Origin of the sequence: Streptomyces sp. NPDC016459, from assembly GCF_040632845.1 — a bacterium.
Taxonomy (GTDB): domain Bacteria; phylum Actinomycetota; class Actinomycetes; order Streptomycetales; family Streptomycetaceae; genus Streptomyces.
The window spans coordinates 1-111,577 of record NZ_JBEYCR010000009.1 but is presented as its reverse complement, the minus strand read 5'-3'; the positions used below and the strand labels follow the sequence as shown (position 1 = coordinate 111,577).

General features: G+C 72.1%; 103 protein-coding genes and 5 tRNA genes (1 of these 108 cut by a window edge). 32 read left to right on the top strand and 76 right to left on the bottom strand.

Going from position 1 to position 111,577, the window contains the following annotated elements; translation table 11 throughout:
• Positions 1–495: the 5' portion of a chorismate-binding protein gene (locus ABZ567_RS22185; RefSeq protein ID WP_360792540.1), read on the bottom strand. Its footprint begins 573 nt before the window's first position; only the first 495 of its 1,068 coding nucleotides appear in the window; it begins with the start codon at positions 493–495; its stop codon lies beyond the left edge, outside the window.
• A 232-nt stretch (positions 496–727) separates the two neighbouring features.
• On the opposite strand from ABZ567_RS22185, the gene ABZ567_RS22180 reads away from it, so the two are divergent.
• The 5 genes from ABZ567_RS22180 (at position 728) to ABZ567_RS22160 (ending at position 1,207) form a co-directional block, all read left to right on the top strand.
• Positions 728–800 (top strand) — tRNA-Gly (locus tag ABZ567_RS22180).
• A gap of 38 nt (positions 801–838) precedes the next feature.
• Positions 839–912, top strand: a tRNA-Cys gene (locus ABZ567_RS22175).
• 1 nt (position 913) lies between these two features.
• Positions 914–985 (top strand) — tRNA-Val (locus ABZ567_RS22170).
• Positions 986–1,019: 34 nt separating this feature from the next.
• Positions 1,020–1,091, top strand: a tRNA-Val gene (locus ABZ567_RS22165).
• 41 nt (positions 1,092–1,132) lie between these two features.
• Positions 1,133–1,207: transfer RNA gene (locus ABZ567_RS22160), tRNA-Val, on the top strand.
• 82 nt (positions 1,208–1,289) lie between these two features.
• Here ABZ567_RS22160 and ABZ567_RS22155 read toward each other — a convergent pair.
• The 3 genes from ABZ567_RS22155 to ABZ567_RS22145 all read right to left on the bottom strand — a co-directional run bounded on the left by ABZ567_RS22155 (position 1,290) and on the right by ABZ567_RS22145 (position 3,208).
• Entirely contained in the window at positions 1,290–1,583 is a 294-nt protein-coding gene (locus tag ABZ567_RS22155; protein WP_360792538.1) for a zf-TFIIB domain-containing protein, read from the bottom strand.
• A gap of 46 nt (positions 1,584–1,629) precedes the next feature.
• The gene (locus tag ABZ567_RS22150) at positions 1,630–2,628 is read right to left on the bottom strand and encodes an aminoglycoside phosphotransferase family protein (RefSeq protein WP_360792536.1); all 999 of its coding nucleotides are present in this window, start codon (positions 2,626–2,628) and stop codon (positions 1,630–1,632) included.
• A 412-nt stretch (positions 2,629–3,040) separates the two neighbouring features.
• Positions 3,041–3,208 carry a hypothetical protein gene (locus ABZ567_RS22145; RefSeq protein ID WP_360792534.1) on the bottom strand — a complete coding sequence of 56 codons (168 nt, stop codon included), beginning with the start codon at positions 3,206–3,208 and terminating at the stop codon, positions 3,041–3,043.
• Between the two features lie 499 nt (positions 3,209–3,707).
• On the opposite strand from ABZ567_RS22145, the gene ABZ567_RS22140 reads away from it, so the two are divergent.
• A complete protein-coding gene (locus tag ABZ567_RS22140; RefSeq protein ID WP_360792532.1) occupies positions 3,708–4,889 on the top strand; it encodes a serine/threonine-protein kinase in 1,182 nt (393 codons plus the stop codon).
• 31 nt (positions 4,890–4,920) lie between these two features.
• Here ABZ567_RS22140 and ABZ567_RS22135 read toward each other — a convergent pair whose 3' ends face one another.
• From ABZ567_RS22135 to ABZ567_RS22100, 8 genes are all read right to left on the bottom strand, one after another.
• Positions 4,921–5,739: an RNA methyltransferase gene (locus ABZ567_RS22135; protein WP_360792530.1), complete on the bottom strand. Its 819-nt coding sequence runs from the start codon at positions 5,737–5,739 to the stop codon at positions 4,921–4,923.
• 102 nt (positions 5,740–5,841) lie between these two features.
• Positions 5,842–7,074, bottom strand: coding sequence for a uroporphyrinogen-III C-methyltransferase (cobA, locus tag ABZ567_RS22130; protein WP_360792528.1), 1,233 nt, complete (start codon positions 7,072–7,074; stop codon positions 5,842–5,844).
• A 308-nt stretch (positions 7,075–7,382) separates the two neighbouring features.
• A complete protein-coding gene (cobT, locus tag ABZ567_RS22125) occupies positions 7,383–11,024 on the bottom strand; it encodes a nicotinate-nucleotide--dimethylbenzimidazole phosphoribosyltransferase (RefSeq protein ID WP_360792526.1) in 3,642 nt (1,213 codons plus the stop codon).
• A 279-nt stretch (positions 11,025–11,303) separates the two neighbouring features.
• Positions 11,304–12,584: a precorrin-6y C5,15-methyltransferase (decarboxylating) subunit CbiE gene (gene cbiE / locus ABZ567_RS22120; protein WP_360792524.1), complete on the bottom strand. Its 1,281-nt coding sequence runs from the start codon at positions 12,582–12,584 to the stop codon at positions 11,304–11,306.
• 70 nt (positions 12,585–12,654) lie between these two features.
• The gene (locus ABZ567_RS22115) at positions 12,655–13,290 is read right to left on the bottom strand and encodes a GNAT family N-acetyltransferase (protein ID WP_360792522.1); all 636 of its coding nucleotides are present in this window, start codon (positions 13,288–13,290) and stop codon (positions 12,655–12,657) included.
• 195 nt (positions 13,291–13,485) lie between these two features.
• A complete protein-coding gene (locus ABZ567_RS22110; RefSeq protein ID WP_360792520.1) occupies positions 13,486–14,340 on the bottom strand; it encodes a MetQ/NlpA family ABC transporter substrate-binding protein in 855 nt (284 codons plus the stop codon).
• A gap of 92 nt (positions 14,341–14,432) precedes the next feature.
• Positions 14,433–15,101, bottom strand: a complete 669-nt coding sequence (locus ABZ567_RS22105) for a methionine ABC transporter permease (RefSeq protein ID WP_360792518.1) — start codon at positions 15,099–15,101, stop codon at positions 14,433–14,435.
• A complete protein-coding gene (locus tag ABZ567_RS22100) occupies positions 15,098–16,153 on the bottom strand; it encodes an ATP-binding cassette domain-containing protein (RefSeq protein ID WP_360792516.1) in 1,056 nt (351 codons plus the stop codon). The genes ABZ567_RS22105 and ABZ567_RS22100 overlap by 4 nt, the downstream gene beginning before the upstream one ends.
• A 482-nt stretch (positions 16,154–16,635) precedes the next feature.
• Here ABZ567_RS22100 and ABZ567_RS22095 point away from each other — a divergent pair, with 482 nt between their 5' ends.
• Both ABZ567_RS22095 and ABZ567_RS22090 read left to right on the top strand, forming a co-directional pair.
• A complete protein-coding gene (locus tag ABZ567_RS22095; protein WP_360792514.1) occupies positions 16,636–16,998 on the top strand; it encodes a hypothetical protein in 363 nt (120 codons plus the stop codon).
• A gap of 2 nt (positions 16,999–17,000) precedes the next feature.
• On the top strand, positions 17,001–17,435 hold the full coding sequence (locus ABZ567_RS22090) for a hypothetical protein (protein ID WP_360792512.1): 435 nt from the start codon (positions 17,001–17,003) through the stop codon (positions 17,433–17,435).
• A 1-nt stretch (position 17,436) separates the two neighbouring features.
• Here the strand turns inward: ABZ567_RS22090 and ABZ567_RS22085 are convergent, their stop codons facing one another.
• The 3 genes from ABZ567_RS22085 to ABZ567_RS22075 all read right to left on the bottom strand — a co-directional run bounded on the left by ABZ567_RS22085 (position 17,437) and on the right by ABZ567_RS22075 (position 19,961).
• Entirely contained in the window at positions 17,437–17,937 is a 501-nt protein-coding gene (locus ABZ567_RS22085) for a GNAT family N-acetyltransferase (RefSeq protein ID WP_360792805.1), read from the bottom strand.
• A gap of 36 nt (positions 17,938–17,973) precedes the next feature.
• The gene (locus ABZ567_RS22080; protein ID WP_360792803.1) at positions 17,974–18,474 is read right to left on the bottom strand and encodes a sigma-70 family RNA polymerase sigma factor; all 501 of its coding nucleotides are present in this window, start codon (positions 18,472–18,474) and stop codon (positions 17,974–17,976) included.
• A 299-nt stretch (positions 18,475–18,773) separates the two neighbouring features.
• Complete coding sequence (locus tag ABZ567_RS22075) at positions 18,774–19,961, bottom strand: glycerophosphodiester phosphodiesterase (protein ID WP_360792510.1); 1,188 nt, start codon at positions 19,959–19,961, stop codon at positions 18,774–18,776.
• 220 nt (positions 19,962–20,181) lie between these two features.
• Here ABZ567_RS22075 and ABZ567_RS22070 point away from each other — a divergent pair, with 220 nt between their 5' ends.
• Positions 20,182–20,853: a lysophospholipid acyltransferase family protein gene (locus tag ABZ567_RS22070; RefSeq protein WP_360792508.1), complete on the top strand. Its 672-nt coding sequence runs from the start codon at positions 20,182–20,184 to the stop codon at positions 20,851–20,853.
• Positions 20,854–21,021: 168 nt separating this feature from the next.
• Here the strand turns inward: ABZ567_RS22070 and ABZ567_RS22065 are convergent, their stop codons facing one another.
• From ABZ567_RS22065 to argH, 3 genes are all read right to left on the bottom strand, one after another.
• Positions 21,022–22,566: an MFS transporter gene (locus tag ABZ567_RS22065; RefSeq protein WP_360792506.1), complete on the bottom strand. Its 1,545-nt coding sequence runs from the start codon at positions 22,564–22,566 to the stop codon at positions 21,022–21,024.
• Positions 22,563–23,114 carry a helix-turn-helix domain-containing protein gene (locus ABZ567_RS22060; RefSeq protein ID WP_360792504.1) on the bottom strand — a complete coding sequence of 184 codons (552 nt, stop codon included), beginning with the start codon at positions 23,112–23,114 and terminating at the stop codon, positions 22,563–22,565. Before ABZ567_RS22060 ends, ABZ567_RS22065 begins: the two co-directional genes overlap by 4 nt.
• 109 nt (positions 23,115–23,223) lie before the next feature.
• Positions 23,224–24,651, bottom strand: a complete 1,428-nt coding sequence (argH, locus tag ABZ567_RS22055) for an argininosuccinate lyase (RefSeq protein WP_360792502.1) — start codon at positions 24,649–24,651, stop codon at positions 23,224–23,226.
• A 154-nt stretch (positions 24,652–24,805) separates the two neighbouring features.
• Between argH and ABZ567_RS22050 the strand changes: the two genes are divergently transcribed.
• Both ABZ567_RS22050 and ABZ567_RS22045 read left to right on the top strand, forming a co-directional pair.
• Complete coding sequence (locus ABZ567_RS22050; RefSeq protein ID WP_360792500.1) at positions 24,806–26,080, top strand: hypothetical protein; 1,275 nt, start codon at positions 24,806–24,808, stop codon at positions 26,078–26,080.
• Between the two features lie 44 nt (positions 26,081–26,124).
• The gene (locus ABZ567_RS22045) at positions 26,125–26,766 is read left to right on the top strand and encodes a pyridoxamine 5'-phosphate oxidase family protein (RefSeq protein ID WP_360792498.1); all 642 of its coding nucleotides are present in this window, start codon (positions 26,125–26,127) and stop codon (positions 26,764–26,766) included.
• Between the two features lie 48 nt (positions 26,767–26,814).
• Here ABZ567_RS22045 and ABZ567_RS22040 read toward each other — a convergent pair whose 3' ends face one another.
• The 6 genes from ABZ567_RS22040 to ABZ567_RS22015 form a co-directional block, all read right to left on the bottom strand.
• Entirely contained in the window at positions 26,815–27,372 is a 558-nt protein-coding gene (locus ABZ567_RS22040) for an arginine repressor (RefSeq protein WP_360792496.1), read from the bottom strand.
• A gap of 7 nt (positions 27,373–27,379) precedes the next feature.
• Positions 27,380–28,585 carry an acetylornithine transaminase gene (locus ABZ567_RS22035; protein ID WP_360792494.1) on the bottom strand — a complete coding sequence of 402 codons (1,206 nt, stop codon included), beginning with the start codon at positions 28,583–28,585 and terminating at the stop codon, positions 27,380–27,382.
• Positions 28,585–29,550, bottom strand: coding sequence for an acetylglutamate kinase (argB, locus tag ABZ567_RS22030; RefSeq protein ID WP_360792492.1), 966 nt, complete (start codon positions 29,548–29,550; stop codon positions 28,585–28,587). The genes ABZ567_RS22035 and argB overlap by 1 nt, the downstream gene beginning before the upstream one ends.
• Complete coding sequence (gene argJ / locus ABZ567_RS22025; RefSeq protein WP_360792490.1) at positions 29,547–30,725, bottom strand: bifunctional glutamate N-acetyltransferase/amino-acid acetyltransferase ArgJ; 1,179 nt, start codon at positions 30,723–30,725, stop codon at positions 29,547–29,549. The genes argB and argJ overlap by 4 nt, the downstream gene beginning before the upstream one ends.
• Complete coding sequence (argC, locus tag ABZ567_RS22020) at positions 30,722–31,750, bottom strand: N-acetyl-gamma-glutamyl-phosphate reductase (RefSeq protein ID WP_360792488.1); 1,029 nt, start codon at positions 31,748–31,750, stop codon at positions 30,722–30,724. The genes argJ and argC overlap by 4 nt, the downstream gene beginning before the upstream one ends.
• 93 nt (positions 31,751–31,843) lie before the next feature.
• Positions 31,844–32,779 (bottom strand): LysR family transcriptional regulator, encoded by a 936-nt coding sequence (locus ABZ567_RS22015; protein WP_360792486.1) that lies wholly within the window; start codon positions 32,777–32,779, stop codon positions 31,844–31,846.
• A gap of 147 nt (positions 32,780–32,926) precedes the next feature.
• Between ABZ567_RS22015 and ABZ567_RS22010 the strand changes: the two genes are divergently transcribed.
• From ABZ567_RS22010 to ABZ567_RS22000, 3 genes are all read left to right on the top strand, one after another.
• On the top strand, positions 32,927–34,213 hold the full coding sequence (locus ABZ567_RS22010) for an MFS transporter (RefSeq protein WP_360792484.1): 1,287 nt from the start codon (positions 32,927–32,929) through the stop codon (positions 34,211–34,213).
• A gap of 14 nt (positions 34,214–34,227) precedes the next feature.
• Positions 34,228–35,673, top strand: a complete 1,446-nt coding sequence (gene argG / locus ABZ567_RS22005; RefSeq protein ID WP_360792482.1) for an argininosuccinate synthase — start codon at positions 34,228–34,230, stop codon at positions 35,671–35,673.
• 186 nt (positions 35,674–35,859) lie between these two features.
• Positions 35,860–36,264, top strand: a complete 405-nt coding sequence (locus ABZ567_RS22000; protein WP_360792480.1) for a VOC family protein — start codon at positions 35,860–35,862, stop codon at positions 36,262–36,264.
• Positions 36,265–36,314: 50 nt separating this feature from the next.
• Here ABZ567_RS22000 and ABZ567_RS21995 read toward each other — a convergent pair whose 3' ends face one another.
• From ABZ567_RS21995 to ABZ567_RS21980, 4 genes are all read right to left on the bottom strand, one after another.
• Positions 36,315–37,478 (bottom strand): methyltransferase, encoded by a 1,164-nt coding sequence (locus ABZ567_RS21995; protein WP_360792478.1) that lies wholly within the window; start codon positions 37,476–37,478, stop codon positions 36,315–36,317.
• Positions 37,479–37,570: 92 nt separating this feature from the next.
• Positions 37,571–38,146, bottom strand: a complete 576-nt coding sequence (locus ABZ567_RS21990; RefSeq protein WP_360792476.1) for a histidine phosphatase family protein — start codon at positions 38,144–38,146, stop codon at positions 37,571–37,573.
• Positions 38,147–38,215: 69 nt separating this feature from the next.
• Positions 38,216–38,668, bottom strand: a complete 453-nt coding sequence (locus ABZ567_RS21985) for a GNAT family N-acetyltransferase (RefSeq protein ID WP_360792474.1) — start codon at positions 38,666–38,668, stop codon at positions 38,216–38,218.
• Positions 38,669–38,779: 111 nt separating this feature from the next.
• On the bottom strand, positions 38,780–40,216 hold the full coding sequence (locus ABZ567_RS21980; RefSeq protein ID WP_360792472.1) for a PLP-dependent aminotransferase family protein: 1,437 nt from the start codon (positions 40,214–40,216) through the stop codon (positions 38,780–38,782).
• Here ABZ567_RS21980 and ABZ567_RS21975 point away from each other — a divergent pair.
• Both ABZ567_RS21975 and ABZ567_RS21970 read left to right on the top strand, forming a co-directional pair.
• Entirely contained in the window at positions 40,215–41,249 is a 1,035-nt protein-coding gene (locus tag ABZ567_RS21975) for a DMT family transporter (protein ID WP_360792470.1), read from the top strand. The genes ABZ567_RS21980 and ABZ567_RS21975 overlap by 2 nt on opposite strands.
• A gap of 84 nt (positions 41,250–41,333) precedes the next feature.
• Positions 41,334–41,534, top strand: coding sequence for a DUF1918 domain-containing protein (locus ABZ567_RS21970; RefSeq protein ID WP_360792468.1), 201 nt, complete (start codon positions 41,334–41,336; stop codon positions 41,532–41,534).
• On the opposite strand, the gene ABZ567_RS21965 is transcribed toward ABZ567_RS21970, so the two are convergent.
• On the bottom strand, positions 41,510–42,778 hold the full coding sequence (locus ABZ567_RS21965) for a family 10 glycosylhydrolase (RefSeq protein WP_360792466.1): 1,269 nt from the start codon (positions 42,776–42,778) through the stop codon (positions 41,510–41,512). The two genes, ABZ567_RS21970 and ABZ567_RS21965, sit on opposite strands and share 25 nt — an antisense overlap.
• Before the next feature lie 196 nt (positions 42,779–42,974).
• Between ABZ567_RS21965 and ABZ567_RS21960 the strand changes: the two genes are divergently transcribed.
• A complete protein-coding gene (locus ABZ567_RS21960; protein ID WP_360792464.1) occupies positions 42,975–43,835 on the top strand; it encodes a 3-hydroxybutyryl-CoA dehydrogenase in 861 nt (286 codons plus the stop codon).
• Positions 43,836–43,912: 77 nt separating this feature from the next.
• Here ABZ567_RS21960 and ABZ567_RS21955 read toward each other — a convergent pair whose 3' ends face one another.
• From ABZ567_RS21955 to infC, 10 genes are all read right to left on the bottom strand, one after another.
• Complete coding sequence (locus tag ABZ567_RS21955; RefSeq protein WP_360792462.1) at positions 43,913–44,443, bottom strand: NUDIX hydrolase; 531 nt, start codon at positions 44,441–44,443, stop codon at positions 43,913–43,915.
• 62 nt (positions 44,444–44,505) lie between these two features.
• Positions 44,506–45,846, bottom strand: a complete 1,341-nt coding sequence (locus tag ABZ567_RS21950) for a transcriptional regulator (protein WP_360792460.1) — start codon at positions 45,844–45,846, stop codon at positions 44,506–44,508.
• Positions 45,847–46,170: 324 nt separating this feature from the next.
• The gene (locus ABZ567_RS21945) at positions 46,171–47,238 is read right to left on the bottom strand and encodes a PP2C family protein-serine/threonine phosphatase (protein WP_360792458.1); all 1,068 of its coding nucleotides are present in this window, start codon (positions 47,236–47,238) and stop codon (positions 46,171–46,173) included.
• A gap of 275 nt (positions 47,239–47,513) precedes the next feature.
• Positions 47,514–50,042 carry a phenylalanine--tRNA ligase subunit beta gene (gene pheT, locus ABZ567_RS21940; protein WP_360792455.1) on the bottom strand — a complete coding sequence of 843 codons (2,529 nt, stop codon included), beginning with the start codon at positions 50,040–50,042 and terminating at the stop codon, positions 47,514–47,516.
• Positions 50,042–51,181, bottom strand: coding sequence for a phenylalanine--tRNA ligase subunit alpha (pheS, locus tag ABZ567_RS21935; RefSeq protein WP_360792453.1), 1,140 nt, complete (start codon positions 51,179–51,181; stop codon positions 50,042–50,044). Before pheS ends, pheT begins: the two co-directional genes overlap by 1 nt.
• 144 nt (positions 51,182–51,325) lie before the next feature.
• Positions 51,326–52,501 carry an ATP-binding protein gene (locus tag ABZ567_RS21930; protein WP_360792451.1) on the bottom strand — a complete coding sequence of 392 codons (1,176 nt, stop codon included), beginning with the start codon at positions 52,499–52,501 and terminating at the stop codon, positions 51,326–51,328.
• A gap of 80 nt (positions 52,502–52,581) precedes the next feature.
• On the bottom strand, positions 52,582–53,421 hold the full coding sequence (locus ABZ567_RS21925; RefSeq protein ID WP_360792449.1) for an RNA methyltransferase: 840 nt from the start codon (positions 53,419–53,421) through the stop codon (positions 52,582–52,584).
• 142 nt (positions 53,422–53,563) lie between these two features.
• Positions 53,564–53,950 (bottom strand): 50S ribosomal protein L20, encoded by a 387-nt coding sequence (gene rplT / locus ABZ567_RS21920; protein ID WP_351164937.1) that lies wholly within the window; start codon positions 53,948–53,950, stop codon positions 53,564–53,566.
• A 107-nt stretch (positions 53,951–54,057) separates the two neighbouring features.
• The gene (gene rpmI / locus ABZ567_RS21915; RefSeq protein WP_030316087.1) at positions 54,058–54,252 is read right to left on the bottom strand and encodes a 50S ribosomal protein L35; all 195 of its coding nucleotides are present in this window, start codon (positions 54,250–54,252) and stop codon (positions 54,058–54,060) included.
• 121 nt (positions 54,253–54,373) lie between these two features.
• Positions 54,374–55,051, bottom strand: a complete 678-nt coding sequence (gene infC, locus ABZ567_RS21910) for a translation initiation factor IF-3 (RefSeq protein WP_360792801.1) — start codon at positions 55,049–55,051, stop codon at positions 54,374–54,376.
• Between the two features lie 353 nt (positions 55,052–55,404).
• On the opposite strand from infC, the gene ABZ567_RS21905 reads away from it, so the two are divergent.
• On the top strand, positions 55,405–55,782 hold the full coding sequence (locus ABZ567_RS21905; protein ID WP_360792446.1) for a DUF1844 domain-containing protein: 378 nt from the start codon (positions 55,405–55,407) through the stop codon (positions 55,780–55,782).
• A 74-nt stretch (positions 55,783–55,856) separates the two neighbouring features.
• Here ABZ567_RS21905 and ABZ567_RS21900 read toward each other — a convergent pair whose 3' ends face one another.
• From ABZ567_RS21900 to ABZ567_RS21890, 3 genes are all read right to left on the bottom strand, one after another.
• Complete coding sequence (locus ABZ567_RS21900; protein ID WP_360792444.1) at positions 55,857–56,588, bottom strand: SseB family protein; 732 nt, start codon at positions 56,586–56,588, stop codon at positions 55,857–55,859.
• Positions 56,589–56,687: 99 nt separating this feature from the next.
• Complete coding sequence (gene mycP / locus ABZ567_RS21895) at positions 56,688–57,866, bottom strand: type VII secretion-associated serine protease mycosin (protein WP_360792442.1); 1,179 nt, start codon at positions 57,864–57,866, stop codon at positions 56,688–56,690.
• Positions 57,863–59,245, bottom strand: a complete 1,383-nt coding sequence (locus ABZ567_RS21890; RefSeq protein ID WP_360792440.1) for a hypothetical protein — start codon at positions 59,243–59,245, stop codon at positions 57,863–57,865. The genes mycP and ABZ567_RS21890 overlap by 4 nt, the downstream gene beginning before the upstream one ends.
• 109 nt (positions 59,246–59,354) lie before the next feature.
• On the opposite strand from ABZ567_RS21890, the gene ABZ567_RS21885 reads away from it, so the two are divergent.
• On the top strand, positions 59,355–60,557 hold the full coding sequence (locus ABZ567_RS21885; protein WP_360792438.1) for an amino acid deaminase/aldolase: 1,203 nt from the start codon (positions 59,355–59,357) through the stop codon (positions 60,555–60,557).
• A gap of 87 nt (positions 60,558–60,644) precedes the next feature.
• On the opposite strand, the gene ABZ567_RS21880 is transcribed toward ABZ567_RS21885, so the two are convergent.
• The 3 genes from ABZ567_RS21880 to ABZ567_RS21870 are packed head-to-tail and all read right to left on the bottom strand — an operon-like array spanning position 60,645 to position 64,185.
• Complete coding sequence (locus ABZ567_RS21880) at positions 60,645–61,427, bottom strand: 3-oxoacyl-ACP reductase (RefSeq protein ID WP_360792436.1); 783 nt, start codon at positions 61,425–61,427, stop codon at positions 60,645–60,647.
• Positions 61,424–62,788, bottom strand: coding sequence for an aldehyde dehydrogenase family protein (locus ABZ567_RS21875; RefSeq protein WP_360792434.1), 1,365 nt, complete (start codon positions 62,786–62,788; stop codon positions 61,424–61,426). Before ABZ567_RS21875 ends, ABZ567_RS21880 begins: the two co-directional genes overlap by 4 nt.
• Positions 62,789–62,820: 32 nt before the next feature.
• Positions 62,821–64,185: a glutamine synthetase family protein gene (locus ABZ567_RS21870; RefSeq protein WP_360792432.1), complete on the bottom strand. Its 1,365-nt coding sequence runs from the start codon at positions 64,183–64,185 to the stop codon at positions 62,821–62,823.
• Positions 64,186–64,275: 90 nt separating this feature from the next.
• On the opposite strand from ABZ567_RS21870, the gene ABZ567_RS21865 reads away from it, so the two are divergent.
• The 3 genes from ABZ567_RS21865 (at position 64,276) to ABZ567_RS21855 (ending at position 67,483) form a co-directional block, all read left to right on the top strand.
• On the top strand, positions 64,276–65,004 hold the full coding sequence (locus ABZ567_RS21865) for an FCD domain-containing protein (protein ID WP_360792430.1): 729 nt from the start codon (positions 64,276–64,278) through the stop codon (positions 65,002–65,004).
• A gap of 253 nt (positions 65,005–65,257) precedes the next feature.
• Positions 65,258–66,742: an ethanolamine permease gene (gene eat, locus ABZ567_RS21860; protein WP_360792428.1), complete on the top strand. Its 1,485-nt coding sequence runs from the start codon at positions 65,258–65,260 to the stop codon at positions 66,740–66,742.
• A 54-nt stretch (positions 66,743–66,796) separates the two neighbouring features.
• Positions 66,797–67,483 (top strand): gamma-glutamyl-gamma-aminobutyrate hydrolase family protein, encoded by a 687-nt coding sequence (locus ABZ567_RS21855; protein WP_360792426.1) that lies wholly within the window; start codon positions 66,797–66,799, stop codon positions 67,481–67,483.
• A 40-nt stretch (positions 67,484–67,523) separates the two neighbouring features.
• Here the strand turns inward: ABZ567_RS21855 and ABZ567_RS21850 are convergent, their stop codons facing one another.
• Positions 67,524–68,606, bottom strand: a complete 1,083-nt coding sequence (locus ABZ567_RS21850) for a LysR family transcriptional regulator (RefSeq protein WP_360792424.1) — start codon at positions 68,604–68,606, stop codon at positions 67,524–67,526.
• Positions 68,607–68,676: 70 nt separating this feature from the next.
• On the opposite strand from ABZ567_RS21850, the gene ABZ567_RS21845 reads away from it, so the two are divergent.
• The gene (locus ABZ567_RS21845; protein WP_360792422.1) at positions 68,677–69,828 is read left to right on the top strand and encodes a TDT family transporter; all 1,152 of its coding nucleotides are present in this window, start codon (positions 68,677–68,679) and stop codon (positions 69,826–69,828) included.
• Here the strand turns inward: ABZ567_RS21845 and ABZ567_RS21840 are convergent.
• The 4 genes from ABZ567_RS21840 to ABZ567_RS21825 form a co-directional block, all read right to left on the bottom strand.
• A complete protein-coding gene (locus tag ABZ567_RS21840) occupies positions 69,776–70,504 on the bottom strand; it encodes a helical backbone metal receptor (protein WP_360792420.1) in 729 nt (242 codons plus the stop codon). The genes ABZ567_RS21845 and ABZ567_RS21840 overlap by 53 nt on opposite strands.
• A 92-nt stretch (positions 70,505–70,596) precedes the next feature.
• A complete protein-coding gene (locus tag ABZ567_RS21835) occupies positions 70,597–71,148 on the bottom strand; it encodes an XRE family transcriptional regulator (protein WP_360792418.1) in 552 nt (183 codons plus the stop codon).
• A 162-nt stretch (positions 71,149–71,310) separates the two neighbouring features.
• Complete coding sequence (locus ABZ567_RS21830) at positions 71,311–73,122, bottom strand: ABC transporter permease/substrate binding protein (protein WP_360792416.1); 1,812 nt, start codon at positions 73,120–73,122, stop codon at positions 71,311–71,313.
• Positions 73,115–74,167, bottom strand: coding sequence for a glycine betaine/L-proline ABC transporter ATP-binding protein (locus ABZ567_RS21825; protein WP_360792414.1), 1,053 nt, complete (start codon positions 74,165–74,167; stop codon positions 73,115–73,117). The genes ABZ567_RS21830 and ABZ567_RS21825 overlap by 8 nt, the downstream gene beginning before the upstream one ends.
• A gap of 316 nt (positions 74,168–74,483) precedes the next feature.
• Here ABZ567_RS21825 and ABZ567_RS21820 point away from each other — a divergent pair, with 316 nt between their 5' ends.
• Both ABZ567_RS21820 and ABZ567_RS21815 read left to right on the top strand, forming a co-directional pair.
• The gene (locus tag ABZ567_RS21820) at positions 74,484–75,389 is read left to right on the top strand and encodes a 5'-3' exonuclease (RefSeq protein WP_360792799.1); all 906 of its coding nucleotides are present in this window, start codon (positions 74,484–74,486) and stop codon (positions 75,387–75,389) included.
• 204 nt (positions 75,390–75,593) lie between these two features.
• The gene (locus ABZ567_RS21815) at positions 75,594–76,430 is read left to right on the top strand and encodes a siderophore-interacting protein (RefSeq protein WP_360792412.1); all 837 of its coding nucleotides are present in this window, start codon (positions 75,594–75,596) and stop codon (positions 76,428–76,430) included.
• A 252-nt stretch (positions 76,431–76,682) separates the two neighbouring features.
• On the opposite strand, the gene ABZ567_RS21810 is transcribed toward ABZ567_RS21815, so the two are convergent.
• Complete coding sequence (locus ABZ567_RS21810; protein WP_360792410.1) at positions 76,683–77,315, bottom strand: MerR family transcriptional regulator; 633 nt, start codon at positions 77,313–77,315, stop codon at positions 76,683–76,685.
• A gap of 119 nt (positions 77,316–77,434) precedes the next feature.
• On the opposite strand from ABZ567_RS21810, the gene ABZ567_RS21805 reads away from it, so the two are divergent.
• Genes ABZ567_RS21805 through ABZ567_RS21795 form a run of 3 tightly spaced genes read left to right on the top strand, consistent with a single transcriptional unit; the run spans position 77,435 to position 79,864 of the window.
• Positions 77,435–78,472, top strand: coding sequence for a hypothetical protein (locus ABZ567_RS21805; RefSeq protein WP_360792408.1), 1,038 nt, complete (start codon positions 77,435–77,437; stop codon positions 78,470–78,472).
• The gene (locus ABZ567_RS21800; RefSeq protein ID WP_360792406.1) at positions 78,469–78,921 is read left to right on the top strand and encodes an ABA4-like family protein; all 453 of its coding nucleotides are present in this window, start codon (positions 78,469–78,471) and stop codon (positions 78,919–78,921) included. The genes ABZ567_RS21805 and ABZ567_RS21800 overlap by 4 nt, the downstream gene beginning before the upstream one ends.
• Positions 78,922–78,925: 4 nt before the next feature.
• Positions 78,926–79,864, top strand: a complete 939-nt coding sequence (locus ABZ567_RS21795; RefSeq protein ID WP_360792404.1) for an ADP-ribosylglycohydrolase family protein — start codon at positions 78,926–78,928, stop codon at positions 79,862–79,864.
• 25 nt (positions 79,865–79,889) lie between these two features.
• On the opposite strand, the gene ABZ567_RS21790 is transcribed toward ABZ567_RS21795, so the two are convergent.
• From ABZ567_RS21790 to ABZ567_RS21730, 13 genes are all read right to left on the bottom strand, one after another.
• Positions 79,890–81,287: a cytochrome P450 gene (locus ABZ567_RS21790; protein WP_360792402.1), complete on the bottom strand. Its 1,398-nt coding sequence runs from the start codon at positions 81,285–81,287 to the stop codon at positions 79,890–79,892.
• Between the two features lie 191 nt (positions 81,288–81,478).
• A complete protein-coding gene (locus ABZ567_RS21785) occupies positions 81,479–84,307 on the bottom strand; it encodes a DEAD/DEAH box helicase (protein WP_360792400.1) in 2,829 nt (942 codons plus the stop codon).
• Positions 84,308–84,351: 44 nt separating this feature from the next.
• Entirely contained in the window at positions 84,352–85,347 is a 996-nt protein-coding gene (locus ABZ567_RS21780) for a diacylglycerol kinase (protein ID WP_360792398.1), read from the bottom strand.
• Positions 85,348–85,388: 41 nt separating this feature from the next.
• Positions 85,389–86,291, bottom strand: coding sequence for a twin-arginine translocase subunit TatC (tatC, locus tag ABZ567_RS21775; RefSeq protein WP_360792797.1), 903 nt, complete (start codon positions 86,289–86,291; stop codon positions 85,389–85,391).
• A gap of 106 nt (positions 86,292–86,397) precedes the next feature.
• On the bottom strand, positions 86,398–86,694 hold the full coding sequence (gene tatA, locus ABZ567_RS21770; protein ID WP_360792396.1) for a Sec-independent protein translocase subunit TatA: 297 nt from the start codon (positions 86,692–86,694) through the stop codon (positions 86,398–86,400).
• Positions 86,695–86,879: 185 nt separating this feature from the next.
• The gene (locus ABZ567_RS21765; protein WP_360792394.1) at positions 86,880–87,077 is read right to left on the bottom strand and encodes a hypothetical protein; all 198 of its coding nucleotides are present in this window, start codon (positions 87,075–87,077) and stop codon (positions 86,880–86,882) included.
• 81 nt (positions 87,078–87,158) lie between these two features.
• Complete coding sequence (locus ABZ567_RS21760; RefSeq protein WP_360792392.1) at positions 87,159–87,422, bottom strand: hypothetical protein; 264 nt, start codon at positions 87,420–87,422, stop codon at positions 87,159–87,161.
• Between the two features lie 57 nt (positions 87,423–87,479).
• Complete coding sequence (locus ABZ567_RS21755; RefSeq protein WP_360792390.1) at positions 87,480–88,445, bottom strand: WYL domain-containing protein; 966 nt, start codon at positions 88,443–88,445, stop codon at positions 87,480–87,482.
• A gap of 16 nt (positions 88,446–88,461) precedes the next feature.
• A complete protein-coding gene (locus ABZ567_RS21750) occupies positions 88,462–89,418 on the bottom strand; it encodes a WYL domain-containing protein (protein ID WP_360792388.1) in 957 nt (318 codons plus the stop codon).
• A 154-nt stretch (positions 89,419–89,572) separates the two neighbouring features.
• A complete protein-coding gene (locus ABZ567_RS21745; RefSeq protein ID WP_360792386.1) occupies positions 89,573–89,953 on the bottom strand; it encodes an FKBP-type peptidyl-prolyl cis-trans isomerase in 381 nt (126 codons plus the stop codon).
• 43 nt (positions 89,954–89,996) lie between these two features.
• On the bottom strand, positions 89,997–90,938 hold the full coding sequence (locus ABZ567_RS21740) for an FKBP-type peptidyl-prolyl cis-trans isomerase (RefSeq protein WP_360792384.1): 942 nt from the start codon (positions 90,936–90,938) through the stop codon (positions 89,997–89,999).
• A 114-nt stretch (positions 90,939–91,052) separates the two neighbouring features.
• On the bottom strand, positions 91,053–92,414 hold the full coding sequence (pafA, locus tag ABZ567_RS21735) for a Pup--protein ligase (RefSeq protein WP_359214521.1): 1,362 nt from the start codon (positions 92,412–92,414) through the stop codon (positions 91,053–91,055).
• A gap of 69 nt (positions 92,415–92,483) precedes the next feature.
• Positions 92,484–93,764, bottom strand: coding sequence for an MFS transporter (locus ABZ567_RS21730; RefSeq protein ID WP_360792382.1), 1,281 nt, complete (start codon positions 93,762–93,764; stop codon positions 92,484–92,486).
• A 122-nt stretch (positions 93,765–93,886) separates the two neighbouring features.
• On the opposite strand from ABZ567_RS21730, the gene ABZ567_RS21725 reads away from it, so the two are divergent.
• A complete protein-coding gene (locus ABZ567_RS21725; protein WP_360792380.1) occupies positions 93,887–94,975 on the top strand; it encodes a LacI family DNA-binding transcriptional regulator in 1,089 nt (362 codons plus the stop codon).
• 140 nt (positions 94,976–95,115) lie between these two features.
• Here ABZ567_RS21725 and prcA read toward each other — a convergent pair whose 3' ends face one another.
• The 5 genes from prcA to arc all read right to left on the bottom strand — a co-directional run bounded on the left by prcA (position 95,116) and on the right by arc (position 100,746).
• Positions 95,116–95,868 carry a proteasome subunit alpha gene (gene prcA, locus ABZ567_RS21720; protein WP_360792378.1) on the bottom strand — a complete coding sequence of 251 codons (753 nt, stop codon included), beginning with the start codon at positions 95,866–95,868 and terminating at the stop codon, positions 95,116–95,118.
• Positions 95,869–95,914: 46 nt separating this feature from the next.
• Positions 95,915–96,754, bottom strand: coding sequence for a proteasome subunit beta (gene prcB, locus ABZ567_RS21715; protein WP_360792376.1), 840 nt, complete (start codon positions 96,752–96,754; stop codon positions 95,915–95,917).
• A 160-nt stretch (positions 96,755–96,914) separates the two neighbouring features.
• On the bottom strand, positions 96,915–97,127 hold the full coding sequence (locus tag ABZ567_RS21710) for a ubiquitin-like protein Pup (protein WP_073818441.1): 213 nt from the start codon (positions 97,125–97,127) through the stop codon (positions 96,915–96,917).
• Positions 97,128–97,286: 159 nt separating this feature from the next.
• Positions 97,287–98,798, bottom strand: coding sequence for a depupylase/deamidase Dop (gene dop / locus ABZ567_RS21705; RefSeq protein WP_360792374.1), 1,512 nt, complete (start codon positions 98,796–98,798; stop codon positions 97,287–97,289).
• Positions 98,799–98,979: 181 nt separating this feature from the next.
• Positions 98,980–100,746, bottom strand: a complete 1,767-nt coding sequence (gene arc, locus ABZ567_RS21700) for a proteasome ATPase (protein WP_360792371.1) — start codon at positions 100,744–100,746, stop codon at positions 98,980–98,982.
• Positions 100,747–100,999: 253 nt separating this feature from the next.
• On the opposite strand from arc, the gene ABZ567_RS21695 reads away from it, so the two are divergent.
• Entirely contained in the window at positions 101,000–101,311 is a 312-nt protein-coding gene (locus ABZ567_RS21695) for a ferredoxin (protein WP_360792369.1), read from the top strand.
• A 4-nt stretch (positions 101,312–101,315) separates the two neighbouring features.
• Here the strand turns inward: ABZ567_RS21695 and ABZ567_RS21690 are convergent, their stop codons facing one another.
• From ABZ567_RS21690 to ABZ567_RS21680, 3 genes are all read right to left on the bottom strand, one after another.
• Positions 101,316–101,894, bottom strand: coding sequence for a hypothetical protein (locus tag ABZ567_RS21690; protein ID WP_360792367.1), 579 nt, complete (start codon positions 101,892–101,894; stop codon positions 101,316–101,318).
• 188 nt (positions 101,895–102,082) lie between these two features.
• Positions 102,083–102,970 (bottom strand): tRNA (adenine-N1)-methyltransferase, encoded by an 888-nt coding sequence (locus ABZ567_RS21685; RefSeq protein ID WP_015032448.1) that lies wholly within the window; start codon positions 102,968–102,970, stop codon positions 102,083–102,085.
• Positions 102,971–102,988: 18 nt separating this feature from the next.
• Positions 102,989–104,122 (bottom strand): site-2 protease family protein, encoded by a 1,134-nt coding sequence (locus ABZ567_RS21680; protein ID WP_360792795.1) that lies wholly within the window; start codon positions 104,120–104,122, stop codon positions 102,989–102,991.
• Positions 104,123–104,302: 180 nt separating this feature from the next.
• On the opposite strand from ABZ567_RS21680, the gene ABZ567_RS21675 reads away from it, so the two are divergent.
• Both ABZ567_RS21675 and ABZ567_RS21670 read left to right on the top strand, forming a co-directional pair.
• Positions 104,303–105,205: a PD-(D/E)XK nuclease family protein gene (locus ABZ567_RS21675; RefSeq protein ID WP_360792365.1), complete on the top strand. Its 903-nt coding sequence runs from the start codon at positions 104,303–104,305 to the stop codon at positions 105,203–105,205.
• 43 nt (positions 105,206–105,248) lie between these two features.
• Complete coding sequence (locus ABZ567_RS21670) at positions 105,249–105,926, top strand: response regulator transcription factor (protein WP_360792363.1); 678 nt, start codon at positions 105,249–105,251, stop codon at positions 105,924–105,926.
• A 70-nt stretch (positions 105,927–105,996) separates the two neighbouring features.
• Here the strand turns inward: ABZ567_RS21670 and ABZ567_RS21665 are convergent, their stop codons facing one another.
• The 4 genes from ABZ567_RS21665 to ABZ567_RS21650 form a co-directional block, all read right to left on the bottom strand.
• Positions 105,997–107,577, bottom strand: a complete 1,581-nt coding sequence (locus tag ABZ567_RS21665; protein ID WP_360792361.1) for an ABC transporter substrate-binding protein — start codon at positions 107,575–107,577, stop codon at positions 105,997–105,999.
• Between the two features lie 77 nt (positions 107,578–107,654).
• Entirely contained in the window at positions 107,655–109,244 is a 1,590-nt protein-coding gene (locus ABZ567_RS21660; RefSeq protein ID WP_360792359.1) for an ABC transporter substrate-binding protein, read from the bottom strand.
• Positions 109,245–109,718: 474 nt separating this feature from the next.
• Positions 109,719–110,417: an HAD family phosphatase gene (locus ABZ567_RS21655; RefSeq protein WP_360792357.1), complete on the bottom strand. Its 699-nt coding sequence runs from the start codon at positions 110,415–110,417 to the stop codon at positions 109,719–109,721.
• Positions 110,418–110,545: 128 nt separating this feature from the next.
• The coding region (locus ABZ567_RS21650) for a vitamin B12 dependent-methionine synthase activation domain-containing protein (protein WP_360792355.1) at positions 110,546–111,577 on the bottom strand (1,032 nt) is incomplete at its 5' end.

Sequence of the window (111,577 nt, the reverse complement as noted above, 5' to 3'; positions counted from 1 at the left end):
GGAGGTGATCAGGGCCCCTTCCCTGCGGAGGTACAGCTCGGGGGACGCGGTGGCGACCTCCACCCCGTGGGCGGGCAGCCGGATCGTCCCCGCGTAGGGCGCGGGGTTCCCCGTGGCGAGCAGCGCGGTGAGGGCGTCGACGTCGGCGGCGGCCGGGTCCGGCAGCGGCGCGGTCAGCACCCGGCAGAGGTTCGCCTGGTAGACCTCACCGCGCGCGATGTGCTCGCGGACCCGTCGGACGCCCGCGATGTACGCGGCGCGGTCGAGGGACGACGTCCAGTCACCGGCCGCGGGTCCGCGCCAGGCGCCCGGGACGGGCACGGGAACGCGGTCGGGCCGCACGTCCCCGAAGCGGGCGCAGGTCAGACGCCCTTCGAAGTCCGCGCAGACGGCCCAGAAGCCGGTGGAGTCCAGGGCTTCGGGGTCGTGGGTGACGTCGCGGAGGTCCGTCGCCAGGAGGCCGCCGAAGCGGGCCAGAGGAGCAAGGTCGTACACGCATCGAGTCTAGGTCCGTCGACGGAGGGGCATCGGACCGCGTGCGGTGGCGGCTGCGTGCCACTCCGGGAACACGGCGAGTGAACGCGGCGCGAACCCTCCGGGGTGCCCGGCCCGCCACCCGGGTCGGCCCGCAGGTCAGCACGCTGCGGAAACGCGTTTTTGTGCTGGCCCAGGAATCCGCTAGAGTTCAACACGTCGCCGGGACGCGCAAGCGAATCGGAACCGACAAGCGGACGTGGCTCAGTTGGTAGAGCATCACCTTGCCAAGGTGAGGGTCGCGAGTTCGAATCTCGTCGTCCGCTCGATGTGGGGGATCTTCCCGACCCCTGTATTCACTCCTGGTGGAGTGGCCGAGAGGCGAGGCAACGGCCTGCAAAGCCGTCTACACGGGTTCAAATCCCGTCTCCACCTCCAAGGACGATTAGCTCAGCGGGAGAGCGCTTCCCTGACACGGAAGAGGTCACTGGTTCAATCCCAGTATCGTCCACTGGACCTTCGGGTCCTGGATCTTCGGATCGCCCGCGCGATTAGCTCAGCGGGAGAGCGCTTCCCTGACACGGAAGAGGTCACTGGTTCAATCCCAGTATCGCGCACGCAGTACGCAGCACCTTCGGGTACGACGTGTGCACACCCCGCGCGATTAGCTCAGCGGGAGAGCGCTTCCCTGACACGGAAGAGGTCACTGGTTCAATCCCAGTATCGCGCACCACCAAGAAGCCCCCGGCCGCATCTCGCGGCCGGGGGCTTTCCCGTATCCCGGGAAGGCCCGGTGAGGCCAGGTCGGGCACGGTTCAGGAGGAGAAGAGCATCCTGCCGAAACCGCGCTGCCGGTAGTGGCCACCGCCGTGGTGGCCACCGTGGTGCGGGGCACCCCACGCGGGGGCGGCGGGGGCGGGCTGCGCCGGGTACGCCTGCGGGGCCGGAGGGGTGGGCGGGGCCTGCTGGACCCACTGGGACTCCAGGCGGGTCAGGGCCTCCAGCTCGCCGTAGTCCAGGAAGATCCCACGACAGCCGCTGCACTGCTCGATCTGGACACCGTTGCGGTTGTACGTGTGCATGGCCGCGTGGCACTTGGGGCACTGCATGGTCGGCTCAACTCCCTGACATCGACGTTCGTATGACGGCTTCACTTTACGGGGACGCCGCAGGGGCCGAATCGGTTCGATGCCCGGCGATGCGGGCGCAGGTGTCGATCATCACGTCCTCCACCTCGTCGAGCGGCCTGCGTTCGGCCGCCGACTTCGCCAGGGCGAGGGCGGCGGTCTGGACCGTCAGAGCACGGGCGGGCACGTCGAGTTGGGCCCACGGATCGGCGCCCACGGCGGGACCGCCCGCCTCCTGGTACGCCCCCAGGAAACGGGACCAGATCCCCGGCGGCAGGATGCCGGCGGCGAACCAAGCGGCGGGACGGGCCAGATCCCAGGCGGGGTCGCCCAGACCGAGATCGTCGATGTCGATCAGCCGCCAGGGACCTGCTTCCCCGGCCCTGGGGGCACTGGCGGGCTCCGTCCCGGGTGCGCGGACCAGTTGGCCAAGGTGGAAGTCGCCGTGGCAGAGCCGCCGGGGGCCCGGCGCCGGGCGGTCGGGGATCGAGCGCCAGGCGGCGAGCACGGTCGCGGCGGCCGGGTGATCGGGGGCCGCCCGGCGCATGCGGTCCACGGCGAGGGCCGCCTTGACGGGCGCCCGCATCGCCGGGAGCGGGCGCCCGCGCGGAGGCGGGGTGCGGTGGAGCAACGCGAGCAGCCGCGCCGCCTCCTCCCAGGGGGCGGCGTCGGGGTCCACCGGGTCGACGGGCGGGCCGTACGGCCAGACGGTGACGGGGCGGCCGTCGAGTTCGTCCGGCGCGGCCACGGGCGTCCGGAGCGGCGGGAGGAGGACGCCGGCGACGTCCGGATGCGCGGCCAGCGCCAGCCGTGCGCGGTGGGCCTCGGGGTCGGTGCCGGGGGCATGCGCCTTGGCGACGAGCCGCCCGTGACGCACGACGGTCCCGTCGTCCCGGTCGGCGAGCACCCCGACGAGCCCGCTCGCACACCGGCAGGGCGCACCGGGACGGTGGGCGGCGGCGCGCGCGAGAGCCGCGAGCCGGTCGAGCGGGGGACGGCCGAGGGGAAGCCGGTCGGTGGGGTCCACGAGGGGAGCGTACGGGGGACGGGGTGCGGGCGGGGGACGGGGTGCGGGCGGGGCCGGGGGTCGGCCGCCCGGACAGCGGGACGCCGGGGAGGGGGCCTTCACCTCCCCCGGCCGATCTGAGGCTGGGCGGTGGGGGGGTGGGCGGGGAGCGGGGGGCGGGGGGGGCGGAGCCCGGGCATCTCCGCGGGCGGCGGGCGGAGCCCGGGCATCTCCGCGGGCGATGGGCGAGGCTCTCCCGGCCTGGGACGCGCGGCGGCGGACGATGGGGTTCGGGCGGCGGGTGGGAATGCGCGAGGGCCGGTCAGCTCCCCAGCTGACCGGCCCCACGCTGCCGTCCGCCGCACCCCCGTCCCCACGGGGTTGAAGGCCGGATGTCCCGACCCGGGCCGCTCTCCCGGGTCCGGGGCGCTGCTCAGCGCCCCAGCATCACGCCCACGGACGACGCCTGTGTGACCACTGCCTCCCAGCCGCCGAAGACGACGACGAGCAGGGCCGCGAAAGGGAGGACCATGGCGGTGGCCACCAAGGGGTGGCGACGGCTCGAAGGCCGGGTGCTCGTCCGCGGTGCCGTGTAGGCCATGGTTCCTCTCCTGACGTTTGGCGCGGTGGGTGCGTGACCTCGGGGGACGAGTGCTGCACCCACCGCTTGACCTCAACATTAGGGAGCGGGGAGCGCCGGGACGTCATGCCCTCGTACCGACTTGCGGGCCTCCCGGAGGATGACGGCCGCCCGCGCGGCGTACTCCCCTGGGTGGAGACGGAGGATCCGATCCCCGGGTCTTCCCGGAGGGGTTCCCCGAGGGCAAGCAGGGGCGTGACATGGCTCACTTCGCGGGGCGTCCCGCGAACGCCCTGGTCCGGGGCCCTCCCCGGGTACCTCCGGGGCCCTGACGAAGATTCCCGACTCCACGTCAAGTCTGGCGCTCGACACGGGCGTTGGGGCGGGCGCGGGACCTCGTACTCCCGGCTCCGCTCCCCCTCAGCACTGACAATCGATCCCGGTGCGAGGGCGCGGCCTATGAGCACGTGCGGGCGCCACTACGTAAGCTGTGCCACGTCGAACGGACGAGGGGACGGACATGGCGATGATGCGGCTCCGGCGCGAGGATCCGCGGATCGTCGGGTCGTTCCGGCTCCACCGCAGGCTGGGGGCCGGCGGGATGGGCGTCGTGTACCTGGGGTCCGACCGGCGCGGTCAGCGGGTGGCCCTGAAGGTGATCCGGCCGGACCTCGCCGAGGACCAGGAGTTCCGGTCGCGGTTCGCCCGCGAGGTGTCGGCGGCCCGGCGCATCCGCGGCGGCTGCACGGCCCGGCTCGTCGCCGCCGATCTGGAGGCCGAGCGCCCCTGGTTCGCCACCCAGTACGTGCCCGGTCCGTCGCTGCACGACCGGGTCGCCGAGGAGGGCGCACTGCGCGCCGCCGATGTCGCCACCATCGGGGCGGCCCTCTCTGAGGGCCTCGTCGCCGTCCATGAGGCCGGGGTCGTGCACCGGGACCTCAAGCCGTCGAACATCCTGCTCTCCCCCAAGGGCCCCCGCATCATCGACTTCGGCATCGCCTGGGCCACCGGCGCCAGCACCCTGACCCACGTGGGCACGGCCGTCGGCTCGCCCGGCTTCCTCGCACCCGAGCAGGTACGCGGAGCGGCCGTCACCCCCGCCACCGACGTGTTCTCGCTCGGGGCGACCCTGGCGTACGCCGCGATGGCCGACTCCCCCTTCGGGCACGGCAGTTCCGAGGTCATGCTCTACCGGGTGGTGCACGAGGAGCCGCAGCTGCACGGGGTGCCGGACGCGCTCGCACCCCTGCTCCGGGCCTGTCTCGCGAAGGACCCCGAGGACCGTCCCAGCACCCTTCAGCTGTCGATGCGGCTCAAGGAGATCGCGGCGCGCGAGGCTCAGGGACTGCCGGCCTCCCGTCCGCCGGTCCAGCGGGAGCGTGCCGAGGAGCGGAACGCCGTACGGCCGACCGAGCGGTACACCGACCGGGACGTGCCCGGTCGTGGACCGGAACGGGGAACCGAGCGCGGCCAGGAGCGGGGCGCCGAGCGTGGCCAGGCGCGCGGGCCCGGACCGTCGTCCCGGCCGTCCGGCGGACCCCGGACCGGGGGGCGTCCCACGACACGGCCGGGTGCCCGTACGACCTCGACGGGGCGCCGCCCCGCCAACCCCCGGCTGCTGCGCCAGCGGCTCTTCGTCTTCGTGGTCGTGACCCTGGTGGTGGCCCTGGGCATCGCCGCCGCCCAGGCCCTGCAGGGCTAGGGACGCAGGACAGGGCCCGGAGCCTCGCCGGTCAGGACTCCGGACGGCCCGTCGCCACCGCGTAGAACGCGACCGCCGCCGCCGCTCCCACGTTCAGCGAGTCCACGCCGTGGGCCATCGGGATGCGCACCCACTCGTCGGCGGCGCGCAGGGCCTGCGCCGACAGGCCGTCGCCCTCCGCCCCCAGCATCAGGGCCACCCGCTCCAGGCGGTGCGGGGCGGCCTCGTCGATCGAGGTCGCCTTCTCGACCGGGGTGAGCGCCAGCAGCTTGAAGCCCGCCTCCCGTACGGCCTCGAGACCGCGCGGCCAGGTGTCGAGGCGGGCGTACGGGACGGAGAACACCGCGCCCATGGACACCTTCACCGACCGCCGGTACAGCGGGTCCGCGCAGTCCGGCGACAGCAGTACCGCGTCCATGCCGAGGGCAGCGGCGCTACGGAAGATCGCACCGATGTTGGTGTGGTCGTTGACCGACTCCATGACGACCACCCGGCGGGCACCCACCAGCAGTTCGGCCGCGTCCGGGAGCGGCTTGCGCTGCATGGAGGCGAGGGCGCCCCGGTGCACGTGGTAGCCGGTGACGCGCTCCGCGAGGTCCGGCTGGATCGCGTACACCGGCGCCGGGACCTCGTCGATGACGTCCCGCATGGCATCGACCCACTTCGCGGAGAGCAGCATCGACCGCATCTCGTACCCGGCCTGCCGGGCCCGGCGGATGACCTTCTCGCCCTCGGCGATGAACAGGCCCTCGGCCGGTTCGCGTCTGCGGCGCAGCTCGACGTCGGTCAGGCCGGTGTAGTCGCTCAGGCGCGGGTCGTCGGGGTCGTCGATCGTGATGAGTTCGGCCACGTGGTGATACTGCCTTGTCCGGGGTGTGGTGCCAATGTGTGCGAAGGGGTTCGGTCACCCCTGGTCACCGGGCCTGCCGGCCCGGTCGGTTGCCGTGCCCGGTCACCTCACCTGGCGGTCGGGGCCTTCGGCCACCACGTCGCCGATGACGATGACGGCCGGCGGGCGGACCTCCCGCGCCTTCACGGTCTCCGCGACCGTCGCGAGGGTGGCGTCCACCCGGCGCTGGGACGCCGTGGTGCCTTCCTGGACCAGGGCGAGCGGCGTCTGGGGATTCTTGCCGTGGGCGATGAGCGCCTCGGCGATCTTCCCGATCTTGTCGACGCCCATGAGGACGACGAGGGTCCCGGTGAGCTTCGCGAGCGACGCCCAGTCGACGAGGGAGCGCGGGTCGTCGGGGGCGACGTGCCCGCTGACGACCGTGAACTCGTGGGCCACCCCGCGGTGCGTGACCGGGATGCCGGCCGCGCCGGGCACCGAGATCGAGCTGGAGATGCCCGGGACCACCGTGCAGGCGATTCCCTCCGCGGCGAGCGCCTGCGCCTCCTCCATGCCGCGGCCGAAGACGAACGGGTCGCCGCCCTTGAGCCGCACGACCGACCTGCCCGCCTTCGCGTGCTCGATCAGCGCGTTGTTGATGGCCTCCTGGGCCATGAACCGGCCGTACGGGATCTTCGCCGCGTCGATCACCTCGACGTGCGGGGGCAGCTCGTCCAGGAGGTCGCGGGGGCCGAGCCGGTCCGCGATGACCACGTCCGCCTCGGCGAGCAGCCGGCGGCCGCGCACCGTGATCAGGTCCGGGTCGCCGGGGCCGCCGCCCACCAGCGCGACGAAGGGGGTACGGGAGCGGTGCGCGGGAGCGGCGATCGAACCGTCGCGGAGGCCCTCGACGATCGCGTCGCGGACGGCGGCGGAGCGGCGGGGGTCATGGCCGGTGAGCACGGCGACCGTGACGCCCGCGTCGCGGCCGGTCGCCGGGGTCCAGGCGGTGGCCGCCTCGGCGTCGTCGGCGCGCACGCACCAGGTCCTGGTGCGCTCGGCCTCGGCGGACGCGGCGGCGTTCGCCGTGGGGTCCGTGGTGGCGACCAGGGCGTACCACGCGTCGGCGAGGTCACCGTCCTCGTACCGCCGCTTCGTCCAGGTGATCTCGCCGGCCTCGGCCATGGCCTCCACGGAGGGGGTCGCGGACGGGGAGATCAGCGTGATGTCGGCGCCCGCGGCGATCAGGGCGGGCAGCCGGCGCTGGGCGACCTGGCCGCCGCCGAGGACGACGACACGGCGGCCTGCCAGGCGCAGGCCGACGGGGTAGGCGGGGTGGTCGGCGTTGTCGGCCATGAGTGAGCGGCTCCTCGGAGTGCGGGGGCTGGCCGCTGCTGCGGTGAAGCGGCTGGTGGGGCGTGTGGCTGGCGCCTGGGACCACGATATCGGTGGCGAGGGCCCATCAGGCTGTGACGGATCTCCCCCGTGGTCGGTTCGTGACGTGGGGGCCGCTCCGGGACCGTGTTCGGGACTGCGTGCTGTACGGCCCGCGGGGACCTTGGACGGTGGCCCCTCAGGAGGCGTCACACATCACGCCTCACGTCCCGAACAGGGTCCCTGCGCGTCCCCCACTCCCGTGCGTGGTGGGGGACGCGCCCCTGGTTCTACTTCTCGGTGACGCCCGCCGAGTCGAATGTGGCCACCTCGTGCATCGCGCGGGCCGCGCTCTGCACCAGCGGGAGGGCGAGCAGCGCGCCCGTGCCCTCGCCGAGGCGGAGGTCCAGGTCGACCAGGGGGCGCAGGCCCAGCTTGTTGAGCGCGGCCACGTGGCCCGGCTCGGCGCTGCGGTGGCCCGCGATGCAGGCCGCCAGGGCCTCGGGCGCGATGGCCCGGGCCACGAGCGCCGCCGCACCGGTGGACACGCCGTCGAGGATGACCGGGGTACGCAGGGATGCCGCGCCCAGGATCAGGCCGACCAGGGCCGCGTGCTCCAGGCCGCCGACCGCCGAGAGGACGCCGATCGGGTCCGCCGGGTCCGGGTTGTGGAGGGCGAGGGCCCGGCGGACCACGTCCACCTTGCGGGCGTGGGTCTCGTCGTTGATGCCCGTGCCCCGGCCGGTGACCTCGGTCGGGTCCACTCCGGTGTAGACGGAGATCAGGGCGGCGGACGCGGTGGTGTTCGCGATGCCCATCTCGCCGGTGAGGAGTGCCTTGTTGCCGGCGGCGACCAGGTCCCTGGCCGTCTCGATGCCGACCTCGATCGCGGCAAGGACCTCGTCACGGGTCATTGCGAGACCCGTGGTGAAGTCGCCGGTGCCGGGGCGGACCTTGCGCGGAAGGAGGCCCGGGGTGGCCGGGAGTTCGGAAGCGACGCCCACGTCGATGACGCAGACCTCGGCGCCGACCTGGTTCGCGAAGGCGTTGCAGACCGCTCCCCCGCCGAGGAAGTTGGCCACCATCTGACCGGTGACCTCCTGCGGCCAGGGGGTGACGCCCTGGGCGTGGACACCGTGGTCACCCGCGAAGATCGCGACGGCCGCGGGCTCCGGGATCGGCGGCGGGCAGATCCGGGAGAGACCGGAGAGCTGCGCGGAGATGATCTCCAGCATGCCCAGCGCCCCGGCGGGCTTGGTCATGCGCTTCTGGCGCTCCCAGGCCTCGCCGAGCGCCTTGGCGTCCAGTGGGCGGATGTTGGCGACGGTCTCCTGGAGCAGGTCGTGCGGCTCCTCGCCGGGCAGGGCACGGCGGCCGTACGTCTCCTCGTGGACCACCCAGGCCAGCGGGCGGCGCTTGGACCAGCCCGCCTGCATCAGCTCCGGCTCCTCGGGGAACTCGTCGACGTACCCCACGCAGAGGTACGCGACGACTTCGAGGTGCTCGGGCAGGCCCAGGGTGCGGACCATCTCCCGCTCGTCGAAGAAGCTGACCCAGCCGACGCCGAGGCCCTCGGCGCGGGCGGCGAGCCAGAGGTTCTCGACGGCGAGCGCCGAGGAGTACGGGGCCATCTGCGGCTGCGTGTAGCGGCCCAGGGTGTGGCGGCCGCCCCGGGTGGGGTCGGCGGTCACCACGATGTTGACCGGGGTGTCGAGGATCGCCTCGATCTTCAGTTCCTTGAACTGCTTCGCGCGGGCCTTCGGAAGGGACCTGGCGTACGCCTCCCGCTGCCGCTGGGCCAGCTCGTGCATCGTCTGCCGGGTCTCGGCGGAGCGGATGACGACGAAGTCCCAGGGCTGCGAGTGGCCGACGCTCGGGGCCGTGTGGGCGGCCTCCAGCACGCGGAGCAGCACCTCGTGCGGGATCGGGTCGGAGCGGAAGCCGTTGCGGATGTCGCGGCGCTCGCGCATCACGCGCAGGACGGCCTCGCGCTCGGCGTCGTCGTAGCCGGGGGCCGGGGCCGACTCCACGGTGGGGCTGAGGACTTCCGTGTCGTCCGCGGGCGCGGCGGTCTCCTCGGCCGGAGCGTCTTCGGTGGCGGCGGTCTCCTGCGGGAGCGGCTCGGGAGCGGCGGTGTCGGCGAGCGCCTCGGGAGCCGTGGTTTCTTGCGCGAGTGCTTCCGGTTCCTCCTGCGGGAGTGCCTCGGGAGCGGCGGCCTCAGGGAGTACGTCGGAGGCCGGGGCCTGCTGCGGGGGTGCCGCCGGCTCCTCCCGCGGGAGTGCCTCGGGCGCGTCCGTGAGGGCCTCCGTGGCCCCGGGGAGCGTCTCCGCGGGGGTGGGGGCGGGGGTTTCGTCGGTGGTCGACGGCTCGGTGGCCGGCGACTCTGTGGTCGCGGCTTCGGAGGCCGGCTCGGGCGCGACCTCGGGGGCGGCGTCCTGCGGGACGAACGGGATCTCGTCGGCGACCGCCTCCACGGCGGTCTCCTCCGGAGCCTGCTCCTCCGCGAGGGCGGCGACGGGCTGCGCCTCGGTCTCCGGGGCCTGCTCGGCCTCGGGCTCCTCCGCCACCGGGGCGGCGGGTTCCTCGGCGACCGCCGGCTCGGGCTCGGGCTCGCGGGGGGCGGGGACCGTCACCTGGGGGTCGGCCTGCTCGACCGGGGCCTCGGGGGCGGCCGCGACGGGCTCGGAGGGCTCCTCCGGCTGGGGCACGGGGGCCGACTCGGGCGCCGGGGCCGGCGCGGGGATCGGTGCCAGGTGCGGGGTCGTCGGGACGTTGCCCTCGACCTGGACGAACTGGCCGGTCCCCGGGACGACCGTTTCTGCGGGGGCGTCGGTCCCCGGAGCCACGGGCTCCTGCGGCTGCGCGGCCCACGGCTCGGCGCCCTGCGGCGCGAGCTGCTGGTCCTGCGCGATGTCGAAGTACTCGGGCCCCGTGATCGGCGGGCCCGGGTTCCTCACCGGCATCGGCGCGGGGCCGGTGGCCACCAGGGTCTCGGGGGCCGGGGCCGGCGCGGGCTGCGGGGCCGGGGCGGGCGCGGCGGCGGGGCCGCGGTCGGCCAGCGAGAGCACGACGCCGCCGGCCTCGGGCACGGGCGGGCCCAGGTGCAGCGGGCGACGCGCGGGCTGCGGGGCCGGGGCGGTGGCGGGCGGGGGCACTCGGACGCCGCCGAGGTCCACGGAGCCGGAGTCGCGGCCGGCGGCCTCGTGGGCACCGGTGTCGAGGATGCCGGGCTGGTAGCCGTGGTCGGTGGCGGCCTGCTCCTGCGGGGCCGCGGGCACGCCGTGCGCCGGAGTGCCGGTCACCTGGTCCACCGGGACGCCGTGCACCGGGGTGCCCGTCACCTGGTCCACCGGGACGCCGTGCGCCGGAGTGCCCGTCACCTGGTCCACCGGGACGCCGTGCGCCGGAGTGCCCGTCACCTGGTCCACCGGGACGCCGTGCGCGGGCGTACCGGCTAGCGGGACGCCGTGCGCCGGAGTGCCGGTCGGCTGGTCCAGCGGGACGCCGTGCGCCGGGGTGGCCGTGGCCGGGGCGGCCGGGACGCCCTGCGGCGGGGTCTGGTTCTGCGGGGCCGTCAGCATGTCGCCGAGCGCGACGGCGTCCAGCGGGGCCGTGAGCGGGTCCGGCAGGGGGTCGGTCAGCGGGTCGCCCACCGGCGTCTGCGCGTCGGGGGCCGTCGGGTGCGGCGCCGACTGGTTCGGGACGAGGGGTGCCGGCGGCGGCACGGCGACCGGCGGCGCGGGCGGGACGCCCGGCGGGTGCTCGCTCCATGCGCCCTGGGCGCCGGGCATGAGCAGCAGGTCGTCGTCCTCGGTGGTGTGCTCGGAGGGGTCCAGGAAGGTGTACGCGCCCGGTGCGGGGATGCCCGGCTGCTCGACCATGCCTGCGTTCTCCGGCAGCCCCTCGCCCGGGACCTGGCCGGTGTCCGTCATGCGTACCCCTCGCCCATCGCTTGTGCTTCCTTCAGACCTGCGCCCGTCGACAAGAACGAGCGCACGCGCCGCGCGGCACGAAGGACGCGCGGGCACTCACCATTGTCGCCGCCCCCGGCCGTCGTGGCAGGGAGATTCGCCACGGTGCGCTGTGGACTGCGCCACGTCGCGCGGTCCCCCCTTGTCGCGTACCGCGTCAGCGGCGCAAAGCGGCCACGTGTTCGGGACATTGGCGAACGAATCGCCGAACATCCGGATGCGGTACAACAATCGGCCAGCCTACCTGGCCTGCGGGGCGGCACCGTCACGGGCAGGGGTGTCGGCCCTGCGGCCGGACAGCAGGAAGACGACCGAACGCTCTCGTTCCGACCAGTCGTCCGGGTCGAGTCCGACGGTCTGGAGGAGGAGGCTCTCCACGGTGTAACCGCCGTCGGCGAGGGCCGCGCCGATCGCCTCGGCCTCGTCGCGGGTGGAGGCGTGGGCGACGATCCGTTCCGGCCGCCGGTCGGTGCAGGCGGTGACGACGGGCACCCCACCGGCCGCGATCCGTACGACATCGGGTTCGGGCAGGCTCTCCAGGACGTGCGGGGCGCGTCCCGGGACGGTCTGGAGGTGTACGCCGTGGCGACGGGCGGTCTGCTCGGTGCGGGCGGAGGCCGCCGGGTCCATGTCCACGGCGATGACGGCGGCGCCGAAGCGGGCGGCCTCGACGGCGAAGGCGCCGCCGGCGCAGCCGATGTCCCAGACGAGGTCCCCGATGCGGGGGCCGAGCCGGGCGAGCTGGGCGGCCCGCAGGGACGGGTCCTCGCCCGCGCCGGCGCGTGCCGGGGCGGGGGTGGCGGAGCCGTACGCCTGGGAGTCGTACTCCTGCGTGGGCAGGCCCCAGCCGCGCACGGGAGGCGCGGTCGGTTCCTGGCCCATCAGCCAGGGGGCGGTGGGAGGGGCACCCGTGCTGCCGGCGCCGCCGATGACGAGGACGACGTTCGGGTCGCGCCAGGTGTGGTCGGCGGCCTTGTCGGAGGTCAGGACGGAGACCTGTTCCCGGGCGGTGCCGAGTTCCTCGCAGACCACGAAGGTGCGGTGGACGCAGTCGAGGAGGAGGGCGAGCTCGGCCGGTCCCGCGCCGGGCGAGGTGAGGACGGCGACCTTGGGGTGGGCGCGGCAGACGTTGACGGCGCGGCGCAGGGTGCGCTGCTGGGCGACGACGATCCGGGCGTCCTCCCAGGGCATTCCGGCCCGCGCGAAGGCGGCGGCGACGGAGGAGACGGCGGGGACGACCTCGACCTCAAGGCCGTGCTCGGGCGCCCGCAGGGCGCGGACGACCCCGAAGAAGCCGGGGTCGCCGTCGGCGAGGACGACCGCGGTGCCGCGGTGGCCGGCGATCCGGCGGGCGGCGAGGTCGACGCTGCCGAGACGGACGCGTTCGGCTCCGGGCGGTACCTCGGGCAGTGCCAGGTGGTGGGCGGCTCCGGCCACCAGGGTGGCGGCGGAGAGCGCGGACCTGGCCGCCGCGGTGAGTGGTGAACCGTCCCAGCCGATCACCGTGACGCGGTCGGCCATCGTCGTGTGTCTCCTGGTGTCGTCGCAGGTCGGGGGCGTGCCGAGCGTACCCCGGGTGGGCTCTGTGGGCTCAGCTCCAGTCGGTGTACGAGGAGTATCCGGCCTCGGCCATCTGGTCGGCGACACCGTCGAGGTCCTCCGGGAGGAGCCCCCAGACGATGAAGTCGGTGCGCAGTTCGGTCCAGTCGCCGTCCTCGGTGCGGGTGCGGGCTATGCAGGCGTTGCGCAGGACGCCTTCGCTGATGCAGCCGATCTTCTGGGCGACCTGCTGGGAGGCGGTGTTGTCGGCCGCGGTGCGCAGCTCCAGGCGCTCGAACCCCTGGTCGCCGAAGAGCCATTGCGCGGTCGCGAGCGAGGCTTCGGAGGCGTAACCCTCGCCTCGGGCCCAGGGGGCGACGATGTACGAGAGTTCGGTGGAGCGGACGCGCCAGTCGGTGTTTCCCAGCTGGATGACGCCGACCAGGCGCTGGGTGAGGAACTCGGTGACGGCGAGGTCGATGCCCCGGCCCGCGGCTCGTTCGGCGGGCGCGTACTCGGTGATCCAGGTCCGGGCGGCGGCCTCGGTGAACGGCTGGGGCACCGCCGTCCAGGCGCCCACCAGTTCGTCGTTCATCATGGCGGTGAGAGCGGGGACGTCACCCTCGTCGAGCGCGCGCAGCACCAACCGGTCCGTGTTGATGGAGATGTCCGGAAAGGTGGTAGTCATGCGCAGCTCCATGCCGTGGACCGTCCGAATCGACCGTGAACGCACAGCATGCAGCATGCGCCCGCCGGTGCGCATGGCCGGGTGGGTGCTCGGTCGGGGGTGTGGCGAAGGCCCCGCGCACCGGACGGGGTGCGGGGGCCTTCTGTCCAAGGACTGTACGGGGGAACCGGTCTGACGGTCCCTCGGACGCCGGACCTACTTGACGGCGCCGAAGGCCGGGACGATCGAGCCCTTGTAGGTGTCCTCGATGTACTTCTTCACCTCGGGCGAGTTGAGGAGCTGCGCGAGCTTCTGCACGCGGGCGTCCTTCTCGTTGCCCTCCTTGACGGCGAGGAAGTTGGCGTACGGGTTGCCTTCCGCCTTCTCCAGCACGAGAGCGTCCTTCGCCGGGGACAGCTTGGCCTCGATGGCGTAGTTGCCGTTGATGACGGCGGCGTCCACGTCGTTCAGGGCGCGGGGCACGGTGGCGGCCTCCAGCTCCTTGAAATCCAGGCCCTTCTTGTCGGTGATGTCGGAGAGCTTGGCGTTGGTGCCGACACCCGGCTTGATGGTGATCAGACCGTTCTCGGCGAGCAGCTGGAGGGCGCGGCCGCCGTTGGTGGTGTCGTTGGGGACGGCGATGGTCTGGCCCGCCTTGATGTCCTTCACCGACGTGAGGGTCTTGGAGTAGAGACCGAGGGGCTCCAGGTGGACGTTGACCACGGGGACGAGGGTGGTCTTGTTCTTCTGGTTGAAGTCGTCGAGGTACGGCTTGTGCTGGAAGAAGTTGGCGTCGACCTGGCCGGACTGGGTGGCGGTGTTCGGCAGGATGTAGTCCGTGAACTCCTTCACCTCCAGCTTCAGGCCGGCCTTCTCCGCCAGGTTGTCCCTGACGTAGTTCAGGATGTCGGCGTGCGGCGTCGGGGACGCGGCGACGACGAGGGGCTTGTCGGCGGCGCCGGCCGTGTCCTTGGAGGAGGACGGGTCCGAGGAGGTGCCGCAGGCGCTCAGCCCGAGGGCGAGGGCGGCGGTGGCGGCGATACCGGCGGTGAGCTTGATGTTCCTACGCACGAAGAGTGCCTCTTTCCGGTGGTGCGGTGGTCGCCTGGACAACAAGTCCGGGCTGTTCTTCGAAGGACGAAGTCTGAGGTGGCCGGGGTCCGTTACGCGGTACGGCCCCGGCGGGCGAGGAGTCGGACGACTCCGTCGCCGATGAGCTGGACGACGGTCACGATCAGGACCAGGACGACGACGGTGACCAGCATGAAGGTGGTGTCGAAGCGCTGGTATCCGTAGGTGACGGCCTTGGAGCCGAGGCCTTCGCCGCCGACCGCGCCGGCCATCGCGGAGTAGCCGATGAGGACGATGACCGTGGTGGTGACGCCCGAGACCAGGGAAGGCAGGGCCTGCGGCAGTAGCACCTTGCGGACGATGGTGGGTATGCCGCCGCCCATGGCCTGGACGGCTTCGACGAGTCCGTGGTCGACCTCGCGGATCGACGTCTCGACGAGACGCGCGAAGAAGGGGATGGCGCCGATGGCGAGCGGCACGATCATCGCGGTCGGGCCGATGAAGGTGCCGACGACGAAGGTGGTGAAGGGGATCAGGGCGATGAGCAGGATGATGAAGGGCAGCGAACGCCCCACGTTCACGATCGCACCGACGATCTTGTTCACCGGCAGGTTCTGCAGCAGTCCGCCCTTGTCCGTCAGGACGAGGAGGATGCCGAGCGGCAGGCCGCCGAGCACGGTGACGACGGTGGCCCAGAGAACCATGTAGAGCGTGTCGACAGTGCCCTGCTCCAGCAGGGGCTGCATCTCGGACCAGGTCACTTGGCACCTTCCTCGACCAGTACGGGCGCGGTGACGGCCGCCGCCGCGTCCTCTTCCACGACCTCGATCTGCAGGCCCTGCTCGCGCAGGAAGCCGATCGGGACGACGTTCTCCTCGTACCGTCCGGGCAGCTCGATCCGCATCCGTCCGATCTGCCGGCCGCCGACGGTGTCCATCGCGGCACCGAGGATCGAGATGTCGATGTTGTACGTGCGGGAGAGCTGCGAGATGACGGGCCGGGTCGCGGACTCGCCGTGGAAGGTGACGTCGACGACCGTGCGGTCGGGGCCCGTGGGCGCGCCGCTGACCGGGAAGAGCTCAGCCGCCAGCTGGGAGCCGGGAGTGGCGAGCAGTTCGGCGACGGTGCCGGACTCGACGACGCGGCCGTGCTGCATCAGCGCGGCGGAGTCGCAGATCGTCTTCACGACGTCCATCTCGTGGGTGATGAGCAGGACGGTCAGGCCGAGCTGCTGGTTGAGGTCGCGGAGCAGCTGGAGGATGGAGCGGGTGGTCTCCGGGTCGAGGGCGCTGGTGGCCTCGTCGGAGAGGAGGACCTTGGGCTTGCCGGCGAGGGCGCGGGCGATGCCGACGCGCTGCTTCTGGCCGCCGGAGAGCTGGCCGGGGAAGGCCTTGGCCTTGTCGGCGAGACCGACCAGGTCGAGGAGTTCGAGGGCGCGGCGGGAGCGCTCGGCGCCGGAGAGACCGAGGATCTCCAGGGGGAGTTCGATGTTGTCCTTGACCGTGCGGGAGGACAGCAGGTTGAAGTGCTGGAAGACCATGCCGATGCTGCTGCGCGCCCGGCGCAGGTCCTTCCCCGCGCGGCGGCTCCTCCCGGCCAGGGCGGTGAGGTCGACGCCGTCGACGGTCACCGTGCCGGAGGTGGGGCGCTCCAGGAGGTTGACGCAGCGGATGAGCGAGGACTTGCCGGCCCCGCTCTGGCCGATCACGCCGAACACCTCGCCCTCGCGGACGTGGAGGTCGACGCCGTCCAGAGCGGTGACCTTCCGGCCGCGCGACTCGTAGACCTTGGTCAGGCCCGAAGTGGTGATCACAGGGGTTTCCGTCACTGTCGAGTGCGCGACGCGGGGTCCGTCACGCACGGGGCATTCGTCTTCGGACAGTCAGGCGCACGGGGCCGTCCGGCGGGTGGCCGGTCGTCGGCGGTGCGCGGGGGCGGGCACGCTCCGCCGCCTGTCGGCGGGGGAAACGGCACGGCCGTCGGGGTCTCGCTTCGGGGCGCGGGACTCAGGCGGGGGCCCTCAGAAGGCGCACATTCGACACATACAACGAGCACCGGGCGTCGTGATCGCCTCGGTCGCAAGGGTGCGGCTGCTCGTCGTGGTCATGTCTGCAAGTAAAGCATGCGCAGTAGCGAACGAAAGGGGGCTGTCCGAATAGCGGACGCGACCGGCACATCATGCGGACAGTTCGGGGGCCGTACGGGCGAGGGTGCGGCCGAGGCCGCGGTCCGGTCGCCCGGTGCCGACCGGGGGTGAGCGCATCCGGCCCTGTCGGCCGTAATACCCTCGGGCGCATGCTTGACGTCCTGACGGTCGCGGTCTCCGTGGCCGCGCTCGCCCTCGCCGCCTGGTGCGGCTTCGCCGCCTTCCGCGACCAGCCGACCAAGGACTGGCACTTCATCGGCATGGCCGTGGTGACCTTCCTCGTCCTGGTCCAGCTGGTCGTCGGGATCGTGCAGCTGGCGCGCGGCGAGAAGGCCGAGGAGGGCGCGACAATCTTCGTCGCCTATCTGGTCGGGGCGCTGTGCGCGGTGCCCATCGCCGGTTTCATGTCGCTCGCCGAGCGCAGCCGGTGGGGGTCGGCCACGGTCGCCGCCGGCGCGGTCGTCCTGGCCGTCCTCGAAGTGCGACTCCACGACATCTGGACGGTGGGCTGACCATGACCGCGACCCAGGAGAAGGCGGCACCGGGCACGAGGACCCGCCTCGTCACGGGGCCGGGCATCCTGCTCGTCTGGCTGTACGGCGTGATGTCGGTCGGGGCGGTCTCCCGCTCGATCTACCAGATCGCCACGGAGTTCGACCGTGCGCCGCTCGCGTACGCGCTGTCGGGGGTCGCGGCCGTCGTCTACGCCTTCATCACCTACACGCTGGTACGCGGTGGGGAGACGGCCCGCAGGGCGGCGCTGGTGTGCTGCGCCGCCGAGCTCGCGGGCGTACTGATCGTCGGGACCTGGACGCTGGTCGAGCCGTCCGCCTTCCCGGACGCGACGGTCTGGTCGGACTACGGCTACGGGTACCTCTTCATTCCGGTGCTGCTCCCGCTGACCGGCATCTGGTGGCTGCGCCGGTCGCGCGCGCTCACGGCCGCCTGAGTCAGGCCGCCTTCTCCAGGGTCACCAGGGTCAGCCTGGGGCCGACCTCCCGGGTGGCGACCTGTGCGTACCCCTTGCGGCGGTAGAGCCGCAGATTGCCTTCGCTGCGGTGGCCCGTGAAGAGCTGGAAGCGCTTGGCGGACGGTTCCGGCTGTGCGGCGGCGTCGGCGCCGCCCGCGAAACGGCGCTCGATGCCGTCGAGGAGCCGCCCGCCGAGTCCGTGCCGCCGCATGCGCGGGTGGACGATCAGCTTGGCGATCCGTACCGTGCCGTCCTCGTCGAGGCGGGCCCGCACGGAGGCGACGACCTCGTCACCGAGCCGGGCCACCAGGCCGTACCCCTCGTCCAGTTCGGCGCGCAGCTCGTCGAGCGACTGGGTGAGCGGCTCGATGGACCAGTCCCCGTACAGCTCCGCCTCGCTCTGGTAGCAGAGGTACTGCAGCTTCAGGATGTGCTCCGCGTCCCGCGCGTCCGCTGCTGAGATGGTCACGCTCAGGCCCATGTGTGCACGCCTCCCGCTCATCTGTCGATCATCGGTTTACCGCACCCTTCCCCTTCGGCCGGGGGCGGGAACCTCTGCCGCCAGCATTCTGCGCAGGCATCCCAGGCAACGGGAACGCATCGGCCCCAGACTGCCCTGTGAGATACCCAACTCTCCTGCGATTTCCCGGTAGGTGAGGTCCTCGGGGGCGAGCATCGCCGTCAGCACCCGGGGGCACCGGCCGGGCGTCCGGGTGACGGCGGCGCGCAGCGTACGGCGCCCCTCCGCATCGAGGAGGGAGTGCTCCGGGGATCCCTGGGGACCGGAGCCGCCGGGATCGTGGGCGGGCTCGTCGCGGTAGGGGCGCTCGCGGTCGCTGGTCCTGCGGGCGCGGCGGGCCTCGGCGCGGACGGCCCGGCGCAGCCATTCGGCGGGGCGCTCGGGGGCGGTCCCGGTCGCCTGGAGCCGCTCCAGGAGACGGAGCCAGACGGCCTGTTCGAGGTCGCCCGGTTCGACACCGGCGGCCGACGCCTCGGCGTCCGACTCGGCGGCGAGCAGCGGGGCGAGCGCGGCGAGGAGCCCGGGGCCGGGGTCCGTATCCGCGACGGGAGCGGTGTCGGGGTGCGGCTGGGGGTGGGTCGCGCGGTGGGGGGCGGGGTGGGCCTCAGGGTGTCGTTCGGGTCGGGTCTCGGGGTGGGCCTTGGGTCGGGTCTCGGGGTGGGTCTCGCGGTGGGTCTCGGGGGTGGTCATGTCCGGCACGATGCCGGGCTACGCGGGCGTGGTTGCGGTGCGGGGCGTAAACCACCCGGGAGGAGGTCGTGCGGGCCCGGTCGCCGGGCCCGCACGCGTACACGAGGTCAGTCGCGGGCGGTGTGGTCCGCCGCGCCGAGCAGCGCGGTGTCCGGGTTGTCGGAGAAGATCCCGTCGATCCCCGTCGCCAGGTACCGCTTGAGGGCCCCGAAGGAGTCGCCGTACGCCGCCGGGTCCGTGCCCCGGCGGAAGTCCGCGGGCAGGAAGGCGTTCTCGTTGCGGTGGGTGTACGGGTGGAGGATCAGACCCTCCGCGTGCGCGTCGCGGACCAGGGTGGTCGGGTCGCCGAGGCGGCCGTTCGCGTCCTTGGGGATCACCAGGTCGAGCGTCGGACCGATGCCCTTCGCGTACGAGGCGATCCAGCGCAGGCCCTTGGGGGTGACCAGGTCGGCCACCGTGCGCGGGTCCCCGGCCTGGACGAAGTCCCAGGGGCGGCTGGTCGCGCCGGAGAGCAGGACCACGCCGGGCGAGTCCACCAGCTTCGCCAGTCGCTGGATGCTGCTCGGCTCGAAGGACTGGAGGAAGACCGGGGAGTTCGCGCGGTGCCGCCCGTATCGGCGAAGGAGCTTGGCGAGGCGCTCCTCCAGGCCGAGGCCGAGTGAGCGGAAGTAGGTGGGGTGCTTGGTCTCGACGTGGAGCCAGATCTCGCGGCCCCGGCGGCGGCCCTCGTCCTCGGCCCAGCGCAGCACCTCCTCGAAGGTGGGCACGGTCCAGCGGCCGTCGTACAGGGTGTTCTCCTGGCGGGTGCCGGGGATGCGCTCCTTGGCCCGCAGGGTTTTGAGCTCGGCCAGCGTGAAGTCCTCGGTGAACCAGCCGGTGTACGAGGTGCCGTCGACGCTCTTGGTGGTCTTCCGGGACGCGAACTCGGGGTGGTCGGCGACGTCGGTGGTGCCGGTGATGTCGTTCTCGTGGCGGCAGACGAGGTGCCCGTCCTTGGTGGGGACGAGGTCCTGCTCGATGACGTGGGCACCGAGGTCGAGAGCCAGCCGGTAGGAGCCGAGGGTGTGCTCGGGGCGGTAGCCGCTGGCGCCGCGGTGCGCGATGACGGTGGGGACGGGGAGGGAGCGGTAGCCGCGGCCGTGGCCGGGGGTGCGGCCCGCCCCGGCGCTCTGCGCACCGGCGGCCTGCGCCGCGCCCGTGCCGGCCGCGAGGGCGGCGGAGGTGCCGAGGACGGTGGCGCCCGCCGCTCCGAGAACCGTGCGCCGGGCCGGGATCCGGCGTTCGCCCTGGGTCATGAGGTGTCCTCCTGTGTCATGTCCCGTACCTGTCGACGGGTGCCCACGACGCTAGGCACCAACCCCCTCCATCCGGCAGACCTCGGTCGAACATGGCGGAAACACACGTCAACACTGCGTATCCACTCGGTGAACCCGATGTGCGCGCGGAGGTGACCCGCGAGTATCGTCGCCAGCTGCACCGTCAGCTCGACTGACCCGCATCCCACCGGAGGAACCGTTGTCCCGTCTCGCGATCATCAAGGCAGTGCTCGGGCCGGTCATGCGCCTGATGTTCCGCCCCCGCGTGGAGGGCGTCGAGAACATTCCGGGCACCGGACCCGTCATCCTCGCGGGAAACCACCTGACCTTCATCGACTCGATGATCATGCCGATCTGTCTGGACCGTCCGGTCTACTTCATCGGCAAGGACGAGTACGTGACGGGCAAGGGCGTCAAGGGCAGGGCGATGGCCTGGTTCTTCACCAGCGTCGGCATGATCCCGGTGGACCGGGACGGCGGCCGTGGCGGTGTCGCGGCGCTCATGACCGGGCGTCGGGTCCTTGAGGAGGGCAACGTCTTCTCGATCTACCCGGAGGGCACCCGCTCCCCCGACGGCCGGCTCTACCGCGGCCGTACGGGCATCGCACGGCTCACCCTGATGACCGGGGCGCCGGTGGTGCCGTTCGCGATGATCGGCACCGACAAGATCCAGCCGGGCGGGGCGGGCTTCCCGCGTCCGGGCCGGGTGACGGTCCGCTTCGGCGAGGCGATGGAGTTCTCGCGGTACGAGGGGATGGACCGCGACCGGTATGTGCTGCGGGCGGTGACGGACTCGGTGATGGCCGAGGTGATGCGGCTGTCGGGGCAGGAGTACGTGGACATGTACGCCACCAAGGCGAAGGCCGCGTAGTCCGTTCGGAACAGGCGTGACCGTGCCCCGTACGGCTGAGCCGTACGGGGCACGGTCGATTTCGCGGCGGGCGTGCGCAGCCGTGTCGCGGACGGCGCCGCCCTGTCGGGGCGTCAGTGCCGTGGACCTCGGAGCGTCAGTGGTCGGCGCTGCCGGCCTGTCGGGGCGTCAGTGCTCGACGCCGTCCTCCAGCTTCTGGCCCCTGAGCAGGAACCAGGCCGCGACCGCCGTCGCGAGGAGGACCGCCGCGCCGACGCCGGCCGCGATCCGCAGGCCCTCGACGAAGGCCTCCTGCGCGGCCGACACCAGGGCCGTCGCCGTGTCGGGGTCGAGGCCGCCGGAGGCCTCGACCGCGCCGCCGAGCGACTCGTGGGACGCGGACGCGATGTCGGAGGGGACACCGGCCGGGGTGGCGAAGCCGCGGTAGACGCCGGTCACGATCGAGCCGAGGACGGCGATGCCGAGCGCGGCGCCCAGTTCGTACGCCGTCTCGGAGACGGCGGAGGCGGATCCGGCCTGCTCCTTCGGGACGCTGGAGAGGATCACGTCGGCGGTGACGGTGAACGCGAAGCCGGCGCCCACACCGACGACGAGCAGGGCGGCGCCGAGCAGCGGATAGCCGGTGTGCTGGTCGAGCGTCGTCAGTACGGCGAGGGAGAGGCCGACCGCCGCGAGACCGCCGGCCACCACGGACCGTACGGAGAAGCGACGGGTCACGGTGCCCGCGATCAGACCGGCCGTGACAGCGCCGACGGCGGCGGGCAGTTCGGCGAGTCCGGCCTCCAACGGCTGCCGGCCCTGGACCAGCTGGAAGAACTGGGACAGGAAGAACACCAGGCCGGAGAGGCCGAGGATGGTCAGCAGGTCGGCGAGGACGGCGCCGGAGAAGCCGCGGTGGCGGAAGAGGCGCATGTCCAGGAGCGGCGCGGGCAGGGTCAGCTGCCTGCGGACGAACCAGGTCAGGGCGCCGGCGCCGACGAGGGCTGCGAGGCCCGCGTCGAGGGAGGGCCCGTGGGAGGCCAGTTCCTTGATCGCGTAGACGAGGCCGATCATGCCGACGAGGGAGAGCAGGACGCTGGGCAGGTCCCAGGGGCCGTGGTGGGGGTTCTTCGACTCGGGGATCAGCTTGATCCCGACGAGGACGAGGACGGCCATGACGGGCAGGTTGATGAGGAAGACCGAGCCCCACCAGAAGTGCTCCAGGAGGAACCCGCCGACGACCGGTCCGACGGCGGCGCCGGCCGAGGCCATGGCACCCCAGATGCCGATGGCGAGGCTGCGCTCGCGCGGGTCGTGGAAGAGGTTGCGGATGAGCGCCAGGGTGGACGGCATCAGGGTCGCGCCGGCGACGCCGAGCAGTGCGCGGGCCACGATCATCATCTCGGGGCTGGTCGCGTAGGCGTTCAGGACGGAGACCGCGCCGAAGGCGATGGCGCCGACCAGGAGGAGCTTCTTGCGGCCGATGCGGTCGCCGAGGCTGCCCATGGAGACGAGGAGTCCGGCGATGACGAAGGAGTAGACGTCCCCGATCCAGAGCAGCTGGGAGCCCGAGGGCTTCAGGTCCTCGGAGAGGAAGGGGGTGGCGAGTCCGAGCACCGTGGCGTCGACCGCCACGAGGAGGACGGCGAGGACGAGCACGGACAGGGCGAGCCACCGGCCGGGGCGGCGGACGCCCTCGGTATGGTCCGTGGTGCTGAGGGTGCTGGTGGTCACTTCTCCACGCTCCTGCGCGCTCCGCCGAGCATCAGCTCGACGATCATGTACTGGAAGTCCTTGGCGGCGACCCGGCCGTCCTGCACGGCCCAGGCGCCGGAACCGACGAGCCCGTAGAAGGCCTCGGTGAGCCAGGCGGGGGTCAGATCGATCCGGAAGACGCCGTTCTCCTGCCCGCGCCGGAACAGCGCGGAGACCCGGGCGTCGAGGCGGGCCCAGCCCTCGTTGACCTGGTCGCCCTCGAAGAGCTGGTTCTCGGTGACGAGGAACGACAGCAGGGGTGCGACGGGCTCCACCTCGCCGACGAGACGTCGTACGGCCTCGTCCTCGGGCCCCTGGTCGAGGTCCGCCCGGTCGAGCGCGGCCTCCAGCTCCTGAAGCCCGAGCTCCTCGAGCGCCCGCACCAGCGCGTCCCGCCCGGCGAACTGCCGATGCAGGGTGGCCCGCCCGATCCCGGCGGCCCGTGCGACCTCGTCCATGGTGGCGGTCGCCTTGCGGGTGAGCAGGGCGGCGGCGGCGCGGAGCACCTGGGTGCGATCGACTGACATGAGACAACCATACACCAAATGAGACATCAATGTCTCATTCTGGAGGCGGCATGGAAAGCGCCGCCACCCTCGCGCAGGGAGGGCGGCGGCGCCGTGAGTGTCGTACGGCCTACTTCTTGGCCTCGGCCCAGGCGTGCTGGATGACCAGGTCCGCCTTGACCTCGACGAGCTGGGTGGCGACCGCCGAGGGGGCGGTGCCGCCCCGGCCGTCGCGGGAGGCGAGGGCGCCCGGGACGTCGAGGACCGTGCGGACCTCCGGGGTGAGGTGCTCGGAGATCTTGGCGAACTGCTCGTCCGTGAGCTCGTCCAGCTCCTTGTCCTCCGACTCGGCGACCTTCACGCACTCGCCGGCCACCTCGTGCGCCACCCGGAACGGCACGCCCTGCTTGACCAGCCACTCCGCGATGTCCGTCGCGAGCGAGAAGCCGGCCGGTGCCAGCTCCTCCATGCGCTCCCGGTTCACGGTGAGCGTGGCCATCATGCCGGTGAAGGCGGGCAGCAGGACCTCCAGCTGGTCGCAGGAGTCGAAGACCGGCTCCTTGTCCTCCTGGAGGTCACGGTTGTAGGCGAGGGGAAGCGCCTTCAGGGTGGCCAGGAGGCCGGAGAGGTTGCCGATGAGGCGGCCGGACTTGCCGCGGGCCAGCTCGGCGATGTCCGGGTTCTTCTTCTGCGGCATGATCGACGAGCCGGTGGAGAAGGCGTCGTGGAGGGTCACGAAGGAGAACTCCTTCGTGTTCCAGATGATGATCTCCTCCGCGATCCGGGAGAGGTTGATCCCGATCATCGCGGTGATGAAGGCGAACTCGGCGACGAAGTCACGCGAGGCCGTGCCGTCGATGGAGTTGCCGACCGAGCCGCGCTCGAAGCCCAGTTCCTTGGCGACCGCCTCCGGGTCGAGCCCCAGCGAGGAACCCGCGAGGGCGCCGGAACCGTACGGGGAGACCGCCGTCCGGGTGTCCCACTGCCGCAGCCGCTCGGCGTCCCGGGACAGGGCCTGGGCGTGGGCCAGGACATGGTGGGCGAAGAGCACGGGCTGGGCGTGCTGCAGGTGCGTACGGCCGGGCATGGCGACGTCCGCGTGTGCCTCGGCGAGGCCGACCAGGGCGTCCTGGAGGTCCGCGACGAGGCCGCCGATGATCCGGGCGTGGTCGCGCAGGTACATCCGGAAGAGGGTGGCGACCTGGTCGTTACGGGACCGGCCGGCGCGCAGCTTGCCGCCGAGGTCCGGGCCGAGGCGTTCCAGGAGGCCCCGCTCCAGGGCGGTGTGGACGTCCTCGTCGGCGATGGTGCCGACGAAGGAGCCGTCGGCGACGTCGGACTCCAGAAGGTCGAGGCCGGCGAGCATACGGGTCAGCTCGTCCTCGGTGAGCAGTCCGGCCTTGTGCAGCACGCGCGCGTGGGCTCGGGAACCGGCGATGTCGTAGGGCGCGAGACGCCAGTCGAAGTGAACCGACGCGGACAGCTTCGCCAGGGCCTCGGCGGGACCGTCGGCGAACCGTCCGCCCCAGAGCCGGACGTCACCGTTGTTGCTGCTCACAGCTGCTGCTCCTCAGGAGGGTGGGTATACCGCCGTCTTCGCGGGGAGGGCGAAGATGTCGATGACAGCATAACTATGCAATCCTCCGTATGTTTTGTCAACGCGGTCGGGGCGCGCCCGATCCGCTCCGGACGAGAGGCCCTAGGCTCCGGCCATGACGAGCAGCGCCTTCGACGGAGTCCTGCACCGGCTCGCCCGCGCCATCGACGGCGGCGACGGCGACGCGGGGGCGTGGATCACGCTCGACGAGGACATCCGGACCCTCCTGCGCCGCGGCGGCGACGTCCCGGCGACCCCCGCGTGGTCGTCCGGCGACGCCACACAGCCTCCGACCACCCCGGAACTGGCCCTCGCCCTGTGCGGTCCCGACGGGCGGATCAGGGAGGCCTCCCTCCGGTACGTCTCCCGCTCCCCCGCGCTCCTTCCTCTGGTCGTGATCCGCTGCTCGGACTGGGCCGCGCCCGTACGGGAGCGGGCACGCGCCGTGCTGCGCGAGGAGCTGTCGGGGGTCACGCCCGAGGCTCTCGGCGTCCTCGTCGCGGTCGCCCTCCGAACCGGGGAGCGGCTGCGCGGGGACAGCGCGCGGGAGGCGTTGACCCGGGCCCTGCGGGAGGGGCCCGCGTCCGGGGTGACCGCGCTGCTGGGGAGCGGGGACCGGGCCGTGCGTCGGCTCGCCCACCGGATCGCCTTCGACCGCGGGCTCCTCTCCCCCACCCGGCTGGCGGAGATCGCCGCCCGCGACCCCGACGTGATCGTCCAGGACCTCTGCGCCACCGCCGCGCTCGCCGCCGCCGGGGACCCGCCGGACCCGGCCGTCCTCGCCCCCTTGCTGTCCGCCCGGCAGGGCCGGGTGCGGGCGGCGGGGGTCACGGGGCTGCGCCGGGCGGGCCGGGCCGGTGAGGCCGAGCCGTTCCTGTACGACCGGTCCGCACTGGTGCGGGCCTGCGCCCGCTACGTACTGCGGCAGGCGGGGACCGAGCCACTGCCGCTCTACCGTGCGGCCTGTGCGGCACAGCCCGGGGCTGCGGACGCGGTGCCCCCGTACGCTCCGCTGGGCCTCGCCGAGTGCGGGGAGCGGGCCGTCGACGTGCCGGCGCTCTGGGAGCTCATCGGGCACGAGCGGCCCGAGGTGCGGGCCGGGGCGGTGGCGGGACTGCGCCTCCTCGACGCCGTACACCTCCAGCGGCTGGTACCGCTGCTCGACGACAGTTCGCCGCGGGTCGTGCGCGAGACGGCGAAGGCGCTGCGCCCCTGGGCCGATCACACGCCGGTCGACGCCGTCCCGGCGCGGCCGGTCGCCGTCCCCGCCCCGCCGATCACTCCGCCCCTGCCCGCCGACGAGAGCCGGGCCCTCTCCGCGCGCGCGTGGCTGCTTCGGATCGTCGGCCTCGCGCGGCGCCCCGACCGCGCGAGGCGGGGCGGGAGTTGAGACGCGCACGCCCCGCGAAACACGGAGCGGGCAGAATGCGAGACATGGGAAAGACATATGAACATATCGACGGACGACTCCGCGCCTTCATCGAGGAGCAGCCGGTGTTCTTCACGGCCACCGCTCCCCTCGCCGGCGACGGGCACGTCAACCTGTCTCCCAAGGGGCGGCGCGGCACCCTCGTGGTTCTTGACGAACTGACTCTCGCCTACGTCGACTTCGGCGGCAGCACCGCCGAGACGATCGCGCATCTGCGGGAGCCGGGCAACGGTCGGATCACCCTCATGTGGACCGCCTTCTCCGGGCCGCCGACCGTCGTACGGGTGCACGGAACAGGGGAGGCCGTGCTCCGCGACGACCCGCGGTGGGGTGAGCTGTTCGCGCGGTTCCCCGCGGAGGCCGTGGAGGGTCAGGGCAGCGCGCGGGCGATCGTCCTGGTGCACGCGCGACGGGTCAGCGACTCCTGCGGGTTCGCCGTCCCGCTGATGGAGTACCAGGAGGACCGGTCGCTGCACGCCGAGTACTTCAACCGGAAGACGGACGACGAGTTCAGGGCGTACTGCGTCCGCAAGGAGCACATCGCGACCAGCCTCGACGGGCTGTCCGCGCTGCCCCTGCCCCTGCCGCCGCTGCCGACGCCTGACCCGGAGGCGGTGCCGACGCCGACGCCGGTGGCCGCCGAATAACCCCGCGTCGCCGCTTCGGGCCCGCGGGTCGACCCCGCGGGCCGCGGCCTACTTCTGCGCCAGCATCAGCAGGTGGTCGGCGAGGGCCTGGCCGCCCGCCGGGTCGCGGCTGATGAGCATCAGGGTGTCGTCGCCCGCGATCGTGCCGAGGATGGCGTGGAGTTCGGCCTGGTCGATGGCCGACGCGAGGAACTGGGCGGCGCCCGGCGGGGTCCGCAGGACCACCAGGTTCGCCGACGCCTCGGCGGAGATCAGCAGTTCGGAGGAGAGGCGCCGCATACGCTCCTCCTTCGCGGACTCGCCGAGCGGGGCCTGCGGGGTGCGGAAACCGCCCTCGCTCGGCACCGCGTAGATCAGCTCGCCGCCGGTGTTGCGGATCTTCACCGCGCCCAGCTCGTCGAGGTCGCGGGAGAGCGTCGCCTGGGTGACGCTCAGCCCGTCGTCCGCGAGGAGCTTGGCGAGCTGGCTCTGCGAGCGCACCGGCTGCCGGTTGAGGATGTCGACGATCCTGCGGTGGCGTGCGGTGCGGGTCTGCGGAACGGACGGCCCTCCCCCAGGCTCCGCCTGGGGGGACCCCCAGCGCTCGTTTTCCTGCGCGTCGGTCATCGTCGTCTCATTCCCCGGTTCGTCCTTGCCCGTTCGCCACGTCGAGGACCCCGGGCAGGGCCTGGAGGAAGGCGTCCGCCTCGGCGTCGGTGAAGACCAGCGGAGGCATGATCCGTACGACATCGGGGGCGGGCGCGTTCACCAGGAGGCCGGCGTCCTGAGCCGCCTGCTGCACCTGGGGTGCGAGGGACTCCGTGAGCACGATACCCAGCAGGAGACCCGCACCACGGACGTGGGAGACCAGCGGGTGCTCCAGGCCCTCGATTCCCTGCCGCAGCCGCTCCCCGACCGCCTTCACGTGATCGAGGGCGGCGTCCGCGCCGAGGGTGTCCAGGACGGCGATTCCGGCGGCGCAGGCCACGGGGTTGCCGCCGAAGGTCGTCCCGTGGTGGCCGGGCGTGAAGAGGTCGGCGGCGGGACCGAAGGCGACGGTCGCGCCGAGCGGGAGGCCGCCGCCGAGGCCCTTGGCGAGGGTGACGACGTCCGGCTCCACGCCCTCGTGGGCCTGGTACTCGAACCAGTGGCCGCAGCGGCCGATGCCGGTCTGCACCTCGTCGAGGACGAGGAGGGTGCCGGTCGCGCGGGTGATCTCCCGGGCGGCCTTGAGGTAGCCGGGGGGCGGGACGACGACGCCGTTCTCGCCCTGGATCGGCTCGATGATCACGAACGCGGTGTCCTCGGTGACCGCGGCGCGCAGCGCCTCCACGTCCCCGTACGGGACATGGGTGACGTCCCCGGGCAGCGGCAGGAACGGGGTCTGCTTGCCGGGCTGGCCGGTGAGCGCGAGGGCGCCCATGGTCCGGCCGTGGAAGCCCCCCTCGGTGGCGACCATGTGGGACCGGCCGGTGAGCCGGCCGAGCTTGAACGCGGCCTCGTTGGCCTCGGCGCCCGAGTTGCAGAAGAAGACCTTGCCGGGCCGGCCGAAGAGCGAGAGGAGCTTCTCCGCGAGGGCGACGGGCGGTTCGGCGACGAACAGGTTGGAGACGTGGCCGAGGCTCCGGATCTGGCGGGTGACGGCCTCGACGACCGCCGGGTGGGCGTGGCCGAGGGCGTTGACGGCGATGCCTCCGACGAGGTCCAGGTACTCGTTTCCTTCGGCGTCCCAGACCTTGGCGCCCTCACCCCGGACGAGCGGCAGCCGGGGGGTGCCGTAGTTGTCCATGAGCGAGCCCTGCCACCGCTCGGTCAGCTGCTCGTTGCCGGTGCTGCTCATCAGTCCCCCTGTCCGTCCGGCACGACCATCGTGCCGACGCCCTCGTCGGTGAAGATCTCCAGCAGGATGGAGTGCTGGACCCGGCCGTCGATCACCCGGGCCGTGGTGACCCCGTTCCGTACGGCGTGCAGGCAGCCTTCCATCTTGGGGACCATGCCGCTGGAGAGCTCGGGCAGCAGCTTCTCCAGCTGGCTCGCGGTGAGCCGGCTGATGACCTCGTCGCTGTTCGGCCAGTCCTCGTAGAGGCCTTCGACGTCGGTCAGGACCATCAGGGTCTCGGCGCCAAGCGCCGCAGCGAGTGCCGCAGCCGCCGTATCAGCATTGACGTTGTAGACATGTCCGTCGTCCTGGGAGCGGGCGATGGAGGAGATGACCGGGATGCGGCCGTCCTCCAGGAGCGCCTGGATGGCGCCGGTGTCGATGGCGGTGATCTCACCGACCCGGCCGATGTCGATCTGCTCGCCGCCGATCACCGGGCGGTGCCTGGTGGCGGTGATGGTGTGGGCGTCCTCGCCGGTGAGACCGACGGCGAGCGGGCCGTGCTGGTTGAGCAGCCCGACGAGCTCGCGCTGGACCTGGCCGGCGAGGACCATCCGTACGACGTCCATGGCGTCCTCGGTGGTGACCCGCAGGCCCGCCTTGAACTCGCTGACGATGCCGTGCCGGTCGAGGGCGGCGCTGATCTGGGGGCCGCCGCCGTGCACGACGACCGGCTTGAGACCTGCCTGGCGCAGGAAGACGACGTCCTGGGCGAAGGCGGCCTTGAGGTCCTCGTCGATCATGGCGTTGCCGCCGAACTTGATGACGACGGTCTTGCCGTTGTGGCGGGTCAGCCAGGGCAGGGCCTCGATGAGGATCTGCGCCTTGGGGAGGGCCGTGTGCCTGCGCGTGGGGTTCTGGGAGTCGCCCGTGATCTCGGAGTCTCCCGTGTTGTGCGATTCGCCGGTGTTCTGGGAGTCGCTCATGAGGAGTACGCGCTGTTCTCGTGGACGTAGTCGGCGGTGAGGTCGTTCGCCCAGATGACGGCGGACTCGGTGCCGGCCGCGAGGTCGGCCGTGACGGTGACCTCGCGGTAGCGCATGTCGACCAGGTCGCGGTCCTCGCCGACGGAGCCGTTCTTGCACACCCAGACGCCGTTGATGGCGACGTTGAGCTCGTCGGGCTCGAAGGCCGCACCCGTCGTGCCGATGGCGGAGAGCACCCGGCCCCAGTTGGGGTCCTCGCCGTGGATGGCGCACTTGAGGAGGTTGTTGCGGGCGATGGAGCGGCCCACCTCGACGGCGTCGTCCTCGGTGGCCGCGTTGACCACCTCGATACGGATGTCCTTGCTGGCGCCCTCGGCGTCGCCGATCAGCTGGCGGGCGAGGTCGTCGCAGACCTCCCGTACGGCCTCGGTGAACGCGTCCTGCGCGGGGGTGACGCCGGAGGCGCCGGAGGCGAGGAGGAGGACGGTGTCGTTGGTGGACATGCAGCCGTCGGAGTCGACGCGGTCGAAGGTGACGCGGGTGGCGCCCCGCAGGGCGCTGTCGAGGCCCTCGGCGTCGACGTCAGCGTCGGTGGTGAGGACCACGAGCATGGTGGCGAGGCCAGGGGCGAGCATGCCGGCGCCCTTCGCCATGCCGCCGACCGTCCAGCCGCCGTTCGCCCCGTCCTTCGTCACCACGGAGGTCTTGTGGACGGTGTCGGTGGTCTTGATGGCGATGGCGGCCTTCTCGCCGCCGTGCTCGGAGAGTTCGGCCGCGGCCTTCTCGACGCCGGGGAGGAGCTTGTCCATGGGGAGCAGGATGCCGATGAGGCCGGTGGAGGCGACGGCGACCTCGCCGGCGCCGACGTCCGCGCCCTGCGCGCTGAGGACCTCGGCGACCTTCTCGGCGGTGGCGTGGGTGTCCTGGAAGCCCTTCGGCCCGGTGCAGGCGTTGGCGCCGCCGGAGTTGAGGACGACGGCGGTCAACTCGCCGTCGGCGAGGACCTGCTGGGACCAGATGACGGGGGCGGCCTTGACTCGGTTGGAGGTGAAGACTCCCGCGGCGGCACGGCGGGGCCCGGTGTTGACCACGAGGGCCAGGTCCGGGTTGCCGTTCTGCTTGATCCCGGCGGCGATGCCCGCCGCCGTGAATCCCTTCGCTGCGGTGACGCTCATGGAGCGACTCCAATCGTGGAGAGTCCGGTGGCCTCGGGGAGTCCGAGGGCGATGTTCATGCTCTGCACCGCGCCGCCGGCGGTGCCCTTGGTGAGGTTGTCGATGGCACTGATGGCGATGATCCGGTTCGCCGCCGCGTCGAACGCGACCTGTACCTGAACGGCGTTGGAACCGTAGACGGACGCCGTCGCCGGCCACTGTCCCTCGGGAAGCAGATGGACGAAGGGCTCGTCCGCGAAGGCCTTCTCGTAGGCGGCCCGTACGGACTCGGCGGTCACGCCCGGCTTCGCGGCGGCCGTGCAGGTGGCGAGGATGCCGCGCGGCATCGGCGCCAGGGTCGGCGTGAAGGAGACGGTGACCCGCTCCCCCGCCGGTCCGCTGAGGTTCTGGATCATCTCGGGGGTGTGCCGGTGGCCGCCGCCGACGCCGTACGGCGACATGCTGCCCATGACCTCGCTGCCGAGGAGGTGCGGCTTGGCCGCCTTGCCGGCACCGGAGGTACCGGAGGCGGCGACGATCACGGCCTCGGGCTCCGCGAGACCGTTCTCGTACGCGGGGAAGAGCGCGAGCGACACGGCGGTGGGATAGCAGCCGGGCACCGCGACACGCTTGGCCCCCGTCAGAGCGACGCGGGCGCCGGGCAGTTCGGGGAGGCCGTAGGGCCAGGTGCCGGCGTGCGGGGAGCCGTAGTACGCCTCCCAGTCGGCGGGCTCCCGGAGCCGGAAGTCGGCGCCCATGTCGACGACGAGGACGTCCGGTCCGAGCTGCTCGGCGACGGCGGCCGACTGTCCGTGGGGCAGGGCGAGGAAGACGACGTCGTGCCCCGCGAGCTCGTCGGCGGTGGTGGGCACGAGGACGCGGTCGGCGAGCGGCAGCAGATGGGGCTGGAGCGCCCCGAGGCGCTGACCGGCGTTGGAGTGGCCGGTCAGGGCACCGATCTCCACGTGGGGGTGGGCGAGGAGAAGACGCAGGAGCTCTCCGCCCGCGTATCCGCTCGCACCCGCCACTGCTACTCGTACCGTCATCGAAACCCTCCTCATGGATGGCATGATTATACGTCGCGACGCAGTTTTATGCAAAGAACTCCTGGAGACACCACCCGGGGCCGTGGGCGGCGGTCACGGCGGGATCACCCAGCCCGGCGTCCAGGTCCCGGCCGCGTCGTAGCCGCCCGCCGAGGCGGCGAGGTGGGCGCGGAGGGTGGCGAGGGCCGGGTGGGGGTTGTCGCGGTGCCAGAGGAGCGAGTGCGGGTAGACAGGTGTCGGGTCGGTCACCGGGATGCGGCGCAGGCCGTGGCCGGTGGGCCAGACGAGCCGGGTCCGCTCCCCCATGAACGTGGCCAGGGCCGGGGTGTCGGCGACGGTGTCGAGGAGCGCGTCGGAGCCGAAGTTGGGGCCGGTCGCCTCGATGGTGAGCCCGAACTCGGCGCCGAGGTCGTCGTAGTAGGCGGCCCACTCGGTGCCCGGGACGACACCGGGCATCCAGATCCGGTGCCCGGCGAGCCGGGCGAGGGGCACCGACCGGGCGCCCGCCAGCGCGTGCGCGGGGCCGGTGAGGAGCTGGAGGCGCTCGTCGAGCACCCGGACGGACCGGATGTCCTCGGGAAGACGCCGGCCGGGCGGGGCGACGGCGCGGAAGGACGCGTCGATCTCACCGGACCGCAGGGCCCCGACGGCCCTCTCGACGTCGAACAGCATCATCACGTCGAGGTCGATCTCGGGGTGGGCGCGGTGGAAGCCGCGCATCAGGCCCGACGGGGCGACGCGTGAGGCGATCACGTCGACGCGCAGCGGGCGGCGGCCCGGCCGCACGGACGCGACCGCGCGCTCGGCGACGCGCAGCAACTCGCGCGCGTGGGGCAGGAACGCCTGTCCGTCGATGGTGAGCTGGGCGCCGCGCGGGGTCCGCGTGAACAACCGCACCCCGAGGTCACGCTCCAGCGCGGCCATGCGCTTGGACACCGCCTGCTGGGTGACCGCGAGCTCGGCGGCGGCCTCCCGGAACTGTCCCGCGTCGGCGACGGCGACGAAGGTGCGGACGGTGTCGAGGTCCATGACGACAGCGTAGGGGCACAACTGGCGGTTGTGGCGGGGCGGACCGAGGGTTGTTTGATCCCCGTGGCGGTGCCCGCTTTCATTCTTCGGGTCCCGGACCGGTGGTGCGGGTGAGGTTGTACGGGGTGGGGGCGAGAGGAGTCGGACATGGCGAGCGGGGACCGGCCTACGGCCCGGTTCGGGCGGCTGCTGGGCGGGCGGCTGGGGCCCGATTTCGGGTGGCTCTGGGGCGCGTACGGGACGAGCGCGCTCGGCACGTGGCTCGCCTTCGGTGCTTTCCCTCTGATCGCCATCCAGGTGCTGGACGCCGGACCGGCCGAGGTGGCCGCGCTCGCGTCCGTGGGAGCGGCGGTGGGCGCGGCCGTGGCGGTGCCGCTCGGCCCGTGGGTGGAGTTCCGCCGCAAGCGGCCGGTGCTGATGACGATGGACGTGGTGCGGTGCGCCGCGCTGCTGACGATCCCCGCGGCGTTCGCGCTCGGCGCGCTCACGTTCCTCCAGCTCCTATTGGTCTCGGTCGTCGTCGCGGCGGCCGACATCACCTTCCGCTCGGCCTCCGGCGCGTACCTGAAGACACTGCTGCCGGGGGAGGACCTGCTCGCCGCCCACGCCCGGTTCGAGTCCACGGCCTGGACGGCCACGATCGTCGGACCGCCGCTGGGCGGCGCGGCGATCGGCCTCCTGGGTCCCGTGGCGACGGTGGTCGCGGACGCGGTGAGCCACCTGCTCTCGGCCCTGGGCATCCGCGCGACGGGCGGGCACGAACCGCGTCCGGAGCCCCGGGGGCCCGCGCGCATGCGGGCCGGGGACCTCCTCGACGGCTGGCGGTACGTCCTCACCGACGCGATGCTGCGTCCCCTCTTCTTCAACACCGCCCTGTTCAACGGCCTGGTGATGGCCGTCCAACCCCTCCTGGCCGTCCTGATGCTCGGCAGCCTCGGCTTCACCCCGTGGCAGTACGGCCTCGCCTTCGCCGTGCCCTCGATCGGCGGGCTGCTCGGAGCACGGCTGGCCCGGCCCCTCGTGACCCGGTTCGGGCAGCACCGGGTCCTGGTCACGGCCGGGACGCTGCGCGGGTGCTGGCCCGTCGGCCTGGCTTTCACGGGGCCGGGCACCGGAGGGCTGCTGCTCGTGATGGGCGTCGAGTTCGGGCTCATCCTCTGCTGCGGGGTCTTCAATCCCGTCCACGCCACCTACCGCCTGGAACGCACCGCGACCGACCGGGTCGCCCGCACACTGTCCGCCTGGGCGGTGACGACCAAGGCCTCGGCCGCGCTCCTGACGGCCGCCTGGGGCGTACTGGGGGGATTGCTCGGGCCGCGTACGGCCATCGGCCTGGCCGGCGTACTACTGCTGGCGACGCCGCTGCTGCTCCCCCGCCGGGCGGCGGCCGCGCACCCGCTCTCCGGCACCCCTTTGCATGACCATGCGAGATGATGCATACTCTTCCTATGTCCAAGGTCCTCACCTCCCTGCCCGCCGGCGAGCGCGTCGGCATCGCCTTCTCCGGCGGCCTCGACACCTCCGTCGCGGTCGCATGGATGCGCGACAAGGGCGCCATCCCGTGCACCTACACCGCCGACATCGGCCAGTACGACGAGCCCGACATCGCCTCGGTGCCCGGCCGCGCCAAGACCTACGGTGCCGAGATCGCGCGCCTGGTCGACTGCCGCGCGGCGCTGGTCGAGGAGGGTCTTGCCGCACTCACCTGCGGGGCGTTCCACATCCGCTCCGGCGGCCGCGCCTACTTCAACACCACGCCGCTCGGCCGTGCCGTCACCGGCACCCTCCTCGTCCGGGCGATGCTCGAGGACGACGTCCAGATCTGGGGCGACGGCTCGACCTTCAAGGGCAACGACATCGAGCGGTTCTACCGCTACGGCCTGCTCGCCAACCCGCACCTGCGGATCTACAAGCCCTGGCTGGACACGGACTTCGTGACCGAGCTCGGCGGCCGCAAGGAGATGTCGGAGTGGCTGCTCGCCCACGAGCTGCCCTACCGCGACAGCACCGAGAAGGCGTACTCCACCGACGCCAACATCTGGGGCGCCACTCACGAGGCGAAGACCCTGGAGCACCTGGACACCGGCGTGGAGACCGTCCAGCCGATCATGGGCGTCCGCTTCTGGGACCCCTCGGTCGAGATCGCCGCCGAGGACGTCACCATCGGCTTCGACCAGGGCCGCCCGGTGACCATCGACGGCAAGGAGTTCTCCTCCCCCGTCGACCTCGTCATGGAGGCCAACGCCATCGGCGGCCGTCACGGCATGGGCATGTCGGACCAGATCGAGAACCGGATCATCGAGGCCAAGAGCCGGGGCATCTACGAGGCGCCCGGCATGGCCCTGCTGCACGCGGCGTACGAGCGCCTCGTCAACGCGATCCACAACGAGGACACCCTCGCCCAGTACCACAACGAGGGACGGCGCCTCGGCCGGCTGATGTACGAGGGCCGGTGGCTGGACCCGCAGGCGCTCATGGTCCGCGAGTCCCTCCAGCGCTGGGTCGGCGCGGCCGTCACCGGCGAGGTGACGCTGCGGCTGCGGCGCGGTGAGGACTATTCGATCCTCGACACCACGGGCCCGGCGTTCAGCTACCACCCGGACAAGCTGTCCATGGAGCGCACCGAGGACTCGGCCTTCGGGCCGTCGGACCGGATCGGCCAGCTCACCATGCGCAACCTCGACATCGCCGACTCGCGCGCCAAGCTGGAGCAGTACGCGAGCCTCGGCCTGATCGGCACCTCCAACCCGGCCATCGGTGCCGCCCAGGCGGCCGCGACCGGACTGATCGGCTCCATGCCGGAAGGCGGCGCCGAGGCCATCGCGTCGCGTGGCGAGGTCGCCGACGACGACGAGATGCTGGACCGCGCCGCGATGGAGTTCGGCACCGACTGACGCCCCTCGCCGGGCGACAGGCCCGACACCCCCGCAGACCGGCCCGACGCCTCGTGCGTCGGGCCGGTCTTCGCGTGGGGGCGGGTTCCCGGGCCCCCGGGCACGGCACCATCCGAACGAGAGGGCCCAGGGCCTGCCCGGAGGGCAGACGGCGGGACTTTCCGGACCAGGCCCTAGCCTTCAGACATGATCATCAATGCGCGGACCCGGGTACGGGTCGCACGTCCTTCGCGGGATCTGGCCGCCGCCGAGCGGTTCTACGTCGACGGTCTCGGCCTCGACGTGCTCTGGCGGAGCACCGAGCGGGTACCCGGTCACCACGACCTGCTCATGGTCGGCCCCCCGGACGGAAACTGGCACTTCGAGCTGACGCGTGATCCCGAGCGTCCGCTGGAACCCGTCCCGACCGTCGACGACCTGTTCGTCGTCTATCTCGGGGTGCCCGTGGAGGAGGAGCAGGTGGAGCGGCTCGTCGCCGCCGGGGGCACGCGGGTGGCCGCGCACAACCCGTACTGGGACGAGCACGGCGTCACCGTGGCCGATCCCGACGGCTACCGGCTCGTCCTGTGCTCCCGCACCTGGGGAGGATGACCCGGTGGTCCGGGCACGGCCGGAGAGGGCCGGGCCCGGACCGGGCGACCCTAGGCCGTCCGGACCGCCCGCAGGACCACGAACTTGGCGTCGCTGGCGACGAGTTCGCTGTTGCCGAAGATGCGGCGGAGGGTGACGTGGTAACCGAGGTGCCGGTTGCCGATGACCCACAGCTCGCCGCCCGGCCGCAGCGCGCGCCGCGCGTCGGCGAACATGCGGCGGGCCGTGCGGTCGGTGGTGGCCTGGTGGCTGTGGAACGGCGGGTTGTTGAGGACGAGGTCCACCGATCCCGCGGGCAGGTCGGTGAGCCCGTCGCCGACGACGAACTCGGCCTTGCGTCCTTCGCCCACGTGGGCGCGGAAGTTCTCCTCGGCCGAGGCGACCGCCGGGTACGACTCGTCGGTGAAGATCAGCTCCGCGTCGGGTTCGGAGAGGGCGATGGCGATGCCGACCACGCCGTTGCCGCAGCCGAGGTCGGCGACGCGGGCGCTGCCGAGGCCACCGGGCAGGTTCGCGAGGAAGAAGCGGGTGCCGACGTCTAGGCGGTCGGCGCAGAAGACCCCGGCGTGGTTGGTGACGGTCAGCCCGGGGAGACCGGGCGCGGGGGTGTCGGCCGGGAGGTCGTACCGGTGGGGCCAGGGGTTGGGGCGCGGAGAGGTCGCGGGGTCGAACGTGGTGTGGATCAGTCGGGCCTTCTTCACCGCGAGCGAGGTGCGGGTGGGTCCGAGGATCCGCTCGAAGAGACGGAGCGTGGAGGTGTGGATCTCCTTGACCATGCCGGTGCCGACGATCACGGTGCCCTCGTGCACGGCGGGTGCGAGCCGGTGCAGCTGGTCCTCCAGGAGCGCGAGGCTCTTGGGAACGCGGACGAGGAGGACGTCGATCCGCTCGGGCGGCGGGTCCTGGGTGGTGAGCAGCCGGACGGCGTCCGGGGCGGCCCCGGCGCGCGCGAGGTTGGCCCGCGTCGCCTGCCCGCCGAGGTACGAGTCGGTGATCTGGACGAGCTCGCCGGTGCCGGCGGCTTGAAGCGCGGTGACGAGGGCTCCCCAGCGGTCGCCGAGGACGGCGACGGTGCCGGAGAGGTCGGTACCGCTCTCGGCCAGATGGCCCAGGAGGTACTCGTCGGCCGCGTCCCAGGCGCGCAGCTGGTCGCGCGGGTCCTCGGGAAAGCGGGTCAGCGTGAAGGCGCCCCATGACGTGGTCAGACGGTTCATCGTGCTCTCAGGCTAGCCGGTCGCGGCCGTCGGCTCCCACGCCACGTGCCGGAAGCGCGTGCGCGGGGTGCCGTTCGGCGCAGGGTCGTCCGTCAGCGTACGGCCGCGTCGAGCTGGAGGTGCCAGAGGCCGGGGCGGCCGGTGAGGGTGACGGTGGAGAGGGGGCGGACGTCGACGCTCCAGTAGGTGGCGGGGTGCGCCCTCAGTGCGTACACGAGGGCGGCCCGCAGGACGGCTGGTTCCACGACGGCGACGATGGCGCCGTCGTCGGCGGGCCGGGTGTCGAGCCAGTTCCCTATCCGGGTGATGAAGGCGAGGAGCGGTTCGCCGCCGTGCGGGGCGGTGCGGGCGTCGGTGAGCCAGGCGTCGACGGCGGCGGGTTCGAGGGCGGCGACCTCGGCGAGGGTGAGGCCCCGCCAGCGGCCCATGTCGCAGTCGCGCAGCGCGGGCTGGGCGAGCGGGGCGTAGCCGAGGGCGGTGCCGGTGGCGCGGCTGCGCGGGGTGGGGGAGCAGTAGCGCAGTTCGGCCGCGCCGAGCGGGATGAGCGCCGGCGCGGCGAGCTGCACCTCGTACCAGCCGGCCTCGTCGAGCGGCCGGTCGTCGTCGAAGCGTTCGGCGAGCAGGGAGGAGCTGCGTGCCGCCGTGACGAGCGTCACCCGAAGACTCATGGCCGCGATGGTGGGGCCGGAGGCTCCGCAGGTCAAGGGGTCATTCCCGGGGGTCGGAGGGGCTCCGGTTCACTCCTGCCCGAGAGTCATCCAGATGTCCGGATTCTGTAGTGGCGTGAAACCCACCTTCTCGTACACACCGTGCGCGTCGGCGGTCGCGAGCATGATGCGGCGCAGCCCGCACGGTGCGAGGTGGTCGCGGACGGCGGTGACGAGCGCGGTGCCGAGGCCGGTGCCGCGGGCCGGGCGGTCGACGTAGACGTCGCAGAGCCAGGCGAAGGTGGCGTAGTCGGTGACGACGCGCGCGTAGGCGGCCATCTCGCCCGTCTCGCGGTGGTAGGCGCCGAGGTTGAGGGAGCCCGCGATGGCGGCGTCCTGCTTCTCCCGAGGCCGGCCGAGGGCCCAGTAGGCGTCCGTGGACAGCCAGTGGTGGACGCGGGCGGCGTCGATCCGCGCGGGGTCGGCTGAGATCTCGTACGTCCCGTGCATGACGGGCGTGTCGGTGGTCATCCTGTCGCTCATCCCCGCAGGCTTCCAGTGACAGGGGGGCTTGTCAGGTGAATTTGCCGGAGGTCGGCAGCGGGGGGCCGGGCGCGGGGACCCGGCTCCACCCGTCCTGCCCGCACCTCGCGGTCAGGCCGTCAGTTCGTCGACCGCCGTCCGCAGGCGGCGTACGCCCTCCGCGATCTCGGTGGGGCCCGCGACACCCGCGAAACTCAGCCGGATGTGCCCGGCGGGGGGTTCGGCGCAGAAGTAGGGGCGGCCGGGAGCCGCGGCGACACCGTTCCGCAGGGCGGTGGCGAGGAGGGCGGCCTCGGGAAGGGCGTCGGGGAGGCGGAGCCAGAGGTGGTAGCCCCCGTAGGGGATGTACGGCAGGGCGAGGCCCGGCAGATGGTGGGTGACGGCGCCGGCCAGCAGGTCCCGGCGGCTCTTGAGTTCCTGGGCGACGGCCCGCAGATGGCGGTGCCAGGCGGGCGAGCCGACGAGTTCGAGCGCGGCCTCCTGGAGCGGCCGGGGGACGAAGAAGCTGTCGACGACCTGGATGGCGCGCAGGCGTTCCAGGACGGGACCGCGGGCGGCGAGGGCGCCGACCCGCAGGCTGGGCGAGGTGGCCTTGGTGAGCGAGCAGACGTGGACGACGACGCCGTCGGGATCCTCGGCGGCGAGCGGCGCCGGGAGCGGCGGCGCGTCCTCGTGGACGAGACGGCGGGCGAAGTCGTCCTCGACGACGAAGGCTCCGGCGGCGCGGGCGATACGGATGACCTCACGGCGCCGCTCGGGCGCCAGCACGGCGCCGGTCGGGTTCTGGAAGAGCGGCTGGCAGACGAAGACCCGGGCGCCGGTGGCGCGGAAGGCGGCGTCGAGGAGTTCGGGGCGGACCCCGTCGGCGTCGGCTGGCACGGGGACGGGGCGCAGTCCCGCGGCGCGGGCGACGGCGAGCATGCCCGGGTAGGTCGGCGACTCGACGAGGACGGGGGTGCCGGGCGGGGCGAGGGCCCGCAGGGCGGTGGTGAGGGCGGGCTGGCCACCGGCGGTGACGAGCAGGTCGGCGGCGGTGACGCTGCCGCCGATCTCGCGGGCGAACCACTCGCGCAGCTCGGGAAGCCCGTCCGTGGGCGGTCTGCCCCAGGCGCCGGGGCGGCGCCCGGCCCGGGCGAGGGCGGCGGCGAGGGCCCGCTGGGGCTGGAGGGAGGGGTGGAGATAGCCGCCGTTGAACTCGATCACCCCGGGTGGGGGCGCGGCGAGGGTGGCGAGGACACCGGAGGCGTCGACGGACCGGGGGACGAGTTCGGTGGCCGTGTCGGCGCTGAGGGCGACCTCCTGCCAGGAGGTGTCGCCGGTGACGGGAGTGACGGTACGGGGCTCGGCGCGGAAGGCACCGGCGCCGGGGCGGGTGACCACGAGCCCTTCGGCGGCGAGCTGCGCGAGGGCGCGGGTGACGGTCACCGGGGAGACCCGGTAGCGCTCGACGAGCGCTCGGCTCGACGGCAGCTTTCCACCAGGTGAGTAGCAGTTCAGCTCCGCCCTGAGGGAATGCGCCAGTTCCGCCACACTGCTACGCTCATTCATGAGAGCAAAGAATAGCGCTACTGTCTCCCTGACGATAGCGGTGACCACCCCCGCCGACAGCGCTTCGGGCGGAAGCACCCGGACCGGGGGCACCGCCGGAGGCCGCAGCGGAAGCACCCGCGCCGGGATCACCGCGGGAAGCCGAAGCGGAAGCACCCCGCACCCGGCCGCCGACCCCCTCCCCCGCGGCACCCTGCTCGCCGTCCTCGGCGTCGTGTGCTTCTCGCTCACCTTCCCCTCGACCGTCTGGGGCCTGGAGAGCTTCGGCCCCTGGTCCCTGGTGGCCGTGCGCTCCGCCCTCGCCGGCCTCGTCGCGGGCGTCTTCCTCCTCGTCGGCCGGGTGCCGCTGCCCGAGCGGCGCCACTGGGCGGGCCTCGCCGTCGTCGCCGGAGGTGTCGTCATCGGCTTCCCCCTCCTGACGACCCTGGCCCTGCAGACCTCCACCACCTCCCACGCCGCCGTCGTGGTGGGCCTCCTGCCGCTCACCACGGCGACCCTCGCCGCGCTGCGGACCGGACGGCGACCGTCCCGCACCTTCTGGTTCGCCGCCGTGTCGGGCGCGGTCGTGGTCATCGCCTTCACGCTCAAGGAGAGCGGCGGGGCCGTGTCGCGGGGCGACCTGTACCTCTTCGGCGCGCTCCTGGTGTGCGCGGCCGGCTACACCGAGGGCGGGCGGCTCGCCCGGCTCATGCCGGGCTGGCAGGTCATCGGCTGGGCCCTGGTCCTCTGCCTGCCGCTGATGCTGGTCGGCTCCGCCGTGGCGCTGTCCCTGGAGCCGGTGCGCCTGAACGCCCACGGTGTGGCCGGGCTCCTCTGGGTCGCCGTCGGGTCCACCTTCCTCGGCCTGTACGTCTGGTACCGGGGAATGGCGTCGATCGGCATCCCCAAGGCGAGCCAGCTCCAACTCGCCCAGCCGCTCCTGACCCTGTTCTGGTCGGTGTTCCTGCTCGGCGAGAGCCTGCCGCTCGCCGCCCCGCTCGCCGCCGTGGGCGTCCTGGTCTGCATCGCGGTGACCCAGCGGGCGAAGAGCTGACGCGACGGATCGAGGTGACCCGGGTCACAATGGCAGACGTAGGCTCCCGAGCAGGACAGGCCCGGTCGCGAGGAGGACACCCCGATGCAGGCGAGCGTGGGCGACACACTGCTGGTGCACGGCCGGACCGTCGGTCACCACGACCGTACGGCCGAGGTCCTTCAGGTACTGGGGGAGAACGGCACTCCCCCGTACCGCGTGAAGTTCGACGACGGTCACGAGGCCCTGATGTCGCCGGGCCCCGACACCGTCGTCCGTCATCACCCGGAGGCGGAGGCCCGCTGACCCCTCTCCCCCCGCGGAGGGACCCCGGCGGGGAGGACCCTGGTCGGGTAGTGATCGGCCACCACGGTGGCCATCGCCCCGATCCGGTCCTCCGTGACCTCCTTCGCCGCGAAGAAGCAGTGGCCGCCGACCCCCGGGTAGCCGGCGGCGAGCTTCAGATGGCGTGACAGCTCCTTCGGGTCCTGCCAGGCCGCGGGCTGTGCGGGGTCGCCCGCCTTGTAGAGCGCCTCACCGAGGTAGAGGCCGACGCCGGTGCCCCGGACCACCTCTTCCCACCAGGGCAGCAGCTTGGCGTAGTCGGTCCCGGGCATGCCGATGTGCCAGTACAGCTGCGGCACGACATGGTCGAGCCAGCCCTCCTTGATCCACTTCCGGGAGTCCGCGTACAGGTCGTCGTACGTCTGGATCCCGCCGCTGGTGTCCGAGCCCCTCGGGTCGGTGGCGAGGTTCCGCCAGACCCCGAACGGGCTGATCCCGAAGGCCACCTGCGGCTTCAGGTCCTTGATCCGGGCGGACATCTCGGAGACCAGCAGATCGATGTTGTGCCGCCGCCAGGACGGCTTGTCGGGGAAGTCCCCGCCGTAGCGCGCGTACGTCTCGCCGTCGCCGAAGTCCTGCCCGGCCACCGGGTACGGGTAGAAGTAGTCGTCCCAGTGCACGGCGTCGATGTCGTAGCGCCGTACGGCGTCCAGCATCGCGTCCTGGACGAAGCGGCGGACCTCGGGCAGCCCCGGGTCGTAGTAGAGCTTCCCGCCGTAGGGCAGCACCCACTCCGGGTGGCGCCGGGCCGGATGGTCGGCGACGAGCCGGGTCGGGTCCGTGTGATTCGCCACTCGGTACGGGTTGAACCAGGCGTGCAGTTCGAGATCCCGCGCATGGGCCTCCTTGACGGCCGTGCCCAGCGGGTCCCAGCCGGGGTCACGGCCCTGTGTCCCGCTGAGGCACTGCGCCCACGGCTCGTGCGGCGAGGGCCACAGCGCGTCGGCGGTCGGCCGCACCTGGAGGACCACCGCGTTGAGACGGCGCTCGACCGCCTTGTCCAGGTGGGCGAGGAGTTCGGCGCGCTGGGCCGCCGCGCTCAGGCCGCTGCGGGAGGGCCAGTCGCGGTTGCCGACGGTGGCGACCCACACGCCGCGGAACGCGGGCCGGCGCGGCCGTCTCCCCCGTACCGGCGACTCGGTCACCGCCGCCGCCGGCGCTGTCGTGCCCGTCACGGCGAGCACCGCTCCGGCCGCGCGCGCCACGAACCCTCTTCTGCCGATAGGCCGCACTTGTACCCCTCTGCTGTCGGATACCTCACACCCACCCGGACAGCATGCACGCCCCGACCGATCGATCATCGGTTAATGAGCGGTAACGTCGTGGGGTCGAGGCGGACGCATCGGAATCACACGGGCCCCGCCGCCAGAGAAGAGCGAAAGGCACGAGGTGACGGACTCCATGGCCGACATTGAGCGCGTCGGAGTGGTGGGCTGCGGCCAGATGGGCGCGGGCATCGCAGAGGTGTGTGCCCGGAGCGGCCTTGACGTGAAGGTCGCAGAGACCACCGGTGAGGCGCTGGAGATCGGCCGCACACGGCTCTACAACTCGCTGGCGAAGGCCGCCGAACGCGGCAAGATCAGCGAGGAGGAGCGGGACGCGACGCTCGCTCGCCTCAGCTTCACCACCGACCTGGGCGAGTTCGCCGACCGCGACCTCGTCATCGAGGCGGTCGTGGAGAACGAGCAGGTCAAGACCGAGATCTTCCAGGTGCTCGACCAGGTGATCACCCGGCCGGACGCCATCCTCGCCTCGAACACCTCCTCCATCCCGCTGGTGAAGCTGGCCGTGGCGACCTCCCGCCCGGACCAGGTCATCGGCATCCACTTCTTCAACCCGGCCCCGGTGCAGAAGCTCGTCGAGCTGATCCCGGCCCTCACCACCTCCGAGGGCACCATCAGCCGCGCGCAGGCCTTCGCCGAGAAGACCCTCGGAAAGCACGCGATCCGCGCGCAGGACCGTTCCGGTTTCGTGGTCAACGCGCTGCTCGTGCCGTACCTGCTCTCGGCGATCCGGATGTTCGAGTCGGGCATCGCGAGCCGCGACGACATCGACAACGGCATGGAGTTCGGCTGCGCCCACCCGATGGGCCCGCTCAAGCTCTCGGACCTGATCGGCCTGGACACGATCGCCTCGATCGCCGACTCGATGTACATGGAGTTCAAGGAGCCGCTGTACGCCGCTCCCCCGCTGCTCCAGCGCATGGTGGACGCGGGCCGGCTCGGCCGGAAGACGGGCTCGGGGTTCTACCCGTACCCCTGATCCCACGCGACACCCCTCGATCACCGGACGGCCCGTACACCCGCACAGGTACGGGCCGTCCGGCGTTCCCCCGTCTCTCAGCCGAGGCGCAGATGATGGAGCAGCAGCAGTCCCGCGGCCATGTTGGCGGCCGGGATCTCGCCCCGGGTGATCATGTCGGGGACCTGTTTCAGCGGGACCCAGGCCCGCCGGGAGGACTCGAAGGCGTCCTCGGGCGGTCCGGTGTAGGTGGCCCGCTCCGCCCAGTAGAGGTGGTGCCGGGCGTCGGTCAGGCCGTTGGACGGTTCGACGGTGAGGAGGTGGCGCAGCGGCCCCGGCCGCCAGCCGGTCTCCTCCTCCATCTCGCGGGCTGCGGCCGTCTCGATGTCCTCCCCGTCCTCGACGACACCGGCGGCCAGTTCCCAGCCCCAGCTGTCGGTGATGAAGCGGTGGCGCCAGAGCATCAGTACTTCGTCGGCCTCGTTGACGGCGGTCGCGACGGCGACCGGACGGAGCCGGATAAGATAGTGGTCGAGGTGACGGCCGTCCGGGAGTTCGACGTCCGCGAGGTTCACCCGGAACCAGCGGTTCTCATAGACAGAGCGTTCGCTCAGTTTCGTCCACTGCACGTTCTTGCCACCTTCCGACTGGTCGGTGCTTGTTTGGTGGCAATATCGCAGCAGTTCCAGGCCTAGAGCGGAACGCGTAGGGCTCCCTCGATGAGAGCCGCCGCCTCCCGGGCATCGCCCCCGCCGCTCGCGAGGAGATGCTCCCGCACCTGCCGCAGTCGGTCCCGCAGCCGCCGCGACTCCATCCCCCGCGCCCGCTCGGTCATCTCCACGGCCGTACCCGCCGCCCCGTCGCACTCCCCCTGCCGCAGCTCGATCTGGCACAGCATGGCGAGCCGGTGCACCCGGCCCCGGTCGTGCGACGGCGCCCCCACCGCCGTCGACGCGTGCTCGTGCGCGGCGGCGAGATCACCCAGACTGAGCAGTGCCTCGGCGACCTGCACGTTGACGAATCCCGGCTGGACATAGCCCGTCTCGGCCGGCTCGTCCCCCGGGCGGATCCGCTCCGCCGCCGCCTCGGCCCGCCGGATACAGGCCAACGCGGCCGTCCCGTCGCCCAGATGCGCGTACGCCTTCGCCTGCATCGCCGTCAGATCCGCCGCGAGCGCCGGGGTGGTCTGCCGGCCCGCGGTCCGCAGGGCCGCCTCCGCGAACGCCACCGCCTGCCGGTACTCCCCCATGAACAGCGACTGGTTGACGAGCAGCGCGATCACATAGGCGCCGAGCCCCCGGTCCCCGCTCGCCTTCGCGAGCCGCAGCGCCTGGTGGAAGTAGCGCTGGGCGAGACCGTGCGCGTCCGCGTCGTACGCGCAGATGCCCGCGACCGCGACGAGCCCGCCGGTGGCGCGGTGCAACCGCCGTCCGAGGGCGTCACTGTACGAACCCCGCAGCAGCGGCGCGGTCTCGGTGGTGAGGAAGCCGACGATCCGGGCCCGGGTCGCGATCCCTCCGGCCTTGCGGTACATCTGCTCGTAGTGGGACCGGGCGGAGGTCAGCACGGCGATGTCGGCGGCCGAGACCGCGGTCCGGCCGGTACGGGAGACGTCCACGTCCTCCGGCGGGTTCTCCCACTCCCACACCGGCATCACCGCGGGAGTACCGGTCACGGCCGGCGCACCGACTATGTGCGGCCGCTGCTGCTCGTCGGAGCGCCACAGGGCGGCCGCCCGCTCCACGAACCCGGAGAGCGGCGAACCGGCCGCGGGCAGCGGCCCGTCCGGCACCCCGAGACCGATGTCGTCCAGCGTCACCTGCCGGTGCAGCCGCGCGGCGAGCACCTCGCAGATCAGGTCCGGCACCTGGCCGCGCGGCCGCTGGCCCTTCAACCACCGTGCCACGGCGGTGTGTTCGTACCGCAGGACGAGGCCCCTGGCCCGGCCGGCCCGGTTCACACGGGCGGCGAGTCCTGCATGGGAGACGCCCGCTTCGTCGAGCAGGGCGTCGAGCAAGGTGTTGGGCTGCATGGCCGCTCCGGTCGCTCGGTGAACTCAGCGTAGCGGTGGCCGATTTCGTACGGGACGAACCAGTCCGGAAGACGCCGCCGTCCGGTCCCCGTCACGGGGGTGGGTGATTTCGCACGGGGTGTGAATCAAGTGCCCGTTCTGCCGGTCCGCGTACTCTGCCGCACTCGTCCACGTACCGGTTGACTGTGCTTCTCGCCGCAAGGCGACGACCGGGCCGCCGGCTCCCCCCTCAAACAGTGCGGCCGCCCGGTCCGCGTCGCCCGCCCCGCCGATCTGCCCGACACTCCGTGGCGGAGCGGGCGACGCCGGCCCCGGCCCCTCCGCTCAGCAGTGCGAGGAGGGGGCGGGCCGGGATCGGCGCAGCCCGGGTTCGGCGGGCTGCGCCGGGACCCGGCAACGGTCGTTGCGTACGACGAGCAGCGCGACGTCGTCGGCGAGCCGGCCGCCCGTGTGGTGCAGCAGGGCCGTGTGGACCCGGCGGACGAGCGTGGCGGGCGCCTCACCCGGAACCCCGGCGAGCGCGGTGTCGAGCGCGAAGAACCGCCCTCGGCGGTCCCGGGCCTCCTCGGCGCCGTCGGTGTGCAGCACCAGCGTCTCGCCGGGCAGCAGCCTGGCCGCCGTGTACGGCGCGAGCGCGCCGGGCAGGGGCAGGACCCCCAGCGGGGGAAGCGGTTCGCCGAGCGGCAGCCGCTCGACCACCGGGCCGAGTCGGTACGGGCCGGGGTGACCGCAGTTGAACACCGCGAGCCGCCCGTCGGACGCCACCTCCAGAAGCAGCAGGGTCACGAACTCCTCCGCCACCGGATGCTCGGGATCCGTAGCGGATCGCGCCGGGTGCTCGTCCCGCGCCCGCTCCCGCAGATGCCGCTCCAGCGCCCGTTCGAGCCGCCGCAGCACACCGCCGAGTTCCGGCTCGTCGTGCGCCGCCTCGCGGAAGCTGCCGAGGACGGCCACCACCGCGCCGAGCGCCGCGAGACCGTGCCCCCGGACGTCCCCGATGACGATCCGCACCCCGTAGGGGGTGGCCACCGCCTCGTACAGGTCCCCGCCCACCGAAGCTCCCCGGGACGCCGACAACTGCCCGGCGGCCAGGGCGAGTCCGTCGAGCCGGGCGGGCGGCGGGCGCAGCAGCACCCGCTGCGTGGCGACGGCCACGGCCCGCACCCGCGCCAGCTCGCGCACGAGCCCGCGCCGGACACCGACGACCAGACCGACACCGACGGTGAGGAAGACGACACTGGTGACGACTCTCATCGGCAGCCCCGGCTGCCGGGCCAGCGGACAGCCGAACTTCCACCCGACGGCCACCGCACCCCACGCGGTGGGAAGAGCGAGCGGGGCCAGCCGGCGGAGCCGGGACCCTTCGGAGACCAACGACCTCGTACGGATCATGCACGGCCCTTCCCGAGCCCCGACGGCGCCCGAAGGCCCCGCTGCACACAGGTCCGCCCCTGCGGCCGCGTCGATTCTGCCGACCGCGCCACCCCCCGCGGAACACCCCCCGACGATCTCACCCGAAGGAGTGACCACCCCCGACGCGCCGCCCCTCGCCAGGACTCCGCCACGCGCACGCGTGGTCGGTTCCCGCACGCCCCGACGGGCCGTGAACGCCGGAGGGCCGCCCCGGGGAATCCCCGGGGCGGCCCTCCTGGTGTGGTGCCCGTGTGTCAGGCGCCGCGCAGGGTGGCGCCCGTGCGCTCGGAGGCGAGGGCCACGGCCGCGTCGCGGGCCGCGGTGGCCTCGTCGACCGTGAGGGTGCGGTCCGGGGCGCGGAACCTCAGGGCGTACGCGAGGGACTTGGTCCCCTCGTCGAGCTGGTCGCCGGTGTAGACGTCGAACAGCCGGACGGACTCCAGGAGTTCACCCGCGCCCTCGGTGAGGGCGGCCTGCACGTCGGCGGCCGGGACGTCGTGGGCGACGACCAGGGCGACGTCCTGGGTGGCGACCGGGAAGGAGGAGATCCGGGGGGCCCTGAGCGGGCCCTCGTTCGCCTTCTCCAGGAGGTCCAGGTCGATCTCCATGGCGCAGCTGCGCGCCGGCAGACCGAACGCCTTCACCACGCGCGGGTGGAGTTCACCCGCGTGGCCGACGAGGACCTTCTCGCCGTCCACCTCGACGTGGAACGCGGCGCAGCGGCCCGGGTGCCACGGGGCGTGCTGGTCGGCGCTGACGATCAGCTCGACCCCCGCCTCCGCGGCCACGGTCCGGCCGGCCTCGACCGCGTCCGCCCAGTCGGACGGGCGGCCCCTGCCCCACCAGCCGGCCTGCTCGCGCGCACCGGCGAGGACGACGGCGGCGCGGCGCGGCTGCGCGGGCAGCGCGGCGTTGACCTCGGCGATCTCCTCGGCGGTGGGACGCCGGTCGACGGGCAGCCGGACGGCGACACCGGGTCGTCCCTCGGGCCTGAAGACCAGACCGGTCTCGAAGAGCGCCAGGTCGTGGCTGCCACGGCTGTCGTTGCGACGGAGCGCGCCCAGCAGGCCGGGGAGCAGCGTCGTACGGAGCGCGGGCTCCTCGTCCGAGAGCGGGTTGACCAGCTTCACGAGGCGGCGACGGGCGTCGTCCGCGTCGAGACCGAGGTTGTCGAGGGCCTGCTCGCCGATGAACGGGTAGCTCAGCGCCTCGACGTAGCCGGCACCGGCCAGGGCGCGGCCCACCCGGCGGTGGACGCGCTGACGCTCGGTGAGCCCGCGGCCGGCCGGGGGCTTCGGCAGCGTGGAGGGCAGGTTCTCGTAGCCCTCCAGGCGGATGACCTCTTCGGCGAGGTCGTTCGGCTCGGCGAGGTCGGGGCGCCACGAGGGAACGGTGACGACGAGGTCGTCCTGGCCGTAGACGTCGCAGCCGACCTCCTGGAGGCGGCGGACGACGGTCTCACGGCCGTAGTCGACGCCCGCGACCTTGTCCGGGTGGTTCGCCGGCATGGTGATCGTGCGCGGCGCGGACGGGGCACTGACCTCGGTGACGCCGGCCTCGGCCGTGCCACCCGCGAGCAGCACGAGCAGGTCGACGGTGCGCTGAGCCGCCGCGGCGGCGGCCTGCGGGTCGACGCCGCGCTCGAAGCGCTTGGACGCCTCGGAGGACAGCTTGTGGCGGCGGGCCGTGCGGGCGATCGAGATCGCGTCGAAGTGCGCGGCCTCGATGACGACCTCGGAGGTGCCGGTGACGAGACCGGACTGCGGGTCGGTCACCGGGTCGGCGATCTCCGTGTCGGCCCCGCCCATGACGCCCGCGATGCCGATCGGGCCGCGGCTGTCGGTGATGACCAGGTCCGCGGCGTCCAGGACGCGGACGGTGCCGTCGAGGGTGGTGATCTTCTCCCCGGCGTCGGCACGGCGGACCCCGATGGGGCCGTCGAGCCGGGTGCGGTCGTAGGCGTGCAGCGGCTGGCCGAGCTCCAGCATCACGTAGTTGGTGACGTCGACGGCCAGCGAGATGGGCCGCATGCCGGCCTTCTGCAGGCGCCGCTGGAGCCAGATCGGCGAGCGGGCCTCGGGGGCCAGGCCGACGACGGTGCGCGCGGTGAAGCGGTCGCAGCCGATGGGGTCGGTGATCTGGACCGGGTAGCCGTACGAGTTCGGCGCGGGCACGTCGAGCAGCGCCGGGTCGCGCAGCGGCAGACCGTAGGCGGTGGCCGCCTCGCGGGCGACACCGCGCATCGAGAGGCAGTAGCCGCGGTCCGGGGTGACGGCGATGTCGAGGACCTCGTCGAACAGCTCCAGGAGGACCGTGGCGTCGGTGCCGACCTCGTGCTCCGGCGGCAGCACGATGATGCCGTGCGTACCGTCGTCGCCCATGCCGAGCTCGTCGCCGGAGCAGATCATGCCCCGGGAGACCCGGCCGTACGTCGTGCGCTCGGCGATCCGGAAGTCACCGGGGAGCACGGCGCCGGGCAGGGCCACGACGACCTTGTCACCCGCGGCGAAGTTCCGGGCGCCGCAGATGATCTCCTGGGGCTCGCCGGTGCCGTTGGCCCGGCCGACGTCGACGGTGCAGAAGCGGATGGGCTTCTTGAACTCCGTCAGCTCCTCGATGGTGAGGACCTTGCCGACCACCAGCGGGCCGGTCAGGCCGGCGCCGAGCTGCTCGACGGTCTCGACCTCGAGGCCTGCCGCGACGAGCTTGGCCTGGACGTCTCGGCCGGTCTCCGTCGCCGGCAGGTCGACGTACTCCCGCAGCCAAGAAAGCGGGACCCGCATCAGATCTCCATCCCGAACGGCCGGGTGAACCGGACGTCACCCTCGACCATGTCTCGCATGTCGTCGACGTTGTGGCGGAACATCAGCATCCGCTCGATGCCGAACCCGAAGGCGAATCCGCTGTACTTCTCGGGGTCCACACCGCAGGCGACGAGCACCTTCGGGTTGACCATGCCGCAGCCGCCCAGCTCGATCCAGCCCTCGCTGCCGCAGGTGCGGCAGGGGCGGTCCGGGTTGCCGACGGACTCGCCGCGGCAGACGTAGCAGAGCATGTCCATCTCGGCGGACGGCTCGGTGAAGGGGAAGAAGTTCGGGCGGAGCCGGGTCTTCATGTCCGGGCCGAAGAGCGCCTGGACCATGTGGTCGAGGGTGCCCTTGAGGTCGGCCATGGTCAGGCCCTCGTCGACCGCGAGCAGCTCGATCTGGTGGAAGACCGGGGTGTGCGTGGCGTCGAGCTCGTCGGTGCGGTAGACGCGGCCGGGGCACACCACGTAGACCGGGGGCTCCCGGTCGATGAGGGTGCGGGCCTGGACCGGCGAGGTGTGCGTACGGAGCACGACACCGGACTCGTCGCCCGTGGTGACCGTTCCCTCGGCGGTGGTCCCCTGGACGAAGAAGGTGTCCTGCATCTGGCGCGCCGGGTGGTCCGGGACGAAGTTGAGGGCGTCGAAGTTGAACCACTCCGCCTCGACCTCGGGGCCTTCGGCGACCTCGTACCCCATGGAGACGAAGACGTCGGAGACGCGCTCCATGAGCGTGGTCAGCGGGTGACGGGCGCCGGCCGGGACACGGTCGTACGGCAGGGTGACGTCGACGGCCTCCTCGACGAGGACGCGGGCGTCACGGTCGGCCTCGAGCTCGGTCTGGCGGACGGCGAGCGCCTTGGAGACGACGCCGCGGGCCTGGCCCACGAGCTTTCCGGCGGCGGCCTTGGCCTGCGGGGGCAGGGCGCCGATCTCCCGGTTGGCGAGCGCCAGCGGCGAGGTGCCACCGGTGTGCGCGGTCTTCGCCTGTGCGAGCGCGTCGAGGTCGCCCGCGGCGGCGAAGGCGGCGAGCGCCTCGTCCCGCATGCGCTCGATCTCTTCCGGTTTCAGTGCCTCGACCTCAACCGGGTCGTACGACTTATTGGGTGCGGACATCTCTTCCCGTGCTTCCGTTGGCTGGCTGGGCGGCCCCGCTCGACGTCAAGGGCGCAAACGTGCCAAAGGACGAGTCTAACGGGGTGGGGGGACGCGAATGAGCCCGTGGGCAGGCCGGGCGGCTCCTGATCTCGTCTGGTCTCGTCAGATGAGATGGGCCGGGGTGCCGACGGGCAGGATAAATCGGAACTCGGCCCCGCCTCGGGGGCCCCTTCCGACGGTGATGGTGCCGCCGTGGGCCTCGACGACGCCCTTGACGATGTAGAGGCCGAGTCCGGTGCCGCCGCGTTTGCTGCCCCGCCAGAAGCGGGTGAAGACGCGGCTCATCGACTCCTCGGGGATACCGGGGCCCTCGTCGCTCACGGTGACCTCCGTCCCCTCTTCTCCGTCGTCGCCGGTCCTGGCGGGTGCCACCTCGATGGTGACGGTTCCGTCCCCGTGGCGCACCGCATTTTCGAGGAGGTTCCCGAGGATCTGGTCGATCTTGTCGGGGTCCGCCCAGAGTGCGGGCAGCCCCGGCCTGATCCGTACGAAGAAGCGGTCCGGGGACTGTCCGGCGGTGGTGTGGACCTGGATGTGGCGGCCGACGGCGGCGGCGATGTCGACGGGCTGGCGGCGCACTTCGAGCCGTCCCGAGTCGATCCGGGAGATGTCGAGGAGTTCGGCGATGAGCCGCTTGATCCGGCCGGCGTCGGCGTCGACGGTCTCCAGCATCAGCCGCTTCTGCTCGTCGTTGAACCGCTCCCACTTGGCGAGGAGGGTCGCGGTGAAGCCCTTGACGGAGGTGAGCGGGGAACGCAGTTCGTGGGCGACGGTGGCGATCAGCTCGGCGTGGCTGCGCTCGGTGCGACGGCGTGCCTCGGTGCCGCGCAGGGACACCACGACCCGGCGGACCGGCCCCGTGGGGTACTCGCGGACGTACCAGGCGGAGACGAGGACCTCGCGGCCGCCGGGCAGCAGCAGGTTGCGCTCGGGCTGGCCGCGGCGGATGGCGAGTCCGCCGTACGGATCGGTCAGGGTCCACCAGCGGCGTCCCTTGAGGTCTTCGAGGGGCAGCGCCTCGTCGAGGGGCAGGCCGATGGCGCGGTCGCCGGGGACGGCGGTGATACGCCCGGCGGCGGCGTTGAAGCAGACGACCCGGCCGGTCTCGTCGGCGACGACGAGGCCGTCGGGCAGGTCGTCGGGGTGGATCCCGGAGAATCCGTCGCCGTCCGCGGTGGCGCCTCGCGGCGGACCGGCGGTCGCCGTGGCGTCCGGCGGTCCCGGGGCGTGCGGTGGGGTGCTCCGTGCCTCTGCGGGACTGTCCGTGCCGACCGTCATCCCCGTTCCCCACCCCTCCGTGTAGCGCAGTGGGCCCCCGAGTGCGTCACTCTACTGGGCGGGGAGGGCGGAATGGCCCCTCAGGCGGAGGTTCGGGGGCGCTGGGCGCGGGCGGAGGCGTACAGGCAGACCGCGGCGGCCGTGGCGAGGTTGAGGCTCTCGGCCTTGCCGTGGATGGGGACGCGGACGACGGCGTCGGCGAGGGCCCGGGTCTCCTCGGGCAGTCCCCAGGCCTCGTTGCCGAAGATCCAGGCGGTGGGCCCGCCCATGGTGCCGGCGTCCAGTTCGGCGTCCAGGTCGTCCTGGCCCGCCCCGTCGGCGGCGAGGATCCGTACGCCCGCGCCCTTCAGTCCTGCGACCGCCTGCTCGACGGGGACGCCGACGGCGACCGGCAGGTGGAACAGGGAGCCGACGGAGGCGCGTACGGACTTGGGGTTGTAGAGGTCGACGGAGGCGTCGGTGAGGACGACGGCGTCGGCGCCCGCCGCGTCGGCGCAGCGCAACACGGTGCCGGCGTTCCCGGGGTCGCGTACGTGGGCGAGGACGGCGACCAGTTTGGGCCGGGCGGCGACGATGTCCTCGAACGGCGAGTCGAGGAACCGGCAGACGCCGACGAGCCCCTGCGGGGTGACGGTCTGGGAGACCTCGGCGAGCACGGCGTCGGAGGCGTGGTGGACGCGGGCACCGGCGGCGACGGCGGCCTCGATGATGGGTGCGTACCGCTCGGCGGCCTCGACGGTGGTGAAGAGCTCGACGAGCGTCGGCTCCCCGGTGGAGCCGCGGTGCTCGACGGCCTCGCGGACTGCCTGCGGGCCCTCGGCGATGAAGAGGCGGTCCTTGCCCCGGAAGTTGCGCTTGGCGAGCCGCCGGGCGGCGACGACGCGCGGCGAACGCGGGGAGATCAGCTCGGGGATGACCATGAGGTGCGGCGGTTCTCTCTTCGATGCCGGGGACTACGGGATCGGGGTGCGACGCGGTCCGGTGTTCCGGGGGCCGACGCACCCGGACCCGCAGGCGCGAGGGCGCGTGCGGGTCCGGGCGGAGGTACTGCGGCCTGGAAGATCAGGCGGCGGCCTTCGGGGCGTTGACGTCGGACGGCAGAGCCTTCTGCGCGACCTCGACCAGCGCGGCGAACGCGTTGGCGTCGTTGACGGCCAGCTCGGCGAGGATCTTGCGGTCCACCTCGATGTTGGCGGCGTTCAGACCCTGGATGAGGCGGTTGTACGTCATGCCGTTCTGGCGGGCAGCGGCGTTGATGCGCTGGATCCACAGACGGCGGAAGTCGCCCTTGCGCTTCTTGCGGTCGTTGTAGTTGTAGACCAGCGAGTGGGTGACCTGCTCCTTGGCCTTGCGGTACAGGCGCGAGCGCTGACCGCGGTAGCCGGAGGCCGCCTCGAGGATCGCCCGGCGCTTCTTGTGGGCGTTGACTGCCCGCTTGACGCGTGCCACTTGTTAACTCCTTGTAGCGGGGTCGTGGTGGGAACTCACACGACCCGAAAAACGAATGGGTCCCGGACCTGGCCGGTAGCCCCCGTCGCCGGGGGCGGGTGATCAGATCAGATGCCCAGCATCTTCTTGATCTTGGCCGCGTCGCCCGGGGCCATCTCGGCGTTGCCGGTGAGGCGACGCGTCAGCTTGGACGACTTGTGCTCGAGCAGGTGGCGCTTGCCGGCGCGCTCGCGCAGGATCTTGCCGGTGCCGGTGACCTTGAAGCGCTTCTTGGCACCGGAGTGCGTCTTGTTCTTCGGCATCGCGCCGTATCTCCTCGTCAGTGGCGCTCCCCCCGGTGCGGGCACCGGACATCCGGGAGCGTCAGTCTTCGTCTGGTGGGTCCGGGCGGGGCCCGGGGCTGCCTGGGTGGCAGCCCCTAGGTCACGCCTCGGGGGTCTCGGCCGGAGCGTCGGCCGGAGCCTCGGCGACCGGAGCCTCGGTCTCGGCCTCGGGGGCCGAATCCTCGGACGTCTCCTCGGCGGTGACGCCCTGGCGCTCGGCCTTGCGTGCGGCCTGGGCCTCACGCGCCTCGGCCATGGCCTCGGTCTTCTTCTTGTGCGGGCCCAGAACCATGATCATGTTCCGGCCGTCCTGCTTCGGGTTGGACTCGATGAAGCCAAGCTCCTCGACGTCCGACGCCAGCCGCTGCAGCAGCCGGAATCCCAGCTCGGGACGGGACTGCTCACGACCACGGAACATAATCGTGATCTTGACCTTGTCGCCCTGCTTGAGGAACCGGACGACGTGACCCTTTTTGGTGTCGTAGTCGTGCGGGTCGATCTTCGGCCGGAGCTTCATCTCCTTGATGACCGTGTGCGCCTGGTTCTTGCGCGCCTCACGGGCCTTCATGGCCGACTCGTACTTGAACTTCCCGTAGTCCATGAGCTTGCACACGGGCGGACGGGCGGTCGCCGCGACCTCGACCAGGTCGAGGTCGTACTCCTGTGCGAGCTCCAGGGCCTTGGCAAGCGGAACAATCCCGACCTGCTCGCCGCTGGGTCCGACAAGTCGCACCTCGGGAACGCGAATCCTGTCGTTGATGCGGGGCTCGGCGCTGATGGATCCTCCTAGGTAGCACTACACGACCGCCTGGCGGACGGACGCGCAACGTCTGTTTGAGACCAACCGAACCGGCGCATGAAAAACGCCCCGGACGGGACACAGGCGGGGCTCCATGGGAAATACCGGAGCACCGCCGCGGTCAACCGCGGGGCGCACATCGGGCGGCTCCATCGTCCGTACGGAACGATGGGCGCCACCTGACCGGTGACCCGCCACCCGCGAGGGTGGTCAGGTGGGAGATCGGAGCCTCCACTTGTGGGCCGGGCACACAGGTGTCCGGCCGGTCGTTACACAAGGTTAGCAGGACCCGGCGGTCTCCGCGAACCAAGGAGCGGCATATCGTATGAGGCATGAGCGAGACGCCCCAGAACGAGTCCGTGGACTCCCCCGACGCCCCCGACTTCGACGCCATGACCCGCGACATCGCGGAGGTCCCCGCGGTCGAGGTGATCGTGACCGTCGCCGTCAACCTGATGAGCGCCGCCGCGGTGAAGCTCGGGCTGACCGAGGAGGGCGACAAGTACAAGGACCTCGACGAGGCCCGCAAGCTGGTGCACGCGCTGGCGGGACTGCTCGACGCCGGCGCGACGGAGGTCTCGTCCTTCCACGCGGCTCCGCTGCGGGACGGCCTGAAGTCCCTCCAGCTCGCCTTCCGCGAGGCCTCCCTCGTCCCCGACGAGCCGGGCCAGGGGCCGGGCGAGAAGTACACGGGGCCGGTGTACGGCTAGGACGGCCGGTACGGCTGGAGCCGGCTGGAGCGGCGGGCCTCGTCCGCCCCGTATCTCCTCACCGCTCTACCGCTTCACCGCTTGACGTAGAAGGGCTCGCCCGGAGGCGTGGCCGAGGCCGGCAGGAGTGCCAGGTCGAGGCCCCGCACGAGGCGGGCCCTCAGTGTTTCGTCGGCGGCGAGAGCCCGGGCCACGCGCTGCGCGGCCTCCGCCGGAGGGGTGTCCGCCGCCAGGACCAGGGCGAGGGTGCCGTCGGCGGCGCCGGGCCCCAGGTGGGCGCGGAGCACCGCGGGCTCGGCGGCGACGGCGGCCCGTACCGCGTCCCGCACGGCGGGGTCGTCGAGCGGGTCCGCGCTGGTGCGGCCCTCGGCGAGGGCGAGCAGGGCGGGACCGGTCAGCTGGTACGGCACCGGACCGGCGAGGTCCAGGACGACCGTGTCCGCCTTCTCGTGCGCGGCGGCCTGGAGCGCCTGGTGGAGCGGGACGGCCACGGGCCGGGCCTCCGGGTCCCACAGGGCGAGGGAGGCGATCGAGGTGAAGGCGGGCAGGGCCCGCCGGTCCCCGGCCGTGAGGGTGGGGACCGCCATGTCGCTGGTCTTCTCGCGGCGCAGGCCGTTCTCGTCGGTCTCGACCTCGCCGAGGACGGCGACGACGGGGACGAGCAGCCGGGCGGTCCGCAGCGCGTCGAGGACCGGGCCGTGGGCGGTTCTGTCCTCCGCCCAGGCCGCGAGGGCCGCGGCGAGTCGCGGGTCGGCGGTGCCGTCGTCGTCGGAGAAACCGGGGTCCGGGATGTTCTTGAGCGCCACGCACCGAGCCTAACCGTCGCGCCCGGCAGGCCGGACACCCCCTGGGGCCTGTCCGGAGGGCGGCGCCGTCTGCCCCGAGCCCAGGGGGACTTCCGACCCCTAGGGGGTCCGGTGGGCGCGGTGGAGGACGACGGCGGCCAGGAGCAGCAGGACACCGAGGCCGCCCGTCAGGGGGGCGAGCAGGCCGATGGGGCGGCTCTCCTCGGCCGGGGGGAGGGGGCCGGGGCCGAAGTACCGGCCCCGGTAGCCGCTGGTGGTGTCCTTGGGGTCGCCGCCCGCGATCCGGGCGCCGGCCTCGATCGCGGCGGCCGGGTCGACCGTTCCGTATCCCCTGGCGTCGCTGCGGCCGCCCTTGGGCCGGTTGCGGGCGGTGTCGATGAGCAGCCGTTTGACCTGGGCCGGGGTGAGGCCGGGGTGGGCGGCGCGGACGAGGGCGACGGCTCCGGAGGCGAACGCGGCGGCGGCGCTGGTGCCCCACCCCTCGTAGTAGCGGCGGTCGGGGTCGGCGATGGCGATGTCGACGCCGGGGGCGCTGACGGTGGCGTACCAGCGGCGGGTGGAGAAGGAGGCGTGGGTTCCGTAGCGGTCGACGGCGGTGACCGCGATGACCCCGGGGTACGCGGCGGGGTACGAGATGTGGTCGCCCTTCTCGCCGCCGTTGCCCGCGGAAGCGACGACGGAGACGCCCTTCGCGAGCGCGTACTGGACGGCGGCGTCCTCGCCCGCGTCGGGGTGGGCGGACTTGGAGTCGTCGCCTAGGGAGAGGTTGATGACGTCGGCGCCGTGGTCGGCGGCCCATCGGATGCCTTCCGCGAGGGCGGTGCCCCGGGTCTTGCGGGCCTTGTCGCGGGCCTTGTCGGTGCCTTCGAGGATGACCCGCACGGGGAGGATCTTGGCGTCGGGTGCGATGCCGAGGACGCCGTCCCCGCCGTCGTGTCCGTGGCCGTGTCCGGCGATGATCCCGGCCATGGCGGTGCCGTGCCGGGCCCAGGCGCGGTCGCCCCTGGACGCGCCGAAGCCGATGAGGTCGCGTCCCGGGAGTACGGAACCCTCCAGGTCCGGGTGTTCGGCGTCGACGCCGGTGTCGAGGACGGCCACCGTGACGCCCTCGCCCTCGGTGGTGCGCCAGGCCTCCGTGGTGTGGAGCGCTTCGAGACCCCACTGGCGGGCCCGGATGGTGTCGGCGTACGCGGGCGTGGTGGTGGCGGGCAGGACGGCGAAGGCGGCGGCGAGCAGGACGGCCACGGTGGTGCGGTTGGGGCGGGTGGGACGCGTCACCGGGCGTTCTTCTCCTTCGCGGCCGTGGCGACCGTCGTGCGCAGCAGCCGTACGAAGCGCGCCGTGATGCCCTTGGCCTCGTGGCCGAGGCCGGACTGTGCCGTGGCGTCGGTACGGCCGGCGGCCATGGCCCGGTCGGCGGGCTGCGGGCCGTCGACGGCCCGGCCGTCGGCGAAGCCGGAGACGGCGGTGACGACGACGGGCAGGTCGGCGGGGGCGTTCAGCCACCAGCTGGCGCGCTGGGCGGCGCCGAAGCGGGCGGCGACGGTGCCGTGGCCGGAGAGCGCCGGCGGGATGTCCGCCCCGAGGCGGGGGGTGAGGCCGCCGCCCCCGGCGAGGGTGCGCTGCGCGTGCGCGTCGGCTCGGGTGAAGACGAGGCCGACGGTGATGACGCTGCTCTCGGTGGCGTCGGTGTACGTGGCGCGCAGGACGCGCTCGCAGCCGAGGGGGCGGAGGGCGGTGAGCAGGCCCTTGGCGAGGACGGCGGGCGAGCAGGCGGCGTCCGGGGCGACGACGATCCGGGTCCAGGTGCGCGCGGCGGCGCCGGGTCCGGCGCCGGGTCCGGCGAGGGTGCGGGGGAAGAGGGTGTCGACCGGGGCGTTGTGCCAGAGGTCCATGGCCTCGGTGTACCCGGCGGGTTCGGCGGGCTTCCCCGGCTCGGCGGCGGCCAGCCACACGCCGACGAGGGAGCCGCCGATGAGCCCGGCCCCGAGCACGGCACAGACCGCGACGAGGATCCGCCGCCCGGTACGCCGCTCCCGTACGGGCCGGAGCCGGGTGGTGGTCTCGCCGGGAGCCTGGGGGGACGGAACGTGGGAACCGTAGGTGTGTCCGTACGGGGTGGTGTGGCCGTACGGGGTGGTGCGGCGGTACGGGCTGAGGGACGGCGCGGGGTGCGGAGGCGGGGCGGGGGCGTACCGGGCGGAGGCGGCTGCCGGCGAGGACGGGGACGGGATGACGGGGCTCCACGCGGGGCGTGGCGGCGCCGCGGCGGCCGAAGTCCCCGGCCTCGACGCGGGGCGTGGCGGCCCCGAGGGCGCGGGAGTTCCGGGGGTCGTCCCCTGGCCGGCTGAGCCCGCAGGCCCGGCGGCGGGCGCTGTCTGTATCGGGGGCTCGCCCGTGGTCGTCCGACGTGCGGCCGCGTGTGCCGGGCGCGTCGGCGTCTCGGTCCCGTTCGCTCGGCGCACCGACGCCTCCGTGCCCGCCCGCGCCCCCGTGTGCGCGGCGTCCGCGCGTTCGACCTCCGGGGCGGTCTTCGGCTGTGCGGGCTCCGTACGCGGTTCGTCCGGGCGGATCGCTCGGAGACGGGTGGTGGTCTCCGTCGGGAGGAGGGCGTCCGTGATGCGCGAGGGCGTACGGGGGCGCTGCTCGCCGGTCATCCCCGTTCCCCCGCTCGTGTCGACAATGCCCGTCACTCTACGGGCTGTTCCCCCCGGCGCGGGAACCCAGGGGCTACCCACCCGTAAACCCGTCTGGCAAGCTCGGGCCATGACTCCCCGTGCCGCCGACCGGGCCCGTTACGACCGGGCCACCGCACATCTCGACGCGCCCGTGGCGGTCGTCGATCTGGAGGCCTTCGACGCCAACGCGGCGGACCTCGTGCGCCGGGCCGGAGGCAAGCCCGTGCGGGTGGCGAGCAAGTCCGTGCGGTGCCGGGCGCTCCTGGAGCGGGTGCTGGCGCGGGAGGGCTTCGCGGGGATCATGTCCTACACGCTCGACGAGTCGTTGTGGCTGGCGCGCGCAGGCTTCGAGGACGTCCTGCTCGCGTATCCGTCGGCGGACCGGTCCGGGTTCGGTGAGCTGGCGCGGGATCCGAAGCTGGCCGCCGCCGTGACCGTGATGGTCGACGACGTGGCGCAGCTGGAGCTCATCGACGCCGCGCGGGCGGGCGGGACGGAGGAGGTGCGGGTCTGCCTGGAGCTGGACACGGCGCTGCAGCTGCTCGGTGGGCGGATACGGGTCGGTGCGTGGCGCTCTCCGCTGCGGGAGCCCGCCCAGCTGGCGGAGCTGGCCCGGTCGGTGGCGCGGCGACCCGGGTTCCGGCTGGTCGGGATCATGGCGTACGAGGGGCATGTCGCGGGTGTCGGGGACGCGGTCGCGGGCCGGCCGCTGCGCTCGCGGGCGATCCGGCTGATGCAGGCGGCGGCCCGCAGGGAGCTGGCGGAGCGCAGGGCGGCCGTGGTGCGGGCGGTCCGGGCGGTGGCGCCGGATCTGGAGTTCGTGAACGGCGGCGGGACCGGGAGCGTGCAGCACACGGCCGTCGAGGACGCGGTGACGGAGATCGCCGCGGGTTCGGGGTTGTTCGTGCCGCGTCTCTTCGACAACTACACCTCGTTCAGCGGGCGGCCGGCCGCGCTCTTCGCGCAACCCGTCGTCCGCCGTCCGGGCGTGGGGGTGGTGACCGTGCTCGGAGGCGGCTATCCGGCGTCCGGGGCGGCGGGCCGGGACCGGCTGCCGGTGCCGTATCTGCCGGAGGGGCTGCGGTACGACCCGCGGGAGGGCCCCGGTGAGGTGCAGACCCCGCTGCTCGGGTCGCCGGCCGACGATCTGCGGATAGGCGACAAGGTGTGGTTCCGGCACGCGAAGGCCGGCGAGCTGTGCGAACGGTTCGACAGCCTGCGGTTGATCGAGGGCGACCGGATCACGGCGACGGTGCCGACGTACCGGGGCGAGGGCCGGACCTTCCTCTGACGGGCCTCAGGCGGAGGATCGCCTGCGCGGGACGGCCGGGTGTCTCGCGACGCCGGCCGTCCTGCGGTGCGGGAGTGGCACGCGGGGTCAGACCGGTGTCACGTACGCGCCCGCGATGCCTCCGTCGACCAGGAAGTCGCTGGCGTTGACGAAGGAGGAGTCGTCGCTCGCGAGGAAGGCGACGGCGGCGGCGATCTCGTCGGCCTCGGCGAAGCGGCCGACCGGGATGTGGACGAGCCGGCGGGCGGCCCGCTCGGGGTCCTTGGCGAACAGCTCCTGGAGGAGCGGGGTGTTGACGGGCCCGGGGCAGAGGGCGTTGACGCGGATGCCCTCGCGGGCGAACTGGACGCCCAGTTCGCGGGACATGGCGAGGACGCCGCCCTTGGAGGCGGTGTAGGAGATCTGGCTGGTGGCCGCGCCCATGATGGCGACGAAGGACGCGGTGTTGATGATGGAGCCCTTGCCCTGGCGGCGCATGTAGGGCAGCGCGGCCTTGCAGCAGAGGTAGACGGACGTGAGGTTGACGTCCTGGACGCGCTTCCAGGCCTCCAGGCCGGTCTCCAGGATGGAGTCGTCGTCGGGCGGGGAGATGCCGGCGTTGTTGAAGGCGATGTCGACGGAGCCGTAGGTCTCGAAGGCGGTCCTGAACAGCGCCTCGACCTCCTCCGGGTCGGTGACGTCGACCTTCACGAAGGTGCCGCCGACCTCCTGTGCGGCGGCCTTGCCGGCCTTCTCGTCGATGTCGCCGCAGACGACGTTCGCGCCTTCGGACGCGAGGCGGCGGGCGGTGGCGAGGCCGATGCCGCTGCCGGCTCCGGTGATGACGGCGGTGCGGCCGACCAGGCGGCGGCAGATGAACTCGGTGCTCACAGTGCGGGGCCCTCCGTGCTGATGAAGACGTTCTTGGTTTCGGTGAAGGCGGTCAGGGCGTCGGGGCCCAGTTCGCGGCCGAGGCCGGACTGCCGGTAGCCGCCGAACGGGGTCCAGTAGCGGACGCTGGAGTGGGAGTTGACGGAGAGGTTGCCGGCCCGGACGGCGCGGGAGGTGCGCAGGGCGCGGCCGACGTCCCGGGTCCAGATGGAACCGGACAGGCCGTACTCGGTGGCGTTGGCGAGGCGGATCGCGTCGGCCTCGTCGTCGAAGGGGAGGACGACGGCGACAGGGCCGAAGATCTCCTCGACGGCGCAGGGAGCGTCCTCGGGGACGCCGGTGAGAACGGTCGGCGGGAACCAGAAGCCGGGGCCCTCGGGTGCCTTGCCCCGGATGCCGTCGAGTCCGTCGGTGACGTAGGAGCGGACGCGGTCGAGCTGGGCGCGGGAGATGAGCGGGCCCATCTGGGTGCGCTCGTCGAGGGGGTCGCCGACGACGATCTCCTCGATCGCGGGGGTGAGGAGCTCCAGGAAGCGGTCGTACGCGCTCCGCTCGACGAGGATGCGGGTGCGGGCGCAGCAGTCCTGGCCGCTGTTGTCGAGGAAGGACATCGGCGTGGCCGCCGCCGCGGCCTCCAGGTCCGCGTCGGCGAAGACGATGTTGGGGCTCTTGCCGCCGAGTTCGAGGGTGACCCGCTTCACCTGGCCGGCGCACCTGGCCATGATCGACTTTCCGACCCGGGTGGAGCCGGTGAACACGATCTTGGCGACGCCGGGGTGTTCGACGAGGGCGTTCCCGGCGACCGGGCCGGTGCCTGGCAGGACCTGGAAGAGGTGTTCGGGCAGGCCGGCCTCCAGGGCCAGTTCGGCGAGGCGGAGCGCGGTGAGCGGGGTGGTCTCGGCGGGCTTGAGGATCACGGCGTTGCCTGCGGCGAGGGCGGGTGCGGTGGCCCAGGCGGCGATCGGCATGGGGAAGTTCCAGGGGGCGATGACGCCGACGACCCCGAGCGGTTCGAGGATCGTGATGTCCAGGCCGCCGGCGACCGGGATCTGGCGTCCGTTGAGGCGCTCCACTCCCCCGGCGGCGAAGTCGAGGAGGTCGCGGACGTTGCCGGCCTCCCAGCGGGCGTTGCCGAGGGTGTGGCCGGCCTCGGTGACCTCCAGGCGGGCGAGTTCCTCGATGTGCTCGTCAACGACGGCGGCGAAGCGGCGGAGCAGCCGGGCCCGGTCGGCGGGCGCGGCGGCGGCCCAGCCGCGCTGGGCGGCGGCGGCCCGTGCGACGGCGGCGTCGATGTCGGCGGGGGTGGCGGCGGGGACGGTGGCGACGAGCTCCTCGGTCGCCGGGTTCAGTACCTGGAGCAACTCTCTTCTCTCTTCTGTGACAGGCGCTTTCGTTACAGGCGTTCGAAGGAGCGGCGCAGTTCCCAGTCGGTCACCGCGGCGTCGAAGGCCTCTTGCTCGACGCGGGCCATGTTGCGGTAGTGGGCGACGACCTCGGTGCCGAAGGCGGTCTTGGCGATCTCGCTGGTCTCCCAGAGTTCGGCGGCCTCGCGCAGGGTGGTGGGCACGTGCGCGTACTCGGCGGTGTAGGCGTTTCCGGCGCAGGGCGGGGGCAGTTCGAGCTGCTGCTCGACGCCGTGCAGTCCGGCCGCGACCATGGCGGCGACGGCGAGGTAGGGGTTGACGTCTCCGCCGGGGAGGCGGTTCTCGAAGCGGGTGGAGCGGCCGTGGCCGACGACCCGGAGCGAGCAGGTGCGGTTGTCGTGTCCCCAGGCGACGGCGGTGGGCGCGAAGGAACCGGGCTGGAACCGCTTGTAGGAGTTGATGTTGGGGGCGTAGAGGAGGGAGAAGTCACGCAGGGCGGACAACTGCCCGGCGAGGAAGTGCCGCATGGTCGCGGACATCCCGTGCTCGTCGTCCCCGGCCATCACGTTCGTCCCCTCTCCGTCCTGGAGGGAGAGGTGGATGTGGCAGGAGTTGCCCTCGCGTTCGTTGTACTTCGCCATGAAGGTGAGCGAGTAGCCCTCCTGCGCGGCGATCTCCTTGGCGCCCGTCTTGTAGACGGCGTGCTGGTCGCAGGTGACGAGGGCCTCGTCGTACCTGAAGACGATCTCGTGCTGGCCGGGGTTGCACTCGCCCTTGGCGGACTCGACGGTGAGCCCGGCGCCGGTCATCTCGTTGCGGATGCGGCGCAGGAGCGGTTCGACGCGGCCGGTACCGAGGACGGAGTAGTCGATGTTGTACTGGTTGACGGGGGTGAGCCCGCGGTAGTTCGCGTCCCAGGCCTGCTCGTAGCTGTCCTTGAAGACGATGAACTCGAGTTCGGTGCCGACGTGGGCCGTGAGGCCGTGCTCGGCGAGGCGCTCCAGCTGGCGGCGGAGGATCTGGCGGGGTGCCGCGACGACCGGGGTTCCGTCGCCCCAGGCGAGGTCCGCCGTCACCGCGGCGGTGGCCTCGTTCCAGGGGAGCCGGCGCAGGGTGGCGAGGTCGGGGTGCATGGCGAAGTCGCCGTAGCCGCGCTCCCAGGAGGACATCTCGTAGCCCTCGACGGTGTTCATCTCGGGGTCGACGGCCAGAAGATAGTTGCAGCCCTCGGTGCCGTGGCCGAGTACCTCCTCCAGGAAGAACGGGGCGGCGAACCGCTTGCCCTGGAGCCGCCCCTGCATGTCGGGGAAGGCCAGGACCACGGTGTCGATCTCGCCGCTCGCGACGAGGGTACGGAGCTCCTCGACGGTGAGCGGGGGTGTGCGGTCTGCCACGGGAATGCTCCTCCTTCGGCCTGCCGGAAGTCATAAGGTATTGCGGAAGACCATTACTTGGGAAGGTCCTCGGGAAGGGGAAACGACGACGTGGCCAGGACGAGTGAATCGGCGGACCGGCTGACGCCCGTGCTGCGGCCGGTGCGGGCGGGCAACGGCTTCGAGGAGGCCCTGGAGCAGATCCTCCAGGTGGTACGGCTCGGGCTCGTGCCGGGCGGTGAGCGGCTGCCCGCCGAGCGGGAGCTGGCCGACCGGATGGGGATCAGCCGGGTCACCCTGCGCGAGGTCCTGAAGGTCCTCCAGGAGCAGGGGCTGGTGGAGAGCCGGCGCGGCCGGTACGGCGGAACGTTCGTGCTGCCCCGGGTCCAGAGGGGCGACGAGGACGAGCTGCGCCGCCGGATCGCCGCGGTCGACATGGAGGACACCCTGCGCTTCCGGGAGGTACTCGAGGTGGGGGCCGCGGGACTCTGCGCGGCCCACGGTCTGGACGCGGCGGGCGCCGACCGGCTGCGGGCCGCGGTGGCGGCCACGCACGACGCGCCCCTCGCGGACTACCGCCGCCAGGACACCCTGCTCCACCTCACGCTCGCCGAGCTCTCCGGCTCGCCGACGCTGACGGCCCAGTACGCCGCCGTCCGGGCCACGGTGAACGACCTCCTGGACTGCATCCCCCTGCTCGTACGCAATCTGGAGCACTCCCAGCACCAGCACACCGCGCTCGTGGAAGCGGTCCTCGACGGGGACGCGGACGCGGCGCGGGAGGTGATGCGGGAGCACTGCGCGGGGACGGCGGCGCTGCTGCGGGGGTTCCTGACGTGAGGGCGCCGCGCCTCCCCGCGTGAGGCACCGCCCCCGCCCGGCGTGAGAGCAGGCCCTCCCCGCGCGAGGGACCGCCCCCGCCCCGGCGCGGGGAGCCGAACCTTCCCGCGTACGCCACCGTCCCCGCCCCGCCTGACGAGCAGGCCCCCTCACGCGTAACCCGAAAGTCACGCAGGGGGGTTGCGCTCCCCCGTCAGCACCGCAAAGGTATGGCTCCAATCCATTGGGTCCGTTGCGGGGAGCTGACGCTGCCATGACGCTCGAAGACACGACCGGGAGCGCGTCCGGGGACAAGCCCTCAGGCGCGCCGCCCGGGACCGCCGTCCCGCCGAAGGACGACTATCTCGAACGCCGGGCGCTGCGCCGCGGCAGCGCCGGCTGGCTGCTGCTCACCGGGCTCGGCGTCGCGTACGTCGTCTCCGGCGACTTCGCGGGCTGGAACACCGGCCTGTCGAAGGGCGGCTTCGGCGGACTCGCCGTCGCCATGGTCCTCATGGGCGCCATGTACGCCTGTCTGGTCTTCGCGCTCGCCGAGCTCTCCGCCATCCTGCCCACGGCGGGCGGCGGCTACGGCTTCGCCCGCCGGGCCCTCGGCACCTGGGGCGGATTCCTCACCGGTACCGCGATCCTCATCGAGTACATCCTGGCCCCCGCCGCGATCTCCCTCTTCATCGGCGACTACGTCGAATCCCTCGGCCTCTTCGGCCTGACCTCCGGCTGGCCGGTCTACCTGGTCTGCTTCGCGCTCTTCATCGGCATCCACCTGTGGGGTGTGGGCGAGGCGCTGCGCTTCAGCCTGATCGTGACGGCGATCGCCGTCGCGGCGCTGGTCGTCTTCGCGTTCGGCGCGTTCACCGACTTCCACGTCGGCGGACTGAACGACATCCCGGTCGACGACGAGGCCTTCGGATCCAACTCCTGGCTGCCGTTCGGCCTGCTCGGGATCTGGGCCGCGTTCCCCTTCGGCATGTGGTTCTTCCTCGGCGTGGAGGGCGTGCCGCTCGCCGCCGAGGAGGCGAAGGACCCGGTGCGGTCGATGCCGAAGGCGCTCGCGATCTCCATGGGCATCCTGGTCCTCCTCGCCGTCGTGACCTTCCTCGCCGCCACCGGCGCGCGCGGCTCGGCGATCATCCAGACGGACGGCAACCCGCTGGTCACGGCGCTCCAGGGCAAGGGGGAGCCGACGGGGCTCAGCCGGTTCGTGAACTACGCGGGCCTCGCGGGCCTCGTCGCCTCCTTCTTCTCCCTCATCTACGCCGGATCGCGCCAGCTCTTCGCCCTCTCCCGGGCCGGCTACCTGCCCCGCTTCCTCTCCCTGACCAGCCGCCGCAAGTCGCCCTACCTGGGGCTGGTCATCCCGGGCGCGATCGGCTTCGCACTCGCCGCCGGAACCGGGAACGGGGCCCGGATGCTCAACATCGCCGTCTTCGGCGCCACCATCTCGTACGCCCTGATGGCGCTCTCCCACATCGTGCTGCGGCGCCGTGAACCGGGGCTCCACCGGCCCTACCGCACGCCCGGCGGGATCGTGACCTCCTCCGTGGCCTTCGTCCTGGCACTGGCGGCCCTGGTCGCGACCTTCCTGGTGGACCGGACGGCGGCGTTCATGGCACTAGGGGTCTACGTGATCGCCCTCGCCTACTTCGCGTTCTACAGTCGGCACCACCTGGTGGCCGGGGCGCCCGAGGAGGAGTTCGCCGCGCTCGCCGCGGCCGAGGCCGACCTCGCACGCGACTGACGGCCCGTCCCGACCGGCTCTCCCGTCTCTGCCGTCCCGTCTGGAGGAATTCCCGTGTCCAAGCCGCTCATCGGCGTGACCACCTACCTCGACCAGGCCCGTTGGGGCGTGTGGGACATGCGGGCCGCCCTGCTCCCCGCCGCGTACCCACGGCTGGTCCAGGGGAGCGGCGGGCTCGCGGTGATGCTGCCGCCGGACGGGCCGGCCGCAGCCACGGCGGTCGTGGCCCGGCTCGACGGACTGGTCGTCGCGGGCGGGGCGGACGTCGAGCCCGTACGGTACGGGGCCGAGCGCGACCCCCGCACCGGCCCGCCGGCCCGGGAGCGGGACTCCTGGGAGCTGGCCCTGATCGACGCCGCCCTGGCCTCCGGGACTCCGCTGCTCGGCATCTGCCGGGGCATGCAGCTCCTGAACGTGGCCCTGGGCGGGACGCTGGTCCAGCACCTGGACGGGCACGTGGAGGCCGTCGGGGTGATCGGCCGGCACGCGGTGAAGCCGGTACCGGGCAGCCGCTACGCCACACTCGTCCCCGAACTCACCCAGGTCCCGACCTACCACCACCAGGCCGTGGACCGCCTGGGCGCGGGCCTGGCGCCCTCGGCGCACGCGGAGGACGGCACGGTGGAGGCCGTGGAACTGGCCGATCCTGCCTGGGCCCTCGGCGTCCAGTGGCACCCGGAGCTGGGCGAGGACCGACGGGTGATGCGGGGGCTGGTGGAGGCGGCCCTGGGACGGGTCTGACAGGGGGCGGGCGCCCGGGCGGGGCTTTCCGGACAGCCGTTCAGCCCCGCGTCAGCGACAGCAGGTCGCGGGCCGGGCCCGTGGGGCGGTGGCCGGTGGGCCAGACGGCTCGGAGATCGCGGCGCAGTTGGACGCCACGGACGGGGATGGCGACCAGTCGGCGGGAGGCCAGCTCCTCGGCGATCGCGAGTTCGCTGAGGACGGCCGGTCCGGCTCCGGTGACGGCGGCCGCCTTCACCGCGGTCGTGGAGGCGAGTTCGAGGAGCGGCTGCGCGAGGCCTCCGTGGTCGGACAGCGCCGCGTCCAGGACCTGCCGGGTGCCGGAGCCGCGCTCCCGCAGGACCAGCGGGGTGGACGCCAGTTCCGCCGGGTCCAGCGGGCCGCGGCGGCGCGCCCACGGGTGCGAGGGGGCGGCGACGACCGCGAGCCGGTCATGGGCGACGACCACGCCGTCGAGGCCGTCCGGTACGGCGAGCCCCTCCACGAAGCCGATGTCCGCCTCGTTCGCGAGGAGTCGTTCCGCGACCACCGCCGAGTTCCCGGCCTGGAGCGACACCGCCGTGTCGGGGCGGTCGGCGCGCAGCGCGATCAGCCAGCCCGGCAGCAGGTACTCGGCGATCGTCATGGACGCGGCCACCCGCAGCCGCGAGTCCCGCCGCCCGCGCAGGGCCTGGGCGCCCGCGTCGAAGGCCTCCGCCGCCTCCACGATCCGCCGCGCCCAGTCGGTGACGAGCGCGCCCGCGTCGGTGAGCCGTGAGCCGCGCGGCGAACGGTCGACCAGGGCCACGCCCAGCTGCCGTTCCATCGAGCGGACGCGGCTGCTGGCTGCGGGCTGGGTGATGCCGACCTCGCGGGCGGCTGCGCCGAGGCTGCCGTGGCGGGCGACGGCGAGAAGCAGTTCGAGCGCGCCGAGGTCCGGGACCCGGTGGTGGAGCTGGGCCCGGACCCCGCCGCCGTACGCGTCACCGCCGTACGTGTCACCGCCGCGCGCGTCACCCCCGTGCGCCTCGCTCCCGCGCGCGTCACCCCCGTGCGCCTCGCTCCCGCGCGCGTCACCCCCGTGCGCCTCGCTCCCGCGCGCGTCACCGCCGTGCGTCTCGCCGCCCCGCCTGCGCTCGCTCATAAAGCCAGCTTATGACGTCATAGCCGCATGATCCCTGGTGGGGGCCGAAGAACCCGGCGACGGTGGAGCCATGGCAAGCCTCGCACCTCTCCGTCCGGCCTTCCGCGTCACCACCCCCGGCGCCCGGCCGGCCGCCCCCCGCACCCGTACCGTCCGTCACCTCGGACCCCACTGGTACGCCTCCGTGATGGGCACGGCCATCGTGGCCAACGCCGGCGCCGGCCTCCCGGTGCGCGTCCCCGGTCTCCGTACGGTCTGCGCGGCGGTGTGGACGCTGTCGCTCGCGATGCTGCTCGTCCTGGTCGCCGCCCGCGCGGTGCACTGGATCCGCCACCGCGACCAGGCCCGCGCCCACCTCCTGGACCCCGCCGTGGCGCCGTTCTACGGCTGTGTCTCGATGGCGCTGCTCGCCGTCGGCGGCGGGGCGGTGATCGTGGGCCGGGACTGGATCGGACTCCCGGCGGCCGTGGCGCTCGACGCCGTCCTCTTCACCGTCGGTACGGTCGTCGGTCTCGCGGCCGCGGTGGCCGTCCCGTACCTCATGGTGGTGCACCACCGGATCGACAACGCGTCACCGGTGTGGCTGCTGCCCGTCGTCGCCCCGATGGTCTCGGCCGCCCTCGGCCCGCTGCTCGTGCCCCATCTGCCCGCGGGGCAGGCGCGGGAGACGCTCCTCATCGTCTGCTGGGCCATGTTCGGTGTGAGTCTGCTCGCGACCCTGGTCATGCTGCCGCTGGTGTTCGGCCGGCTCGTGACCGGCGGGCCGCTGCCCTCGGCACTCACCCCCACCCTCTTCCTCGTCCTCGGTCCGCTCGGCCAGTCGACGACCGCCGCGAACAAGTTCGCCGACGTCGCCCCGGGCGTCCTGCCCGACCCGTACGCGCACGGCTTCACCGCCTTCGCCGTCCTCTACGGGGTGCCCGTCATGGGCTTCGCCCTCCTGTGGCTGGCTCTCGCCGGCGCGATGGTGCTGCGGGCCCGCCGCCAGGGCATGGGCTTCGCGATGACCTTCTGGGCGTTCACCTTCCCGGTCGGCACCTGCGTGACGGGCGCCGAGGGGCTCGCCCAGCACACCGGTCTCGCGGTGTTCCGCTGGCTCGCGATCGGCCTGTACGCGTTCCTCGTCGCGGCCTGGCTGGTGGCCGGGCGGCACACCCTGCGCGGACTCGTCAGCGGTGCGCTGCTCGCAGGGCCCGCGCCAGCGCCCTCGGCGCCTCGGTGAGGGAGGGCCCGTACCAGGTGAGGAGCCGGCCGTCGACGAGGGCGGCGGCCGTCCCGGGGAAGGCCTCGGGGCCGTCGTCGCGCGTGAAGCGGTACGGCTCGTCGGGCAGCACGACCAGATCGGGCGCGGCGGCCCGGATCGTGTCGAGCGGCAGGCGCGGGTAGCGCTCCGGGTGGTCGGCGTACAGGTTGCGCACACCGAGGCGGGCGAGCAGGTCGCCGGCGAAGGTGTCGCGGCCGAGGACCATCCAGGGGCGGCGCCAGATCGGCACGACGGCGGTGAGCAATCCTGCGCCGGTCACGTCCGGGGCCACCGCCTCCCACGCCCCCTCCGCCTCGTCGAGCCAGCGGGGCCGCCGGTGCACGCCGCACGCGGCGAGGACCCGCTCCAGCTCCCGCAGGCCCTGGCCGAGGGTGCGGATCTCGGTGACGAGGACGTCGAGTCCCGCGACGCGCAGGGCGGCGAGGTCGGGAGCCCGGTTCTCCTCCTCGTTGGCGAGGACGAGGTCGGGACGGAGGGCGGTGATCGCGGGGACGTCGGGGTTCTTGGTGCCGCCGATCCGTACGACGTCGAGGCCCGCGGGGTGCGTGCACCAGTCGGTGGCACCGACGAGGACACCGGGCGCGCTGACGGCGACGGCCTCGGTGAGGGACGGCACGAGGGAGACGACCCTCACCGCGAGTGTCCCGCCACCGCGCCCCGACCGACCCCGCTCATCGCCGGTGTCCCACTACCGCGCCCCGCCCGACCCTCATCGCCCCGAGACCCTCATTCGACCTCGGCCTCGACGTGGTCGGCGACGGCGACGACGAGCAGGCGCGTGCCCGGTTCGGTGGCGCGCCAGCGGTGGCGTACCCCGCCGGAGAGGTAGAGCGTGTCGCCACGGCCCAGCCGGTACGCGCGGCCCTCGGCCTCGACCTCCGCGGCGCCGTCGGCCACGTACAGCAGCTCGTCGTTGCGGTGCTGGAACTCGCGCCCCGCGTCCTGCTCGCCGGTGAACTCCAGGGCGTGCAGCTGGTGGCGGCCGCGGACGAGCGCCCGGACGCCCGCGGGCAGGACCGGGGAGTGGTCGTCCGACCGCACGACGTCGACGGTGCGGGAGGCCTCGGCGGCGGCCAGGAGTTCACCGGCGGTCGTCTCCAGGGCCTCGGCGACGAGCTCCAGGGAGCGGTTGCTGGGGCGGGCCCGGTCGTTCTCGACCTGGCTGAGGAAGGGCACGGAGAGACCGCTGCGGGAGGAGACGACGGCCAGGGTGAGCTGGAGCGCTCTGCGTCGTCTCTTGACGGCCGCGCCAACGCGGGCTGATTCCTTCTCGTCCATGTCGGCTCCCTCCCTCGTGCCTCGCGCGTCCCGTACCGGGCGGTTACCTGAACCTTACGCAGCTTTGGGGCGGGGTTTCGCGTCGTGACGAAAAGGGGTGGTCGCCGAACACGGTCGGCGACCACCCCTTTCCGGACAGCGGTCGGCTGTCCCGCGGGAGGGCTACCGCGGGGCGAGCTTCTCGGCGAGGCCGGGGTTGCGGTCCAGCCAGTCGCGGACGGCCTGCTGTTCCTTGCCCTTGCCGGTCTCCTGGATGACGGCCTCCAGGTCCGTGAGCTGCTTCTCGGTCAGTGAGAAGTCCTTCAGCCAGGCCGCGACCTCGGGGTTGTCCCCGGTGAATCCCTTACGGGCGAGGGTGTGGACGCCGTCGCCCTTGCCCCAGGAGCCCTTGGGGTCGGCGAGCTTCTTCAGGTCGTGGGCCGAGTAGGCCCAGTGGGGCGACCAGAGGGTGACGACGACGGGTTCCTTGCGCTCGTACGCGCGCTTCAGCTCGGCGAGCATGCCGGGCGTGGAGCCGTCGACGACCTCGTACTCGCCCTCGAGGCCGTACTCCTTGAGCACCTTGTCCTTGAGGATGCCCATCATCCCGGCGCTGGGCTCGATGCCGACGATCCGGCCCTTGAACTGTCCCGCCTTGCCCTTGAGGTCGGCGAGGGAGTCGACGCCCTTCACGTAGGAGGGGACGGAGAGCTCCAGGGAGGTGGGACCGTACCAGGAGCCGAGGTCCTCCAGCTTGTTCCGGTACTTCTCCCAGTACTGGGCGTGGGTGACGGGGAGCCAGGCGTCCGTCTGGAAGTCGAGCTGCCCGCCGGCCAGGCCGGTGTAGAGGGCGCCGGCCTCCAGCTGCTTGGTGTCGACCTCGTAGCCCCGGCGCTCCAGGAGTTCCTTCCAGAGGTACGTGGAGGCGATGCCCTCGTCCCACGGGATGTAGCCGATGCTGATCTTCTTGCCGTTTCCGCCGTCCGGGCCCGAGGCGGCGGTGGACGTGGCACCGGAGCCGCCGAAGAGGCCCGTACCGCCGGCGACCAGGGCGAGGACGACGACACCGACGAGCGCGGTGACGGGCTGCGGGCGGTGGGCCCAGAGCTTCGCCCCGGGCCGCTTCGAGCTCAGTGCCGCGCGGGCCTTGGCGGCGGCGCGGCGGCCCAGCGGGGAGACCTGACGGCCGAGGGCGCCGGTCATCCGGTCCAGGTACATGGCGAGGACGACGATGGAGACGCCCGCCTCGAAGCCGAGGCCGATGTCGACGTTGCCGATGGCCCGGTAGACCGCGCCGCCGAGTCCGCCGCCGCCGACCATGCCGGCGATGACGACCATGGACAGGCCCAGCATGATGACCTGGTTGACGCCGGCCATGATCGTCGGCAGGGCGAGGGGCATCTGGACGCGCAGCAGCGTGTTGCGCGGGGTGGTGCCGAAGGCCTCGGCCGCCTCGACGAGTTCGCCGTCGACCTGACGGATGCCCAGCTCGGTCATGCGGACGCCCGGAGGCAGCGCGAAGACGATGGTGGCGATGATGCCGGGGACCACGCCGACGCCGAAGAAGATGATGCCGGGGATGAGGTAGACCATCGCCGGCATGGTCTGCATGAAGTCGAGGACCGGCTGCAGGACGGCGCTGACGGTCTTCGAGCGCGCCGCCCAGATACCGAGCGGTACGGCGATCGCCAGGGTCACCAGGGTGGCGACGAGGACGAGCGAGAGCGTCGCCATGGCCTCGTCCCAGAGCTGGACCGAGTCGACGAGCGCGAATCCGGCGAAGGCGAGGACGCCGGCGGCGAGGCCGCGCAGCCACCAGGCGACGACGGCGAGGATGCCGGCGAAGAGCAGCGGATGGGGCGCGGACAGGACGGCGTCGATGCCGTCGTAGAGGCCGGTGACGCCGCTGCTGACGGCGTCGAAGAGCCAGGAGAACTGGGCCTGGAGCCAGTCGACGGAACTGTCGACCCACTGGCCGAGGGGAAGCCTAGGCACGAGCGGTCACCGCCCCGCCGGTGAGACCGCCCATGGCGGCGAGGAGCCGTTCCTGCCGTACGACTCCGAGGACGCTGCCGTCGGAGTCCTCCACGGTCACGGGGTGCGGGGCACGGGCGGCGACGGCGCAGAGGTCGGCGACGAGCGTGTCCGGTCCGACTGCCTGACAGGTGCAGTCGGCGAGGCAGTCGGCGGGGACGACCCCGTCGGTCATGACGGCGGCGGCGGTGAGCACCCGGGAGCGGTCGACGTCCTGGATGAAGGAGGCGACGTAGTCGTCGGCCGGCCGGACGAGGATGTCCTCGGCCGTGCCGAGCTGCACGATCCTGCCGTCCCGCATGACGGCGATCCGGTCGCCGAGGCGCATGGCCTCGTTGAGGTCGTGGGTGATGAAGACGATCGTCTTCTTCAGCCGCTGCTGGAGGACGAGGAGCTGGTCCTGCATGTCGCGGCGGATGAGCGGGTCGAGCGCGCTGAAGGACTCGTCCATGAGGAGCAGGTCGGCGTCGGTGGCGAGGGCGCGGGCCAGACCGACCCTCTGCTGCATGCCGCCGGAGAGCTCGTCGGGCCAGGACTTCTCCCAGCCGGCGAGCCCGCACAGTTCGAGGGCCTCGGTGGCCCGGGTCTCCCGGTCGGCACGGGGGACGCCCTGGACCTCCAGGCCGTAGGCGGCGTTCTCCAGGACGTTCCGGTGCGGGAAGAGCGCGAAGTGCTGGAAGACCATGCTGATCTTGGTCGAGCGGACGGTGCGCAGTTCGCGGGGGGAGAGCGCGGTGAGGTCGCGGCCGTCGAAGAGGACCCGGCCCGCCGTCGGTTCGAGCAGGCCGTTGAGCATGCGCAGGAGGGTGGACTTGCCGGACCCCGAGAGCCCCATCACGACGAAGATCTGACCGGGATCGACGGTGAAACCGGCGTCCACGACGGCTGCTGTCGTCCCCTCGGCGCGCAGCTCCTCGCGGTCGGCACCGTCGACGAGCCTGCGGACGGCTTCGTCGGGTCGTCTGCCGAACACCTTGAACAGGTGGTCGGCCTGGAGCCTGGACACATACACCTCACGGATAGCAACGAGAAACGGCCCGCCACCCCCGCGCGGCCGGGCCGTGGAGCGGGCGGGATCGGCCCGCGGACCCGTCGCGTACAGGGGATTCTTCATCCTTCGATCCCGTACCGGGCTCCGCTCCGGGCTCGCGCCTGCCCGGCTTCACAGGGTGCAAACGCAAAGGTGACGGGGGTCACGACGGGGCGGCGAAGGCCGCGGGCAGGTTCCGGGCGCGAACGCGACGCGATCGGACGCGTGAGCCCGGCGCCAGCGCCGCGGAGACGAACCGAGCCCTAAAATGAGGGGGGTGACCCGACGCCTGATGCTTCTCGACACCGCAAGCCTCTACTTCCGCGCCTACTTCGGCGTACCGGACTCCGTCCGGGCTCCCGACGGCTCCCCGGTGAACGCCGTGCGCGGGCTGCTCGACTTCATCACCCGACTCGTCCAGGACCACCGTCCGGACGATCTGGTCGCCTGCTGGGACGACGACTGGCGGCCGCAGTGGCGCGTGGACCTGATCCCCTCGTACAAGGCGCACCGGGTGGCCGTGGTGACGGAGACCGGCCCGGACGAGGAGGAGATCCCGGACACGCTGTCGCCGCAGGTGCCGGTGATCGAGGAGGTCCTTGGGGCGCTCGGCATCGCCCGGGTGGGAGCGGCGGGGTACGAGGCGGACGACGTGATCGGGACGCTGACGGCACGCGCCGGGGGCCCCGTGGACATCGTCACGGGCGACCGGGACCTGTTCCAGCTGGTGGACGACGCCCGGGGCGTACAGGTGCTGTACCCGCGCAAGGGCGTGGGGGACTGCGACCTCGTGGACGCGGAACTGATCCGTACGAGGTACGGGGTGCGCCCCGACCAGTACGCGGACTTCGCGGCGCTGCGCGGGGACGCCAGTGACGGACTGCCCGGGGTGAAGGGCATCGGCGAGAAGACGGCGGCGCAGCTGATCACGGAGTACGGGGATCTTGCGGGCGTGCGGGCGGCGGCGGTGGACCGGACGTCGAAGCTGACCCCGGCGAAGCGGCGCGGGATCGTGGAGGCGGCCGCGTATCTGGATGTGGCGCCGACGGTGGTACGGGTCGCCGGGGACGCGAAGCTGCCGGACTTCGACCCGGCCCTGCCGACGGCCCCCCGCGACCCGGCGGCGCTCGACGCCCTCGTGAAGCGCTGGGGCCTCGGCGGGGCGGTCGGGCGGCTGCTGCCGGTCCTGGAGCGCTGAGCGGAGGGAGGGCGTCCTGGGTCGACCGGGCATCGGGATGCTAGCTTAGGCATACCTAAGTAACTCGTGCACGTCGTGTACTCGAGTGCTGCGCGTCCGTCGACGCACTTCGAGACCACCGAGGACGTCGAGACCCGAGGACGTACAAACCCGAGGACGTCGAGACCCGAGGACGTCGAGCACGTCGAGTCAGGAGAGCCCCTCGTGGCAGAGCAGCCGGCCCGCAAGGCACCGAAGGCCACCGAAGCGCGCGTGGTGCGTACCGAACGGATCACCCCGCACATGGTGCGGGTGGTCCTGGGAGGCCCCGGTCTCGACGGCTTCGAGGTCGGCGAGTACACCGACCACTACGTGAAGCTGCTGTTCGCCCCGGAGGGGGTCGCCTACCCGGAGCCGTTCGGCATGGAGCGGATCCGGGCGGAGTTCCCCCGCGACCAGTGGCCGACGACGCGGACGTACACGGTACGGGCCTGGGACCCGGTCCACCGCGAACTGACCGTCGACTTCGTCGTCCACGGCGACGAGGGCCTCGCGGGCCCGTGGGCGGCGCGGGCGACACCGGGCGAGACAGTGCGCTTCCTGGGCCCCGGCGGAGGTTACACGCCGGACCCGGCGGCGGACTGGCACCTGCTCGTGGGCGACGAGAGCGCGCTGCCGGCGATCGCGGTGGCCCTGGAGGCGCTGCCCGCCGGAGCGCGGGTGCACGCGTTCGTGGAGATCGCGGGCGCGGCCGAGGAGCAGAAGTTCGCGACGGCCCCGGGGGTCGACGTGACGTGGCTGCACCGGGGCGACCGCCCGACGGGCGAGGCCCTCGTCAAGGCGGTGCAGGCCCTGGACTTCCCGGCGGGCGATGTGCACGCCTTCGTGCACGGCGAGGCGGGCTTCGTGAAGGAACTCCGCCGCCACCTGCGTCTCGACCGCGGGGTTCCGCGCGAGCGGCTTTCGATCTCGGGCTACTGGCGCCTGGGCAAGTCGGACGAGGCGTGGCGCGCTATCAAGCGCGAGTGGAACGACCAGGTGGAGCGCGAGCAGGAGAGCTGAACCAGGGGGAAGTGACCTGGGGGAAGTGACCTGGGGGAAGTGACTTGGGGGGGGAACGAGAGCGGGGCCGGGCCGAGGTGGCACCGGCCCCGCTCCCGTTCTCCGCCCGGCACCCGGCACCCGGCACCCGGCACCCGGCACCCGGCAGCTCACTACCTGTCGCCGTAGAAGTCGCGCCCCGAGGGCCCACGCGTGCCGCAGACCCGCGCTCTACGTGACTGCGTCGTGCCGCCGAAGACCCGGTCCGTGAGCCTACGTCGCCCCACCGAAGACGCGGTCCGACGCGTCGATCTGGGCCATGCGGCGCAGGGCCGAGAAGATCGCGTCGCCGATGACCGTGCCGACGACGACGCTCTCCACGAGTTCTTCGCGTGCCACACGGTGCGCCACGTACTCCAGGTCCGCCCCAGCCACCCGCTCCGCCGCGTCCGCGTACACCTCCAGGACCTCGGCGAACGTGCCGTGGCCGACCTCGTCGAGAACCGCGAGGGCCACGGCGAGGGCCTCCGAGGCCGGGCTCTCCGGGTGGACCCGCCAGCCCCGCGTGGCGATCAGGGCCGCGACCTGCACGCGCGCGTCCTCGACACCGCCGCCCGGCTCGCGCTCATAGCGGGGCACCATCCGGTCGGCCGCCGCACCCAACACCTTGTGCACCGACCGCTCCGGGTCGTCGACCGCGACGATCACCTCGCGGATGCCCGCGACCGACAGGCCGCCCACATCGAGGAGCGCCCGGATCAGACGGAGGCGCTGGACATGCGTCTCCCCGTATGAAGCCTGGTTCGGGCTCGTCAGCTCTCCGGGCGGCAGCAGCCCTTCCCGTACGTAGAACTTGATCGTCGGCACGGACACCCCGGCCCTGCGACTCAACTCTCCGATGCGCACCGCGCGTTCACCTTTCCGGCCTTGCTCCGGCCTTGCCGATCGACACCCCCATCATAGATAGTGGCGCTATCAGATAGCAGCAAGTGCCACTATCTATTCTTTCCCTCGGGGGGATCCGTATGTCCTCACTCGCCTCAAGCCCTCCCACCCGGCTCCACCCATTACTGGTCTGGTTCGCCGCCTCCATGGGCGCCCTCGCCGTGATCTCCGCCGTCGGCATGGCCGTCGACGACCGCGTCCTGGTCGGGGCGCCGATCTGGGCGAAGCCGTTCAAGTTCTCGGTCTCGTTCGTCGCGTACGCGCTCTCGCTCGCCTGGATGCTCTCGCTGCTGCCCCGAGGCCGTCGCGCAGGCTGGTGGGCCGGAACGGTGGTCGCCGCCGCCAGCACGGGCGAGATGGTGCTCATCACCCTCCAGGTGATCCGCGGCAAGCAGAGCCACTTCAACCAGGCGACGCCTTTCGACGACGCCGTCTTCCAGCTCATGGGCGGCACCGTCGTCGTGCTCTGGCTCGGCGCCCTGGCCATCGCGGTCCTCCTGCTGCGTGCCCGGATCCTCGACCGGGCCATGGCCTGGGCCGTCCGACTGTCCTCGCTGATCGCCCTGGCGGGCGCCGCCGTGGGCTTTCTGATGGTGCGTCCGACTCCCGAGCAGCTGGCGGTGGACGACTCGCCGGTCGTGGGCGCGCATGCCGTGGGGGTGCCGGACGGCGGCCCGTCGATGCCGCTGACCGGCTGGGCCGGCACCGGCGGTGATCTGCGCGTGGCGCACTTCTTCGGCATGCACGCGCTCCAACTGCTGCCGCTGCTGCTGCTCGTCCTGGCCGCGCTCGCCCCCCGGTTCGTCCGCCTCGCGGACGAACGGGTCCGGCTCCGGCTCACCCTGACGGCCTCGGCCGCCTACGCGGCGATGTTCGTCCTGCTGACCTGGCAGGCGCTACGAGGCCAGGCCCTGCTCGCACCGGACGGGGCGACGCTGGTCGGGGCGGGGGCGATCGTGCTCCTCGGCGGCGCGGCCACCGCGTTGTCCCTGAGGGGGCCCTCCCCCTCCCCCTCCCCCTCCCCCTCCCCCTCCCCTCCCTCCCCCTCCACCCCCACCGCCCCGCTCTCCCCGCTCGCCCCGACCTCCCCCTCCCGCCCGGAAGGGATCACGTCATGACGGGTCTTCTCTTCGAGCTGACGTTCTTCCTGGCAGCGCCCGTCTGGCTGCTGATGATCCTCGCGCCGGCCTGGCGGCTCACCGAACGCCTCGCGGCCTCGCCCCTGACCGTCCTGCCGATCCTCGCCGTGTGGGCGGTCCTGGCCGTCCCCGTCCTGCCCGAGCTGTGGACGGCGGTCAGCAGCCCCGACATCGACACCTTCCGGGAGCTTGCGGCGCTCGCGAACGGTGCCGGGGCGATCTGGGCGCAGATCATCGCCTGGGACCTGTTGCTGGGCCAGTGGATGTACCGCGAAGGCCGACGTCTCTCGGTCCCACCCCTCCTGATGGCCCCCCTCCTCCTCCTGACGATCCTCCTCTCCCCCATCGGCCTGCCCCTGTTCCTGGCGATCCGGGCGCTCTGGGCGTCCCGGGCCGTCCACCGGACGGAGGAACCCGCTCTACGCTGACCGCGTGCGAGAAATCGATCGGGTTACGGGCGTCGTCCTCGGGTCAGCCGCGGGTGACGCCCTGGGCGCTCCCTTCGAGTTCGGGCTTCCCGGTGCCTTCCGGGAACGCTTCCCGGGCGGCGTCGGCACGATGTGCGGGGGTGGCGGCTGGGATCCCGGCGAGGCCACGGACGATACGCAGATGGCCGTCCTCGTCGGGGAGTCGCTCCTCGAACGGTGTGGTCTCGACCTGCCGGATCTCTTCGACCGGTTCCGCCGCTGGGCGGCGGCCGAGCCGAAGGACATCGGCCTGCAGACGGAACAGGTCCTGCTCGGCGGAGACCCCTGGGACCTTGCGGCCTCGCTGCACTTCCAGATCAACGCGCGCGCCGCAGGCAACGGGTCGCTGATGCGGGCCTCCACCTCCGCCGTGTACTTCGCGGCGCGGGGTAGGACCGCGACGATGGATGCCGCCCGCCGGATCAGCGCCCTGACCCATGGTGACGCCGCGGCCTGGGAAGGGACGGCCATCCTCCACGAGCTGATCCGTGTCGCCCTCCTCGGCGAAGACCCGGTCGCCGCCGTGCCTGCGTCCCTCGCCTGGGTCGCTTCGGCGCACCGGGAGCGCTGGGCGAAGGTTCTCGCCCCCGGCTGGCATCCGGACCACGCCACCGAGTTCAACGGCGCGGTCTGGCCCTGCCTCGGCTCGGCCGTGTGGGCGCTCCGCACGACCGGCTCCTTCGAGGGGGCCCTTGTCGCGGCGGTCGACCTGGGCGGGGACACCGACACCGTGGCCGCGGTGACCGGCATGCTCGCGGGCGCTGTGTACGGTGCCGCCGCGATTCCCCGCCGTTGGACGTCAAGCCTGCATGTGCCTCTGCCAGGGTCGGGCGGCCGGGTCCTGCGCGCCGACGACCTGCGGGACCTGGCGGCGGCCCTGGCGGCGGGCACCAGGCCTTCCTGATCGGCTCCCCGCCGTTGCGTACGCCTCAGCGCCGCGCGTGGACCGTTGCCAGGACGTCTCGGTCCGGCTGGAGGGTGAGGCTCGGGACCGGGCGGATGTCGTCGGTGGTGAGGTCCAGGTGGTAGCGGCGGGCGAGGACGGCGAGGACGAGGACGGATTCGACGAGGGCGAAGCGGGTGCCGAGGCAGACGCGGGGGCCGCCGCCGAAGGGGAACCAGGCGTATTCGGGTATGTCCTCGGCGGGTTCGCCGTCCTTGTTCGTGAGCCAGCGCTCGGGGCGGAAGGCTTCCGCGTCGCCGTACCAGCGGGGGTCGCGGTGGGTGGCCCACTGACTCGACCAGACGCGGGTGCCGGCGGGGACGGCCCTGCCGCCGAGGGTGGCGCCCTCCTTGGCCAGTCCGGTGATGAGCCAGATCGTCGGGTAGAGCCGCAGGGTCTCCTTGATGACGGCCTGGGTGTAGGTGAGGGACGCGTAGTCGTCGTAGCCGGGTTCGCGGTCGGTGAGGACCCGGTCGAGTTCTTCGGTGAGGGTGTCGCGGACCCCGGGGTTGCGGGAGAGCAGGTACCACGCCCAGACGAGGGTGGAGCTGGTCGTCTCGTGGCCGCCGATGTAGAGGGTGACCGTCTCGTCGCGGATCTCCTGGTCGGTGAGCGGCGTGCCGGTCTCGTCGCGGGCGGCGAGGAGCCGGCTGAGGAGATCGGGGCGCTCGGTCTCGCCGTCGCGGTGGCGGGAGACGACACGGGAGACCTCCGCGTCGATGACGGCGGTGGCGCGTTTGATGCGGGTGCGGCCCGGGGTGGGGACCCAGTCGGGCAGCACTGCTCCGATGCCGCTGAACTCGGCGCCTATCTCCTTCTGGGCGATGTCCATGGCCTGGCCGATGGCTTCGGCGTCGGCGGCGGTGTCGACGCCGAAGATGGTGCGGACGGCGATGAGTTGGGTGAGGGCGGCCATGTCCTTCTTGATGTCGACCTGCTGTCCGTCGGTCCACCGGTCGGCGAGTGCGACGGCGCAGTCGGTCATGGTGGTTGCGTAGGAGCGGACCTGCTTGGGGCGCACGGAGGGTTGCACGAGTGAGCGTTTGCGTCGCCAGTCTGCTCCTTTGGAGACGATGACGCCGTTGCCCAGGAGTGTGCGGAAGGCGATGCCGAGATCGGGCTGGTCGAAGCTTCGCTCGACTTCGGTGAGGAGTTCGCCGACGGTGTCGGGGTGGGCGATGAACAGGCAGGACTTGCGTCCGAAGCGCCAGTGGACGAAGTCGCCGCGGTCCCTGAGCTGTTCGAAGAAGCCGAGGGGGTCCTTGCCGAACGCGGGCAGGTTTCCGAGGAGGGGTACTCCTCGGGGGCCCTTCGCGATTCCCGGCGACGGCGGTGCCGTGTCGCCGCGTGTCCCGGCGTGTGGATGACCGGCCTGCGTGGTCATGTGCGTCCCTCCCCAACTTGCTTGTCCTGCTGGTGAGTCCATGCAAGCGGAAGGGTCCTCCTGGCGCCACCCCTGTGGACAACGGCCTGTGGACAACGGCGCGGGGGTGGGACCCATGGGAACGCCGAGTGCCCGTGGCCTGGTCGCCACGGGCACTCGTCCCGAAGGGAAGGAGGGGAAAGGAGCGGTCGTCAGCCCACCGAGCTGTACGCGACGACACCCCTCAGCAGTGAGTCCACGGCCTTGCGGGCGTTCTTGGCGACGGTGCTGTTCTCCCTGGGCGCCGCCGCGGCGATCTGTCCGAGGACGTCGATGACCTGCTTGCACCAGCGGACGAAGTCTCCGGCGGGCATCTCGACCTCACGCAGCACTTCGTCGAGGCTCTTGTCGGAGGCCCACTGGTAGGCGGCCCAGGCGAATCCGAGGTCGGGCTCGCGCTGGCCGACCCCCTCCGCCTGGTTGATCTTGAACTCCTCTTCGAGGGCGTCGAGGCGGCCCCAGATCCTGACCATCTCGCCGAGTGCCGCCTTGGCGTTGCCGGCGGGCAGCTTGGGTGCGACGGCGTCGTCGGACTGGCGGGCTTCGAACACCAACGCGGAGGCGCACGCGGCCAGTTCGGCGGGGGTGAGGCCTTCCCAGACGCGGTCGCGGAGGCACTCGCTGGCGAGCAGGTCGAGTTCGCCGTAGAGCCTGGCGAGCCGCTTGCCGTTGTCGGTGACGTCGCCGCCCCGGAGGTAGTCGAGTTCGGTGAGGAGGGCGACGATCCGGTCGAAGGTGCGGGCGATGGTGTTGGTGCGGCCTTCGATGCGCCGCTCCAGCTGCTGGGTGTCGCGCTGGAGACGGTGGTAGCGCTCGGCCCAGCGGGCGTGGTCCTCGCGTTCGTCGCAGCCGTGGCAGGGGTGGGCGCGGATCTCGGTGCGGAGCCTGGCGATCACGCGGTCGTCGGCGGCGGCGGAGCGCTGCTTCTGGTGGCGGTCCGGGTTGATGTGTCCGGCCTTGCTGCGCAGCGCGGAGGCGAGGTCGCGGCGGGACTGCGGGGATCGCGGGTTGAAGGACTTGGGGATCCTCATGCGCTCCAGTGCCTCGACGGGGACGGGGAAGTCGATGGAGGCGAGCCTCTTGACCTGTCGTTCCGCGGTGAGGACGAGGGGGCGTGGCCCGTCGTGGTGCTCGAAGCCGCGGTGGCCGTTGGTGCGGCCCGCCGGGATGCCCGGGTCGAGGACCAGGGCGAGTCCGGCGAACTTGCCGGTGGGGACGTGGATGACGTCGCCGGGCTTGAGCTTCTCCAGGGAGCCGGCGGCCTGGGCGCGGCGCTGGGCGGCGCCCTGCTTGGCCAGTTCGGTCTCGCGGTCCTTGAGGTCGCGGCGGAGCCGTGCGTACTCCTCGAAGTCTCCGAGGTGGCAGGTCATGCCCTCGCGGTAGCCGTCGAGTCCTTCTTCGTTCCTCTGCACCTGCTTGGAGATGCCGACGACGGAGCGGTCGGCCTGGAACTGGGCGAAGGAGGTTTCGAGGAGTTCGCGGGAGCGGTGCCGGCCGAACTGGTCGACGAGGTTGACCGCCATGTTGTACGAGGGCCGGAAGCTGGAGCGCAGGGGGTACGTGCGGGTGCCGGCGAGTCCGGCGAGGTGCTCGGGGTCGAGACCGCGCTGCCACAGGACGACGGCGTGGCCTTCGACGTCGATGCCACGGCGTCCGGCGCGGCCGGTGAGCTGGGTGTACTCGCCGGGGGTGATGTCGGCGTGCTGTTCGCCGTTCCACTTGACGAGCTTTTCCAGGATGACGGTTCGCGCGGGCATGTTGATGCCGAGGGCGAGGGTCTCGGTGGCGAAGACGGCTTTCACGAGGCCGCGGACGAAGAGCTCCTCGACGACCTCCTTGAAGGTGGGGAGCATGCCGGCGTGGTGGGCGGCGATGCCCCGCTCCAGGGCTTCGAGCCACTCGTAGTAGCCGAGGACGTGGAGGTCCTCGCTGGGGATGGCGGCGGTGCGCTCCTCGACGATCTCGCGGACGCGTCGGCGTCCGTCGTCGTCGTTGAGGCGGAGTCCGGCGTAGAGGCACTGCTGGACGGCGGCCTCGCAGGCGGCGCGGCTGAAGATGAAGGTGATGGCGGGCAGGAGCCCTTCGGCGTCGAGGCGCTCGATGACCTCGGGGCGGCCGGGGGTCCAGATGCGGGAGCGCTGGCGGCGCTCGCGCTCGCGGTCGGCCTCGCGGACCATCTTGCCGCGTCGCCGGTCGCGCGGGTTGTACGTGCGCGTGTTCTCGGTGCGGGCGAGGCGGAGGAGGTCGGGGTTGACCTCGCGGCGGGAGGCGCCGCGGCCACCGTGGTCGGTCTCCTCCTCGAAGAGGTCGTACATCCGGCGTCCGGCGAGGACGTGCTGCCAGAGGGGGACGGGGCGGCTCTCGGAGACGATGACCTCGGTGTCGCCGCGGACGGTGTCGAGCCAGTCGCCGAACTCCTCGGCGTTCGACACGGTGGCGGAGAGCGAGACGAGGGTGACGGATTCGGGGAGGTGGATGATCACTTCCTCCCAGACGGCGCCTCGGAAGCGGTCGGAGAGGTAGTGGACCTCGTCCATGACGACGTATCCGAGGCCGGAGAGGGCCTGCGATCCCGCGTACAGCATGTTGCGGAGGACTTCGGTGGTCATGACCACGATCGGCGCGTCGCCGTTGACGCTGTTGTCCCCGGTGAGGAGGCCGACCTTGTCGGCGCCGTACCGCCTGACGAGGTCGGCGTACTTCTGGTTCGACAGTGCCTTGATGGGTGTCGTGTAGAAGCATTTGCGGCCCTGGGTGAGGGCCAGGTGGACGGCGAACTCGCCGACGATGGTCTTGCCGGAGCCCGTGGGCGCTGCGACGAGCACGCCCTTGCCCGCTTCGAGGGCCTGGCAGGCCTCGATCTGGAAGGGGTCCAGATCGAACTCGTACATCTCGCGGAAGGGGGCGAGCGCGGTGGCCTGCTCGGCGTTGCGGGCGCGGGCGGCCGCGTACGCCTCGGCTGGTGTGAGGTCCTCTGTCATCTTGTCGTCGAGCCTACCCGCCCCCTGTGACAGTGACGCGATCTTTATCGAGGGGATCGAGGGGATGTGGAGAGCCCCGGGCAGGGGGCCAGGACGCGCAGGGCGGCGGGTACGCATTCCACGGTGAGGGGCAGCGGGCCGAGGGGCTCGCCGTCGGCGTAGCCGGTGGTGTCGGGGGCGTCCAGGGTGAGGGAGCGGACGCGGTACGTGGTGACCTTGGGGTGGTCGAGGTGGGTGCCCTTGTAGACGCGGGGGAAGACCTTGATCAGGGTGGTGCGGTCGCAGTCCCCGACGACGGTGACGTCGAGGAGTCCGTCGTCGGTGCGGGCGTCGGCGCAGATGCGCATGCCGCCGCCGTAGGAGCTGCCGTTGCCGACGGCGACGAGGGTGGCGTCGGTCTCGACGACGTGTCCGTCGTCGAGGGTGAGGCGGTAGGGGACGGGTCGGAAGCCGGCGAGTTCGGCGATGATCGCGAGGTCGTACGTGAAGCGTCCGGCGGGGATGCGCATGCGGTTGCCCCGGTCGTTGACGCGGGAGTCGAAACCTGAGGCGAGGACGGTGCCGTACCAACGGGGGGCGGGACCGCCGAGGGCGGTGGGGCCAGTGGGGCCGCCGGCCGGGGCTCCCGCGGCTGCGGGTCCGCGGCTGATCCGTCCCAGGTCGATGTTCCGGCCGCCGGTGGTCTTGAGGATCTCGGCGGTGACCCCGGCCGCGGCGCCCGGGTCCCGGAGGGGCAGGCCGAGGGTGCGGGCGAAGTCGTTTCCGGTGCCCGCGGCGATGACGCCGAGGGGGGTGCGGGTGCCGGCGACGGCTCGGAGGGCGAGGGAGACCATGCCGTCGCCGCCGACGGCGACGAGGGCGCCGGTGCCCTCGGCGACGGCCTCGCGGGCGCGCCTGAGGGCGTCGGCGGCGTCGTGTCCGAGGACGGTACGGACGGCGAAGCCCGCGTCCCTGAGGGCGCGGGCGGCGGGCTGGGCGGCGTGGGCGCCGCGTCCGCGGCCCGCGGTGGGGTTGACGAAGAGGGTGATGTCGCTGGTCATGGGCGGTCCCCCCGGACGGAGTCTGGGGGGACCCTACAAGATCAGGTGATGTCGTCGTAACCGTTGACCCGGTGGGGACTGATCGCGCCGTGCTCTCCGGTGGCCTGCTCGGGCAGGGCGCGGGAGGCGGCGACCGGTTCGACGGCGGCGACGGCCTCGGGCCTGAGGTCGAGAGCGGACGCCTCGTCGGCGTCGAGTTCGGCGTCGGGGTTGCGGCGTCGGCGTCGGCGGTCGTTGAGGAGGGAGAAGCCGACGGCGCCGAAGTACAGGACGGTGATGGGGCCGGCGAGGGCGATCATGCCGATGGGGTCGGTGGTGGGGGTGATGATGGCGCCGAAGACGAAGACGCCCATGATCACGCCGCGCCACCAGCCGGCCATGCGGCGGCCGGTGAGGACGCCGGTGAGGTTGAGCATGATCAGGACGAGCGGCAGCTCGAAGGCGAGGCCGAAGACGAGCACCATGCGCAGGGTGAAGTCGAGGACGTCACCGAGGGAGAGGATGTTCGCGGAGCCGCTGGGCGTGAGGCTGATGAGGACCTTAACGCTGATGGGGAGGATGAGGTAGGCGAGGTAGGCGCCCGCGGAGAAGAGCGGTACGGCCGCGCCGACGAAGGCGTAGGTGTACTTCTTCTCGCTCCTGTGCAGTCCTGGCGCGACGAAGGCCCAGAGCTGGTAGAGCCAGATGGGGCTCGCGACGACGAGGCCCGCGGTCAGCGACAGCTGGATCGTCGTGCTGAACGGCGCCATCAGCGTGTTGAAGGAGACGATCGCGCAGTTGCCACCGTCGCTGGTGACGTGCGGTGCGCAGGTGGGCACCGATCTCGTCAGGAACTGCATGAGCTCCTCGCTGTACACGAGGGCAACGATCGTCACCGCTGAGACGGCGAGGAGACCCTTCGCCAGTCGGTTGCGGAGTTCACGCAGGTGCTCCACGAGGGGCATCCGGCCCTCGGGATCCTTCTCCTGCTTGCGGGCAGACTTGGGCAACCCACGTCCTCATCTCGTGCGGCAGACCACCGCCGGGGCGCGGCGGCCGCGGCGGACCGGGTCAGCGCTTGGTGGTGTCCGAGGGCTCGGTCACGGGACGCGAGCTGGTCACGTCTCCGGGAGCGGCCTGGATGGTGCGCGGGGCGGGCTGGACCGGGGCGGTGGTGCCGGTGCCGGCGTGCGGCGGGTCGGCGGGGGCGCTCTGCTGGTCGTCCGACTTCATCGCCTTGGCCTCGCTCTTGAGGATGCGGGCGGACTTGCCGAGCGAGCGAGCCATGTCCGGGAGCTTCTTGGCGCCGAACAGCAGGATGATGACGACGAGGATCAGAATGATCTCGGTGGGGCCGAGCCTACCCATAGCTGTGTACCTTCTTCACCGAGGCGACATGGAGTGCGTGCCCGGCGGGTCGGACGGGTGTCCGGCCACCGCGCTGCCTGCGATCGTAACCCGCAGGAGTAAACACAGGGCAATGCCCGTGCATACTCCCGATTGCGTCCCGCGTGCCCGGTCCAGGGCCGCTTCGTGCAGCGTACGGCACGGACTCAGCGCAGGTTCTCGGCGGATCCGGCCAGGCCGGCGGCGGCGGTTTCCAGCTCTTCGGCGGCCTGGTTGATCCGCTGTGTGGTGAGTGCCACTTGACGGCCGAGGCGTTGGACTTCGAGGAAGACCTTGATGGCCAGGACGCCGAGGACGGCGAGGCCGAGGAAGCCGAGGGCGATGGCGAGCATGGGCCAGAACATGTGCTGAGCCTAGACGCTGGGTGGGGGGCGGCCGGGGCGTGGGCCCGCTCGGGCAGGGGTGGAGGGGCCGGGGTGGGCCGCTCAGACGGTGGAGTGGAGGCGCAGGGTCCGGACGCCGCCGCCGGTGAGGAGTTCGACGATGCGCTCGCCCGCGGGCTTGCGTACGGAGCTGCCGCACTCGGGGCAGGTGAAGGAGTAGAAGGTGGTGCGGCTGCTGGCGCCGATGGCGAGGCGCAGGGCGCTCGCGGAGAGTTCGAAGCGGGAGCGGCAGTCGGGGCAGGCGGCCTTGAAGAGGACCGGGGCCATCGCCGCCGTAGACCCGTGCATCACGGATAGTTCCCCCATCTCTCGACTCCCGCGTCCGCGGCTACGTCCGTCACTGCGTCCCCTCGGCGGAGAACGTCACTCGCCCTCGTACGCGGCGAGCGCGGCGGCGGCCGCCGTCCTCGCGTTGTCGGCGAGTTCCTGCGGCGCGACGATCCGCCCGTCGCTGCCGAGCCGCAGCGCGAGCCGCCGCAGCGACGCCGGGTCCGGCGTACGGAGGGTGATCCGCAGCCCGCCGTCGGACAGCTCCCCGGCCCGGTCGTGGGGGTAGTACTCGGCGACCCAGCGGCCGCCGGGGCCGACCTCGATCACCACCTCGGGGTCGTCGGCGGACGGCTGGACGAGACCCGCGGAGAGGTCGCGCAGCTCCAGCTCCGGCGGCGCCGCGTGCTCGTCGAGGATGCGGATCTCCACCACACGGTCGAGCCGGAAGGTGCGGCGCGCCTCGGACAGCCGGCACCACGCCTCCATGTACGTGTGGCCGACGGCGAACAGGCGGATCGGGTCGACCTCGCGCTCGGTGAGCTCGTCGCGCGCCGGCGAGTAGTAGCGCACCCACAGGCGCCGACGCTCCGAGATGGCCCGGTCGACCTCGGCGAAGACCCCGCCCTCCGATTCGAAGGTCACCGAGAGCCGGGAGCTGGCCCCGGCGGCCTCGCCAGCCGCGGCCTCCAGCTTGGCGGTGGCGCGCAGGAGCGCCTCCCGGTCGCTCTCGCGCAGTCCCGGCAGGGTGGCGACGGCACGGGCGGCGACGAGGAGTGCAGTCGCCTCGTCGGCGGCGAGCCGCAACGGCGCGGCGGCCTCCGCGCTGAGCGCGCTCGGGTTGCGCCACCAGATCCGGTCGCCGTCGGTGTCGATGTCGAGGAGGTCGCCGCCGCGGAAGCTGGTGCCGCACATGGGCAGCACGTCCAGGTCGGAGATCAGCTCGTCCTCGGTGATCCCGAAGGCGCGCGCGACGTCGGCGACGTGGGCGCCGGGGCGCTCGCGGAGGTAGGTGACGAGCGAGAGCATCCGCCTCGTCTGGTCGATCGCGTTGGCAGCCATGCGGTTCGTCTTCCCCTCAGCCCTTGGCCACGGCACGGAGCCGGTCCACCACGTCGGCGCGCAGATCGGCCGGTTCCAGTACGACGACATCGGGACCGAACTCGACGAGCCAGGCGTCGAGCCCGTGTCCGTACGGGATCTCCAGCTCGTCCCAGCCGTCGGTGCCCTCGCGTACGGACTGGGCGCGGGCCCGCAGGGGGTAGCCGCAGCCGGTGCGCAGCCGGATCCGGGCCGAGCGGGTGGCGGTCTCCCCCGCCCAGCTCTCCACGGTCTCCCGGACGGTGACGACGTCGGGCACGGGTGCGGTGAAGGCGCCGGCCCGGGAGCGGACCTTGCCGGTGATCCGGGAGAGGCGGAAGACGCGCTCCGCGCCGCGGTCGCGGTCCCAGCCGGCCAGGTACCAGTGGCCGCGCCAGCATTCGAGGGTCCAGGGCTCGACCTGGCGGGTCCCGGGGCGGGCGGCGTTGGCCTTGCGGTAGTCGAAGACGACGGGCCGACGGTCGCGGCAGGCCAGCATCAGCGGTTCGAAGGCGGCCTCGTGGACGGGGATGCGGGGTTCGAGGGCGCTGGGCTGGGTGTCGTACGAGTCCTCCGCCTCCGGCATGCCGGCGGCGCGGAGCTTCTGCAGGGCGCCGCTGGCGGCGCCGGCGAGGCGGGCCTGCTGCCAGACCTTCGCGGCCAGGCCGAGTGCGGCGGCCTCCTCGGCGTCGAGGGTGATGGGCGGCAGCCGGTTGGAGTCGCGACGGGCCAGGTAGCCGGTCTCGCCCTCCAGGTTCTCGACGGTCTCGATGACGAGGCCGAGCTCCCGCAGATCGTCCTTGTCGCGCTCGAACATGCGGTTGAAGGCGTCGTCGCCGCCGGCTTCGAGGTAGGCCTCGATGGAGCCGCGGAGTTCCCGCTTGCTCAGCGGACGGCGTGTCCCGAGGAGGCACAGCGCGAGATTCATCAGCCGCTCGGACTTGGCAATCGCCATCGACGCCCCGCACCTCTTTTGCCGGATCCACTTGTCGGACGTCCGACCGTACCGCCCCGGGGTGTCGGGGCCCAAGCCGAGGGCCCCCGCCGTGGACGGCGGGGGCCCTCACAGGACCGTCACGGGCCGGGACGGTGCCCGGCCGGGTTCCGGTTCAGCGCTTGGTGACGCCCACGAGGTCGCAGACGAAGATCAGCGTCTCGCCCGGGGCGATCTTGCCGCCGGCACCGCGGTCGCCGTAGGCGAGGTCCGCGGGGATGACCAGCTGGCGGCGGCCGCCGACCTTCATGCCCTGGACGCCACGGTCCCAGCCCTGGATGACCTGGCCGGCGCCGAGGTTGAAGTCGAGGGGGGCGCCGCGGTTCCAGGAGGCGTCGAACTCCTCGCCGGAGTCGAAGGACACGCCGACGTAGTGGACCTTCACGAAGTCACCGGCTTCGGCGAGCTCGCCGTCGCCCTCCCAGATGTCCTTGATCTCCAGGTCCTTCGGCGGCTCGCCACCCGGGAAGTCGATCTCGGGCTTCTCGATGCTCACTGAACTGCTCCTCATGCTGATGAACTGCGTGATCGGGACAGTCTTACACCTTCGTGAGGATGTCCATGGCGAACACCAGCGTGGAGTTCTTCGGAATCCCCTGCTGCTCCTTGTCGCCGAACGCCATCGCCGGCGGGGCGACGATCAGGACGCGGCTGCCGACCTTCTTGCCGACGAGGCCGTCCTTGAGGCCCTTCAGCGTGAGGTTGGCGAGCGGGAAGGTCGCGGGCTTGCCGCCGGTGTACGTCGAGTCGAAGACCTTGCCGTCCTTCCAGAGGGCGGCGACGTAGTTCACGACGACCGTGTCGGTGGCCTTCACGGCCTCGCCGTCGCCCTCGATCACATAGTTCGAGACGAGCTTCGTCGGCGGGGCGACCTTCGGGACGGTCAGCGTGGGCGCCTTGCCGTCGGTGTTCACCCCGACCTTCGGCAGGTCCTTGTTCTCCTGGGCGACCGGGGTGCCCGTGGCGGACTTCGGGATCGTGACGGCCTTCAGGATGTCCACGACGAAGACGAGGGTGGCGTTGGGCCCGATCTTCGGCGGCGAACCCTTCTCGCCGTAGCCGAGCTCCGGCGGGATGCCGATCTCGACGCGGCTGCCGACCTTCTGGCCCTCCAGGCCCTGGTCCCAGCCCTTGATGACCCCGCCCTCGCCGAGCGTCAGACTGAACGGCTCGCCACGGTCGAAGCTGTTGTCGAAGGGGGTGGTGGAGTCCCAGGCCTGACCCAGGTAGTTCACCTGGATCGAGTCGCCCTTCTTCGTCACCGCGCCTTTGCCCTCGCTGATGACGTTGACCTCGAGTTCCTTGGGCGGGTCACCCTCGCCCTTGGAGAGGGTCGGCTTCTCCCCGAACTTCTGACCCGCGGTGATGGCGGGCAGTCCGTTCTTCATCGAGGCGGAATCGGAGCCCTTGTCGTCGCTGCCGCACGCCGCTGTCGAGAGCAGCAGCAGCGGGACGACGAGAAGGCCGGCAAGTCGGCGCACGTGTTCCTCAGATCTCAGACGGCACAGTAGTTGTGCCGACACTCTAGGGGACCCTCCTGTCACGTCGAGGGCCCCGCACGCCAAACGTGCGGGGCCCTGGCCGGTACGACCTGCCTACATTCCGGCGATCAGTTTTTCGACCCGGTCGTCGACGGAGCGGAACGGGTCCTTGCACAACACCGTGCGCTGCGCCTGGTCGTTCAGCTTGAGGTGGACCCAGTCGACGGTGAAGTCCCGCCGCTGCTCCTGGGCACGGCGGATGAAATCGCCGCGCAGCCTGGCCCGAGTGGTCTGCGGGGGCACCGACTTGCCCTCGAAGATCTTCAGGTCGTTGCAGATCCGCGCCGCCTGCCCGTTCTTCTGGAGCAGGTAGTAGAGCCCACGACGGCGGTGGATGTCGTGGTACGCGAGGTCTATCTGCGCGACCCTCGGGTTCGACATGGTCATGTTGTGCTTGGCCCGGTAGCGCTCGATGAGCCGGTGCTTCATGACCCAGTCGATCTCGGTCTCGATGCGGTCGAGGCGCTCGCTCTCGATGGCGTCGAGCGTGCGGCCCCACAGCTCCAGGACCTGGGCGACCGTGCCGGTCCGGATGCCCCGCCGGTCGACGAAGTCGACGGCCTTCTCGTAGTACTCGCGCTGGACCTCGAGGGCGGAGGCCTCGCGGCCGCTGGCGAGCCGGACCTTGCGCTGTCCGGTGATGTCGTGGCTGACCTCGCGGATGGCCCGGATGGGGTTCTCCAGGGTCAGGTCGCGCATCACCGTGCCCGCCTCGATCATGCGGAGCACCAGGTCGGTGGCGCCGACCTTGAGCAGCATGGTCGTCTCGGACATGTTCGAGTCGCCGACGATGACGTGCAGCCGGCGGTAGCGCTCGGCGTCGGCGTGCGGCTCGTCGCGGGTGTTGATGATGGGCCGCGAGCGGGTGGTCGCGGAGCTGACGCCCTCCCAGATGTGCTCGGCACGCTGGGAGACGCAGAACACCGCGCCCCGCGGGGTCTGGAGGACCTTTCCCGCGCCGCAGATGAGCTGCCGGGTGACGAGGAACGGAATGAGGATGTCCGCGAGCCGGGAGAACTCTCCGTGACGGGCGACGAGATAGTTCTCGTGGCACCCGTAGGAGTTTCCGGCCGAGTCGGTGTTGTTCTTGAAGAGGTAGACGTCGCCTGCGATTCCCTCCTCGTGCAGGCGGCGTTCGGCGTCGACGAGCAGGCCCTCGAGAATGCGCTCGCCGGCCTTGTCGTGGGTGACCAGTTCGGTCACGTCGTCGCATTCCGGTGTGGCGTATTCCGGATGCGATCCCACGTCCAGGTACAGGCGGGCGCCGTTCCGCAGGAAGACATTGCTGCTGCGGCCCCATGACACGACACGGCGGAAGAGGTAGCGCGCCACTTCGTCAGGAGACAGTCGGCGCTGTCCCCTGAACGTGCACGTGACGCCGTACTCGTTCTCCAGCCCGAAAATGCGGCGGTCCATGTCTGAACATTACGCCTGACGGCCTGTGCTGAAACCGGGTTGGGCGTTCCCGTTTCGATCATTTTCCGATCAGTGCGTGTTCTTTTCGCTGTGTACTGGGGTGGGGGCGCCCGCGCCCACGGCGTGTCGCGCGTCGGCCGCGGGGGTGTCGGAGGCCGGGGGCGCGCCGAGGACGCGGCCGGTCGCCAGGAGGACGAGGAAGGCGATCAGGCCGCCCGCTGCGGCGACGGCGAAACCGGAGACGGTCCCCGCGAGTTCCACGGCTGGTCCCGCCACGGCCGAGCCGAGGGCGGAGCCGACTCCGAAGGTCGTGACGAGCCAGGAGAAGGCCTCGGTCACGGTCCCGCGCGGCGCGTGCCGGTCCACGACGATGAAGGCGCAGGCGAGCGCGGGCGCCAGGAACACGCCGGAGAGGACCGAGAGACCGGTCATGGCGACGGGGCCCGGCGTGAGCACGAGGGGCAGGTAGCAGACGGCGAGCAGCAGGACGAGCACGCGAAGCCGCCGTTCGGGGGCGCCGGACCACCGGCGGGCGCCGTAGGCGACGCCGCCGAGGAGCGCGCCGAGGCCGAGGGCCGCCATCAGCCAGCCGTAGACGGACGGGGCGCCGCGGTCGTCCGCGTAGGCGACGGCGGCGACGGTGATGGAGCCGAGTGCGAGGCCGACGAAGAAGAAGGAGCCGAGGAGGGCGAGGAGCCCCGGTGAGCGCAGGGCGCCCAGCCAGTGGGCCTCCCGGGGCGCGGAGCGCCAGGTGCGGGAGGGCTCGGAGAGGACGACGGAGAGGGCTCCGAGGACGCCGAGGAGGTTGATGACGAGGAGGGCGGCGGCGGGCGACCGGAGGGAGACGAGGAGGGTCAGCAGGAGGGGGCCCGCGGTGAACATGACCTCCTGCGCGACCGCGTCGAGGGCGTACGCCCGGTGGACCCGGTCCTCGCGGCCGAGGACGCCGGGCCACAGGGCCCGCAGCCCGCCCTCCAGGGGCGGGGTGAAGAGGCCGGCGAGGACGACGGCCGCGTACGCGAGCGGGAGGTGGCCGATGCCGGTCAGGGCGAGGACGGCCATGCCGAGGGCGGAGAGGGCCGCGGCGGGGAGCTGCACCCGGGGCTGGCCCTTGAGGTCGACGGCGCGGCCGAGGAGGGGCTGGCCGACGGCGGTGGCGACGCCGTAGGCGGCGATGAGGCCGCCGGCGAGGGTGTAGCTGCCGCCCTGGTCGCGGACGAAGAGGGTGAGGGCGACGGGGCCGGTGCCGTTAGGCAGGCGTCCGAGCAGGGTGCCGGCGAGCAGCCGGGCGGCGTGCGGCGCCTGGAGTATGTCGAGATAGCCGCCGTGTGCCGGGGTCTCGGTGGCCATCTGGTCTCCCCTCGCCTCGGACCCGGCCGAGGTTTTACGTATAACGTCCTTCGTCATACGTACCATGTCGGCTGTACGCGGGTCCAGCCCGCACCCCGGAACCGTCCGACGCGGAGGCCCCAGTGCAGACCCCGGAGCCGCTCGGCGGCACCCGCCCCACCAGCCGGGACGTCGCCCGGGCCGCGGGCGTCTCCCAGGCCACCGTCTCCCTCGTGCTCGGCGACAAGTGGCGCGGCCGGGTCTCCGGGCGCACCGCCGACGCCGTCCGCGAGGCCGCCCGGAGCCTGGGGTACCGGCCGAACCTCGCCGCCCGCAGCCTCCGGCTCGGCAGCACCCGGACCGCCCTCCTCGTGGTCCCGGCCCTCACCAACGAGTTCTTCGCCCACGTCTACACGGGCGCCGCCGCCGAGGCGGCCCGGCACGGCTTCGGCGTCGTCCTCTACCCCTCCCCCGACGGCCTCGGCCCCGCGCGTGACCCCTTCGCCTCGGCGCAGGCCGCCCTCGACGGCGTGATCGCCTCCTCGATGGCGACCGACGCCCTGGAGGCCTTCCGGGGCACCGACCTGCCGCTCGTCATGCTCGACAGCGACCCGGCCGACCCCGGCGCCGCCGCGCACGTGAACCTCGACGTCGCCGACGGCATGCGCCAGGTGACCGGGCACCTGCTCGGACTCGGTCACCGCCGCTTCCTGCACCTGGCGTCCGCCGCCCCGTCCTGGACGTTCGACGTGCGGGCCGCCACGCTCGCCCACGCCCTGCGCGGGACGGAGGTGCGCACCGTACGGTCGCCGCTGAACGTCGCGGACGCGTGGGAGGCCGCGGGGCGGGCCCTCACCGCGCCCGGCCCCCGTCCCACGGCGGTGATCTGCGACGACGACATCCTCGCGGCCGGCGTCTGCAAGGCCGCGCGGCGGCTCGGACTCCGGGTCCCCGAGGACCTGTCGGTCACCGGCTTCGACGACATGGCCCTCGCGACCGTCGTCGACCCGGAGCTGACCACGGTCCGGCTGCCCGCCGAGGAGTTCGGGCGGCGGGGCATGGTGGCGCTGCTCGCCGTCCTCGCGGGCGACCGGCCCGCCCCGGCCTCTCTGCCCGCGGTGCTCGTCCCCCGCGGCTCCACGGGCCCCGCACCGGCCCTCCTGGGCTCCGCCGACCCCGCCTCGGCGCTCGGGGCCCCCGAAGGCTCCGCGGGCCCGCCACCGACTCCCTGAGGCCTGTGCGGGGCGGCCTGCGGAGGTACGCCGAAGGGGCCCGGTCGCCCAGGGCCCCTGAGGCCTGTGCGGGGCGGGGCGGGCCGTACGCCGAAGGGGGCCCGGTCGCCGTGGACCGGGCCCCCTTCGGGTGGGTGGGTCTACTCCTCGGGCGCCTCGTCCGACGGCTCGTCCGTCTTCGTCACCGCCGCGTTGTCCGCCTGCAGGAGGCGCGACAGCTGGCGGCCGACGATCCGCTTGAACTTGCGCTGCTGCGGACGCGTGCGGTCGAGGACCGCCACTTCGAGCCGCTCCGCGGGGATCTCCCGCTCGCTGCCGTTGGTGTCCCGCGAGAGCGCCTGCACGGCCAGCTTCAGGGCCTCGGCCAGGGACATGCCGTCCCGGTGCCGCTGGTCCAGGAAGGAGCTGATCTGCTCCGCGTTTCCGCCGACCGCGACCGAGCCGTGCTCGTCCACGATCGAGCCGTCGTGCGGCAGCCGGTAGATCTGGTCACCCGACGAGTCCTCCCCGACCTCGGCGACGACCAGCTCGACCTCGTACGGCTTCTCCCCCGCGCTGGAGAAGATCGTGCCCAGCGTCTGGGCGTAGACGTTGGCCAGGCCGCGCGCGGTGACGTCGTCCCGGTCGTAGGTGTAGCCGCGCAGGTCGGCGTAGCGCACACCGCCGATGCGGAGGTTCTCGTACTCGTTGTACTTGCCGGCGGCGGCGAAGCCGATCCGGTCGTAGATCTCGCTGAACTTGTGCAGCGCGCGGGACGGGTTCTCGCCGACGAAGACGATGCCGTCGGTGTACTGGAGGACGACCAGGCTGCGGCCTCGGGCGATGCCCTTGCGGGCGTACTCCGCCCGGTCGGCCATGGCCTGCTGGGGTGAGACGTAGAACGGAGTGGACACCGGCGGTCCGTCCCTTTCTTCTGGGCTTCTGCAGAACGACGGGGGGTCAGAGCAGGGCGGCGCGCGGCCCGTCGGGCTGCTCGAGGCGCCGTGCGGTGACCGCTCGGGCCAGCTCGGAGGACTCGGCCTCGGTGAGCCTGCGGTAGCCCTCGTCGGTGATGACCGTGACGATCGGGAAGATCCGGCGTGCCATGTCGGGGCCGCCGGTCGCCGAGTCGTCGTCCGCCGCGTCGTAGAGCGCCTGGACGACCAGGGTGGTGGCCTCCTGCTCGGTCAGGTCGGCGCGGTACAGCTTCTTCATCGAACCGCGCGCGAAGATCGAGCCGGAGCCGGTGGCGGCGAACCCGTGCTCCTCGGAGCGGCCGCCGGTCACGTCGTACGAGAAGATGCGACCCTTCTCCTTCGACTCGTCCCAGCCCGCGAAGAGCGGCACGACGGCGAGTCCCTGCATGGCCATGCCGAGGTTGCCGCGGATCATGGTGGAGAGACGGTTCGCCTTGCCCTCGAGGGAGAGCGTCACGCCCTCCACCTTCTCGAAGTGCTCCAGCTCCAGCTGGAACAGCTTGACCATCTCCACGGCGAGACCGGCGGTGCCGGCGATGCCGACCGCGGAGTACTCGTCGGCCGGGAAGACCTTCTCGATGTCCCGCTGCGCGATCATGTTCCCCATGGTGGCGCGCCGGTCGCCGGCGAGGACGACCCCGCCGGGGAACGTCGCGGCCACGATGGTCGTCCCGTGCGGGGCCTCGACGACGCCCTCCGGCAGACGCCGGTTGCCGGGGAGCTGATCCGGCGAGTGCGCGGACAGGAAGTCCATGAACGAGGACGACCCGGGCGTCAGGAAGGCCGCCGGCAGACGCCCGGTGCTACGAGGGTTGGCTTCCACGCGATTCCTTCCGGGTGGGAGAGTCGGTCCGCCGTGGGACGCGCGGGCCGATCTTGATTGCTGTGCACGGACCTTACCCGTGCCACCGCTTGTCATCCGTCCCCGGACCCACGGCTTTCTCCGGGGCTCCGGGGACGGAGGACGACAGTGCGTGGGGCGGCTACTCGCCGCCCTTCTGCACGAAGGACCGCACGAAGTCCTCGGCGTTCTCCTCGAGGACGTCGTCGATCTCGTCCAGGACGGAGTCCACGTCCTCGCTCAGCTTCTCCTGGCGCTCCTGGAGGTCGGAGTTCGCCTCCGTGGTGGTCTCCTCGACCTCCTCCGTGGAACGCGTCGCCTTCTGCTGTCCGCCGCCGGTGTCCTTGGTCGCCATATACCTCACCCCGCTCGAATCGGCCCGCTCGGTTGAGTCCGTACAAGATCAGACCCTATACGTGGGGTCCGACTTCGGCCCCGTGGTTTCCACAACGCCCGGGCACTGTTTCCATGATTCCCAGTGCCGGGGCATTTCAGGCCCCTGGCGGGCCTCGGATCAGCCGCCGGAGAGAACCCGGACCAGTTCCTCGGCCGTCCGGCAGCGGTCGAGGAGCGACTTCACGTGGGCCTTGGTGCCGCGCAGCGGTTCCAGGGTCGGGACGCGCTGGAGGGAGTCCCGGCCGGGCAGGTCGAAGATCACCGAGTCCCAGGAGGCCGCGGCGACGTCGTCGGCGTACTGCTCGAGGCAGCGGCCCCGGAAGTAGGCCCGGGTGTCCTCGGGAGGAGCCGTCTCCGCCCGCTCCACATCGGTCTCGTCCAGGAGCCGCTTCATGCGCCCGCGGGCGGCCAGCCGGTTGTAGAGGCCCTTGTCCGGGCGTACGTCCGCGTACTGGAGATCCACGAGGTGCAGCCGGGCCGCGTCCCAGTCGAGGCCGTCCCGGCGCCGGTAGCCCTCCATGAGCTCCCGCTTGGCGATCCAGTCGAGCTCGCCGGCCAGGCTCATGGGGTCGTTCTCGAGCCGGTTGAGGGTGTCCTCCCAGCGGGTCAGGACGTCCTTGGTCTGCTCGTCCGCGTCCGCGCCGTACCGCTCGTCCACGTACTTCCTGGCCAGCTCGAAGTACTCCATCTGGAGCTGCACCGCGGTGAGCGTGCGGCCGCTGCGGAGCGTGACCAGGTACTGGAGCGTCGGGTCGTGCGAGACGTGGTGGAGGGTCCGTACGGGCTGGTCGACGGCGAGGTCCACCGTGATGAAGCCGTCCTCGATCATCGACAGGACCAGGGCGGTGGTGCCCAGCTTGAGGTAGGTCGAGATCTCGGAGAGGTTGGCGTCGCCGATGATCACGTGCAGACGGCGGTACCGCTCGGCGTCGGCGTGCGGCTCGTCGCGGGTGTTGATGATGGGCCGCTTGAGGGTCGTCTCCAGACCCACCTCGACCTCGAAGTAGTCCGCGCGCTGACTGATCTGGAAGCCGTGCTCGCGGCCGTCCTGGCCGATACCGACCCGTCCCGCGCCGGTCACGACCTGGCGGGAGACGAAGAAGGGGGTGAGGTGGCGCACGATGTCCGAGAAGGGGGTCTCCCGCTTCATCAGATAGTTCTCGTGCGTGCCGTAGGAGGCGCCCTTGTTGTCGGTGTTGTTCTTGTAGAGGTGGATCGGCTGGGCGCCGGGGAGCTGCGCGGCGCGCTCGGCGGCCTCCGCCATGATCCGCTCGCCGGCCTTGTCCCACAGGACGGCGTCGCGCGGGTTGGTGATCTCGGGCGAGCTGTACTCCGGGTGGGCGTGGTCCACGTAGAGCCTCGCCCCGTTGGTGAGGATCACGTTGGCCAGGCCGATGTCCTCGTCGGTGAGCTGGCTGGAGTCGGCCACCTCGCGGGCGAGGTCGAAGCCGCGGGCGTCCCGCAGCGGGTTCTCCTCCTCGAAGTCCCAGCGGGCGCGTCGCGCCCGGTGCATCGCCGCCGCGTAGGCGTTGACGATCTGGGACGAGGTGAGCATGGCATTGGCGTTCGGGTGTCCCGGGACGGAGATCCCGTACTCCGTCTCGATGCCCATTACTCGCCGTACGGTCATGCGGCCCTCCTTGCCCGGCGGCGCTCACTGTGCGCGACTCGGCGGTACCGATGAGCCTAGAGCGGCTCCGCGCTGGTGGGGAGATCGTTTGCGTATTTCTCTGTACTGCCGGGGGAAATGCTGGATGGAATGCACCGGCTGCGGATGCCCGGTTTCCGGACATCCGCAGCCGGTGGGCGTTTTACAGGTACTGGCCGGTATTGGCCACCGTGTCGATGGAGCGTCCGGTGTCCGCGCCCTGCTTTCCGGTGACGAGGGTGCGGATGAACACGATCCGCTCGCCCTTCTTTCCGGAGATCCGGGCCCAGTCGTCGGGGTTGGTGGTGTTGGGCAGGTCCTCGTTCTCCTTGAACTCGTCCACGCAGGCCTGGAGGAGGTGGGAGACGCGGATGCCCTTCTGGTTGTGGTCGAGGAAGGCCTTGATGGCCATCTTCTTGGCCCGGTCGACGATGTTCTGGATCATCGCGCCGGAGTTGAAGTCCTTGAAGTAGAGGACTTCCTTGTCGCCGTTGGCGTACGTGACTTCGAGGAAGCGGTTCTCCTCGGATTCGGCGTACATCTGCTCGACCACGGACTGGATCATTCCGTGGGCGGCGGCGGCCTTGGAGCCGCTGTGCTCCGAGAGGTCGTCGGCGTGCAGCGGCAGGGTGGCCGTGAGGTACTTCGCGAAGATGTCCTTCGCGGCCTCCGCGTCCGGACGCTCGATCTTGATCTTGACGTCGAGTCGGCCGGGCCGCAGGATCGCGGGGTCGATCATGTCCTCGCGGTTGGAGGCGCCGATGACGATGACGTTCTCCAGGCCCTCCACACCGTCGATCTCGGCGAGGAGCTGCGGGACGATGGTGTTCTCCACGTCCGAGCTGACACCGGAGCCACGGGTGCGGAAGAGGGATTCCATCTCGTCGAAGAAGACGATGACGGGGGTGCCCTCGCTCGCCTTCTCCCGGGCACGCTGGAAGACGAGGCGGATGTGCCGCTCGGTCTCACCGACGTACTTGTTGAGGAGCTCGGGGCCCTTGATGTTGAGGAAGTAGGACTTCCCCGCGGGCTGACCGGTCACCTCGGCGACCTTCTTGGCCAGGGAGTTGGCCACGGCCTTCGCGATCAGCGTCTTGCCGCAGCCGGGCGGCCCGTAGAGCAGGATGCCCTTGGGCGGCCGCAGTTCGTGCTCCTTGAAGAGGTCCGGGTAGAGGTAGGGGAGCTCGACCGCGTCGCGGATCATCTCGATCTGGCCGCCCAGACCGCCGATCTTCTCGTAGTCGACGTCCGGGACCTCTTCGAGAACGAGCTCTTCGACCTCGCTCTTGGGGACCACCTCGTAGACGTAGCCGGACCTGGAGTCGAGCAGCAGGGCGTCGCCGGCGCGGATGGTGACGTCCATCAGAGGCTCGGCGAGCCTCACCACCCGCTCCTCGTCGGTGTGCCCGACCACCAGGGCGCGCTCGCCGTCCTCGAGGATCTCCTTGAGGGTGACGATGTCCCCGGCGCGCTCGTACTCCATGGCCTCGACCACGTTGAGCGCTTCGTTGAGCATGACTTCCTGGCCGCGCTTGAGCTCGGGGAGCTCGATGCTCGGGCTGACGTTCACCCGGAGCTTGCGGCCCCCGGTGAAGATGTCGCATGTGCCGTCCTCGTTGGCCTGCAGGAAGACACCGAAGCCGGCCGGCGGCTGTGCGAGCCGGTCGACCTCCTCCTTGAGGGCCACGATCTGGTCGCGGGCCTCACGGAGCGTGTTCGCCAGACGTTCGTTCTGCGCGGACACGCCGGCCAGGTTGGTCTGCAGCTCGACGATCCGCTCTTCGAGAATCCTCGTGTGTCGCGGAGAGTCGGCGAGCTTGCGGCGCAGGACGGCGATTTCCTGCTCGAGATAGGCAACCTGACCGGCGGGGTCTTCAGACCCTCGCCCCGGCCGGATGCCGCGGTTGATGTCGTCGTCGTGGGCTGCCACGGTCCTCACCTCCTCCAAGGGGAGCTGGACGCTTCCTGACCCTACCTGCGTGGGTGGTGATTGAAACCCCTAGATCAAAAAGACTCCGAGGTGTGTCCGATCTTCACCCTTGCGCTTCCCCTCTCGCCAGAGGGAATACCCACCCTTCACGGCTTGAAAGCGGGCGGTTGTATCGTCGTCTTGGGCCAACACCCAACGGAGGGGGCCCGACTTACCCGCGAGAAGCGATTCAGAATCAGGAACGGCAGGAGATATGACCGTGCAGCACGAGGTCCCTTCCACGGACGCCGGTGAGGCGCTGGAGGTCTGGATCGACCAGGACCTGTGCACCGGGGACGGGATCTGCGCGCAGTACGCTCCCGAGGTCTTCGAGCTGGACATCGACGGGCTCGCGTATGTGAAGAGCGCCGACGACGAGCTGCTTCAGGCCGTGGGGGCGACGACGCCGGTTCCGCTGACGCTGCTCCAGGACGTGGTGGACTCCGCGAAGGAGTGCCCGGGCGACTGCATCCATGTGCGGCGGGCCGCCGACAAGGTCGAGGTGTACGGCCCCGACGCGGAGTGACGGGTCAGGCGCTGCGCGCGCCGGCCTGACCGTCGCGTACGAAGGCGCCGCCCTGCCAGCGCCAGCTGACCTGCTCCTTCTCGTCGGGGCAGCAGCTGGGGACGTCGGGGGACGAGTAGCCGAGCAGGGTGGTGAGGACCGCTCCGTCGCGTACGTCGAGCGCGGTGACGTTCTTGCGCAGCTCGGGGGCGACGAGGGTGGCCACCACGCGGGCGGGGGCGCCCGGCCGCTTGCCGCGGGTGAGGACGTAGACGCCGCTCGGCGGGGTGCCGGAGCCGGCTTCGCAGTGCACGACCGCAACGGTCTCGGGGTTCCCGTCGCCGTCGAGGTCTCCGGACGCCCGCTTGGCGATCTTGTGGGGTCCTCCCCCGCAGTCCAGCGGGTAGTCGGCACCGGTGGCCTCGGGGGCGGGTGCGGAGGCCGGGGCTCCGGCGGGGGCCGCGGTGGCTTCGGCGGGGCCTGGCTGGAGCAGTCCGGCGAGGGCGACGACCGCGGCGGTCGCGGTGGCGATGGCGAGCCAGTGGGCCGGCCGGGCGTGGGTGTGGGCGAGGTCCGCGAGGTCCGGGGCGGCGGAGGGCTGCACGCGAGACGTCTCCTGTGGGGGCGGTGCGGTGGGTTTCCGCGCATCGTGCCATACGTCACAGGGGGACGGAACAGGTGGGGTCGGTACGGGCCGGCCGGTGGCCGTGCTCACCGAACATGGGTGCGCCGCCGTCGAGTTCCCGCCAGGGGCGGGGAAGTCGACGGCGGCGCTCCATGGGTGTCGGGACGTCAGCCCTTGTTGGGGCCTTCGTAGTCCTCGCCGTAGGCGCCCTTGGCGGGGCGGCGGCGGCGCATCGGGGGCTCGACGCCGTCCGCGAGGCGGCGGGCGGTGACGAGGAAGCCGGTGTGGCCGATCATGCGGTGGTCGGGGCGGACGGCGAGGCCCTCGACGTGCCAGTTGCGGATCATGGATTCCCACGGCTGCGGCTCGGCGTAGCAGCCGAACTCACGGATGGACTCCACGGTGCGGGCCAGCTGGGTGGTGGTGGCCACGTAGCAGCAGAGGATGCCGCCGGGGACGAGGGCCTTGGAGACGGCCTCCAGGCACTCCCAGGGGGCGAGCATGTCCAGGATGACCCGGTCGACGTCGGTGTCGGACAGGTTGTCCTGGAGGTCGCCCACGGTGAGCTGCCACGCGGGGTGGGGGCCGCCGAAGTAGCGTTCGACGTTGCCCTTCGCGATCTCGGCGAAGTCTTCGCGGCGCTCGTAGGAGTGCAGCATGCCGCTGTCGCCGATGGCGCGCAGGAGGAAGCTGCTGAGCGATCCCGAGCCCACCCCGGCCTCCACGACGCGTGCGCCGGGGAAGATGTCGGCGAAGGCCAGGATCTGCCCCGCGTCCTTGGGGTAGACCACGGCGGCGCCGCGGGGCATGGACAGGACGTAGTCGGGGAGCAGGGGGCGCAGCGCGAGGTAGGCGACGTTTCCGGTGGTGCGGACAACGCTGCCCTCGGGGGCGCCGATCAGTTCGTCGTGCGGGAAGGAACCCTTGTGGGTGTGGAAGTTCTTTCCCTCTTCGAGCGTGAACGTGTAGTGACGGCCCTTGGGGTCGGTCAGCTGAACCTGGTCCCCGACCTTGAAGGGCCCGCGTCGGCGGGCGGCACCGGTCGGTTCGGACATGTGACCAGCCTACCGGGGTTACGCGCCGGGTCGTGCCATGGCCTTGACGAAGGCGCGTTCCACGTCGGTGGTGGCGAGGACGCCGTAGATCTCGCCGGTGTCCTCGACGACGAGGTACTCGGTGGCGGGGCTGGCGCGGAGGTGGTCGAGGAGGGGCTGGCCGGTGAGTTCGGCGGGGACGCGCATGCCGTCGGTGAGGTCCTGGGCGAGGGTGCTGACGGCGACCCAGGGGCGGCGGTGCTGGGGGACGGCGGCGATGGCGGTCTCGCGGACGATGCCGGTGGGGTCGCCGTGGCCGTCGACGACGACGAGGGCGCGGGCGCCCGCGTCGTTGGCCCGGCGGAGGGCCTCGGAGAGGGGGGTGGTGGGTTCGGTGGGGATGGCGCGGCGGGTGAGGCTGCGGGCGCTCAGTCCGGGGAGGTGCTCGCGGAGCCGGGCCATGCGCAGGCTGTTGCCGGCACCGGTCCAGATGATGGCCGCGAGGATGGCGGCGAGCAGGGCGTCGGTGACGGTGTCGAGGCCGCTGATGTCGTCGGTGGAGTTGCCGAGGGCGCCGGTGCGGGTGAGCAGGGGGAGGCCGACGAGGACGAGGACGGCGAGGGCGCGGCCGACCCAGGCGGCGGCGACGGTGCCGCTCATGGGCTTGCCGGTGATCTTCCAGATGACGGCGCGGAGCATGCGGCCGCCGTCCAGGGGGAGGCCGGGGAGCAGGTTGAAGATCGCGACGATCAGGTTGGAGATCATCAGGCCGGCGAGGAGGACGCCGGGGACGGTGCCGGGCTCGACGGCGTACAGGGAGAGATAGAACACGCCGGCGAGGGCGAGGGAGAGGAGGGGGCCGACGAACGCGAGGACGAATTCGCGGCCGGGGGTCTCGGTCTCCTTCTCGATCTCGGAGACGCCGCCGAAGAACTGGAGCTGGATGCGGCGCACCGGGAGCTTGAAGCGGAGCGCGGCGATGGTGTGGGCCAGTTCGTGGACGAGCACGGAGGCGTAGAAGGCGATGGCGAAGAAGAGGGAGACGAGGTAGCGGGCGGCGCCGAGTTCGGGCAGGACGCGCTCGATCTGGTCGCCGAAGACCCAGGTGATGAGGGCGGCGACGAGGAACCAGCTGGGGGCGACGTAGACGGGCACGCCGAAGGGCCGGCCCATCAGGATCCCGCCACCGGGTTCCTCGGTCCGCTGCGGCTTGGGCTCGTCCTGGTTCACGGGTTCCTTTCGACGCGGGGTGTGACCCACGTCGGTGCGTCACGCTTCGATCATGCAGTGCGACGGGGTCCCTGGTCGATGGTATTCCGCTCCTTGTCGGTGGCGGGTCGTAGGGTCTTCGTCATGAGTACGAGCGAGCAGGTGCCGGCGGAGCCCCGGGCGCCCATGTCGTTGTCGCCGTCGCGGGCGAGCGATTTCATGCAGTGTCCGCTGCTGTACCGGTTCCGGGTGATCGACCGGCTGCCGGAGAAGCCGAGTGCGGCGGCGACGCGGGGCACGCTGGTGCATGCGGTGCTGGAGCGGCTCTTCGACGATCCCGCGGTGGAGCGGACGGCTCCGCGGGCGCGGGCGATGGTGCCGGGGCAGTGGGACCGGCTGCTGGAGTCGAAGCCGGAGCTGGGTGAGCTGTTCGCGGGGGATCCGGACGGTGAGCGGCTCGCGGGGTGGCTGGACGAGGCGGAGCGGCTGGTCGAGCGCTGGTTCACGCTGGAGGATCCGACGCGTCTGGAGCCGGCCGAGCGTGAGCTGTTCGTGGAGACGGAGCTGGACTCGGGGCTGCGGCTGCGCGGGGTGATCGACCGGATCGATGTGGCGCCCTCGGGTGAGGTGCGGATCGTCGACTACAAGACGGGCAAGGCGCCGCGGCCGGAGTACCGGGACGGTGCGCTGTTCCAGATGACGTTCTACGCGCTGGTGGTGTGGCGGCTGCGTGGGGTGATCCCGCGGCGGCTGCAGCTGGTCTATCTGGGCAGCGGGGAGGTGCTGACGTACGACCCGGTGGAGGCGGATCTGCTGCGGGTGGAGCGGAAGCTGCTGGCGCTGTGGGAGGCGATCCGGCTGGCGACGGAGTCGGGGGACTGGCGGCCGCGGCCGACGAAGCTGTGCGGTTGGTGTGATCATCAGGCGGTGTGTCCCGAGTTCGGTGGCACTCCCCCGGTCTATCCGCTGAAGATCGTTTCCGTGCGCCCGCCGGAGTCGGGCGAATCGGATCAGGGCAGAATGGACCTGGCCCCGCCGGCGCCGTAGCGCCGGCGCACCTCGTGAGCCCAGGTCCCCTGAAGGAGCCCTTGTGACGATCCGCGTCCTGTTGGTCGACGATCAGCCGCTGCTGCGCACCGGCTTCCGGATGATTCTGGAGGCGGAGCAGGACATCGCGGTGGTGGGTGAGGCCGGGGACGGTCTCCAGGCGCAGGACCAGGTGCGGGCGTTGCAGCCGGACGTGGTGCTGATGGACATCCGGATGCCGCGGATGGACGGGGTGGAGGCGACCCGGCAGATCACGGGTCCGGGGCGGGACGGCCCGGCGAAGGTGCTGGTGCTGACGACCTTCGATCTGGACGAGTACGTGGTGGAGGCGCTGCGGGCGGGGGCGAGCGGTTTCCTCCTGAAGGACGCTCCGGCGACCGAGCTGGTGCAGGCGATCCGGGTGGTGGCGGCCGGTGAGGCGATGCTGGCGCCGTCGATCACGCGCCGGCTGCTCGACAAGTACTCGGCGCATCTGCCGACGGGCGAGGAGCAGATGCCGGACGCGCTGGCCACCTTGACGGACCGTGAGGTGGAGGTGCTGAAGCTGGTCGCGCGCGGCCTGTCGAACGCGGAGATCGCGGCGGACCTGTTCGTCAGCGAGACGACGGTGAAGACGCATGTGGGTCATGTGCTGACGAAGCTGAGCCTGCGGGACCGGGTGCAGGCCGCGGTGTACGCGTACGAGAGCGGGCTGGTGCGGCCGGGCGCCGGCGGGCAGTAGCGGGTACGGCGGAGGGGCCCGGTGCGCTGGTGCGCGCCGGGCCCCTCCGTGGTGCGGGGGTGTGGCCCGGTCAGCCCTTGCGGATCTCCCAGAAGCGGAAGACGGTCGAGGCGTCGAGGGTCCATTCGAGGCCGGTGACGTCGTCGCGGGCGACGGCGTACTGCTTGCCCTGCCAGAGCGGGAGCAGCGGGAGTTCGGCGGCGACGAGGTCCTGGAGCTTGCCGTACTCGTCGGCGGTGGCGGCGCGGTCCGGGATGGCGGCCGTCTTCGGGAGGAGGCTGCCGGTGATGGTGGTGTTCTGGTAGCGGTTGTTGAGGACGTTGCCCTCGCCGAAGAAGGGGGCGGTGAAGTTGTCGGCGTCGGGGTAGTCGGGGACCCAGCCCTTGACGTAGACGCCGTACTTGCCGGCGGCGATGTCCTTCTCGTACTGGTCGTAGGCGATGGACTTGACGTCGGCGTCGAAGAGTCCGCTCGCGTTGAGCTGGCCGGCGATGGCCTTGAGTTCCTGGTCGGTGGCCGGGCCGTAGCGGCTGGGGGTGGACCAGAGGGTGAGCTTCACCTTGTCGGTGATGCCGGCCGCGCGCAGGGCCTTCTTCGCCTTGGCGGCGTCGGGGGTGCCGTAGGTGTCGTAGAAGGCGGTGTTGTGTCCGGCGATGCCGGCCGGGACGATCGAGTAGAGCGGCGTGGCCGTCGACTTGTAGACGCCTTCGACGAGGGCCTCGCGGTCGACGAGGTGGGCGATGGCCTGGCGGACGCCGAGCTTGCCGACGACCGGGTCCTTCATGTTGAAGACCAGGTGCTGGACCTCGGCACTGCTGCCCTGGGTGACCTCGATGCCCTTGTCGTCGGTGGCCTCGGAGGTTTCGAGGGTGACGATGTCGTCGGCGGAGAGGCCTCGGTAGGCGACGTCTATCTCTCCGGCGGTGAGGGCCTTGGAGAGGGCGGAGCGGTCGCCGCGGTAGAGCTTGAGGGTGACGGCGTCGTTCTTGAGCCGTGCGGTGCCCCGGTAGCCGGGGTTGGCGGAGAAGGTGGCCTCGGAGTCGCCGAAGGAGTCCAGCTTGTACGGTCCGGAGCCGGTGGCCTTGCCGTCGGTGCGGAGCCCGTCGGCGGGGTACTCGCGGTGGTCGACGATGGAGCCGGCGCCGGACGCGATCTTGCTGGGGAAGGTGGCGTCGGGGACCTTGAGCCGGAAGACGACGGTCCGCTCGTCCGGGGTCTCGATGGTGTCGATGGTGGAGAGCAGCGGCGCGGGGCCGGAGGGGTCGGCGATCTTGAGGGCCCGCTCGAAGGAGAACTTGACGTCCTTCGAGGTGAGCTTGTTGCCGTTGGAGAAGGTGAGGCCGTCGCGCAGGGTGCAGGAGTACACGGTGCTGCCCGCGGAGAAGCCGCACTTGTCGGCGGCCTCGGGCTCAGGCTCGGAGCCGCCCTTGGGGAAGGCGAGGAGGGACTGGAAGACGTTGTTGAACAGCAGCCAGGAGCCGGGGTCGTAGCCCGCCGCCGGGTCGGTGGCGAGAATCTCGTCGGACATGCCGACGCGTACGCCGTTGCCGGAGTCTCCTGCGCCACCCTGTTCGGTGCCGCAGCCGCTGAGGAGGGCGGCGGCGAGGCCGGCGGCGAGGGGGGCCGTCAGCCACTTGTTGTGCGTCTTCACAGAACGTGCCTCGTGATCTCTTGTCAGGCCGGCCGCGCGCGGGTGCGCGGCCGGTGTAACCGATCCAGTCGACGGGGTTATGCGGTGCCTCGGCCCAGTTCCCAGAGCAGGAGGTCGGAGGACGTGTTGAGGGCGTACTCGACTCCGTTGAGGTCGTCGCGGGCGGCGACGTACTGCTTGCCCTGCCACAGGGGCAGGACGGGTACGTCCTCGGCGACGATCTTCTGGATCTGGTGGAAGACGGGGCCTGCGGCGGTGCGGTCGGCCTGGCGGCGCGAGCGCGGGATGAGCTGGTCGCGGACGACCTTGTTCACGTACGGGGTGTTGAGGAAGTTGTCGCTGTCCAGGAAGGGCGCGATGTAGTTGTCCGGGTCCGGGTAGTCCGGGAACCAGCCGAGGCCGTAGACGGCGTAGTCGCCGCGCTTCTGGGCCGTGCGGAACTTCGACCACTCGGTGCCCCGGACGGTGGCGTCGAAGAGTTCGGTGGCGACGAGCTGCTTCTTGAGCGCCTCGAACTCCTTCGCGGTCTCGGCGCCGTAGTGGTCGGTGGTGTAGTTCAGGGTCACCTTGACCGGGGTCTTGACGCCCGCGTCCTTGAGGAGCTTGGCGGCGCGGGCGCGGTCGGGCTCGCCGTACTCGTCGAAGAAGGGGGTGGCGTGGCCGGTGATGTTGGAGGGGATCAGCGAGTACAGGGGCTCGGCGGTGGGGCCGTAGACCAGGTTGACGAGGGCGCCCCGGTCGATGACGGCGGCCATGGCCTGGCGTACGGCCTTCTCCTGGACGGCGGGGGCCTTGGTGTTGAAGCCGAGGTAGCGGATCTCCAGGCCGGGGACCTCGATGATCTCGATGCCGTCCTTGGGCGTCTCGGTGAGGTCCTTGACCTGCTGCTGCGACAGGGAACGGGCCATCATGTCTATGTCGTCGCCGTCCAGGGCCCGGCCCATGGCGTCCGCGTCGGCGTAGGGGCGCAGTTCGACCTTGTCGTTGCGCAGGGTGATGTCGCCCTTGTAGGCGGGGTTCTTGGTGAAGACGAAGCGGGTGGCCTTCTCGCCGTCGCGTTCGACCTCCATGGTGTACGGGCCGGAGCCGTCGACGTCGAAGCCGTCACGGAGCTTGTCGGCGGCGTACTTGTCCTTGCTGAGGATGCCGGCGACCGGGGTGGAGAGCTTGTACGGGAAGGTGGCGTCGGGGGTCTTCAGGTGGAAGACGACCTCGTCGGTGCCCTTGGTCTCGACGGTGTCGACGTTCGAGAGGAGGGCGGCCGTGCCGTTGTCCGACTTGATCTTCAGGACGCGGTCGACGGAGTACTTGACGTCCTCGGCGGTGAGAGGGGTGCCGTCCGCGAAGGTGAGGCCGGAGCGGAGCTTGCAGCGGTAGCTCTCGCTGGCCTTGTCGGAGAATCCGCAGCTCTGGGCGGCCTCGGGGACGGGCTCGCCGCCGTCGCGGGGCACGTGCATCAGGGTCTGGACGGTCTGCCGCAGGATGTTCCAGGCGCCGGTGTCGTAGGCGAAGGCCGGGTCGAGCGGGGCGGGGGCGTCCGCGGTCGCGATGAACTGGTCCGTGGTGCCGACGACGATCGCTCCCCCGTCCTGTGCTCCGCCGCAGGCGGCGAGCAGGGGGGCGAGCAGTCCGGCCACAGCCGGCAGCACCAGGGTCTTGCGGTTCATCAGGGACGATCTCCTCATCCGGCACTGGATTGCAGCGGTCAGTGGAACTCCGCCGCCGGCCGCCCGGTCGGGGCGGGAGCGATCGGGCCGGGTGTTGCGATCGGTCCTGTGTTCTCGGCGACTTGGGTGTGCGCCGGCGCACGCGGATATGCGGCGAAGTACTCGCGAAAGATTAGTGGGCGGCGTCGCTATCGCCGGACCACGGGCGGCCTCAGGGGTAATCGCACAGTGATCATGAATGCGGGGTGCTCGATAGTCATGCGTCGGATGATGCGGACGGCGCCGAGCGAATCGGGACACATGGGGACGCCGAAACTCTGCCTTTTCGGGCGCGGAGCACGACGAAGGCCACCCACCGCCAGGCACTCTGGGTGACCAACGTCACGCGGAGGTCCATTCGGTGAATGGCCTGATCGTTTTCTCCGGGCGTCGCCGCATTTCCCCGACTCCGGTCGGGGAAGGCTCAGGGAAAGCTCAGATCCCGGTGATCAGCGTGCGCAGAAAGGGAACGTCGACCTCTTCGAGGGACCGCACGACGACCCGGCCCGGGGAGGGCGCGATCGGTGCCACGGACGGCACCGCGACGACGCGGCAGCCCGCCGCCTCCGCGGCCGCCACACCGGTCGCGGTGTCCTCGATGACGGCGCAGAGCGTGGGATCGGCCCCGACCCCGCGGGCGGCCGTCAGATACGGCTCGGGGTGCGGCTTGGTCCTGACGACCTCGTCCCCCGCGACGGTGAGGGCGAAGCGGTCGCGGCCGAGCGAGTCGAGGACGCGGTCGATGATCCGCCGGTGCGAGGCGGAGACCAGGGCGGTCGGGATGGAGTGCCGGGCCAGTTCGGCGAGGAGCCGGTCGGCGCCGGGCATGAGCGGCACACCCCGGTCGATGCGCTGCTCGAACTTCTCGTTGAGCAGGACGGTCAGCTCGGCGAGGGTGATGTCGGCGCCGGTCGACTCGATGAGGTAGCCCGCGCTCCGGGTCATCGGGCCGCCGACGACGACGTCCCGCCAGGCCTCGTCGAGCCGGTGCCCGAGGTCGGCGAAGGCCTCCACCTCCGCGTCCCACCAGAAGCCCTCCGTGTCGACGAGGGTCCCGTCCATGTCGAGGAAGACGGCCTGCAGGGCGGAGCTTCCGTTCGTACGGATCAGGGACGCGGGGACCGTACTGGTCATCCGGACACCTCCATGGAGGGACGAGAAGGCCGGCCCCCCTCCCCGGTACGGGGAGGATGACCGGCCTGCACTGGACCGACAAGTGTACGTCCCGATCAGCGCGGACATACGGATTTACCTCTGGTCGGTCACCTGGCGTTGAAGTACTTCGCCTCGGGGTGATGGATCACGATGGCGTCGGTGGACTGCTCCGGGTGAAGCTGGAACTCCTCCGACAGGTGCACACCGATCCGCTCCGGCCGCAGCAGCTCCGCGATCTTCGCGCGGTCCTCCAGGTCGGGGCAGGCCCCGTAGCCGAGGGAGAAGCGCGCCCCGCGGTACTTGAGGTCGAACATGTCCTGGACGTTCCCGGGGTCCTCGCCCGCGAAGCCCAGCTCGGCGCGGACGCGGGCGTGCCAGTACTCGGCGAGGGCCTCGGCGAGCTGGACGGAGAGGCCGTGCAGCTCCAGGTAGTCGCGGTAGGAGTCCGAGGCGAACAGCTCGGCCGTGGCCTCCCCGATCCTCGAACCGACGGTGACGACCTGGAGGCCGACGACATCGGTCTCGCCGGACTCCTCCGGGCGGAAGAAGTCCGCGAGACAGAGGCGGCGGCCCCGGCGCTGGCGCGGGAAGCTGAAGCGGGTCCGCTCGTTGCCCGCCTCGTCCAGGATGATCAGGTCGTCGCCCTTGGAGACGCAGGGGAAGTAGCCGTGGACGACGGCCGCCTCCAGGAGGTTGTCGGTGTGGAGGCGCTCCAGCCAGCCGCGCAGCCGGGGCCGGCCCTCCGTCTCGACGAGCTCCTCGTACGAGGGTCCGTCGCCGGCCCTGTTCTGCTTGAGGCCCCACTGGCCCTTGAAGAGGGCGCCCTCGTCGAGCCAGGAGGCGTAGTCCTTCAGCGGGATGCCCTTGACGACCCGGGTGCCCCAGAACGGCGGGGTCGGCACCGGGTTGTCGGTGGCGACGTCGGAGCGGCCGCCGGGCTCGGGCTCGGACACCTGGAGGGCGGGAGCGTCCTTCTTCGCGACCCGGCGCTGCTTGAGCGGCGGGAGTACGGCTCCGGGGACGCCGCGCTTGACGGCGACGAGGGCGTCCATGAGGCGCAGGCCCTCGAAGGCGTCGCGGGCGTAGCGGACCTCGCCCTGGTAGATCTCGTGGAGGTCCTGTTCGACGTACGCCCTGGT

Excerpts from the sequence above, each read along its gene's own strand:
- ABZ567_RS22145 (WP_360792534.1), bottom strand. The coding sequence starts at position 3,208 with ATGGCCTACACGGCACCGCGGACGAGCACCCGGCCTTCGAGCCGTCGC.
- ABZ567_RS21845 (WP_360792422.1), top strand. The coding sequence starts at position 68,677 with ATGGCAAGCCTCGCACCTCTCCGTCCGGCCTTCCGCGTCACCACCCCC.
- ABZ567_RS21995 (WP_360792478.1), bottom strand. The coding sequence starts at position 37,478 with ATGAACCGTCTGACCACGTCATGGGGCGCCTTCACGCTGACCCGCTTT.
- pheS (WP_360792453.1), bottom strand. The coding sequence starts at position 51,181 with ATGTCCGCACCCAATAAGTCGTACGACCCGGTTGAGGTCGAGGCACTG.
- ABZ567_RS21975 (WP_360792470.1), top strand. The coding sequence starts at position 40,215 with ATGAGAGCAAAGAATAGCGCTACTGTCTCCCTGACGATAGCGGTGACC.
- ABZ567_RS21805 (WP_360792408.1), top strand. The coding sequence starts at position 77,435 with ATGTCCTCACTCGCCTCAAGCCCTCCCACCCGGCTCCACCCATTACTG.
- ABZ567_RS21680 (WP_360792795.1), bottom strand. The coding sequence starts at position 104,122 with ATGGGCCGGCCCTTCGGCGTGCCCGTCTACGTCGCCCCCAGCTGGTTC.
- cobT (WP_360792526.1), bottom strand. The coding sequence starts at position 11,024 with ATGACGGACACCGGCCAGGTCCCGGGCGAGGGGCTGCCGGAGAACGCA.
- ABZ567_RS22115 (WP_360792522.1), bottom strand. The coding sequence starts at position 13,290 with ATGACTACCACCTTTCCGGACATCTCCATCAACACGGACCGGTTGGTG.
- tatA (WP_360792396.1), bottom strand. The coding sequence starts at position 86,694 with ATGGGTAGGCTCGGCCCCACCGAGATCATTCTGATCCTCGTCGTCATC.
- ABZ567_RS21710 (WP_073818441.1), bottom strand. The coding sequence starts at position 97,127 with ATGGCGACCAAGGACACCGGCGGCGGACAGCAGAAGGCGACGCGTTCC.
- argB (WP_360792492.1), bottom strand. The coding sequence starts at position 29,550 with ATGAGCGACTCCCAGAACACCGGCGAATCGCACAACACGGGAGACTCC.
- ABZ567_RS21685 (WP_015032448.1), bottom strand. The coding sequence starts at position 102,970 with ATGTCCGAACCGACCGGTGCCGCCCGCCGACGCGGGCCCTTCAAGGTC.
- tatC (WP_360792797.1), bottom strand. The coding sequence starts at position 86,291 with ATGCCCCTCGTGGAGCACCTGCGTGAACTCCGCAACCGACTGGCGAAG.
- ABZ567_RS21755 (WP_360792390.1), bottom strand. The coding sequence starts at position 88,445 with ATGGCTGCCAACGCGATCGACCAGACGAGGCGGATGCTCTCGCTCGTC.
- rpmI (WP_030316087.1), bottom strand. The coding sequence starts at position 54,252 with ATGCCGAAGAACAAGACGCACTCCGGTGCCAAGAAGCGCTTCAAGGTC.
- ABZ567_RS21660 (WP_360792359.1), bottom strand. The coding sequence starts at position 109,244 with ATGAACCGCAAGACCCTGGTGCTGCCGGCTGTGGCCGGACTGCTCGCC.
- ABZ567_RS21970 (WP_360792468.1), top strand. The coding sequence starts at position 41,334 with ATGCAGGCGAGCGTGGGCGACACACTGCTGGTGCACGGCCGGACCGTC.
- ABZ567_RS21930 (WP_360792451.1), bottom strand. The coding sequence starts at position 52,501 with ATGACGGTCGGCACGGACAGTCCCGCAGAGGCACGGAGCACCCCACCG.
- ABZ567_RS22155 (WP_360792538.1), bottom strand. The coding sequence starts at position 1,583 with ATGCAGTGCCCCAAGTGCCACGCGGCCATGCACACGTACAACCGCAAC.
- ABZ567_RS21890 (WP_360792440.1), bottom strand. The coding sequence starts at position 59,245 with ATGACCGGCGAGCAGCGCCCCCGTACGCCCTCGCGCATCACGGACGCC.
- ABZ567_RS21990 (WP_360792476.1), bottom strand. The coding sequence starts at position 38,146 with ATGAGTCTTCGGGTGACGCTCGTCACGGCGGCACGCAGCTCCTCCCTG.
- ABZ567_RS21765 (WP_360792394.1), bottom strand. The coding sequence starts at position 87,077 with ATGTTCTGGCCCATGCTCGCCATCGCCCTCGGCTTCCTCGGCCTCGCC.
- pafA (WP_359214521.1), bottom strand. The coding sequence starts at position 92,414 with ATGGACCGCCGCATTTTCGGGCTGGAGAACGAGTACGGCGTCACGTGC.
- ABZ567_RS22035 (WP_360792494.1), bottom strand. The coding sequence starts at position 28,585 with ATGAGCAGCACCGGCAACGAGCAGCTGACCGAGCGGTGGCAGGGCTCG.
- ABZ567_RS22015 (WP_360792486.1), bottom strand. The coding sequence starts at position 32,779 with ATGGACCTCGACACCGTCCGCACCTTCGTCGCCGTCGCCGACGCGGGA.
- ABZ567_RS21760 (WP_360792392.1), bottom strand. The coding sequence starts at position 87,422 with ATGGGGGAACTATCCGTGATGCACGGGTCTACGGCGGCGATGGCCCCG.
- argC (WP_360792488.1), bottom strand. The coding sequence starts at position 31,750 with ATGACGGTACGAGTAGCAGTGGCGGGTGCGAGCGGATACGCGGGCGGA.
- ABZ567_RS21835 (WP_360792418.1), bottom strand. The coding sequence starts at position 71,148 with ATGGACGAGAAGGAATCAGCCCGCGTTGGCGCGGCCGTCAAGAGACGA.
- ABZ567_RS22010 (WP_360792484.1), top strand. The coding sequence starts at position 32,927 with ATGGCGAGCGGGGACCGGCCTACGGCCCGGTTCGGGCGGCTGCTGGGC.
- pheT (WP_360792455.1), bottom strand. The coding sequence starts at position 50,042 with ATGCGGGTCCCGCTTTCTTGGCTGCGGGAGTACGTCGACCTGCCGGCG.
- argG (WP_360792482.1), top strand. The coding sequence starts at position 34,228 with ATGTCCAAGGTCCTCACCTCCCTGCCCGCCGGCGAGCGCGTCGGCATC.
- ABZ567_RS22090 (WP_360792512.1), top strand. The coding sequence starts at position 17,001 with ATGACCGCGACCCAGGAGAAGGCGGCACCGGGCACGAGGACCCGCCTC.
- ABZ567_RS21695 (WP_360792369.1), top strand. The coding sequence starts at position 101,000 with ATGACCGTGCAGCACGAGGTCCCTTCCACGGACGCCGGTGAGGCGCTG.
- cbiE (WP_360792524.1), bottom strand. The coding sequence starts at position 12,584 with ATGGCCGACCGCGTCACGGTGATCGGCTGGGACGGTTCACCACTCACC.
- ABZ567_RS22075 (WP_360792510.1), bottom strand. The coding sequence starts at position 19,961 with ATGACCCAGGGCGAACGCCGGATCCCGGCCCGGCGCACGGTTCTCGGA.
- ABZ567_RS21785 (WP_360792400.1), bottom strand. The coding sequence starts at position 84,307 with ATGACAGAGGACCTCACACCAGCCGAGGCGTACGCGGCCGCCCGCGCC.
- ABZ567_RS21925 (WP_360792449.1), bottom strand. The coding sequence starts at position 53,421 with ATGGTCATCCCCGAGCTGATCTCCCCGCGTTCGCCGCGCGTCGTCGCC.
- ABZ567_RS22095 (WP_360792514.1), top strand. The coding sequence starts at position 16,636 with ATGCTTGACGTCCTGACGGTCGCGGTCTCCGTGGCCGCGCTCGCCCTC.
- ABZ567_RS22050 (WP_360792500.1), top strand. The coding sequence starts at position 24,806 with ATGACGAGCAGCGCCTTCGACGGAGTCCTGCACCGGCTCGCCCGCGCC.
- ABZ567_RS21950 (WP_360792460.1), bottom strand. The coding sequence starts at position 45,846 with ATGCAGCCCAACACCTTGCTCGACGCCCTGCTCGACGAAGCGGGCGTC.
- ABZ567_RS22000 (WP_360792480.1), top strand. The coding sequence starts at position 35,860 with ATGATCATCAATGCGCGGACCCGGGTACGGGTCGCACGTCCTTCGCGG.
- ABZ567_RS21960 (WP_360792464.1), top strand. The coding sequence starts at position 42,975 with ATGGCCGACATTGAGCGCGTCGGAGTGGTGGGCTGCGGCCAGATGGGC.
- ABZ567_RS21790 (WP_360792402.1), bottom strand. The coding sequence starts at position 81,287 with ATGACCACGCAGGCCGGTCATCCACACGCCGGGACACGCGGCGACACG.
- ABZ567_RS21820 (WP_360792799.1), top strand. The coding sequence starts at position 74,484 with ATGCTTCTCGACACCGCAAGCCTCTACTTCCGCGCCTACTTCGGCGTA.
- ABZ567_RS21730 (WP_360792382.1), bottom strand. The coding sequence starts at position 93,764 with ATGGCCACCGAGACCCCGGCACACGGCGGCTATCTCGACATACTCCAG.
- ABZ567_RS21945 (WP_360792458.1), bottom strand. The coding sequence starts at position 47,238 with ATGATCCGTACGAGGTCGTTGGTCTCCGAAGGGTCCCGGCTCCGCCGG.
- ABZ567_RS21985 (WP_360792474.1), bottom strand. The coding sequence starts at position 38,668 with ATGAGCGACAGGATGACCACCGACACGCCCGTCATGCACGGGACGTAC.
- ABZ567_RS22045 (WP_360792498.1), top strand. The coding sequence starts at position 26,125 with ATGGGAAAGACATATGAACATATCGACGGACGACTCCGCGCCTTCATC.
- cobA (WP_360792528.1), bottom strand. The coding sequence starts at position 7,074 with ATGGCCGACAACGCCGACCACCCCGCCTACCCCGTCGGCCTGCGCCTG.
- argJ (WP_360792490.1), bottom strand. The coding sequence starts at position 30,725 with ATGAGCGTCACCGCAGCGAAGGGATTCACGGCGGCGGGCATCGCCGCC.
- ABZ567_RS21655 (WP_360792357.1), bottom strand. The coding sequence starts at position 110,417 with ATGACCAGTACGGTCCCCGCGTCCCTGATCCGTACGAACGGAAGCTCC.
- ABZ567_RS21800 (WP_360792406.1), top strand. The coding sequence starts at position 78,469 with ATGACGGGTCTTCTCTTCGAGCTGACGTTCTTCCTGGCAGCGCCCGTC.
- dop (WP_360792374.1), bottom strand. The coding sequence starts at position 98,798 with ATGACCGTACGGCGAGTAATGGGCATCGAGACGGAGTACGGGATCTCC.
- ABZ567_RS22140 (WP_360792532.1), top strand. The coding sequence starts at position 3,708 with ATGGCGATGATGCGGCTCCGGCGCGAGGATCCGCGGATCGTCGGGTCG.
- ABZ567_RS22040 (WP_360792496.1), bottom strand. The coding sequence starts at position 27,372 with ATGACCGACGCGCAGGAAAACGAGCGCTGGGGGTCCCCCCAGGCGGAG.
- eat (WP_360792428.1), top strand. The coding sequence starts at position 65,258 with ATGACGCTCGAAGACACGACCGGGAGCGCGTCCGGGGACAAGCCCTCA.
- ABZ567_RS21980 (WP_360792472.1), bottom strand. The coding sequence starts at position 40,216 with ATGAATGAGCGTAGCAGTGTGGCGGAACTGGCGCATTCCCTCAGGGCG.
- ABZ567_RS21780 (WP_360792398.1), bottom strand. The coding sequence starts at position 85,347 with ATGACCAGCGACATCACCCTCTTCGTCAACCCCACCGCGGGCCGCGGA.
- ABZ567_RS21675 (WP_360792365.1), top strand. The coding sequence starts at position 104,303 with ATGAGTACGAGCGAGCAGGTGCCGGCGGAGCCCCGGGCGCCCATGTCG.
- ABZ567_RS22085 (WP_360792805.1), bottom strand. The coding sequence starts at position 17,937 with ATGGGCCTGAGCGTGACCATCTCAGCAGCGGACGCGCGGGACGCGGAG.
- ABZ567_RS22060 (WP_360792504.1), bottom strand. The coding sequence starts at position 23,114 with ATGTCAGTCGATCGCACCCAGGTGCTCCGCGCCGCCGCCGCCCTGCTC.
- ABZ567_RS21905 (WP_360792446.1), top strand. The coding sequence starts at position 55,405 with ATGAGCGAGACGCCCCAGAACGAGTCCGTGGACTCCCCCGACGCCCCC.
- ABZ567_RS21885 (WP_360792438.1), top strand. The coding sequence starts at position 59,355 with ATGACTCCCCGTGCCGCCGACCGGGCCCGTTACGACCGGGCCACCGCA.
- ABZ567_RS21750 (WP_360792388.1), bottom strand. The coding sequence starts at position 89,418 with ATGGCGATTGCCAAGTCCGAGCGGCTGATGAATCTCGCGCTGTGCCTC.
- ABZ567_RS21850 (WP_360792424.1), bottom strand. The coding sequence starts at position 68,606 with ATGAGCGAGCGCAGGCGGGGCGGCGAGACGCACGGCGGTGACGCGCGC.